Annotated in this window: 93 protein-coding genes, 5 tRNA genes and 1 other RNA gene (2 of these 99 running past the window's edge); 55 read left to right on the top strand and 44 right to left on the bottom strand. The window is 28.3% G+C overall.

The window, feature by feature from the left end; all coding sequences use genetic code 11:
- The 3 genes in view from accC to aroQ are tightly spaced (at most 27 nt apart) and all read right to left on the bottom strand, a layout consistent with a single transcriptional unit that may run on beyond the window.
- Positions 1-413, bottom strand: the 5' portion of a protein-coding gene (gene accC / locus VOI34_RS02400) for an acetyl-CoA carboxylase biotin carboxylase subunit (protein WP_331828273.1). The gene continues 943 nt to the left of window position 1, outside the view; 413 of the gene's 1,356 nt are visible here — the first part of the coding sequence; it begins with the start codon at positions 411-413; the stop codon falls past the left edge of the window.
- Between the two features lie 10 nt (positions 414-423).
- The gene (gene accB / locus VOI34_RS02395) at positions 424-876 is read right to left on the bottom strand and encodes an acetyl-CoA carboxylase biotin carboxyl carrier protein (RefSeq protein WP_331828272.1); all 453 of its coding nucleotides are present in this window, start codon (positions 874-876) and stop codon (positions 424-426) included.
- 27 nt (positions 877-903) lie between these two features.
- Entirely contained in the window at positions 904-1,362 is a 459-nt protein-coding gene (aroQ, locus tag VOI34_RS02390) for a type II 3-dehydroquinate dehydratase (protein WP_331828271.1), read from the bottom strand.
- Positions 1,363-2,059: 697 nt separating this feature from the next.
- Here aroQ and VOI34_RS02385 point away from each other — a divergent pair.
- From VOI34_RS02385 to adk, 10 genes are all read left to right on the top strand, one after another.
- Positions 2,060-3,103, top strand: coding sequence for a rod shape-determining protein (locus tag VOI34_RS02385; protein ID WP_250236669.1), 1,044 nt, complete (start codon positions 2,060-2,062; stop codon positions 3,101-3,103).
- Positions 3,104-3,218: 115 nt separating this feature from the next.
- Positions 3,219-4,034, top strand: a complete 816-nt coding sequence (gene mreC, locus VOI34_RS02380; RefSeq protein ID WP_331828270.1) for a rod shape-determining protein MreC — start codon at positions 3,219-3,221, stop codon at positions 4,032-4,034.
- Between the two features lie 47 nt (positions 4,035-4,081).
- Positions 4,082-4,561 carry a rod shape-determining protein MreD gene (gene mreD / locus VOI34_RS02375; protein WP_331828269.1) on the top strand — a complete coding sequence of 160 codons (480 nt, stop codon included), beginning with the start codon at positions 4,082-4,084 and terminating at the stop codon, positions 4,559-4,561.
- A gap of 656 nt (positions 4,562-5,217) precedes the next feature.
- A complete protein-coding gene (gene tldD / locus VOI34_RS02370) occupies positions 5,218-6,693 on the top strand; it encodes a metalloprotease TldD (protein ID WP_331828268.1) in 1,476 nt (491 codons plus the stop codon).
- 424 nt (positions 6,694-7,117) lie between these two features.
- Positions 7,118-8,458, top strand: coding sequence for a metalloprotease PmbA (gene pmbA, locus VOI34_RS02365; RefSeq protein WP_331828267.1), 1,341 nt, complete (start codon positions 7,118-7,120; stop codon positions 8,456-8,458).
- 1,396 nt (positions 8,459-9,854) lie between these two features.
- On the top strand, positions 9,855-12,218 hold the full coding sequence (gene lon, locus VOI34_RS02360) for an endopeptidase La (RefSeq protein WP_331828266.1): 2,364 nt from the start codon (positions 9,855-9,857) through the stop codon (positions 12,216-12,218).
- A 748-nt stretch (positions 12,219-12,966) separates the two neighbouring features.
- Positions 12,967-13,055, top strand: an RNA gene (gene ffs / locus VOI34_RS02355) — signal recognition particle sRNA small type.
- A gap of 719 nt (positions 13,056-13,774) precedes the next feature.
- Positions 13,775-14,329, top strand: a complete 555-nt coding sequence (gene apt / locus VOI34_RS02350) for an adenine phosphoribosyltransferase (protein ID WP_331828265.1) — start codon at positions 13,775-13,777, stop codon at positions 14,327-14,329.
- A 71-nt stretch (positions 14,330-14,400) separates the two neighbouring features.
- A complete protein-coding gene (dnaX, locus tag VOI34_RS02345) occupies positions 14,401-16,476 on the top strand; it encodes a DNA polymerase III subunit gamma/tau (protein WP_331828264.1) in 2,076 nt (691 codons plus the stop codon).
- A gap of 639 nt (positions 16,477-17,115) precedes the next feature.
- Positions 17,116-17,778 carry an adenylate kinase gene (gene adk / locus VOI34_RS02340; protein ID WP_443092756.1) on the top strand — a complete coding sequence of 221 codons (663 nt, stop codon included), beginning with the start codon at positions 17,116-17,118 and terminating at the stop codon, positions 17,776-17,778.
- Positions 17,779-18,747: 969 nt separating this feature from the next.
- On the opposite strand, the gene VOI34_RS02335 is transcribed toward adk, so the two are convergent.
- A complete protein-coding gene (locus VOI34_RS02335; RefSeq protein ID WP_331828262.1) occupies positions 18,748-19,482 on the bottom strand; it encodes a UDP-2,3-diacylglucosamine diphosphatase in 735 nt (244 codons plus the stop codon).
- Between the two features lie 352 nt (positions 19,483-19,834).
- On the opposite strand from VOI34_RS02335, the gene cysS reads away from it, so the two are divergent.
- Positions 19,835-21,247 (top strand): cysteine--tRNA ligase, encoded by a 1,413-nt coding sequence (cysS, locus tag VOI34_RS02330; protein ID WP_331828261.1) that lies wholly within the window; start codon positions 19,835-19,837, stop codon positions 21,245-21,247.
- A gap of 53 nt (positions 21,248-21,300) precedes the next feature.
- On the opposite strand, the gene folD is transcribed toward cysS, so the two are convergent.
- Positions 21,301-22,155, bottom strand: a complete 855-nt coding sequence (gene folD, locus VOI34_RS02325; protein ID WP_331828260.1) for a bifunctional methylenetetrahydrofolate dehydrogenase/methenyltetrahydrofolate cyclohydrolase FolD — start codon at positions 22,153-22,155, stop codon at positions 21,301-21,303.
- Between the two features lie 192 nt (positions 22,156-22,347).
- On the opposite strand from folD, the gene VOI34_RS02320 reads away from it, so the two are divergent.
- Both VOI34_RS02320 and VOI34_RS02315 read left to right on the top strand, forming a co-directional pair.
- A tRNA-Arg gene (locus tag VOI34_RS02320) sits at positions 22,348-22,421 on the top strand.
- Between the two features lie 191 nt (positions 22,422-22,612).
- Entirely contained in the window at positions 22,613-23,557 is a 945-nt protein-coding gene (locus tag VOI34_RS02315) for a DMT family transporter (protein ID WP_331828259.1), read from the top strand.
- Between the two features lie 455 nt (positions 23,558-24,012).
- Here VOI34_RS02315 and rodA read toward each other — a convergent pair whose 3' ends face one another.
- The 10 genes from rodA to VOI34_RS02265 form a co-directional block, all read right to left on the bottom strand.
- Positions 24,013-25,125, bottom strand: a complete 1,113-nt coding sequence (gene rodA, locus VOI34_RS02310) for a rod shape-determining protein RodA (protein WP_331828258.1) — start codon at positions 25,123-25,125, stop codon at positions 24,013-24,015.
- Between the two features lie 63 nt (positions 25,126-25,188).
- Positions 25,189-27,039: a peptidoglycan DD-transpeptidase MrdA gene (gene mrdA, locus VOI34_RS02305; protein WP_331828257.1), complete on the bottom strand. Its 1,851-nt coding sequence runs from the start codon at positions 27,037-27,039 to the stop codon at positions 25,189-25,191.
- A gap of 125 nt (positions 27,040-27,164) precedes the next feature.
- Positions 27,165-27,482, bottom strand: a complete 318-nt coding sequence (gene rsfS, locus VOI34_RS02300; protein WP_331828256.1) for a ribosome silencing factor — start codon at positions 27,480-27,482, stop codon at positions 27,165-27,167.
- 708 nt (positions 27,483-28,190) lie between these two features.
- Positions 28,191-29,219, bottom strand: a complete 1,029-nt coding sequence (gene holA, locus VOI34_RS02295; RefSeq protein ID WP_331828255.1) for a DNA polymerase III subunit delta — start codon at positions 29,217-29,219, stop codon at positions 28,191-28,193.
- A 71-nt stretch (positions 29,220-29,290) separates the two neighbouring features.
- Positions 29,291-29,785, bottom strand: a complete 495-nt coding sequence (gene lptE / locus VOI34_RS02290; RefSeq protein WP_331828254.1) for an LPS assembly lipoprotein LptE — start codon at positions 29,783-29,785, stop codon at positions 29,291-29,293.
- A gap of 62 nt (positions 29,786-29,847) precedes the next feature.
- Positions 29,848-32,463 (bottom strand): leucine--tRNA ligase, encoded by a 2,616-nt coding sequence (leuS, locus tag VOI34_RS02285; protein ID WP_331828253.1) that lies wholly within the window; start codon positions 32,461-32,463, stop codon positions 29,848-29,850.
- 198 nt (positions 32,464-32,661) lie between these two features.
- Entirely contained in the window at positions 32,662-34,203 is a 1,542-nt protein-coding gene (gene lnt / locus VOI34_RS02280) for an apolipoprotein N-acyltransferase (RefSeq protein WP_331828252.1), read from the bottom strand.
- The gene (gene corC, locus VOI34_RS02275; RefSeq protein WP_331828251.1) at positions 34,200-35,090 is read right to left on the bottom strand and encodes a CNNM family magnesium/cobalt transport protein CorC; all 891 of its coding nucleotides are present in this window, start codon (positions 35,088-35,090) and stop codon (positions 34,200-34,202) included. The genes lnt and corC overlap by 4 nt, the downstream gene beginning before the upstream one ends.
- 39 nt (positions 35,091-35,129) lie before the next feature.
- Positions 35,130-35,600: an rRNA maturation RNase YbeY gene (ybeY, locus tag VOI34_RS02270; protein WP_331828250.1), complete on the bottom strand. Its 471-nt coding sequence runs from the start codon at positions 35,598-35,600 to the stop codon at positions 35,130-35,132.
- Positions 35,601-35,603: 3 nt separating this feature from the next.
- Positions 35,604-36,692 carry a PhoH family protein gene (locus VOI34_RS02265; protein WP_331828249.1) on the bottom strand — a complete coding sequence of 363 codons (1,089 nt, stop codon included), beginning with the start codon at positions 36,690-36,692 and terminating at the stop codon, positions 35,604-35,606.
- A gap of 407 nt (positions 36,693-37,099) precedes the next feature.
- Here VOI34_RS02265 and VOI34_RS02260 point away from each other — a divergent pair, with 407 nt between their 5' ends.
- Complete coding sequence (locus VOI34_RS02260) at positions 37,100-38,275, top strand: FAD-dependent monooxygenase (RefSeq protein WP_331828248.1); 1,176 nt, start codon at positions 37,100-37,102, stop codon at positions 38,273-38,275.
- 255 nt (positions 38,276-38,530) lie between these two features.
- On the opposite strand, the gene VOI34_RS02255 is transcribed toward VOI34_RS02260, so the two are convergent.
- The 5 genes from VOI34_RS02255 to nagB form a co-directional block, all read right to left on the bottom strand.
- Positions 38,531-38,602, bottom strand: a tRNA-Gln gene (locus VOI34_RS02255).
- 80 nt (positions 38,603-38,682) lie between these two features.
- Positions 38,683-38,766, bottom strand: a tRNA-Leu gene (locus tag VOI34_RS02250).
- A 21-nt stretch (positions 38,767-38,787) separates the two neighbouring features.
- Positions 38,788-38,861, bottom strand: a tRNA-Met gene (locus tag VOI34_RS02245).
- A 417-nt stretch (positions 38,862-39,278) separates the two neighbouring features.
- Positions 39,279-40,430, bottom strand: a complete 1,152-nt coding sequence (gene nagA / locus VOI34_RS02240; RefSeq protein WP_331828247.1) for an N-acetylglucosamine-6-phosphate deacetylase — start codon at positions 40,428-40,430, stop codon at positions 39,279-39,281.
- 15 nt (positions 40,431-40,445) lie between these two features.
- Positions 40,446-41,249 carry a glucosamine-6-phosphate deaminase gene (nagB, locus tag VOI34_RS02235; RefSeq protein WP_331828246.1) on the bottom strand — a complete coding sequence of 268 codons (804 nt, stop codon included), beginning with the start codon at positions 41,247-41,249 and terminating at the stop codon, positions 40,446-40,448.
- A 710-nt stretch (positions 41,250-41,959) separates the two neighbouring features.
- Between nagB and glnS the strand changes: the two genes are divergently transcribed.
- Entirely contained in the window at positions 41,960-43,624 is a 1,665-nt protein-coding gene (gene glnS / locus VOI34_RS02230) for a glutamine--tRNA ligase (protein WP_331828245.1), read from the top strand.
- A gap of 159 nt (positions 43,625-43,783) precedes the next feature.
- On the opposite strand, the gene fldA is transcribed toward glnS, so the two are convergent.
- Both fldA and VOI34_RS02220 read right to left on the bottom strand, forming a co-directional pair.
- Positions 43,784-44,311: a flavodoxin FldA gene (gene fldA / locus VOI34_RS02225; RefSeq protein WP_331828734.1), complete on the bottom strand. Its 528-nt coding sequence runs from the start codon at positions 44,309-44,311 to the stop codon at positions 43,784-43,786.
- Between the two features lie 238 nt (positions 44,312-44,549).
- Positions 44,550-45,254, bottom strand: coding sequence for an alpha/beta fold hydrolase (locus VOI34_RS02220; protein ID WP_331828244.1), 705 nt, complete (start codon positions 45,252-45,254; stop codon positions 44,550-44,552).
- Between the two features lie 258 nt (positions 45,255-45,512).
- On the opposite strand from VOI34_RS02220, the gene VOI34_RS02215 reads away from it, so the two are divergent.
- From VOI34_RS02215 to ybgF, 16 genes are all read left to right on the top strand, one after another.
- A complete protein-coding gene (locus tag VOI34_RS02215; RefSeq protein ID WP_331828243.1) occupies positions 45,513-47,171 on the top strand; it encodes a phosphoglucomutase in 1,659 nt (552 codons plus the stop codon).
- A 1,551-nt stretch (positions 47,172-48,722) separates the two neighbouring features.
- The gene (gene sdhC, locus VOI34_RS02210; RefSeq protein WP_331828242.1) at positions 48,723-49,130 is read left to right on the top strand and encodes a succinate dehydrogenase, cytochrome b556 subunit; all 408 of its coding nucleotides are present in this window, start codon (positions 48,723-48,725) and stop codon (positions 49,128-49,130) included.
- Positions 49,106-49,453 carry a succinate dehydrogenase, hydrophobic membrane anchor protein gene (gene sdhD / locus VOI34_RS02205; protein ID WP_331828241.1) on the top strand — a complete coding sequence of 116 codons (348 nt, stop codon included), beginning with the start codon at positions 49,106-49,108 and terminating at the stop codon, positions 49,451-49,453. The genes sdhC and sdhD overlap by 25 nt, the downstream gene beginning before the upstream one ends.
- Positions 49,454-51,235 (top strand): succinate dehydrogenase flavoprotein subunit, encoded by a 1,782-nt coding sequence (sdhA, locus tag VOI34_RS02200; RefSeq protein WP_331828240.1) that lies wholly within the window; start codon positions 49,454-49,456, stop codon positions 51,233-51,235.
- A 17-nt stretch (positions 51,236-51,252) separates the two neighbouring features.
- Positions 51,253-51,993: a succinate dehydrogenase iron-sulfur subunit gene (locus VOI34_RS02195; RefSeq protein WP_331828239.1), complete on the top strand. Its 741-nt coding sequence runs from the start codon at positions 51,253-51,255 to the stop codon at positions 51,991-51,993.
- Positions 51,994-52,157: 164 nt separating this feature from the next.
- Positions 52,158-55,022 (top strand): 2-oxoglutarate dehydrogenase E1 component, encoded by a 2,865-nt coding sequence (locus VOI34_RS02190; protein ID WP_331828238.1) that lies wholly within the window; start codon positions 52,158-52,160, stop codon positions 55,020-55,022.
- A gap of 18 nt (positions 55,023-55,040) precedes the next feature.
- Positions 55,041-56,294 (top strand): 2-oxoglutarate dehydrogenase complex dihydrolipoyllysine-residue succinyltransferase, encoded by a 1,254-nt coding sequence (odhB, locus tag VOI34_RS02185; RefSeq protein WP_331828237.1) that lies wholly within the window; start codon positions 55,041-55,043, stop codon positions 56,292-56,294.
- A 121-nt stretch (positions 56,295-56,415) separates the two neighbouring features.
- Entirely contained in the window at positions 56,416-57,615 is a 1,200-nt protein-coding gene (sucC, locus tag VOI34_RS02180; protein ID WP_331828236.1) for an ADP-forming succinate--CoA ligase subunit beta, read from the top strand.
- On the top strand, positions 57,599-58,471 hold the full coding sequence (sucD, locus tag VOI34_RS02175; RefSeq protein WP_331828235.1) for a succinate--CoA ligase subunit alpha: 873 nt from the start codon (positions 57,599-57,601) through the stop codon (positions 58,469-58,471). The genes sucC and sucD overlap by 17 nt, the downstream gene beginning before the upstream one ends.
- Before the next feature lie 312 nt (positions 58,472-58,783).
- On the top strand, positions 58,784-59,527 hold the full coding sequence (gene tolQ, locus VOI34_RS02170; protein WP_331828234.1) for a protein TolQ: 744 nt from the start codon (positions 58,784-58,786) through the stop codon (positions 59,525-59,527).
- Positions 59,496-59,921 (top strand): biopolymer transporter ExbD, encoded by a 426-nt coding sequence (locus VOI34_RS02165; protein WP_331828233.1) that lies wholly within the window; start codon positions 59,496-59,498, stop codon positions 59,919-59,921. Before tolQ ends, VOI34_RS02165 begins: the two co-directional genes overlap by 32 nt.
- Before the next feature lie 82 nt (positions 59,922-60,003).
- Positions 60,004-60,258: a hypothetical protein gene (locus VOI34_RS02160; RefSeq protein WP_331828232.1), complete on the top strand. Its 255-nt coding sequence runs from the start codon at positions 60,004-60,006 to the stop codon at positions 60,256-60,258.
- Positions 60,236-60,841: a cell envelope integrity protein TolA gene (tolA, locus tag VOI34_RS02155; RefSeq protein ID WP_331828231.1), complete on the top strand. Its 606-nt coding sequence runs from the start codon at positions 60,236-60,238 to the stop codon at positions 60,839-60,841. The genes VOI34_RS02160 and tolA overlap by 23 nt, the downstream gene beginning before the upstream one ends.
- A 131-nt stretch (positions 60,842-60,972) precedes the next feature.
- Positions 60,973-62,292, top strand: coding sequence for a Tol-Pal system beta propeller repeat protein TolB (tolB, locus tag VOI34_RS02150; RefSeq protein ID WP_443092755.1), 1,320 nt, complete (start codon positions 60,973-60,975; stop codon positions 62,290-62,292).
- A gap of 61 nt (positions 62,293-62,353) precedes the next feature.
- The gene (pal, locus tag VOI34_RS02145; RefSeq protein WP_331828732.1) at positions 62,354-62,881 is read left to right on the top strand and encodes a peptidoglycan-associated lipoprotein Pal; all 528 of its coding nucleotides are present in this window, start codon (positions 62,354-62,356) and stop codon (positions 62,879-62,881) included.
- Positions 62,882-62,892: 11 nt separating this feature from the next.
- Positions 62,893-63,678, top strand: a complete 786-nt coding sequence (ybgF, locus tag VOI34_RS02140) for a tol-pal system protein YbgF (RefSeq protein WP_331828230.1) — start codon at positions 62,893-62,895, stop codon at positions 63,676-63,678.
- A 431-nt stretch (positions 63,679-64,109) separates the two neighbouring features.
- Here the strand turns inward: ybgF and pgl are convergent, their stop codons facing one another.
- On the bottom strand, positions 64,110-65,123 hold the full coding sequence (gene pgl, locus VOI34_RS02135) for a 6-phosphogluconolactonase (protein ID WP_331828229.1): 1,014 nt from the start codon (positions 65,121-65,123) through the stop codon (positions 64,110-64,112).
- A 300-nt stretch (positions 65,124-65,423) separates the two neighbouring features.
- On the opposite strand from pgl, the gene gpmA reads away from it, so the two are divergent.
- Together gpmA and VOI34_RS02125 are read left to right on the top strand one after the other, a co-directional pair.
- Positions 65,424-66,125 (top strand): 2,3-diphosphoglycerate-dependent phosphoglycerate mutase, encoded by a 702-nt coding sequence (gpmA, locus tag VOI34_RS02130; RefSeq protein WP_331828228.1) that lies wholly within the window; start codon positions 65,424-65,426, stop codon positions 66,123-66,125.
- A 249-nt stretch (positions 66,126-66,374) separates the two neighbouring features.
- The gene (locus VOI34_RS02125) at positions 66,375-67,085 is read left to right on the top strand and encodes a Bax inhibitor-1/YccA family protein (protein ID WP_331828227.1); all 711 of its coding nucleotides are present in this window, start codon (positions 66,375-66,377) and stop codon (positions 67,083-67,085) included.
- Between the two features lie 109 nt (positions 67,086-67,194).
- Here the strand turns inward: VOI34_RS02125 and ychF are convergent, their stop codons facing one another.
- The 5 genes from ychF to lolB all read right to left on the bottom strand — a co-directional run bounded on the left by ychF (position 67,195) and on the right by lolB (position 71,696).
- Complete coding sequence (ychF, locus tag VOI34_RS02120; protein ID WP_331828226.1) at positions 67,195-68,271, bottom strand: redox-regulated ATPase YchF; 1,077 nt, start codon at positions 68,269-68,271, stop codon at positions 67,195-67,197.
- Positions 68,272-68,363: 92 nt separating this feature from the next.
- Complete coding sequence (gene pth, locus VOI34_RS02115; RefSeq protein ID WP_331828225.1) at positions 68,364-68,954, bottom strand: aminoacyl-tRNA hydrolase; 591 nt, start codon at positions 68,952-68,954, stop codon at positions 68,364-68,366.
- 221 nt (positions 68,955-69,175) lie between these two features.
- Positions 69,176-70,123, bottom strand: a complete 948-nt coding sequence (locus VOI34_RS02110; RefSeq protein WP_331828731.1) for a ribose-phosphate pyrophosphokinase — start codon at positions 70,121-70,123, stop codon at positions 69,176-69,178.
- Between the two features lie 83 nt (positions 70,124-70,206).
- Positions 70,207-71,082, bottom strand: a complete 876-nt coding sequence (ispE, locus tag VOI34_RS02105) for a 4-(cytidine 5'-diphospho)-2-C-methyl-D-erythritol kinase (RefSeq protein WP_331828224.1) — start codon at positions 71,080-71,082, stop codon at positions 70,207-70,209.
- A complete protein-coding gene (gene lolB, locus VOI34_RS02100; RefSeq protein ID WP_331828223.1) occupies positions 71,079-71,696 on the bottom strand; it encodes a lipoprotein insertase outer membrane protein LolB in 618 nt (205 codons plus the stop codon). Before lolB ends, ispE begins: the two co-directional genes overlap by 4 nt.
- A 684-nt stretch (positions 71,697-72,380) precedes the next feature.
- On the opposite strand from lolB, the gene prfA reads away from it, so the two are divergent.
- The 16 genes from prfA (at position 72,381) to VOI34_RS02020 (ending at position 90,973) form a co-directional block, all read left to right on the top strand.
- Positions 72,381-73,466, top strand: coding sequence for a peptide chain release factor 1 (gene prfA / locus VOI34_RS02095; RefSeq protein ID WP_331828222.1), 1,086 nt, complete (start codon positions 72,381-72,383; stop codon positions 73,464-73,466).
- A complete protein-coding gene (gene prmC / locus VOI34_RS02090; RefSeq protein ID WP_331828221.1) occupies positions 73,463-74,305 on the top strand; it encodes a peptide chain release factor N(5)-glutamine methyltransferase in 843 nt (280 codons plus the stop codon). Before prfA ends, prmC begins: the two co-directional genes overlap by 4 nt.
- Before the next feature lie 196 nt (positions 74,306-74,501).
- Positions 74,502-75,335 (top strand): 3-deoxy-8-phosphooctulonate synthase, encoded by an 834-nt coding sequence (gene kdsA / locus VOI34_RS02085; protein WP_331828220.1) that lies wholly within the window; start codon positions 74,502-74,504, stop codon positions 75,333-75,335.
- 1,305 nt (positions 75,336-76,640) lie between these two features.
- Positions 76,641-78,572, top strand: coding sequence for a threonine--tRNA ligase (thrS, locus tag VOI34_RS02080; RefSeq protein WP_331828219.1), 1,932 nt, complete (start codon positions 76,641-76,643; stop codon positions 78,570-78,572).
- A 6-nt stretch (positions 78,573-78,578) separates the two neighbouring features.
- Positions 78,579-79,118 carry a translation initiation factor IF-3 gene (gene infC, locus VOI34_RS02075; protein ID WP_331828730.1) on the top strand — a complete coding sequence of 180 codons (540 nt, stop codon included), beginning with the start codon at positions 78,579-78,581 and terminating at the stop codon, positions 79,116-79,118.
- 100 nt (positions 79,119-79,218) lie between these two features.
- Positions 79,219-79,416 carry a 50S ribosomal protein L35 gene (gene rpmI, locus VOI34_RS02070; RefSeq protein ID WP_331828218.1) on the top strand — a complete coding sequence of 66 codons (198 nt, stop codon included), beginning with the start codon at positions 79,219-79,221 and terminating at the stop codon, positions 79,414-79,416.
- Positions 79,417-79,496: 80 nt separating this feature from the next.
- A complete protein-coding gene (rplT, locus tag VOI34_RS02065) occupies positions 79,497-79,844 on the top strand; it encodes a 50S ribosomal protein L20 (protein ID WP_331828217.1) in 348 nt (115 codons plus the stop codon).
- A gap of 263 nt (positions 79,845-80,107) precedes the next feature.
- Positions 80,108-81,100 carry a phenylalanine--tRNA ligase subunit alpha gene (gene pheS, locus VOI34_RS02060; protein WP_331828216.1) on the top strand — a complete coding sequence of 331 codons (993 nt, stop codon included), beginning with the start codon at positions 80,108-80,110 and terminating at the stop codon, positions 81,098-81,100.
- A 15-nt stretch (positions 81,101-81,115) separates the two neighbouring features.
- A complete protein-coding gene (pheT, locus tag VOI34_RS02055) occupies positions 81,116-83,506 on the top strand; it encodes a phenylalanine--tRNA ligase subunit beta (protein WP_331828215.1) in 2,391 nt (796 codons plus the stop codon).
- A gap of 361 nt (positions 83,507-83,867) precedes the next feature.
- Positions 83,868-84,884: a lipoate--protein ligase gene (locus VOI34_RS02050; RefSeq protein ID WP_331828214.1), complete on the top strand. Its 1,017-nt coding sequence runs from the start codon at positions 83,868-83,870 to the stop codon at positions 84,882-84,884.
- 395 nt (positions 84,885-85,279) lie between these two features.
- Positions 85,280-85,660, top strand: coding sequence for a Fe-S cluster assembly scaffold SufA (gene sufA, locus VOI34_RS02045; protein WP_331828213.1), 381 nt, complete (start codon positions 85,280-85,282; stop codon positions 85,658-85,660).
- Positions 85,661-85,695: 35 nt separating this feature from the next.
- Positions 85,696-87,174: a Fe-S cluster assembly protein SufB gene (gene sufB, locus VOI34_RS02040; RefSeq protein ID WP_443092754.1), complete on the top strand. Its 1,479-nt coding sequence runs from the start codon at positions 85,696-85,698 to the stop codon at positions 87,172-87,174.
- Between the two features lie 53 nt (positions 87,175-87,227).
- Positions 87,228-87,965 carry a Fe-S cluster assembly ATPase SufC gene (gene sufC, locus VOI34_RS02035; RefSeq protein ID WP_331828211.1) on the top strand — a complete coding sequence of 246 codons (738 nt, stop codon included), beginning with the start codon at positions 87,228-87,230 and terminating at the stop codon, positions 87,963-87,965.
- A complete protein-coding gene (gene sufD / locus VOI34_RS02030) occupies positions 87,949-89,238 on the top strand; it encodes a Fe-S cluster assembly protein SufD (protein WP_331828210.1) in 1,290 nt (429 codons plus the stop codon). Before sufC ends, sufD begins: the two co-directional genes overlap by 17 nt.
- Positions 89,235-90,467 (top strand): SufS family cysteine desulfurase, encoded by a 1,233-nt coding sequence (locus VOI34_RS02025; RefSeq protein ID WP_331828209.1) that lies wholly within the window; start codon positions 89,235-89,237, stop codon positions 90,465-90,467. Before sufD ends, VOI34_RS02025 begins: the two co-directional genes overlap by 4 nt.
- 29 nt (positions 90,468-90,496) lie before the next feature.
- A complete protein-coding gene (locus VOI34_RS02020) occupies positions 90,497-90,973 on the top strand; it encodes a SufE family protein (protein ID WP_331828208.1) in 477 nt (158 codons plus the stop codon).
- A gap of 210 nt (positions 90,974-91,183) precedes the next feature.
- On the opposite strand, the gene VOI34_RS02015 is transcribed toward VOI34_RS02020, so the two are convergent.
- Together VOI34_RS02015 and VOI34_RS02010 are read right to left on the bottom strand one after the other, a co-directional pair.
- Positions 91,184-91,420, bottom strand: coding sequence for an LPP leucine zipper domain-containing protein (locus tag VOI34_RS02015; protein ID WP_331828207.1), 237 nt, complete (start codon positions 91,418-91,420; stop codon positions 91,184-91,186).
- A 316-nt stretch (positions 91,421-91,736) separates the two neighbouring features.
- A tRNA-Val gene (locus VOI34_RS02010) sits at positions 91,737-91,810 on the bottom strand.
- A 334-nt stretch (positions 91,811-92,144) separates the two neighbouring features.
- Between VOI34_RS02010 and VOI34_RS02005 the strand changes: the two genes are divergently transcribed.
- Positions 92,145-92,783 carry a riboflavin synthase subunit alpha gene (locus VOI34_RS02005; RefSeq protein ID WP_331828206.1) on the top strand — a complete coding sequence of 213 codons (639 nt, stop codon included), beginning with the start codon at positions 92,145-92,147 and terminating at the stop codon, positions 92,781-92,783.
- A 121-nt stretch (positions 92,784-92,904) separates the two neighbouring features.
- A complete protein-coding gene (gene grxD / locus VOI34_RS02000) occupies positions 92,905-93,234 on the top strand; it encodes a Grx4 family monothiol glutaredoxin (RefSeq protein WP_331828205.1) in 330 nt (109 codons plus the stop codon).
- Between the two features lie 123 nt (positions 93,235-93,357).
- Here grxD and rnt read toward each other — a convergent pair whose 3' ends face one another.
- Positions 93,358-94,014 carry a ribonuclease T gene (rnt, locus tag VOI34_RS01995; RefSeq protein WP_443092741.1) on the bottom strand — a complete coding sequence of 219 codons (657 nt, stop codon included), beginning with the start codon at positions 94,012-94,014 and terminating at the stop codon, positions 93,358-93,360.
- Positions 94,015-94,763: 749 nt separating this feature from the next.
- On the opposite strand from rnt, the gene slyA reads away from it, so the two are divergent.
- From slyA to tyrS, 3 genes are all read left to right on the top strand, one after another.
- The gene (gene slyA, locus VOI34_RS01990) at positions 94,764-95,198 is read left to right on the top strand and encodes a transcriptional regulator SlyA (protein WP_331828204.1); all 435 of its coding nucleotides are present in this window, start codon (positions 94,764-94,766) and stop codon (positions 95,196-95,198) included.
- Positions 95,199-95,491: 293 nt separating this feature from the next.
- Positions 95,492-96,142, top strand: coding sequence for a pyridoxamine 5'-phosphate oxidase (gene pdxH, locus VOI34_RS01985; protein ID WP_331828203.1), 651 nt, complete (start codon positions 95,492-95,494; stop codon positions 96,140-96,142).
- A 122-nt stretch (positions 96,143-96,264) separates the two neighbouring features.
- Positions 96,265-97,548: a tyrosine--tRNA ligase gene (gene tyrS, locus VOI34_RS01980; protein ID WP_331828202.1), complete on the top strand. Its 1,284-nt coding sequence runs from the start codon at positions 96,265-96,267 to the stop codon at positions 97,546-97,548.
- Between the two features lie 131 nt (positions 97,549-97,679).
- On the opposite strand, the gene nth is transcribed toward tyrS, so the two are convergent.
- A complete protein-coding gene (gene nth / locus VOI34_RS01975; RefSeq protein ID WP_331828201.1) occupies positions 97,680-98,309 on the bottom strand; it encodes an endonuclease III in 630 nt (209 codons plus the stop codon).
- A gap of 100 nt (positions 98,310-98,409) precedes the next feature.
- Positions 98,410-99,813: a class II fumarate hydratase gene (gene fumC, locus VOI34_RS01970; RefSeq protein WP_331828728.1), complete on the bottom strand. Its 1,404-nt coding sequence runs from the start codon at positions 99,811-99,813 to the stop codon at positions 98,410-98,412.
- A 248-nt stretch (positions 99,814-100,061) separates the two neighbouring features.
- Here fumC and VOI34_RS01965 point away from each other — a divergent pair, with 248 nt between their 5' ends.
- Positions 100,062-102,041 (top strand): inverse autotransporter beta domain-containing protein, encoded by a 1,980-nt coding sequence (locus VOI34_RS01965; RefSeq protein ID WP_331828200.1) that lies wholly within the window; start codon positions 100,062-100,064, stop codon positions 102,039-102,041.
- A gap of 157 nt (positions 102,042-102,198) precedes the next feature.
- Here the strand turns inward: VOI34_RS01965 and VOI34_RS01960 are convergent, their stop codons facing one another.
- The 11 genes from VOI34_RS01960 to lolA all read right to left on the bottom strand — a co-directional run.
- On the bottom strand, positions 102,199-102,780 hold the full coding sequence (locus VOI34_RS01960; RefSeq protein WP_331828199.1) for a UbiX family flavin prenyltransferase: 582 nt from the start codon (positions 102,778-102,780) through the stop codon (positions 102,199-102,201).
- A 331-nt stretch (positions 102,781-103,111) separates the two neighbouring features.
- On the bottom strand, positions 103,112-103,879 hold the full coding sequence (kdsB, locus tag VOI34_RS01955) for a 3-deoxy-manno-octulosonate cytidylyltransferase (protein WP_331828198.1): 768 nt from the start codon (positions 103,877-103,879) through the stop codon (positions 103,112-103,114).
- Positions 103,876-104,058 (bottom strand): Trm112 family protein, encoded by a 183-nt coding sequence (locus tag VOI34_RS01950; RefSeq protein WP_331828727.1) that lies wholly within the window; start codon positions 104,056-104,058, stop codon positions 103,876-103,878. Before VOI34_RS01950 ends, kdsB begins: the two co-directional genes overlap by 4 nt.
- Before the next feature lie 226 nt (positions 104,059-104,284).
- The gene (gene lpxK / locus VOI34_RS01945) at positions 104,285-105,298 is read right to left on the bottom strand and encodes a tetraacyldisaccharide 4'-kinase (protein WP_331828197.1); all 1,014 of its coding nucleotides are present in this window, start codon (positions 105,296-105,298) and stop codon (positions 104,285-104,287) included.
- Positions 105,298-107,049 (bottom strand): lipid A ABC transporter ATP-binding protein/permease MsbA, encoded by a 1,752-nt coding sequence (msbA, locus tag VOI34_RS01940; RefSeq protein ID WP_331828196.1) that lies wholly within the window; start codon positions 107,047-107,049, stop codon positions 105,298-105,300. Before msbA ends, lpxK begins: the two co-directional genes overlap by 1 nt.
- Positions 107,050-107,373: 324 nt before the next feature.
- Complete coding sequence (gene rpsA / locus VOI34_RS01935; protein ID WP_331828195.1) at positions 107,374-109,065, bottom strand: 30S ribosomal protein S1; 1,692 nt, start codon at positions 109,063-109,065, stop codon at positions 107,374-107,376.
- Positions 109,066-109,140: 75 nt separating this feature from the next.
- Complete coding sequence (gene cmk, locus VOI34_RS01930) at positions 109,141-109,860, bottom strand: (d)CMP kinase (protein WP_331828194.1); 720 nt, start codon at positions 109,858-109,860, stop codon at positions 109,141-109,143.
- A 135-nt stretch (positions 109,861-109,995) separates the two neighbouring features.
- Positions 109,996-111,297 (bottom strand): 3-phosphoshikimate 1-carboxyvinyltransferase, encoded by a 1,302-nt coding sequence (gene aroA / locus VOI34_RS01925; protein ID WP_331828193.1) that lies wholly within the window; start codon positions 111,295-111,297, stop codon positions 109,996-109,998.
- 137 nt (positions 111,298-111,434) lie between these two features.
- The gene (gene serC, locus VOI34_RS01920; RefSeq protein ID WP_331828192.1) at positions 111,435-112,523 is read right to left on the bottom strand and encodes a 3-phosphoserine/phosphohydroxythreonine transaminase; all 1,089 of its coding nucleotides are present in this window, start codon (positions 112,521-112,523) and stop codon (positions 111,435-111,437) included.
- Between the two features lie 289 nt (positions 112,524-112,812).
- The gene (gene serS / locus VOI34_RS01915) at positions 112,813-114,099 is read right to left on the bottom strand and encodes a serine--tRNA ligase (protein WP_331828191.1); all 1,287 of its coding nucleotides are present in this window, start codon (positions 114,097-114,099) and stop codon (positions 112,813-112,815) included.
- 769 nt (positions 114,100-114,868) lie between these two features.
- A protein-coding gene (lolA, locus tag VOI34_RS01910) for an outer membrane lipoprotein chaperone LolA (RefSeq protein WP_331828190.1) crosses the window boundary here: on the bottom strand, positions 114,869-115,343 show its 3' portion. 143 nt of this gene lie beyond the right edge of the window; the window shows 475 of its 618 coding nt (coding positions 144-618); its start codon lies off the right edge, out of view — the gene reads right to left on this strand; its stop codon occupies positions 114,869-114,871.

Genomic DNA, 115,343 nt, shown 5'->3' with positions numbered 1-115,343 from the left:
AGTTCATAACTCCAACCTGGAACCGTCATTATCCCTGATTTTTTCATAATATCTATGGCAGATATTTTATTTCCCATTAAACGGATAGTTTCTGAGCATGGTCCAATAAAAACAAAACCAGAGCGTTCTACCTGTTCTGCAAAGTTAGCGTCTTCTGACAAAAATCCATAACCAGGATGAATTCCTGATGACCCAGTAATTTCTGCAGCTGAAATAATAGCTGGAATGTTTAAATAACTATGAATTGCAGGCGGAGGGCCTATGCAAACAGTTTCATCTGCTAAAAGCACATGTTTTAAATCGCGATCTACAGTTGAATATACAGCTACTGTCTTTATTCCTAATTCTTTACACGCACGCAAAATACGTAATGCTATTTCCCCTCGATTTGCAATGACAATTTTCTCTAACATTCTATTCTCATTATTCGATGATAAGTAACGGTTCATTAAATTCAACTGGTTGCCCATTATCAAGTAAAATTGCTTTTACTATACCTGATTTATCTGATTGAATTTGATTCATAACTTTCATAGCTTCAACAATGCATAAAGTATCTCCAACTTTAACTGTCTGTCCTATTGATATAAACGGATCAGAATCTGGGCTAGGAGTAATATAAAAAATACCTACCATTGGAGAACGTATAACATGTCCACTGTCTATTAATTTAATATCTTTATAGTGCGTTTCTATATTTGAAGTACATATTGGGTTTTCTGAATTCTTTGTGATAGGTAAACACGTTGAAGAAGATGATATATTGGACACAGAGCGAGTAATACGTACTATTTTATTTCCTTCATAAACCTCTAATTTAGAAACATTAGATGATTCAATCAATGCGATTAATTTTTTAATTTTACGAATATCCATAACAAACCTAAACCTATGTTTGATATATTACTTATTAATTTTTTTAGACAAATATTTATACGCCATATGTAAAGCAAAATGGTATCCATGTACTCCAAACCCACAAATTACCCCAAGAGCAATATCAGATAAATATGAACGATATCGGAATTTTTCTCTTGTATATATATTGGAAAGATGAATCTCTATAAAAGCAATGTCTACGGACAAAATTGCATCTCGTAACGCTATACTAGTATGAGTAAAAGCTGCAGGATTAATTATTATAAAATCTGCATTATTATAACTGTTATGTATATAATTAATTAATTCATGTTCTGCATTAGATTGAAAATGGTCCATATGCATACCTAAAGAATCAGATGTTTTATACAAACTTATAATAATATCCGATAAGGTTTCATCACCATACATGCGTGGTTCACGCGTACCTAATAAATTTAAATTGGGTCCATTTATTAACAAAATACGAAATTTACTTATCATTACACTCACGTATCCTCATTAAATATAAATATAAAATATACTATCATCACTAATAAAATTAATTATATTATACGTAACTTGCAATTAATGTTTATTCATATGATATAAAATAATTTTTCAGTTATTCATAAAATATTACTATAAAAACAATTACTATTTATATAATCAAATAATTTTTTGATCTGCTGTATTACAAGGTAGAAGACTAACAACACTAACAAACACATGATCGGATCATCATTTTTTAACTTTTTATTAAATTATAATGATAATTATTGTATAATTATATGACATGAAGAAAGCTTATTCTTTTGAACCCCACTATTATAATCTCAAGTGATAATATTTTCAATATATACGTACAATCGTTGTTTTATCCTAATTACAGTTAATATATATAAAATAATATTAATACACTATTGTAAATATTATGCAGCATAATTTACAATATATATGTAAAATTATATTTATAATGTAGTCTATTTACATCATATATAATATAGAGTATTTCAATATAATTAAAATATTATCATATTATTTAAATAGATAAAAAATTGAATAATATGTTATACCTCTAGTATAAAAACCATAAATATATTTATCAGTATTGTATGGCTATTTTGTTTTCATCATTCTTCAAGAGGATCTGTGCAAATGGATAATTTAAAAAAACTTAATAATATTATTTGTAATTATTATGTTTAAAAAATTCCGTGGTATATTTTCTAGTGATCTATCTATTGATTTAGGCACTGCTAATACTCTTATCTATTTAAAAGGTCAAGGTATTGTTTTAAACGAACCTTCTGTTGTCGCGATTCGACAAGATCGGGGGGGCATGCCTAAAAGTGTAGCCGCTGTTGGATATGCGGCTAAACAAATGCTAGGACGCACCCCAGGAAACATTGCAGCTATTCGTCCTATGAAAGACGGAGTAATAGCTGACTTTTTTATTACTGAAAAAATGTTACAACATTTTATTAAACAAGTACACAGTAATAGTTTCATGAGGCCTAGTCCTAGAGTATTGGTATGCGTCCCGGTAGGTGCTACACAAGTTGAACGTAGAGCTATACGTGAATCTGCGCAAGGAGCAGGAGCACGTGAAGTTTTTTTAATAGAAGAACCTATGGCAGCAGCTATTGGAGCAGGATTGCCGGTATCGGAAGCTACTGGATCAATGGTAGTAGATATTGGAGGAGGCACTACCGAAGTCGCAGTAATTTCACTTAATGGAGTAGTATATTCCTCGTCCGTTAGGATTGGAGGAGACCGATTCGATGAAGCAATTATTAGTTATGTACGACGCCATTACGGTTCCTTAATTGGAGAAGTAACTTCAGAAAGAATAAAACATACTATAGGTTCTGCATATTTAGATGATGAACTACGTGAAATAAAAGTACGTGGACGAAATTTAGCAGAAGGTATACCACGGAGTTTTGTGCTAAATAACAATGAAATTTTAGAAGCGTTACAAGAACCATTAACTGGTATTGTTAGCGCAGTTATGGCGGCGTTAGAACAATGTCCGCCAGAATTAGCATCTGATATTTCTGAATATGGTATGGTATTGACTGGTGGAGGGGCATTATTAAAAAATATTGATCGCCTATTAATAAAAGAAACCAGTATTCCTGTAGTAATAGCAGAAGACCCACTTACTTGTGTTGCACGAGGTGGCGGTAAGGCTCTTGATATGATCGATGTACACGGTCGGGATTTATTTAGTGAAGAATAATTTTAATACTATGAAAGAATTATATATTTTCAGTTGATAAAATCATATAAATGAAAATTATATCTCCTTTGTAATGTATTAAATGCATATCATTGGAATCAAAGGTACTAATCTTATGTATAGCACTATAAGTAATAAATTTCCTTATTTAGAGTTACGTTTATTTTTAGCAATCATCATGTCTATTATTATAATTATTGCTGATGGAAAATTAAATATGTTCCTTCGATTTAAAAACTACGTAGAAAATTCTATTTATTTTCTTTATATCTTATGCGATAAACCACGCTATATATTTGATTATACTTCAAAAATATTAAAAGAGTCTAATAAATTAATATTAGAAAATCATACATTACGTCAAGAATTATTTTTAAAAAATAGTGAATTATTATTAATAGATCAATACAAACAAGAAAATATAAAATTACGTGAATTGCTTCATTCTCCACTATGTTATAATAAACGAAAAATAATTACTAAAATTCTCTTTATTAACACAGATCCATATGACAATCAAGTTATTATAAGTCAAGGAACAAACAATGATGTCTATATAGGACAACCAGTTATCACGGATACAGGAATAATAGGACAAGTAGTTTCTACTAATACATTTAGTAGCCACGTTATGTTAATTTGTAATCCTGCACATGCTTTACCTGTACAAATAAAACGAAACAATATCCGCTTTATTTTAATGGGTTGCGGATATAACACAGATTTACGCGCAGAATATTCAGGGAATCTCGATATATGCATTGGAGATATATTAGTAACATCCGGTTTAGATGGGCGTTTTCCAGAAGGATATCCAGTAGCAATAGTATCCAACATAATGGTAAAACCAGAGCAAGATTTTACTATCATTCGGGCACATCCGACAGTTAAATTACAATGCTTACGATATGCAATATTAATTTGGGAGTAGTAATAACATTGAATCTAAAAATATTTAAATAAAAGTAATGCATAAAAATGCATAAATTTTATAGTTATAAACTATGGATGGTGTATAGTTCCTTTATGGTTGCGATTACATTACAAATTATTCCCTTTTCCCCACAAATATGGTGGATGCAACCATCTTGGATAATGATATTATTAATTCATTGGATCACAGTACTCCCAAATCAGGTAAGCATAGGCACTGGATTTACTTTAGGATTAATAACAGATATCGTTCTGGGATCTACTTTAGGGATGCACTCCTTATCTTTAAGCATACTTGCGTATTTAGCAACACGAAATATTTACTGCTTTAAGTATGTATCTATTTGGCGACAATCTTTTATTGTTATATTTCTTTCATTTATTAATCAAAGTATTATATTTTTAGTAAAATTTTTAATGATTAAAGTATTTATTACTACACCAGAAATATTTTGGAATTGTTTATTAGATGGAGGATCATGGCCATTTTTAATTCTTTTAATGCGCAAAATCCGTCGGAATTAATACATAACTAATAATTTATAAGAATTATAAAATTGTCGAATTAATTATATACTTTTTAATAAAAATAAATTTTTAATTACTTAAACGTTATAAATTAATTGTTAATAAATAATAATACTACTTGAAATACTATTGAAACAACTATTAAGTAGTAACTAAATACCGAATTTTTGTTGTAAAAAAACAATCCTTAAAATTAATCTATATAAAATAGATATTAACTTATCAAATTATAAATATTAATAGTTTAAAATATTAATTAAAATGATTAAATATACACATGTGTATATTTAATCATTTTAATTAATAACAATATTAATTAAAATGATTAAATATACACATGTGTATATTTAATCATTTTAATTAATAACAATATTTTTAAAAATGTTATTTAATCTGTCAAAAATACAGTATACTGAAAATAAAATTTATGTGTTTTAATTAAAATAAGATATTCCAACTGATACAAAACTGACATGTTCAAACATCGCAGTTAAATGCATAAACTAAATTAAAAATTAAAAATTAAAGTTTATATTTAATAAACAAGTTATGCTAAAAATTGATAAAAAATGCAATAATGTGAAGTTTTAATACATAAATAAATTGTGGTTATATAGATAAAACATTAATTTAATAGTATCAATAGGAGTGATATGAATTTAGACCTTGTTAGTGAACAATTACTCACACCCAATAAATTACAACATGACGATCTGTCATATTTGTTAAATATGACAGAAAAATTTCAAGTGGATTATGCGGATCTTTATTTTCAATCGTGTTTTCATGAAACATGGACTCTTGAAGATAGTATTATAAAATCTGGATCTTATGCTATAGATCAAGGTGCTGGCATACGAGTAATTACAGGTGAGCAAACAGGATTTGCTTACACCGATCAGTTAACTTTAGATGCATTAATATGTAGCATGAAAGCTGCTACTAGCATTACCAATGAACGTCACCATAATAACACTGTTATTGTTACTCCTAGACGCAAATATATTTGTTCTACTCATCAATATTCTTACCCGCCTATATGTTCCTGTATAAATCCATTGTCTAGCGTATCTAAAGAAGAAAAAATTGAATTATTAATGAGAATAGATAAAATAGCGCGAACTACTGATTCTAGGGTACAAAAAGTTAATGCCAATTTGTCAGGTGTTTATGAACAAATTTTAGTAACAGCTACGGATGGTACTTTAGCCGCTGACATTCGACCATTAGTTCGATTATCTATATTGGTACAAGTAGAACAGAACGGCAAACGAGAACAAGGAATAAGTGGTGGCGGTGGAAGATTTGGATACGATTTTTTTAACTCTATTATAGAAGGAGAAACAAAAGCCGATCACTGGACAAAAGATGCCGTCCGAATGGGGCTAATTAATCTTGAATCTATAGCAGCACCAGCAGGGATTATGACAGTAGTTTTAGGATCAGGTTGGCCCGGTATTTTATTACATGAAGCAGTAGGCCATGGTCTAGAAGGAGATTTCAATAGACGAGGTAGCTCTATATTTACTAACAAAATCGGGAGCATAGTAGCATCTGAATTATGTACAATAGTGGATGATGCAACACTAAAAGAATTACGTGGATCCTTAACTATTGACGATGAAGGGGTTCCTGGTCAATATAATATTTTAATTAAAAACGGTATTCTGGTAGGATATATGCAAGATAAATTAAATGCTAAACTAATGGGATGCAATTCAACAGGAAATGGCAGACGTGAATCGTATGCTACTTTACCTATGCCACGCATGACTAATACCTATATGCTAGCAGGAAAATCAACGCCTGAAGAAATTATTAACAGTGTAGATTATGGGATATATGCATCAAATTTTGATGGTGGGCAAGTAGATATTACATCGGGAAAATTTGTATTTTCTGCATCTGAAGCCTTCTTAATTGAAAAAGGTTATATAACAAAATCTATAAAAGGAGCCACCTTAATAGGATCAGGAATAGAAATAATGAAAAATATTTCTATGGTTGGAAATGATTTATCTTTAGACAAAGGAGTAGGAACATGTATAAAAAACGGACAAAGTATACCAGTCGGGGTAGGTCAGCCAACAATAAAATTAAATAAAATTACTGTTGGAGGAACCAACTAGTTAATTTATAGATATGATCTAATTACTATTAGTAATTAACAAAAATAATTATGCGTTATCGAATATAATTACTTTATATATATCATTTTGAGATAAAAGATATATATTTTATTTATAATCTATAATACCAATAAATCTACATTAACCACAGAAAATTATATGTATATATAATTTTCTGTGGTTAATGTAGATTTATTGGTATTAAAATATTACTTTTGATGTTATTAAATTTTCTTATGTGACTGATTGTAACAAATAATGTATTTATGCAATTTTTTTTAATAAACATTCGTAATCAATTAAAAATTTTCCGTGTTTATATAAAATATTGATATAAAATTATATCAATACTTGATATTTGTTATATAGTCTTAAATTCCACAAATCTATTTTTGATAAAGGATGTTTACTACAGGAGAATGATATGGATGTGATATATAATATGATACAACAACGTAACTTTCTAGAAAATATAGTAGATCAAGCTTTAAATTTAGCGCATGCATATTCAAATGAAGTAGAAGTATCAATCATTAAAACCACAGGAATTACTGTTAGCACTCGTTACGAAAAGCTTGAGAATGTTGAATTTAATAGTCATAACATCTTAGATATAACTATATTTCGTCAAAAACGAAAAGGAACTGCGCTTTCAAGTGATTTACACGAAAAAGCAATAATTAGTACTATTGAGGCCGCAGCGAATATAGCATGTTACACCTCCCCAGACCCATATTCTGGTATTGCTGATAAAGAATTATTAGCATTCAATTCTATGAATCTTGACCTATTTCATCCCATTGATTTAAATACTAAATTAAGCGCGGCTTTAGCATCTACAGCAGAAAAAACAGCATTAAACCATGATAACCGTATTATTTCTACCGAAGGAGGTAAATTTAACGGTTATTTTACTACTAAAGTATTTGGAAATAGTCATGGTATGTTACAAAGTTATACCAGTAGTCAATATTCTTTATGCTGCAGTGTAATTGCTTCAAGTAATGGTATTATGGAACAAAATTATGCATATACATTAAGCCGTTCATTCAATGATTTACGATCACCAGAATGGGTTGGGCAAGAATGCGCTCAACGAGCAGTAGATCATTTACATTCAAAAAAAATTAAAACAACTGAGTCTCCAGTATTATTTTCTGCTGAAATAGCCACGAGTCTATTCCATCATTTAGCAGAGGCTATTTGCGGAAATAATGTATACCAAAAATCTACTTTTTTATTAAATTATTTGAAAAAAAAAATTTTCCCTTCTTGGATGTCGATCAAAGAACGTCCACATATCCTAAAAGGATTAGGTTCTGCTCCGTTTGATAGTGAAGGAGTACAAACACTAAACCGTACTATCGTAGAAAATGGAATATTAAATAGTTGGATTTTAAATAGTTATTCTGCGCGTAAAATAGGTCTAAAGACCACTGGGCATGCTGATGGTATTTATAATTGGTATATTAATTATCAAAATTTAAGTTTTATAGAATTAATAAAAAATATGCATCGCGGGCTGATTATCACTAGTGTAATGGGACAAGGAGTTAATATTATTACCGGGAATTATTCACGTGGAGTATCTGGGTTTTGGGTAGAAAACGGAAATATTCAATATCCAGTAAATGAAATTACTATCGCTGGAAATTTAAAAGAAATGTTCTGTAACATTGTTTCTATTGGATGTGATACTGAAACAAGAGGCCATATTTATTGCGGATCTGTTTTAATATCTTCCATGAAGATAGCAGGATCTTAAAATAAATAATACAAATACACATTTTTATTGTTAAAAATCACGTTATTAGATTATGCACATTTATATTATACAAAGCATCTATCTTATCTGTATTCAAAAAATAAATTGTACTTTTTATATAATTTATGTTATGTCACATATATTTAATTATAATTTAAAGTTCTATAGACAAATAATAAATTATGAATAATTAGTACATAGAGTTAAATAATAAATACAATCGATACTAATTGTACTATTTATTTAGCAATATAAATATAAATAAAAAACAATATTTTATTAAATAATAAATGATTACTGAATCTTATTTAAGATAAGATATATAACTAAGTAAAATTTTTCACAATCAAACACGATAACCATTCTGATATAGAATATAGTTTTACATAATATTATAATATATTTGATTATAATATTATGTAAGGGAGGGTGACGATGTCGGTGTTTACACAGTCACAATTAATCACAGAATAAACATTTAAATATTAACATATCTTTTATTAATAATAAAATAAGTCATCATTTTACAAAATAACCTACTTATATAAACAGATTGCCAAAAAACAAGTAATATATGACTAACGCATTAAAGATATTTACCTCCTACAGTTATTAATCCTTTATAGCAATAAATTTATATAATTTACACATATGCAATATGCTACATCTAAAATTATTAAAAATAAACATCCCTGAATACCATTATTAGTTTCTAATTTATCTATATAAATTGAAATCATTTTATAACAAAATATTTTTAAAAATAAATATCAACTGCTTTCAAAATAAAATCAACATTTCACTCTAATATATGTTGCAGTCAAATTGAGTTTAAAACTATACTATAAGTACTATTAATTTTTAATAAACAATATTTAATTCAGAATAAAAAATATTTTTTATTTTACCTGTTTATTTTAAAAATTAAACAAAAAATTTATTATTCAAAATAATTAATAACTCAAATCAAAAAAAAATAATTAATCTAGTTTAGATCATGTAATTAATTCGATATCAATTTAAAATAGATATATGATAATTATTTACTATACTACTATACTTTTGATAAAATAAATAATTATATTTAAAATTTAAAATAATTAATAATTCCATTTAAATATTAAAAATACTAAATATTTTTTAAATAAACAAAAACTGATTTAAAATCAAAAATTTAATTAAAAAATAGAATTTTAAAATCACTAAAATTTTAATAAATATTAAATGATAGACCAATTTATTAATAAATAATGATTTATTTTTCTTTTTATAATGCTCAATATTGAATATAATTGATTTGCCCCCATATCCTTTAAATATCCAGTTAATAAAGATGGTATAACTAAATATTTAAAATGTTATAATCTGGAAAGCTTTAACCAAGAGAGATAGCTCTATGAATACTGAGCAACCTGAGAGCATTGAAATCCCTGTATTACCTCTGCGCGATGTAGTAGTGTATCCACACATGGTAATTCCATTATTTGTTGGTCGAGAAAAATCAATTCGATGCCTTGAATCTGCTATGAATGGTGACAAAAAAATTATGTTGGTAGCTCAAAAAGAAGCATCAACTGATGAACCAAATATCAATGATCTTTTTTCAATTGGCACAATATCCATGATATTACAGATGCTAAAACTACCAGATGGTACAGTGAAGGTATTAGTTGAAGGATTAACACGAGCTCGCATCATTGAATTAACAGATACCGGAAACCACTTTAAGGCTGATGTAAGCTCTTTAGAGCCTACAACATTAAACGAACGTGAACAAGAAATACTAATGCGCGCTGTTATTAATCAATTTGAAGGATATCTTAAACTTAACAAAAAAATACCACCTGAAGTTTTAGTGTCACTAAATAATATTAACAACGCAGATCGTCTTGCTGATACTATCGCCGCTCATATGCCACTAAAATTAAATAACAAGCAATCAATATTAGAAATGTCAGATATTACAGAACGACTAGAATATTTAATAACAATGATGGAGTCAGAAATTGAATTACTGCAGGTTGAAAAACGTATTCGCAATCGTGTAAAAAAACAAATGGAAAAAAGCCAACGTGAGTATTACTTAAATGAACAAATGAAAGCCATTCAAAAAGAACTAGGAGAATTAGACGATATCATTGATGAAAATGAAGCTCTAAAACGCAAAATAGAAGCAGCTAAAATGCCTAAAGAAGCACGAGGTAAAGTAGAATCAGAGTGGCAAAAATTAAAATTGATGTCTCCTATGTCAGCTGAAGCTACTGTAGTGCGTGGATATATTGATTGGATTTTATCAGTACCATGGCATGCAAGAAGTAAAATGAAAAAAGATATACTTAAGGCTCAAGAAAGTCTGGACGAGGATCATTATGGATTAGAACGCGTTAAAGATCGAATTTTAGAATATCTAGCAGTACAAAACCGAATAAATAAAATCAAAGGGCCTATTTTATGTTTAGTAGGGCCACCTGGAGTAGGGAAAACATCACTTGGGCAATCTATTGCTAAAGCCACTGGGCGTAAATATGTACGTATGGCTTTGGGTGGTATGCGTGACGAAGCAGAAATTAGAGGTCATCGTCGTACTTATATTGGGTCTATGCCTGGTAAACTTATACAAAAAATGTCTAAAGTTGGTGTAAGAAATCCATTATTTCTTTTAGATGAAATAGATAAAATGTCTTTAGATATGCGTGGAGATCCAGCTTCTGCTTTATTAGAAGTGTTAGATCCCGAACAAAATACTGCTTTTAATGATCATTATTTAGAAATAGATTACGATTTATCTGATGTTATGTTTGTCGCTACTTCTAATTCAATGAATATTCCAAGTCCTTTATTAGATCGAATGGAAGTAATCAGATTATCTGGTTATACCGAAGATGAAAAATTAAATATAGCACGACAACACTTATTAACTAAACAAATAGAACGTAATGCTTTAAAACCAGAAGAATTAACCATTCAAGACGATGCTTTAATAGGAATTATTCGACATTATACACGTGAAGCTGGAGTACGTAATTTAGAACGTGAAATTTCCAAATTATGTCGAAAAACAGTTAAAATGCTATTAATGAATAAAAAAATCAAATGTATAACCATTGATAAAAACAATCTAAAAAATTTCCTTGGTGTACAACGTTATGATTGCACCCGTGCAGACCAAGAAAACCGTGTTGGACAAGTAACTGGACTAGCTTGGACTGAAGTAGGAGGAGATCTTTTAACGATAGAAACTGCTTGTGTTCCTGGAAAAGGAAAGTTAACTTACACCGGTTCCTTAGGTGAAGTTATGCAGGAATCTATTCAAGCTGCATTAACTGTAGTACGAGCACGTGCAGATAAACTAGGCATCAACACTGATTTTTATAATAAAAAAGATATTCATGTACATGTTCCTGAAGGCGCCACCCCCAAAGATGGGCCGAGCGCTGGCATTGCTATGTGTACTGCTTTAGTTTCTTGTTTAACAGGAAATTCCGTTAAATCCAGTGTAGCTATGACAGGAGAAATAACTTTAAGAGGGCAAGTATTGCCTATCGGAGGTTTGAAGGAAAAATTATTAGCAGCACACCGAGGAGGTATTAAAACAGTATTAATACCATATGAAAATAAACGAGACCTTGAAGATATGCCTGCCATTGTAGTAAATAACTTAGATATTCATCCAGTCAAACAAATAGACGAAGTTTTAATATTAGCGCTACAAAACGCCCCATTTCATTATGGAACAATACCTAATACATCATTATCATAAAATTATAAAATATTTGCACAAAACATATAAAATAAAGAGAAACATCTACTTCTCGTTGTATTGCCCGCTGATATACATATCAATAAATTTAAAAAATTGCAGCTATAAGGTTGAATTATTCAAGTAAGACATGTTCTTATAAGATTAGATTAAGAAATCACTATAATTCTAATAAGAATTGTTAATTTTAATTACTGAATTTTTAAAAATAGAAGAACTCTATATTAATAGAACCAATATCGTGATATTAAGAAGTCCAAATATAATTTATTTAACCATATTCCGCCTCATTCACACCCACAAATCCATTCTACATATAACAGCTAGCAAAACAGAGCTAGCTGTTATATGTAGAATGGATTTGTGGGTGTGAATATAGTAATTATTTTATTAAAAAAATCAAAATAATCTACATAAAAAAATTATAAAAATCTACACTATTAACTATCAATTATAAAATATAATTAATAAATATTTATAAAATTAGTTAAATATTTTATTCTAACGAAAATACTAAAAATATTTAAACATCGTAGATATACATATCTAAATCATACTATCTATAACAACTAAAAATTAAATTTATTTCACAAAATATTAATGAACTAATTTTAATATTCAAAATATGCCACATTACAATATTTACAAACAAAAAATATTTTATATTCAGATAATATTTATACTTAAATGTGTAATTATTTCTTGAAAAATTTAAAATAATCACAGATAATCTATAAAAGGGATGCTATCAAATTATTCATGATAACTTTTGTAAAACCGGTCAGGTCTGGAAGGAAGCAGCCGTAACAAAAATTAAAATGATTCTTGATTAGCATCCCAATATAAAATACATCTAATATCTGTAGCACTTTTATTTAAAAAATAAAAATAAACAGTTATTATTATAACTGTAATATAGTGCGTTGGATTATACTATAATCTCCGCTATTAAGAATAATTTAATATCTTATTTGAGATAAACAAGTAATAAAATATAATAAATTAAATTTACAAGAACTAATAGTCTTCAATCCTTAAAAAATATATATCTTTGTATATATATTATAATTTATAAAATTATCCAAATAATTAAATAATCACTAAAGCATTAAATAATGTGTTTGCTTATACGAATCATTAATTGTGTTATTTATTAAAAATATTCAAAAATTGATTGATAATTAATTAAATTTTATTAACTATCATAAATATTAATACTATTAGCTATATATTTAAATATATAGCTAATAGTATTAATATACTTTATAATATTTTATTTAATAAATTTATATATAATTTAAAAGCAAACACTTGAAATTTTACCTAAATATATAGATATGTAATAAATTTACATATATTATGTAAATTTATTACACTAGAAAAACAATACAACTATTTACAGTATCCAGTCATTTGATGATATAAAATAGCTTATATAAAATAAGGAATTTATACTTATAATCGAAATATTATGAAGTTTAATATACACGAAATTTCTATATAGATATAGATATATAAATTAAATTTAAATTATTTTTTATATTTTGGAATCAAATATGATGCATGTTATGGATCAACAATTAAAATTAATCAAGAAAAATATTAAATTTGTACCTAATTACCCAAAACAAGGAATTTTATTTCGCGATATAACTGAATTGTTAAAAAATCCACAAGCATATTCAACAAGCATTACTCTTCTAGCTCATCATTATAAAGACTATAAATTAACTAAGGTAGTAGGAATAGAAGCAAGAGGCTTTTTATTTAGCGCTCCATTAGCATTAATATTGAAGCTAGGTTTTATCCCTGCTCGTAAATCAGGGAGATTACCGCGTGCAACTATTAGTGAACCGTATATTTTAGAGTATGATAGTGGATGTCTAGAAATACACGCCGATTCTATTATGCCAGGCGATAAAGTTTTAGTTATAGATGATTTATTAGCAACAGGCGGAACCATTGCAGCAGTAGTAAAATTAATTAGACGATTGGGAGGAGAAGTAAACCATGCCGGATTTATAATAGATTTAGAAAATTTAGGCGGTAAATCATTATTAAAAAAAATAGGAATAAATTCTTACAGTTTAGTAATGTTTTCTGATTATTAAAAATTATACATCCACTAAACCAATTAGATTTAATTCTTCTATTTATAATATTCCTATAAGAGTTGTATATCATGAATTATCAGGTACTTGCCCGTAAGTGGCGTCCAAAGAAATTTTCAGATATTGTAGGACAAAATCATATTATCAAAGCAATTATACATAGTTTTGCATTAAATAAAATTCATCAAGCTTATATATTAACCGGTACAAGAGGAGTAGGAAAAACCACCATTGCTCGATTGTTTGCAAAAGGATTAAACTGCGAACAAGGATTAAGCTCTAATATGTGCGGGCAATGTAATAATTGTCAAGATATTGAATCAGGCTGTTTTATTGATCTTATTGAAATAGATGCTGCATCACGTACTAAAGTAGAAGATACCAGGGAATTTCTAAATAACGTACAATACACACCATCACGAGGTCGCTTTAAAGTATATCTCATAGATGAAGTACATATGTTATCACGTCATAGTTTTAATGCTTTATTAAAAACATTAGAAGAGCCACCGGCGCATGTCAAATTTATTTTAATTACTACAGAATATCAAAAATTACCAGCAACTATATTATCCCGATGTCTACAATTTTGCTTAAAACCACTAAGCACCTCTCACATTATAACTCAACTAACATATATCTTTAATAAAGAAAATATAAAGATAGAGTCTTCCGCTCTAGAAATATTAGCTCACGCATCAAAAGGAAGTATGCGTGATGCACTTAGTTTAGCCGAACAAGCTATTGTATTAGGCAATAACGAAATAACTAATAACGTCATGAACGACATGTTTGGTATATTAAATATTGAACATCCATTATCTTTAATTGAAAGCTTAATAAACGGAAGTATATACGATATTATGCACCAAATAGAAAACTATGAGATTTTAGGAATTGATTGGGACAATCTTTTAAGTGAAATGCTTATTATTTTACAAAAAATAGCTATAGATCAATTTCTATTAAATTCTATAAAACAAGAAAACAATAACACAATACAACATATAAACCAACGCATACATAAATTAAAAAATCATATTACCCCAGAAAATATACAATTATATTATCAAATATTTTTATTAGGTCGCCGAGAATTACCTTATGTTCCTAACCATCGTATGGGAATAGAAATGACCATGCTACGTGCCCTTGCTTTTCGTCCGGATGCAAATACAACAAATAAAGAATATAATAATGATAATAGTATATCTGAAAATTTTATTCATTCAAATAACAACCCTGTATTCAATACAAACGATAAACAACCTGCCATCACTGATGGTATTCAGTCAAAAAATGATAATCAAAATAAAAATCTATTAAATACAACAGACCAAAAGAAAATAAACGATATGTTATGTTTAAAGCTAAAAAAATCTAACAATAATAATATTAATAATATTAAATCAACATCGCCAAAGCCTACATCTAACATCGATAATACAGACACTACTTCTAAAATATTAGAAGCTCGTTCAAAACTATTACAATATAAAGAAAACAATAAATCAAATAAAATAGAAAAAACACCAAATTTAATTTCAAAATCTCAAAAAACAATACAAGGAATATTAGAACGATTTGCCAACATTAATACAAACGTTATAAAAAATAATTCTAATAACATTAATAAGATTAATAAGATTAATAAAGATTTATCAGATTCCTTAGAATATATCAAGGATGATAGCGCTAACAAAGACTACAGTAAAAATCATCAAAATATGTCTAATTTCATAAAAGAAATACTTCAACAAGCAATGAAAAACGATTCATGGACATCACAAATATATCGATTGACATTGCCAAAAACAGCAAAAAAATTAGTTATGAATTCTTGGAAAGAAAAAATTTCTTCAAATGAAATATGCCTACATGTTCGTTCTGATTATCAACATTTAAATTCTATAAAATTGCATGATATAATACAGAAATCACTCAGTAACAATATCGGCATACCAATCACATTGCATATAAAAAAAGACGATAATTACGATATAAAAACACCAATGGAACATATTTATATTTTATACAAAGAAAAAATATCAAAAATAAAACAAGAATTTTCAAAAGATCCATATATTAAAATAATCAAAACTTTTTTTGATGCTGAAATTGACGAAAATGAGATTAAAGTAATTTAATACCAAAATAATACCCACTCCACTAAATAGACAAAACCTACTATTTATCTACTTTACTTATATATATAAATAAGTTAATTATTAGATAATTTTCTATTATTTATATATTTATATATATAAATAATTTATAATTATATTGTTTATTATCACTACAATATAAAATCACACAATCATGTATTTATTATATTGCATATTTAACTATTAAAAATAGAATTTAAACCTATAATAAATATAATTTATTTTATTAAAAATTGGTGATCAAATAACTTGCAGTAAATAAAAAAAATTAATTCAAAATTATACATAAATAACTTCGATCTATTAAATATATTCTTTCATTTTTAACTAATTATTCACTACTATTTATAACAAATAATATATACAATATGTCTTATCGAATATAAAAATATAACAAAATACACTCTCATAATCTATAATAATCAATTGATAAAATATATAACAAATCAATATTTAATTTATGCTATAATAACATTCATTATTTGGACAGAAATATAAAATTAACATCCTTTATGTATATATTTAAACAATACTCTCCTTATATCTAAAAAATAATGATGCAATATATTATAAATATTATTTAATAAAATTATATAATTTTAATCGAGAATTAAATTTGTGATACGTATTATATTTCTTGGGCCTCCTGGATCTGGAAAAGGGACTCAAGCTCATCTTATTTCAAATAAGTATAACATCCCAAATATTTCTACAGGTATGATGTTACGTCAATCGTTCCCCAAAGATCCATATCAATCCCATAAAATTCGAAAAAATATAATAAATGTGATGCATACCGGGAATTTAGTAAATGATGATTTTATGGTTCAATTAATTAACACACGTATTAATAAAAATGATTGCTATAATGGATTTTTATTAGATGGATTTCCTAGAACAATCTTACAAGCAGAATTTATGAAAAAGTATAAAATTTTTGTAAATTATGTCATAGAATTCGTTATATCAGACTCTACAGTTATTAATCGTATTACAGGCAGACGAATACATATTAATTCTGGTAGAACATATCATATTCAATTTAATCCACCTAAAATTTGTGGATTAGATGACATTACTGGTGAATCTTTGACTACCCGAAAAGATGACTGTGAACAAACTATACGTAAACGACTACATAACTATCACCAATATACTGAACCAGTATTAAATTATTATCGACATGAATCTAAATCTAAAAAAATACAATATTTTTCTATTGATGCAAATCGAAAAATTACTGAGATCTATAAAGAATTAATTAGTTTATTAATTAACAAATAATTAGTTACAATTAATTTCAATTTAACTAATATTGGATATGGATTACAATAACATCAAATATATATAATATAATATGTTTATCAATTAAGAACCAACCATAAAATTATCAGATTTTTATAATAGATTAACCGATTTGCTGTTATAATTTTTAAAATTAAAATTAAATACGATACCAAATAACTATTACAATAAAATTTATAACTATGTTTATTTCAACATAAAATATCAATTAACTAAACAAAAATCACTTACTATAATAGTATTTAAAAATTTACACTATAACTTAAATAACAATTTATAAATAGAACTATCAATAAACATTAATTTCAGGCAATAACACATAAAACACTATCCATAACTTCTATTAATTATATATATTAATTAATAAGAAATATCTACTAGATTATTGTCTAGTATCATAAACTATCTAAACATTTCACCAAAAATATGATAAAAATTTTTTCTTTAAGCATTAACAAACATTAAATCACAAAATTCATTTAAAAATTTTTTAAAACTCCACTTCACTTAACTTAATAAACATTAATCTCCTAAATAAAACCTCTTATATAATAAGATAGCATACAAACACAACAACTCACGGTTCTCTAAACGTTAAATAATATATACTATTTTCTTTAAAAATACAGATTTGCAATCTTTTTAACCAAAACTCGTTCCATAGAAAATTAAATCTAATAACGATAATGAACCCATATTGCAATCAAATTAATACTTATTATAAATTTTAAAAATTAAAAAATAAAAACATTAAAAAGCTTCAAAACAATCACAGTCGCAAGATACCTTTCAATAAAAGAGGACAACAGAAAATATATCAAATAATTACAACAAACAATATCTAAACTAAAAACTCATTACACCTCTCTTTAAATAAAACAACAACTCTAATTGCTGTCAGCTGATATAACAATCAAAATAAAAATATAATTTAATGTTTAATTATTTTTATATCGGAAATTCCATAAATACAATATTATTATTCTCTTCATTTACTTCTATCATCGAACCATATTTATTCCAACCCCCTAACACCATTATATTTAACATATCTTTTTTAGATCCAAAAATTTTATAAATCGTTGGTTGATGAGTATGCCCATGAATCATAATATCTGCATGATTCTTAACTAATATATCTGTAGCTATTCTTAAATTAATATTCAATTTTTTTTTTGATTTACATTGTTTATGCCGTACACAACATGAACGTATGATACCAAAAATACGTGAACGTACAGATAATGGTAATAACAAAAATAACCGCTGTGCTACAATATTTCGAAAACATTTTCTAAATAATTGATATAATTTATCATCAGTACATAAAGTGTCTCCATGTAAAATAACTATCTTTTTCCCCGATTTTAATTTCAGAATTTGTTTTGAAGATAATAACGTCATCCCGCAAGCCTTAGCATACTTTTCTCCCAACAAAAAATCACGATTGCCATGAATAAAATAACACGAAATCTTTTTTTGTTGTAATCTTTTTAAAGCTTTAGCAATATTAATATGTAATGATTTATAATCATCATCTCCTAACCAAATCTCAAATAAATCTCCTAAAATATAAAGGGATTGAGCACGTATTGCACAATAATTTAAAAAATTCAAAAACCCATCAGTAACATCCGGAGATTCCGAGCGCAAATGAATATCTGAAACAAACAAAATTGACATTTTTACTAAATAAAATAATAATTTTTATAAATTTTTTAATACTCCACATTAAAATTATCCAATTAAAAATATAACCAACTCAAAAACAATCATTACATCAATATATAAATACAATCAATTATATAATACAACATAATTATCAGTCACAATCATTTCGATAATTCAATAAATACTAATCATGTGTTTATTGTTAAAATAACATATGTTATATTTTACCATAAAAGTTGTAACTATCAATACGATTGATAATTGAAATCACTTATAATAATTTTACTTAAAAAGTATATAAATTTCCATAAATGTTTATGTACTATGAATACTCAATATATTAACATTACAGAATAAAATTGAGATGCTCAAAATTTTTAATACTTTAACAAGAAAAAAAGAAAAACTTATACCTCTTGTTGATAGAAAAATTAAAATATATGTTTGTGGTGCTACAGTATACGACTTATGCCACCTTGGCCATGCTAGAACATTTCTAACATTTGATACTATTATCCGTTATTTGCGTCATTGTGGATATCAAGTAAATTACGTTCGTAATATTACAGATATAGATGATAAAATTATAAAAAGAGCGTATGAAAATAACGAAACAACTAAACAATTAACTAATCGTATGATTCAAGAAATGCATTTAGATTTAGATACATTAAATATATTACGTCCAAATTACGAACCAAAAGTAACCGATAATATTGATACAATTATTAAACTTATTCACCTACTAATTAAAAAAAATCACGCATATATATCTTCTAATGGAGATATAATGTTTTCTGTAAAAACCATGCATAATTACGGCATCTTATCTAATAAAAAAAAAATATCTGAAATTTACAATATATTAAAAACACCAAACATAAAAAACTCTCCTATAGATTTCGTACTTTGGAAAACATCTAAACCAGGCGAACCCTGTTGGCCATCTCCATGGGGAGCAGGGCGTCCAGGATGGCATATTGAATGTTCTGCTATGAACCATTCTATTTTCGGTAATCAATTAGATATTCATGGCGGAGGATCTGACTTAATTTTTCCGCATCACGACAATGAAATTGCCCAATCTGTTTGTGCTTATAACATGCCCTATGCAAAAATATGGATACACTCTGGCATGCTATTGTTAAACCATGAAAAAATGTCAAAATCATCAAATAATTTTTTTACTATACGTGATATTTTAAAACGTTACGATCCTGAAACAATAAGATATTTTTTAATGTCTGCTCATTATCGTAACCAATTAAAATATGATGACAATAGTCTTAAAAACGCACAAGCATCCTTGAAACGACTTTATATCGCTTTAAGAGATACTAAACCTAATCCCGATATTAAACCTCATGATGGAGAAAACTACTTTATATCAAAATTCATCTCTAAAATGGATGATGATTTCAATACGCCAGAAGCATACTCAGTGCTATTTGACATGGCACATAAATTAAATGATTTAAAAGTTAAACAGCATTCACTCACTCCAAGAATAGCAGCCACTTTAAAATATTTAGCAAACATTATCGGACTATTGTATCAAAATCCAGAAATGTTTTTAAAAAAAATAGCATTAAAAAACAATAAAAAATTTCACATTAAAAAAATTCAAAAATTAATTAAACGTCGTGAAAATGCTCGAAAAAACAACCAATGGGAATTATCTGATAAAATACGAGATAAACTAACTGTCATGGGAATAACATTAGAAGATAATCCTACAGGAATAACAAAATGGCATGATAATAATACAAACATGTAAGTAATAAAAATAATTAAATATAGATAAACTACAAATATTTTCCATCATCTATCTTATCCAAGATGATTGTAATAGGCTTGCAAGGTATTTTGAATAAGCGTTGCCACCGTCATAGGACCCACTCCACCTGGAACAGGCGTAATATATCCGGCACGTTCATAAGCACTGGAAAAATGAACATCACCAACTATATCTCCATTATTTAACCGATTAATACCAACATCTACTACTATAGATCCTCGTTTTATCCAGCTACCAGGAATAAAATTAGCCATTCCTACTGCCACAATCAACAAATCAGCGTGTTTAAGATACACTTTTAAATTCTGAGTAAAACGATGCGTAATCGACACAGTACATCCCGCCAATAATAACTCCATCGTCATAGGACGACCAACAATATTTGATGCTCCGACTACGACTGCATTTAATACAAACATATCTATATTATACCATTCCAACAAAGTAATAATACCTCTAGAGGTACAAGGACGCAGTGTAGGAGACCGTTGACATAAACGACCGATATTATATGGATGAAAACCATCTACATCTTTATCAGGAGCAATATGCTCAAAAATACTTACTTTTTTTAATTTATTTGGTAATGGTAACTGAATTAAAATACCATCTACACGATTATCATTATTTAAAGTTTCAATTAATTGATAAATTTCATTTTCGGTTGTTGTAACAGGCAAAATATAAAGAAATGAAATAAAACCAACTTGTTCACACGCTTTTTTTTTGTTAACTACATATATCTTAGAAACTGGATCATGTCCTATTAAAATCATAGCTAATCCTGGTGCACGTTTTCCAGAATTTATATTCTGGCATACTTGCTTAGCTATCTTTTGTTTTATTTCTTCAGACACATATTTACCATCAATCACCTTAGCAATCATTTCAACAATATATCCAATAATTTTATATTAATACAATGATGTTATTTTTATAAATATATATTACTATTAACTTTAAATATACACTTTCTTTTAAACATCTTTTTCTCAAAAAAGAAGCATTTAACTCAATTAGGTAAGTACCAGAACACTATTGTCTTTTAAAATATTGTATACAATGACAAACATATTAACGCGCCCTTAACTCAATTGGATAGAGTAACAGCCTTCTAAGCTGTAAGTTATAGGTTCGAATCCTATAGGGCGTATTATCATATTATATACTTATAATATATAAATCTAAATTAATATGAATAAATAAGTCTTAATCAAATAATCATATAACACTGTTTAATCGAAATGTGTATACTCAACAATATATATATATTTTAATTTTCTAAAAATAGATTTTTACTAAATAATAGTATCCAGTATATTTAACTAGTACAATAAAGGTATTATGATACTAGGCATTGCTTTTGCTGTAATCTCAGGTTTATTGTGGGGATTAATTTTTATTGGTCCCTTATTAATACCAGAATATCCCAGTATATTACAAGCATCTGGTCGTTATATTGCGTTTGGATTAATTTCAATACCTCTATCATGGTACGATAGAGCACGTTTACGTAAATTGTTGTTGCAAGATTGGTTAGAAGCAATAAAACTAGTCTTAGCAGGCCACCTAGTGTATTATACGTGTTTAACAAGTGCTATCCAACGCGTTGGGGCTCCAATTTCAACAGCTATTATTGGAACCTTACCTTTAACGTTAACTATAACAACACATATTATTTCTAATAATGAACAAAAATTACCATATCATACTGTACTAACATCATTATTTCTAATGGGGATAGGGTTATTATGTGTAAACATTTCTGAATTGAAATCTGAATTCTTAATATTTAATATATGGCAATATATAAGTGGAATAATTTTAGCAATTATTTCTGTTTTATGCTGGGCGTGGTACGCATTGAGGAATGCACGTTGGTTAAAAACACATCCATACAATAAACCTATGACATGGGCCAACGCACAAGGTGTAGTTACATTACCACTATCATGTGTCGTGTATTGTTTTGTATGTATCTGTTGTTCAGATCTGATTCAAGATGAATTTATATTGCCCTTTGGGCCCAGACCAGTTTTTTTTATTTTATTAATGATCTTAATTGGATTTTGTTGCTCTTGGTTGGGTACATTTTTTTGGAACGAAGCTAGTCAAAGATTACCAACAACATTAATAGGTCCGCTGATTGTAGTAGAAACTATAGCGGGTTTAATATATTCATTTATACATCGTCAATTATGGCCATCTCCATTAATTTTAATTGGAATGTTTTTATTAATTTCTGGAGTTACATGTATCATGCAAATTCGAAAAAAAAACATGCACTAAAATAATTTTTCAATCGCATATTATTATTTTATCATATAAACTAACTGACTAATTAAATAAACTATAATTAACTGAACTCAATAATATTTTCTAATATAAAATAATTAATTCATTTATCATATGAACTGCTACAATGTTAGAATTTACATCCTTGCGTTAAAAACACATATTTATAATTCATATAATTAGTTTATTTAATAAAATTTTTTGTATTACATGTAATAATGTATAATACATTTCATGTTACGAACGTATCATATTGTTTTTTAATACTTCTAAAATATAATTATTATATACAACATGACATTGCACATTAATAATATTATAACTAACCACAAATATCATATATAACAAATACTTTTTATATATTTTAAGCTTTAAAATTTTTAACCTAATATTATTAATATATAACAACAATATTAACTATTAATTTTATTACGTTATGATCAAAATTATTATAAAATTTTAGAAATCATTTTTCTATGTCCATTTATTGACATAACCATGCCAAATCCAGCCATTAATACCAACAAAGATGAACCCCCATAACTTATCAATGGCAAAGGAATACCTACTACCGGTAATAAACCACTGACCATACCAATATTTACAAAAATGTACATAAATAACACTAACATAAAACTACCAATAATTAGCCGCCCAAACATATGTTTTGTTTTAACCGCAATAATAAATCCACGAAATATAATTCCTAAATATAACAATAATAATACTAATATCCCCAAAAATCCTAATTCTTCCCCTATTACCGCAAAAATAAAATCAGTATGACGTTCTGGTAAAAATTCTAATTGTGATTGTGTCCCATGTAACCATCCTTTTCCAGTTAAACCACCTGAACCAATAGCAATTTTTGATTGAATAATATGATATCCAGCACCCAATGGATCAATTTCTGGATGCAATAATATCGTTATTCTAGATCTCTGATATTCATGCATGCAAAAAAACCAAAATATAGGAGTAAACAAAACCATGAGCAATGACGTAAATATAATTAACTTCCAACTAATTCCAGATAAAAACAATACAAATAAACCAGAACTAACCGTTAAAATTGCTGTGCCCAAATCTGGTTGTGCCAACATAAATGTAGTAGGAATCATAATTAATAATAGTGCTATTCCAACATTTTTTAAAGATGGTGGATGTCGTCCTCTATCAACATAATATGCCACCATAAGCAAAACAGAAATTTTTACTATTTCTGATGGTTGAAACCTTATTATACCAAAATCTAACCAACGCTGCGCTCCTTTGCTAATTTCTCCAATCATATTAACTGATATTAATAATATAAGACATAAAAAATATATATAAGGCGCCCAAAATTCATAAACTCTAGGTGAAACCTGCGCTAAAAAAAACATAAGCAATAATCCTCCTATAATTTGCAATATTTTTAGTCGCATCATTTCAAAACTTTGACCACACGCGCTCCACATTATAAAAGTTCCGTATAGCAATAAAAAAATAATAAGTAAGAATAATGTTAAATCAATATGATACTTATCCCATAATGAATTCTGTCGAATAATTTGATTCATGAATACATTCAATAATTAGTTAGATTGATAGAAATAAATAAAATAGTCTAATCAAATGTTGATTTATTGCAATAAAGCATAATCAAATATTTTTCTTGTAATTGTTCCTATTGATATTCCAGCCTTAGCATTTTCTAAAATTACTACTACTGCTATCGTAGGATTTTCATATGGGGCAAATGCGGTCATCAATTTATGATCTCTAAGATACTCAGATATTTTGTTTGGATCATAGTTTTGATTACTTTTTAAACTAAATAATTGTGCTGTACCAGATTTAGCTGCTGCTTTATATGAAGCATCAGAAAAACTGCCACTTACTGTCCCATTTGGACGATTAGCTGCTCCAAACATCCCATCCTTAGCAATTTTCCATACGTCCGATTTTGGATCACCTACTTGATCGCATTCCGTTTGATGGTACGGAATATAATCTTTTTCTAATAAAATACTATCAAGCAAATGAGGAATAAGCACATTACCATCATTAATTAAAGTAATTAATGCCTTAGACATTTGTACAGGAGTTGCGGTCCAATATCCCTGTCCTATACCTACCGGTATAGTATCTCCTTGATACCATGGTTTATTAAACCGTTGTATTTTCCATGCTTTAGTCGGCATAACACCAGTTAATTCTTCAAATAGATCGATACCAGTATATCTACCATACCCAAATTTATTCATCCATTCAGACAAACTATCTATTCCCATTTTATAAGCTATTTGATAAAAAAAAGTATCAGAAGATTCTTCGAGAGCTTTTGTAATATTTACTTCTCCATGACCCCATCGTTTCCAATCACGAAAACGTTTTTCTGAACCAGGTAATTGCCACCAACCAGGATCAGAAAATAAAAAATTTTGATTAATCACTCCTAAAATTAAAGCAGATACAGAAATATAAGGTTTTACTGTAGATGCAGGAGGATACATCCCCTGAGTGGCACGATTAAGCAAAGGACAATTATTATCTTTTAATAAAATATTATATTCTGTATTAGATATACCATCAACAAATAAATTTGGATCATAACTAGGATTTGAAATTAAAGCTTTAATTCCGCCATTTCTCGGATCAATGACTATTACAGAAGATCGACTACCTAATAGCAATTTTACAATATATTGTTGTAAATTTAAATCTAATGTTAAAACAATACTTCTTCCTGGAATCGGAGATCTTTTATATAATTTTCTAATAATTTTCCCACGACTATTTATTTCTACAGCTCCATAACCTGGAGTACCATGTAAAATATTTTCATAATAACGTTCAATGCCCAATTTTCCGATATTAGGAGCAGAAATATACTTACCTAAAATACCTTGTTTATTTAATCTTTTTATTTCCTCTTCATTAATCTTAGAAACATACCCAATTACATGACTTAAATCAGATCCATACGGATAGTAACGACGTTGATAGCCTTTTATTGCTACCCCTGAAAATCTAAACCTATTAACAGCAAATCGAGCTTGTTGTTCTTCTGTTAAACCAATCTTAATAGGCAATGACTCAAATTGAGAATAACGTTTTCTAGCTTTTTCAAAACGCACTATATCGTAATCACTTAAATCTAATAATAACTGTAATTCATGAATCGTTTGATTTAAATTAGTTGTATTTTTTGGTGTTATTTCCAATTGATAAATAGTTCGATTTAATGCTAAAGCTATTCCATTACGATCATAAATAATTCCTCTTTTAGGCGGGATAGGAATAATCTTAATACGATTTTCGTTAGAACGAGTAGTATACATATTAAAATTAACTATTTGTATCTGATATAAATGAATAAATAGAATACTAGTAATCAATAAAATAAAAATGCATGCAATAGTTACACGACGTACAAATAACAACAACTCAGCCGAATAATTATAAAAAATTTGAGAATCATTTAACTTCATGCAATTAAAATTTACTTATATCAATTATTAATATTAAATATAAGTAATTATATGTTCATTTAATAAGTAAAATATTTATAAGTACACGTGGACAGGTGTACTTATAAATAAACTCTTTATTTATCCTAACACCAAAGCTTTTCTAATTCATACAGAATACGAATTTCTTTTTGCATTACATGTATAACTACATCACCTAAGTCTACTAAAACCCATTCACCAAAATTCATACCTTCTATACCATAAGGTTTTACACCTATACCACGGGATTTTTTCAATATCTCCTGAGATATTGAAATCACATGACGACTAGACATACCAGTACAGATAATCATAACATCAGTTATATATGTTTTGTCATACATGTCAAAACATATAATATCTTGTCCCTGTATATCATTGATAATATTAACTACAAATTCTTTCAAAATATCGGATTGCACAGTTTAACGCCTAAATACATATTTATATGATGTTTACCGTCGCGTAAACATCAGCAATATACAATATCTATTGTATAAGAAAGACAAAATAACTATTTTACAAATTTATATTTTTTAAATAAATACAAATAATTTTATACAGTAATATTCTATATCTTAGTCTATACACCTAATAAATAGGACTTTATTTATTTTAATGTATTCTGTTTTATAAATCGTATTTTTATTTAAAAACCATATTCTATCAATTTTAATAAAAATAACCATTTACACGCATGTTTTACACTTGTCTACTGTATTATTATTTTTAATAAAACTTAAATAAAACACATTACCGATTTAAAAAGTATAAGTACCAATTAAATATATTATATCATACCTTTTCTATAAAAAATTATACGACAATAATTACAACTTTTCAGTATTTTAGATTACTATTAAAATCATTACATACAATCATACACACACATTTTTACCTATTAGTAGTAAAAATCAAAAACCATTTCCCACTTATATTAATATGATCTGATCATACATAATCAATAAAAATTTTAGTTTTAATTTATTGTTATTGTTGCAATATACATACATATTATGCAGATAATATGTATGTATATTGCAACAACTATGATATAGTTATCATATAAAACTTTAAAAACCCTCTTATAAGTAAATCCAAAATAGATATGCGGTATGATTTATAAAAAATTATATATTAAGTTTTTTTTCATCATAACATAATATAGCTGATAATACCTCAAAACTAGACCATAAAAGAGAAATATAATCTTTTTTATATCTTAATTCTATTTGTACTAATAATCCAACTGATTGATATAATTTAGATAAACTTAACCGCTTCACCGCTCTAGACAACAACATGCAATGATACTCTGTATATATTTTATATTGTTTTAATAAACTAAATAATGATTTTCTTTGTGCCATACCGTATTTTATATTAATTATTATTAATACTTCAGATTTAATTTTATGCAACAATTTTTCTAAATCAACCTCCATATATTCCAATTGACGTAAAATTCGGTCAGCACGTTGTTTTTTACCCATTAAAATTGCTTCTACCCAATGATTAATGTTAAAATGTGCTGAATCAGTAACTACTTTTTTGACACGTGTAAAACTTAAATTTCCATCAGGATAAATTAAAGACAAATTTTGTAACATTTGATTTAACGAAATTAAGCTGCCTTCATAATAATAACATAACAGTTGACAAGCTAAATTTTCTATAACGAGTTTCATATGATTCGCTTGATTTTCTATCCATACTGTCATCCGTCCATACGTAAGTGCGCTACAATCAACAAATGTTCCTTTTTTATTAAAATATTGCAACCAAATATTATTTTTGCTAATTTGATTCGATTCTTGAATATATATAATTAATACTAAATCGTCATGAAGAAACGAAAATAATAAAGGCACATTTTTCTTAAAATAAGAAACAGGACAATTTTGAGTAAATTTTAATGAAAATATTTTTCTCTTTTCAAATAAACTTGCCGTTTTAAATACATTAAATACATCCTTCCAATCAGAATATATATCCAATTCTATATTAACAGACGTATTAAAATTTAATTTATTAGCTGCCCTTATAATACTAAAATAACTCTCTTGCAAAAGATAAGAATCATTTCCTAACAATAAATAAACAGACTTAAGTTCTTTTTTTAATTCTAAAAATAATTGTTCTGGATATATCCAAACCATGACAAACTTTAACGATAAAATAAAATATTAATATTAGATACAAAAATAATTCTATCACATATCTTTAATTATTAAAAATCATCAAATCGTAAAAATAATTGATGTATAAGTTGTTGCGCTGCATCTCGATACATATCTTTACGTATATCATTCTCTTGTGTATCGTTAAATAAAGCACTGCCAGGATTTCGTATAAAAGAACGATACACACGAATATTAATAGGGCAACAATTTTTATTTGGTATGAATAAATTAGTTCGTATATGCAATACTAATTGATATCCAGCTTCTTTTCCATTCTGAAAAACAAAAGTAGTTATATACTTTTCTGAAGCACCAAGAATATGTAAACAAGGAATATGTACTTCTCGTATACATAAGTCATTATTTAAATAATCAACAACACCAATTTGGTTAACACGCAACTCAGTCATTATAGCACGAGTTATTGGCCCAAATGGATCATAACTACATAATGATATAGAATTTATGTCATTAATTATTTGTAATTTTTTTTCCGTTATATCTGTACACAATCGATAACCACAACTTTCAAACATAATCATAGTAACAATACTTACAATTATTAAAAGATAATTCTTTATATGTAAAGAATGCTCAACGTTCACTATATAATAATATTGATCACTCTATTTGGAACAAAAATTATATTACGAATTTTTTTTCCAATAAGATATTTATTCAAAACATTCTCTGATTCTAATAATTTAGAAATTACATTCTTATCGCTATTTAATGGTACATATATTTTATGTCGCATTTTTCCATTAATTTGCACTATGATAAGCGTCCTTTCATTTATTATTGCTTGCATATCTACAGTTGGCCATGTTGCGTGATCAATATCTCCCAAACCTCCTAAAGCCCTCCACAAAATAAAACTAATATGTGGGGTAAACGGATATAGTAATCGGACTATTACTGACAAAGCTTCTTGTAACACTGCTCTATCTTGTATACTTTTTTTTGGAACACTATATAATTCATTCACTAATTTCATAATTGCAGCTAAAGCAGTATTAAATGATTGTCTACGATCAATATCATCAGTAACTTTTTCTATGGTTTTATGTATATTATACCGAATAAATTTTTGCGCGTAATTAAGCATTACAACATCCAATGCACTCACAGGCCCATCTTGGATATGTTGATATACTAAATTCCAAACACGCCTAAGAAAACGCTGAGCACCCTCCAATCCAGATTCTTTCCATTCTAATGCTGCTTCAATTGGAGCAGCAAACATGATAAAAAAACGTACTGCATCCGCTCCATATTTTTTAATAATTATATTTGGATCAATGCCATTATTTTTCGACTTTGACATTTTACACATTCCAGCATAAATTAAATCGCGTCCGTTTTCATCTACAGCCTTTGAAATATGCCCTACTTTATCACGTTTTATTATTTTAACATGAGTTGGATCTACCCATATACGCTGATCATTAGTAGATAAGTAATAAAACGAATCTGCTAATACCATACCCTGACATAATAAACGTATTGCAGGTTCATCAGAATAAACTAATCCTTCATCACGCATTAATTTATGATAAAAACGAAAATACAATAAATGCATGATAGCATGTTCAATACCCCCTATATATTGATCAATTGGTAACCAATAATTAGCAGAACATGTATCTAACATAGCCTTACTATAATGAGGGCATGTATAACGAGCATAATACCAAGAGGATTCCATAAAAGTATCAAAAGTATCAGTATCACGAATAGCTATTTGTCCTTTATAAGTAGTTCGTATCCAATTCGAATACATCTTCAAAGAACTATCTACATGTTTATTATTCCTATTACTTTGAATAAATGCTGTTTTTTTTGGCAGAATTACCGGCAATTGATCAAAAAGAACCGGCTTAACTAAACCATTTTCTAATGTTATCATGGGAATAGGGACTCCCCAATAACGCTGACGTGAGATACACCAATCTTTTAAGCGATAATATATCTTATATTGAGCTATACCACGTGCAATTAACGCTGTAGCAATTATATTAGATGCCATACAAGAACTTAATCCATTAAACTCACCAGAATTAAATAATATTCCATCTCCAGTCATTGCTTTAATCATAACGCTTGGTTCAGTTCCATCCAGATTCTTTATGACAGTTTTAACTGGTAAACTATATTTATGAGCAAACTCCCAATCTTGCTGATTATGAGCTGGAACCAATATAGCTGCGCCTATTCCATCAGACTCAATAGGTACTACAAAATTAGCAACCCAAATTGGCAATCTACTGTTAGTAATTGGATGTATCGCATAAATATTAATAGGCATTCCCTTCTTTTCAAAAAAATAAACATTTGCGTTGCTTGGTTTAATATTAAAATTATTACATTTTTGAATAAAATGAGCTAAATTTAGATCAATTTCTGCTATTTTTAACACTATCGGATGATCTATAGATACTAATATACAAGTAATTCCCATAAAAATATCTAATCGGGTTATATATACCGTTAACGTATCATCACAATTAGTAATATTAAAAGTAACATTTACACCTTCCGAACGTCCTATCCAATTTCTTTGCATAATTTTTACTTGTTTAGGCCAATTTTTTAATTGATCTAATCCATATAACAATTGATCTGCGTAATTAGTAATTTTTATAAACCATTGCGGAATTTTTTTATATTTCACACGAGTGTGACAGCGCCAACAACAATTATTAATAACTTGCTCATTTGCCAAAACTGTTTCGTGATATGGACACCAGTTTACTGATGAAGTTTTTTTATATACCAAACCTTTTTTATATAAAATAGTAAAAAACCATTGTTCCCATCGATAATATTGAGGTTGACAAGTTATAATCTCTCTACTCCAGTCATAAGCAAAACCTAACGATTGTAACTGGCTTTTCATATAACAAATATTAGATTTTGTCCAAATTTCTGGATCTGTATTATTTATAATTGCAGCATGTTCTGCAGGCAATCCAAAAGCATCCCAACCTATAGGTTGTAATACATTTTTTCCAAGCATACGTTGATATCTAGAAATTACATCTCCAATTGTATAATTGCGCACATGACCCATATGTAAGTTGCCAGATGGATATGGAATCATAGATAAACAATAATACTTTTCTTTGCTACTATCTTCTGCTACTGAAAAAGTCTTATTTTTGTACCAATATTTCTGAATAATACTTTCAATTTTACTTGGAGAATATGATTTTCGCATAATGACTTCACTATAAATAAAAATTATTAATTAATAATTAAAAATTTAAATTAATTAAGAATATCAATATTTTTAGATTAAAACTATTTTTTATTAAAGTTAAAAACTAATAATTAAATAACAGTAAATATAAATGCATATCATTAATAACAATTATACACTACACGCTTTATAGATTTAATAGAAAAAAATTTTTTATTAAAACAATATATGATTTTTAAATTTCAAAAGTAAAATAACATATATAGTAATGATACCTAAAAAAAACCAAGATCCAAACTTTGCATACGGAGTTAAACCTGTAGTTGGAATAACTGTAGCACTAAGTACTGTTGAATTAAATTGAGGTAATTGAGCCTGAACAGAACCATCTGCATTTACAATAGCAGTAACTCCATTGTTAGTACTACATAACAAAGGTCTTCCTAATTCTAAAGCACGCATACGCGCCATTTGAAAATACTGCCATGGACCAATAGAATTACCAAACCATGCGTTATTTGCAACAGTTAATAAAAAATCAGTATCAGGTTTAAAATTATCGCGAATTTGCTTACCAAGAATTATTTCATAACAAATAACAGCAGTCATTTTAATAAACGACACAGTCAATTGTGGTTGAAAATAATAGCCTTTTTGCATAAAAGGAACAGGAATATTAAATAAACGTAACAACGGACTAAAAAATCTTTGAAATGGAAACCTTTCAGAACATAATACTAAATGATGTTTATCATACCGATTATCACTCGGATATTTGTAAGGTTTAGAGTCTCCAATTACTATGATACTATTATAGTAATTGTATTCGTTTTTAATATAACGTATTCCAATAATCCCAGTAATCAAATTTGTTTGATCTTGTCTTAATTGATGATCTAATAACGTTAAAACTTGGTTATGATCAATTTCATTTCCTGGGATAGCTGATTCTGGCCAAATAACTATTTTTGTTTTCCCAATCAAAGGTAAAGTATGATCCAAATATATTTTCATTATTTTTTCTAAATAATTAGCATCCCACTTTACGTGTTGGTCAATATTACCTTGTACTAAGGAAACATTTACAGCACGCTGTGGTTGTACATGATACCATTGTATCCATGCCAAAGGCCACAAAAATAATAATATCCCTAAAGATATGACCGTTAATAATAACTGTGCTTTTTTAATGGATACTGCTATTAATCCACTTATTAAAACAAGAATAAACGTAATACCTTCTACCCCAAAAATAGGGGCAATGCCTTTTAAAGGTCCATCAATCTGACTATAACCAAACTGTAACCACGGAAATCCAGTAAAAATATACCCTCTAATATATTCAATAATTAACCACAATACTGGAGCAACACCTGCTACATACCATATAGTTGTATTTAAGCGTATTACCGTAAGTAAAGCAGAAAATAATATAGGAAACAACGTTAGATATAAGACAAAACAAACAATTAATGCAGTATTTACACAACTACACATATTACTAAATTGATCTATACTTATATAAATCCATTGTAAACCACTGCCAAAAAAACCAATACCCCAAAAAAAAGCATACCATACAGCCTGTTTGTATGTAGAATCTAAAACTATTTTCAATAAAACAGTTAGTGAAATAATACTAGCTGGCCAGAAGTTATATGGAGAAAATCCTAAAACACCGAATGCTCCAAATAACAATACTATGCACAACCAAAAAAATTGTTCGTATTTGTAATATGAGGTAACAACAACCATCATGTATGAAAATTATTTTGTTTAGATACATATAATGAATTTTTAGGAATTTGTACAAGTAATTGCATAATACGATGACTATCTGTAAGTGTAACTTTAAATTTATAACCTAAAATATTTATAGATTCCCCATTTGCAGGTAAATGCCCAAAAGATTGCATCACAAAACCTCCAACAGTATCTATTTCTTCATTATAAAAACAGGTATTAAACATTTTATTAAAATCTATAACAGGGGTTAATGCATTAACAATAAAAGTATATTGACTTATCTGACGAATATCATAACTATCTTTATTATCATATTCATCCTCGATTTCACCAACAATCAACTCTAATATGTCTTCAATAGTAATGAGCCCAGACATTCCTCCAAATTCATCTATCACAATAGCCATATGGCAGTGTTGTATACGAAATTCTTGTAACATCCTGTCTACGCCTTTATGTTCTGGTACTACTAAAGCTGGACGTAAAATTTTATCAATGCTACATGATTGAGATTTTTTTAATATGAATGGTAGTAGATCTTTAGCAATTAATACTCCTTTAATTCTATCCTGATTACCATATAATACTGGAAATCTAGAATGCGCAGATTCTATAATAATAGAAAGCTGTTCATCCCAAGATTGAGTATTTTTTAAGAAAATAATTTGTGCTCGAGGCACCATAATATCTTTAACTTTTTGTTCAACAATATCCATAACTCCTTCCAGCATATCTCGAGTATCTGCATCTATCAAAGAATTTTGTTCAAAATCACGTATTAAATTTAGTAAATCATCACGATTTTTAGGACTACTATGAAAGAGATGATGTAATATGAAAGCAAAAAAACTCTTTTTACGAATGGAACTAACATTCTCCTCTAAATTATGGGCATTCATAATGTTTACTTTACTATATCTTATAGAAATTTAAATTGCTTATATAATAGAACAACACGTTTGATATCCACATTGCTGAAGTATACTTATTTCTGTTCGTTTCATTAATATAGCCTCTTCATCAAGAAGATGATTATACCCCAATAAATGCAATGAGCCATGAATCATCATATGCGCCCAATGCGCGCTAGTAGATGGTATATTTCTGTTCTTGGATTCATACTCAATCACTTGACGACAAAGTACTATATCTCCGAGTAATGGAGATTTAATCCCTAACGGTGGTGTAAAAGGAAATGATAAAACATTAGTAGGATAATTTTTTCCTAAATAATACCAATTTAAATAACGCATTTCTTTTGCATCTACTATACGAATAGTCAATTCTATTTTTTTTTTACACGCAGAAAATATACTGCGCATCCATGATTCAAACAATTTTCTATTAGGTAATCCATTTAAATTTTTACATGCTAACTGCAAATCAAGAACTATTTGATTATTTTCCATTAATCAATCCTCATTATTGCAATGATCGTAATCATCACTATTTATTTCTTTATAATTGCATTTACAATTATTTTCATATTTATTATGATTCATTACATCCAGAGTATCTTTATTATTATCCCATGCTTCATACGCGTCTATTATCCGAGTTACTATGGAGTGCCGTACCGAATCTTCTTTATTAAAAAAATTAAAACTAATATCTTTAATAATAGGCAATACTTTAATAGCATGTTCCAATCCAGATGATTGATTAGATGGTAAATCAATTTGTGTAATATCTCCAGTAACAATTACTGTAGAGCGAAATCCAATACGTGTTAAAAACATCTTCATTTGAGTAATAGTTGTGTTTTGACTCTCATCAAGGATGATAACAGAATCGTTCAGTGTACGCCCGCGCATGTAAGCCAATGGAGCTACTTCTATTATTTTTTTTTGTATTAATTTCTCCACTCTTTCATATCCGATTATATTAAACAAGGCATCATATAACGGCCGGACATAAGGGTCAGATTTTTGATGAAGATCTCCTGGCAAAAATCCCAATTTCTCTCCGGCTTCAATAGCAGGTCGAGTTAAAATAATATGTTTATTTTTTTGACGCTCCAACAAATCTACCGCAGCAGCTATTGCTAGATACGTTTTTCCAGTTCCTGCAGGTCCTATACCAAAAGTAACATCATGATTAAAAATATTAGCAATATATTGCGCTTGATTTTCTGTACGAGGCTGTATTATTCCATTTTTTGTTTCAATTCTTACTGAAGTATTACTAATTTCTTTCGTATATTTTAATTTGTTTTTCAAGATTTGAATCTTTTTAATAGTCAAATATATTTGTTCTGGATTGATATCATTAATCGTTCCACGTTCAGACTCTGTTTCTGAATATAAAGATACCAAAACATCAGTAGCTATTTTAACTGATATTGATGGACCTATTAATCTAAAAAAATTATTGTACCTATTGATGGTAATACTCAATTGATATTCTAATTGTTTCAAGTTATCATCTAGAGGGCCACATAAACTTATCAACCGTTTATTATTGGCTGGTTGCAATCTAATTTCTTTAGTTACTAAATTCAAATATCACTCCTAAATTATCGGGACTAAAATAGTTAATAATATCACTGATATTTAACACCTTTTAAAATAAATAATACCAATAAACATATATTATAAGTTACTAAACATAATAAGCAGTATTATATACTAACACACATAAAATATACAATTATTCATAAAAATTAACCAAATTATTGGTACAATTATATATCATGTAATATATTTAAAATTGAAATATACTTAATCATATATTAGAAATATAAACTTATAATTAAATCTATAAAATTTTTAATATTTATTTAAATATATAGTTTTATATGTTATATATTTATGCATAAATAATTATTTACTCATATATAATCTTAACAACATCATTAAGCATACATTGCACGTAAATTAATCCTTACATTAAATCATAAGAAGATATTATGAAAAAATTACTTTGTGATGTGTTAATATTTGGCGGCGGTATCATAGGCGCATCTTTAGCATTACGTCTTTCTCAATCTGGAATTAAAGTAATTGTAGTAGACTATAAATACCCTATTCCAATTAAAAAAAAAACAACACCACATATCCGAGTTGCTGCTATTAATTATGCTTCAGTAGAATTCTTAAAAAAAATTAATACATGGGAAAAAATTCCTCCTAATTTTTGTACTCCATATCATCATTTAGAAGCATGGGAATGGCCATCAGCAAAAGTAACCTTTCACGCTATATCCGTAGGCGTATCTGAAATGGGATTCATTGTCGAAAATAACCGTTTGCAATTGGCGCTATGGGAAAATTTTATAAACTTCAAAACAATAACACTATGTTGCCCATCCATACTAATCTCTATGTATTATAACGGTTCCTCTTGGCGCTGTCTTCTGGATAATGGTACTATAATCATCAGTCGTCTATTAATAGGAGCTGACGGAATTTATTCTCAGATTCGAAAAAAACTAGGAATCGGAGTAATTGGTTGGAAATATCATCAATGTTGTATGTTACTTACTATCAAAACAAAAAAATACCAATATGGTACAGTTTGGCAAATATTTACTCCTTATGGTCCTATAGGATTTCTACCTCTATATAATCATTGGGGATCATTAATGTGGTATAATACTCCCGAATATGTTCAAAAATTACAACAGTTACCTATAGAAATATTAGAAAAAGAAATTAGAAATAATTTTCAAAACCAATTAGGTAATATTAAACTATACAACGCAACTGTAGCCCCCCTCATTCGTCAACGTGCGCACAGTTATATAACTCCAGGAGGAGCATTAGTTGGTGATGCTGCTCATTCTTTACATCCTTTAGTAGGACAAGGAATAAATTTAGGGTTACGTGATGTTGTAAGCTTATCACACTTATTAACTAACTCACGTGTTTTTGATGAACATTCAAGTGTTTCAGAAGTTTTAATATCTTATCAAAACAACCGTAAATACGATTCCTTCCTAATGCAAACTAGCATAGATTGGTTGTACTTTATTTTTCATAACAACTTTTGGCCGCTTAAAATAGCAAGAAATGTTGCATTTATGACAATTGAACGCTCTAGTTATCTAAAGAAAAAGATATTATTATATGCTTTAGGCATATAATAATATCTTTTTCTTTAGATAACTCTCCCCATCATCATTACATTATATATACATCAGATACTCAATCTATTATTAATAGTAAACCATATTACAAATACATAATATCTCTATTGTACACAATTATATTAAATTTACTTATCCCTATGCAGGCACATTTAAATTTAACAACTATTAATGATAAATTAAACGTAAAAATCCAACGTATAAATATTATACATTTGTCATTGCAATATAATAATTATAACTGCTAACTAACTGGGGCACCAGGATTCGAACCTGGGAATGACGGGATCAAAACCCGCTGCCTTACCGTTTGGCTATGCCCCATGATCACTCAAACATATTCATCATACATATACTTTATATTTTTACATTTCTTCTTTTATTATACTAATCGATAAATAACATACGGGAGACGAGATTTGAACTCGTATACTTATCACAGTATCAGATCCTAATTCTGACGCGTCTACCTATTTCGCCACTCCCGCGTGCTTATCTACTTATACTAATAGCTACGACGGGACTTGAACCTGTGACCTCAGCATTATGAGTGCTGCGCTCTAACCTACTGAGCTACGTAGCCAAAACTTCGATTGACTTAAATCGCAATGTTCAGTTACTTACCTACATAATAATAATAATAATAATAATAAAATTATCATTATTATTATTATGTAGCAATTGCAAAATACTTGCCAACCTTCTTTTATATTCATCTAAATAATAAGATGAATAAAATTATCATATGATCCTATAGTATTTTTTATTAGAAAATAAATAGATTTATTTTCTAATTATACTTAAGCAAATATAATGATTATTTCATCAAAAATAAAATCATTACCATATAAAATAATACTAACACCACTTTATGTATAATAATTTGGTTTTATCAAAATATAGCAAACTACTCACTGGTCTACAGTAACAGAAAATTTAAAATCTACTTAAATTACATTTTTATAATATTAATATTACAAATATATATAAATTATAAAAATTACATATTAACTATTTTACCATTAACAATTGTTTTTTGTATTTTATAATCTTGATTAAAAACGGTCAAATTAGCAATTTTATTTATTTCTAAACTACCTAAATAATGGTCTACTCTTATAGCTTTTGCTGGATATAAAGTAGCCATACGCAAAGCTTCGTCCAACGGTATTCCAATATATTTAACACTATTTTTTATTGCTCGTATCATTGTTAAAGTTGATCCGCTAAGCACCCCTCTACTATCCACGCACATATGATTACGATGATATATAGTTCTATTAGAAAAAATAAAATTAGATTTTTCCTTACTAGTCCCTGCAGGACTAGTAGCATCGGTTACTAAAATTAAACGATCCCCTTTGATCTTTTTAGCATATCTAATACTAGCCCAGTGGACATGAAACCCATCTGCTATAACACTACAGTATATTTCTGGTGTATCAAAAATAGCACCGATAACACCAGGTTCACGAGCAATTAACGGAGGCATAGCATTAAATAAATGAGTTCCAAAACTAACACCACATAAAAAACTAATCCGTGTTTGTTGATAAGTAGCATTAGAATGTCCAATTGCAACACAAATCCCTGATTCATGTAACTTCTGCATAAATGCCATCTTTAATTGTTCGGGAGCAAGAGTTATCTTTTTAATCACGTCACTGTTATCACACAAATAACTTATCATCTCTTCTGTTGGTAAACGAATTAATGTAGGATTATGTATGCCTCGCTTTTTAACATTTATAAACGGACCTTCTAAATGTAATCCTAAAGCTTGATTTTTATTCTTAGATAAAAACCCACGCATAACTCTAACAGCTCTTCTAATCAAAACATCGCTGCTAGTAATTAATGTTGGAAGAAAGCTAGTACAACCTGAAAATTGATTAGTTATTTGCATTGTTTTCAGTGTACATATTGATATTGCATTTATATAATCATTAAATTGTGTTCCACCACATCCATTAACTTGCAAATCTATAAATCCAGGTGTTAATATTGACCCCGAAAGGTCATGTATATCTATATTCTTAGGTAACTCACTAGTAGAACAAATAGTTCTAATAATTCCTTTAGAAACTACAAGTGCATGATCACTAAGAATTTCTTTACCAGTATAGATTTTACTATTAACTAAAGCATACATATTTTAAAAACTACATTACATGGTGATCGTTTGATTATTGATTTCCAATTCTTGAAAATACTTAACCGTTTTTATCTTCAACTCCATAGTTGACAACTCGTCGCACACCAATATTGATTTAGGATGTAACTGTAAACAACTAATAGTCCACATATGATTAATACTACCTTCAATTGCCGCTTTTACTGCTTCAGCCTTATTTAGTCCAGTCGCAATTATTATTATTTCTCGTGATTCCAGTAATGTAGCAATACCAACGGTTAATGCAAACTTAGGTACAGAATTAACATTATTATTAAAAAAATTAGCATTTGATAGCCGAGTTGCTTTGCTCAAGTTTTGAATTCTGGTACGCGATGTTAAAGAAGAACCTGGTTCATTAAAAGCAAGATGCCCATCATTTCCAACCCCTCCTATAAATAAATGAACACCTCCGTACGATTTTATTTTTTCTTCGTATTGTTGACATTCAGCTTTAATATTATCAGTATTTCCATTTAAAACATAAACATTCCCTTTAGGGATATCAACATGATTAATAAAATTTGTATGTATAAAATCATGATAACTTTTAGGATCCTCACAAGATAAACCAAGATATTCATCCATAGTAAATATTACTACATATTTAAAACTAACTTGACTAGACTGATACATTGATATAATATTTTTGTAAGTTTTTATTGGTGTTCTACCTGCAGGTAGTCCCAATACAAACGGATTTTCAATGGTAGGATTAAAAGAATTAATACGGTAAACAATATAATGCGCAACCCATTGAGCCACGTGATCGGCAGTATCAAGAAATATAACCCTCATGTCTGAATCTCTGTTCCATCACATTAATAATTAAACTACTCTATAATCATTTAAAAATACTTAACAAAACATTAAACACAAAAGCACTTATTAAAAAATATTACTAACACTAATCAATTACTAACAAACACAACATACATCCTTTTAATAAAATTATTTTAATACGTCCTTAGATCAATAATTATAAAACAATATAAGTATATAAGCATTGTAAGGTTATTTAACAACAACTCACTGATTGCTGTATAACAAACAATCCCACCCCTATTACCTGCTATGCGCAAATCTGTATATATCAGTCACATTTATAATTCCAATATAATCTATATATCCACATTCTTTAGTTCTAAAAACTACTATTTAAACTTAAAACAAACTAAAACAAATAAATTACACCAAGTATAGTACAGTCTACAATAATAACACAAAATTCTTACATATTCTTATATATCTTCCGTAAAAATAAATATCTATAAATCACAACCTTACAATGTCAAATATAAACAGCGTATAATATATATCATACAAAGAATAATTAATATAATTACGCATTAGTTTATGATTAAAATATGTTTTAATTATAAAAAATAAAATTTATACTGACCCACACTATTATATATATAATAATTATATACAAGATGTTTTTGTTACAATATAAAATGAAATATTATATTAATAAACGAATTATATCCATATAAAAGGATAAACAAATGAAGATTCTTATTAACTATCGACCTAATTTTATTCATCGTATTATTAATAAAGATTTAAAATCAAAAAAATGTACTAATGTACGAACACGTTTTCCTCCAGAACCCAATGGGTATTTACACATTGGGCATGCTAAAGCCATTTGTCTCAATTTTGAAATCGCTCAATATTATCATGGTCAATGCAATTTACGATTTGATGATACCAATCCAGAAAAAGAACACAAAGAATATGTTGAAGCTATTAAATATGACATTCAATGGCTTGGGTTTATATGGAATGGAGATATACATTATTCATCAGATTACATTAAAGAGTTATATAACTATGCTATCAAATTAATCAAAAAAGGATTAGCATATGTAGATGAATTATCCACAGATGAAATCAGAAAATATCGCGGCACATTAACATATCCTGGAAAAAATAGTCCATACCGATCTCGCAGTATTGAAGAAAATTTAATTTATTTTTATAAAATGAAAAATGGATATTTTCCAGAAGGTGGCGCTTGTTTACGTGCTAAAATTAATATGGCCTCTTCTTCCATGGTAATGCGAGATCCAGTATTATATCGTATTAAATATACTCCACATCATCGTATTGGAGAAAGCTGCTGTATATATCCAACATACGATTTTAGTCATTGCATTTCAGATGCAATAGAAGGTATTACTCATTCTTTATGTACTTTAGAGTTCCAAGATAATCGTATTTTGTATAATTGGATATTAAATAACATTGATATCGATACCCGTCGTCCTACTCAATATGAATTTTCTCGTCTTAATTTAGAATATGTGATCACATCTAAACGTAAACTCAATATTTTAGTTACAAAAAAAATAGTTGACGGATGGGACGATCCTCGTATGCCTACCATCTCCGGATTACGACGCAGAGGATATACAGCTAGATCCATTCGGGAGTTTTGTCACCGTATCGGAATCAGTAAACAAGAAAGTCAAACAAAATTATCACTTTTAGAATCGTGTATCCGGTCAGACTTAAACAAATATGCCCCACGGCTTATGGCAGTAATCAATCCAATAAAAATTATTATTAATAATTTACCTATAGGATATGAAGAAAAAATTGAAATGCCAAATCATCCTAATAATCCTAAAATGGGAATCCGTTATGTAATTTTTAGTCAAGAAATTTTTATTGATCGTTTTGATTTTTGCGAGATATTAAACAATAATGAATGCTATAAATTGGCATTAGGCAAAGAAGTACGATTAAGATATGCCTATGCCATAAAAGCAGAAACTATCGAAAAAGATAATAATGGAAATATCGTTTGCATTTATTGCAGTTACGATCCATGCACTTTACGTAGAAACCCAATAGACGGTAGAAAAATAACTGGAGTTGTTCATTGGGTATCAGCAACAAAAAATATACCAGCAGAATTTCGCCTGTATGATACACTATTTACTAACCCTAATCCCGCTATAATGAATCATTTTATAGATGATATCAACCCTAAATCCCTAACAATCTCTAAAGGAATTGTTGAAGAAAATATAATTAGATTTAATAATCCTGGTCCCTATCAAATAGAACGTGAGGGATACTTCATTATAGATAATCAACTTTCTAAAAAATCTTATCTAGTATTTAATAGAACAGTAACCTTGAAAGAATCTAAACACTACTAACAAATATACTTAAAATTATTACACTCTCACATTATATTTATATTTATATATTTATGACAATAAAACCCGATTAAAACCTATTGCATACAATTTTTAAAATGAGATTTATAATAGCTCTTTAATCAAATAAAAACATAACAGTATAATTAATCTCTTCTCTTATGTGCAATTAATCTTCATCTCATCACGAATTTGATTAACCCAATGATGAACACGTATCTCTGTCATTTCAGGTTGACGATCTTCATCAATAGCTAATCCAACAAACTTATCCGGGCTCATTAAGCTTTTTGATGTGTCAAAATGATAACCGGATGCAGGCCATGATCCGATCACGACAGCACCATTTTTTAAAATAATATCATATAAAATACTCATCGCATCACAAAAATATTCCGAATAATCTTCCTGATCTCCACATCCAAAAATTGCTACTTTTTTTCCAGAAAAATCAATATTTCTTAATACAGGTAGAAAATCATCCCAATCACATTGAGGTTCTCCATAATACCAGGTAGGAATACCAAATAGTAATTTGTCATAATTTTCTATATCTTCTTTAGAACTTACAGCTATATCAAAAACATCTGCAACATCCTGTCCTAATTGTTCTTGAATCATTTTAGCAAGTTTTTCAGTGTTTCCCGTATCGCTACTAAAAAAAATACCTACTGATGCTACTCTCATAATAATATTCCAACCTTTATATTTATTTGCACACAAATACATTTCTCTATGATCGAATCAATCATGTATCCAACCTTATAACATTAAAGTATTAATGTTATTATAATCCTCCAATACCATTAATACAATATCTAATCAATTCAATAATTACTTATATCAGTATTTGTAATTAAACTAAATCTTTGCAACAAGACAGTAAAATCAAATACATTTATTTATATTAGGATATCTACCAAAATTAATGGATAATGAATTCATTAATTGTACTCAATACATGTAAGGGATTATCCCAATGTACCCAATGACTTGCATTAGATATCATACGAATACATGCCTGCGGAAATTGATGATATATATCATGTAAATAACGATTATCAATATATGAAGACAATGAACCCCTAATAAATAATATCGGACCCCACCAAGTTTGATATGTATTCCAATCACTAATATGCCTATAATTATCTCTAATAGACGAAAAATTAAACATCCAAGATCCTTGACGGAAAGATTTTAATAGAAACAATATTAATGTTTGATCAATAAAATACTGCTGCATAAGGTATGCAGCTTCATTTCTATTTTTTACTCCGGATATATTAACACACTCAATCGCATTAAAAACATTATCATACTTGCAAATATCATATTTTACTGGAGCTATATCAATAACCACAACCTTGCTTACACGCGTAGCTGCCAACGTACACAGTGTCATCGCAATTTTTCCACCCATTGAGTGACCAATAACTATACATTTCTTTATGCATAACTGATCAAGTAAGTCCAAAATATCTTTTGCCATTATAGAATAAGTCATAGATTTTTCATGAGGAGAACGACCATGATTACGTAAATCAACTTGTACAACATAGCAATACCGAGCTAAGCTTTCAGCAATTACTCCAAGATTACTAAGATTACCAAAAAGTCCATGGATCATTATTACTATTGGTATTCTCTGACATACAGTTTTAAAAACTCGTAATCTATAATTAAGTTGCATAATATATATTATAATAACAACTATATTGAAATATTTTATTAACCACAATCAAATAATATGCATTCAGTATATATAAAAGTACTCATCTAATCAATGGATGTAGTTATTTCTTAAATATTAAACCAACGATAATTTTTATAAATTATCACAATATTTATCTAATTATATGAAATAATCAATTAAGGAAATCTCTATATGAAGAATCACATTCGTGCTGGAAAACTCGCATCACAGAATGACACTATTAATACATCTCGATTAATAACACAATATTACACTTTATCTCCAGATCCAAGCAATGATAGTCATAATGTTGTATTTGGTACATCAGGTCATCGTGGAAGCTCCCAAAAATGTAGCTTTAATGAAGCACATATATTAGCAATTAGTCAATCAATTGTACAAATACGTACACAACAAGGTATAACTGGACCATGTTACGTCGGAAAAGATACTCATGCTCTTTCTGAACCAGCATTTATATCTGTACTTGAAGTATTAGCAGCTAATTATATTGACGTTATTATACAAAAAAAAAACGGTTATACTCCAACTCCCGCTATTTCTCATGCTATTACTCAATATAATAAGAATCATCATAATAATCATACAAAAAAAGCTGATGGTATCATTATTACATCTTCTCATAATCCTCCTGAAGATGGCGGAATAAAATATAACTCAATATATGGAGGACCAGCTTCTACTAATATTACTCATAAAATCGAACAAACCGCTAATAATTTTTTAACAAATAATTTACAAAATGTACATCGTATGACATTAGATAACGCTTGGAAAAGCGGATATATACATACACAAGATTTTATTCTGAATTATGTAAAAAAACTATCTACAATAATTAATATGAAAGCTATACAAACATCTGGTTTAAAGTTAGGAGTACATCCTTTAGGTGGATCAAGTATAGACTATTGGCAAAATATTGCTCAATATTATCAATTAAATTTAAATTTAATCAGTAAAAAGATTGACAAAACCTTTAGTTTTATGCATCTCGATTACGATGGCTGTATCCGAATGGACTGTTCTTCTGAACTTGCAATGACTGGAGTATTAAAATCATCTGAAAATTTTGATCTGATTTTAGTTAATGATCCCGATTGTGATAGACATGGCATTATTACTCCTTTTGGTTTAATTAAATCCAATCATTACCTTACTATTGCAGCTGATTATCTTTTCAATAATCGTCCGTTATGGTGTAATTGTTCATTATCTATAGGAAAAACCTATGTGTCTAGCACTATGATCAATCGAGTAGCATATAATCTCAATCGTCAACTATTAGAAGTACCAGTGGGTTTTAAATGGTTTGTAAAAGGATTATTCAATAATCGTTTAGGTTTTGTAGGCGAGGACAGCGCAGGAGCATCTTTTTTAGATTTCTATTGTTCTCCATGGTCCACTGACAAAGACGGAATCATTATGTGTTTATTAGCAGCTGAAATTATTGCTGTTAGCGATAAATCTTTACAGAAGTATTACGATCAATTAGTAAAAAATTTTGATATATCTAGTTACAATCGTATTCAATTACCTATTAATTACGCGCAAAAATCCCTTATTTCTAATACTTTGTTTAATCAAATTAATATGCTAGAATTAGCGGATGATCCTATCATAAAAATCCTAAGTATAGTGCCATTAAAACATCAAATATCCATGGATGGTATAAAAATAATCACTCAAAACGGTTGGGCAGCGTGTAGATTATCTGGCACTGAGCCAGTGTATAAAATTTATTGCGAAAGTTTTGTGCATGTCTCTCATAGAGAAAGAATCGAAAGAGAAATAATAGACACCGTCCATACTATAATAAATAGATCCTGATTAATGCGATAGGTATCATCATCAATATATAAATTAAAATAAATGACTATTCATTAGTTTACTGTCATTACTATATCGTATATATATTTACGATTTCTGGTCTATTATTTACATATATTATATTACTTTTGAATAAAAATTAAGCTATGATGACAATCAATCATCAACACCGTTTTCATTGATTTTCTATAACCATTATATAACACATAATTAATACTTATATTCACAATAATGAAAATATATCTTTTAAAATAATCTTTATATAAAAATTAGTGCAAAAAATAATTTTTTATTTAATACAATGAAGATCATGCAAATAATCTATCCTAATGTTATAATCATTACTACTTTCAATGACATCTACGCATTAAAACACACGTATCTTATTAATAATATTTTCAATAGATAAATAAATTCACTAACTATTATTATTATTATTATTTTTAATAAACGATCTTGTAAACGCTTTAAACTAATATGCTAAATAATCACGATCTACATATACCTTGTTTAAATAACCATAAACACATTTATTAATAATCAAATTAATAATATGCATGGATAGACAAAAACAAGACTTATTTCTAATTTTACAAGAAACATACAAATAACCCGTTATATAAAAAATAAAATGTTACATATAATCAAAACCAGTATAATAACTTATTTTTAAGAATGAACATAACGCAACCTTACTTAATATATTAAAAAATAATGTAAATATTAACACTGAACAAAAACTGAAAACATCCTTAAACGAACCTATTTATAACATATTTTTATATTCATTACAATAATTACAAATTTTGTGGTTATTTATATGCTAGTGCTTCGTAATTCTATAACCTTAATAATTTCTAAAAAATTTAATGAAAATACACTAATACTATTTATTTATTACAAATCTACTATTGATACAATTATTTTTCGTCCATAAATAATAAATTTTTAAAATCTATAAAATCAATAAGTATAAAAGTAAAATTATAGAATAAAATACCCAAAACTATTTATTAACTAGTATCTTATTAAACTATACATATCTTCTTTTTAAGAAGACCGATGAATACATCAATTTTTTACAAAATAATATATATAATCCTGATTTTTTAATCTACGTTACTTCGTTGGAAGTAACGTAGATTAAAAAATCAGGATTACTACTAACTTAGCCTATATTATCCTAATATAGGCTAAAAATAAAATTTATAATTAATTTTTACTTCATTGTTGAAAAATATATTATTTCTTAAGTATAACAATAACTAAATCCATTTCAAATTTTATTATATTATTAAATTGTTAATAATATACAAGATATAGTATTACATATGAGCTTACCATTTGTTATAATGCAATAAAGATTGGCATAACCTGAAAATCTTAGATTAAAAGATGACATATTATTAAAACAATTGTATTAGTAATATAAATCATCATAATAACCAATTGTTTGTTATATAATTAGTTATCTTTTGTTGTATGATTTTTCAGATATAAAACTCATTATTATGATATATGTTTGCTGTTATATAACTTAAGAGTATTTATATGATCAAAGAACATCAAAAACCAATACATTTAAACATCAGGACTATACGATTTCCCATCACTGCTATTGCTTCCATTTTACATAGAATCTCGGGAATTTTATTATTCATAATCATTGGACCAATTCTTTGGCTGTTAAAATTATCTTTATCTTCCAATAACGGATTTTATAAAATATATAACTTTTTATTAATGAATTATTATATTTTAAAATTTTTATTTTGGATAATTACAATAGTGATGATTTATCATATAGTCGCTGGCATTCGTCAAATTTTAATGGATTTTGGATATTTGGAGCAAACACTACTAATAGGAAAAATAAGCGTAAAAATTATATTTGCCTTAACTATTTTGCTATCTGTTCTAAGTGGAATTTTAATATGGTACCCATTAAATCGGCCTTGAAATGTCATGGAGTATATGAATGGTTGTTGGTTCGGGTCTCCGCCATCCTAATATTATTATATATTATGTACATATCTACCTTTATTATTTTTACTAATACCTTATCTTATGATGAATGGTATGACTTTTTTAGCAAAAAAATCACTAAAATTTTTAGTATAATAGCCCTAATTTCTGCTTTAAGTCATACTTGGATTGGTATACACCATGTTTTAGAAGATTATATAAAATTAATTATATTAAGACGTATAAGCATATGGATAACTAATTCTGTATTATTCATATACCTATTATTCGGAATAATTATTATTTGGAGTGTATAGATGCACCATCATATACCAGTTAAAGAATTTTTTTCTGTTGTCATTGGAGCTGGCGGAGCAGGCATGCGAGTTGCCCTGCAAGTTTCTAAAATGGGATTCTCTTGCGCCCTAATATCTAAAGTATTCCCTACCCGTTCGCATACAGTATCAGCTCAAGGAGGAATTACAGTTGCTCTTGGTAATAATCATGAAGACGACTGGCAGTGGCATATGTATGATACTATTAAAGGATCTGATTACATAGGTGATCAAAATGCTATTGAATACATGTGTAAAACAGGACCTAAAGCAGTTTTAGAATTAGAACATATGGGATTGCCATTTTCTAGATTAAAAAATGGTCGTATTTACCAACGTCCCTTTGGGGGACAAACCTTATATTATGGAAAAAAACAAGCAGCGCGTACTGCTGCAGCTGCTGATCGTACTGGACATGCATTATTACATACTTTATATCAACAAAATTTAAAAAATAAAACAACTATATTTTCAGAATGGTACGCATTAGATTTAGTACAAAACCAAGACGGGAGAATACTTGGTTGCACTGCTTTTTCTATTGAAACAGGAGAATTAGTATATTTCAAAGCACGTGCTACAGTACTTGCGACTGGAGGAGGAGGCCGTATTTATCAATCTACCACTAACGCTCATATAAACACCGGTGATGGAATTGGAATGATATTACGTGCAGGTATTCCTGCTCAAGATATGGAAATGTGGCAATTTCATCCTACTGGTATAGCTGGCGTTGGAATTTTAGTAAGTGAAGGGTGTCGTGGTGAAGGAGGATATCTTTTGAATATTTTAGGAGAAAGATTTATGGAACGATATGCTCCTAAAGCGAAAGATTTAGCCGGGCGAGATGTAGTAGCTCGAGCAATTATGTTAGAAATTCAAGAAGGCCGAGGTTATTCAGGCGCATGCGGGCCCCATGTCAAATTAAAAATAGACCATTTGGGCAAGGAATTACTAGAATTACGGCTACCTGGTATTTTAGAATTAGTGCGTACTTTCTCCTATATAGACCCTGTAAAAGAATTAATTCCAGTATTTCCAACTTGTCATTATATGATGGGTGGTATCCCTACGACAGTACATGGAGAAGTAATCACTATAAACAATGCAGGAATAGATACGACAGTGCCAGGATTATTTGCAGTTGGGGAAACTGCTTGCGTATCAGTACATGGCGCAAATCGACTTGGTGGAAATTCTTTATTAGATTTGATCGTATTTGGACATGCTACCGGAGCATATATACAATCATATTTATCAGAAGAAGAATGGCCAGTACGTGGCCCTACCAATTCTGATATAGAAATATCATTAGCCCGTTATATTCGTTGGGATAATAATAAATCAGGCGCAAAAGAAAATCCAGTAACAATACGTCAAGATTTACAATTGTGCATGCAAAATAATTTTTCTGTTTTTAAAGAAAAAGAAAAAATGTTAAAAGGCTTATCAGAACTGAAAGAAATACGTAATCGATTAAATTATGCTACTTTAGGCGATAAATCTTACACATTCAATACACAACGTGTTGAATGTTTAGAATTGGATAATTTGTTAGAAACCGCTTATGTAACCGCCATGGCTTCAATTTTTAGAACTGAAAGTAGAGGAGCTCATAGTCGTTATGACTTTCCTATGCGTGATGATAAAAATTGGCTATGTCATACATTATATTTACCAAAAAATGACATTATGATTCGCCGTAATGTAAATATGCAACCAAAATTTCGTCCTCCTTTTCCCCCAAAAATCCGTGTATACTAAAAGTAGGGTCTTAAAATATGCAAATTAAATTTTCTATTTATCGTTATCATCCTGAATTCAATAAAAGCCCCTATATGAAAAATTATACTCTTGACTTATTACATGCAAAAAATATGACATTATTAGATGCTTTAATTAAATTAAAAGAACAAGACCCAACTCTAACATTTCGTCGTTCTTGTAGAGAAGGAGTATGTGGTTCTGATGGAATGAATATAAATGGCACAAACAATCTAGCATGTATCACTTCCTTACCAAAATTATATGATGATAATCATCATAATACAATTATAGTACGTCCATTACCTGGATTTCCAGTAATTCGTGATTTAGTAGTCGATATGAATCAATTTTACCTTCAATATGAAAGAGTACAACCATTTCTAATCAATAATCACTCTAATCAACAATCTAAATTACCACATGAACATTTACAATCTCCAGAGGAACGCTCTAAATTAGATGGATCTTATGAATGTATATTATGTGCGTGTTGCTCCAGTTCTTGTCCCTCTTTTTGGTGGAATCCGGATAAGTTCATTGGGCCCGCCGGATTATTAGCATTATATCGTTTTTTAATGGATAGTCGTGATACTAATCATAAAGAAAGACTAAAAAATTTCAAAGACTCTTTTAGCGTTTTTCGTTGCCATAACATTATGAATTGCGTTGACGTATGTCCTAAAAAATTAAATCCAGCTAAAGCTATAGGTCACATTAAACGAATGTTAGCAAAAGATGTAATAGGTATTACATAATGTATTATGATCACGATTTAACAAAAATATCAAATATCTATACATAGTTATAACAATTAATATAGTTAAAAATTAATTATTAATAGTAAAATACTTAATTAAGTTAATTAATTAAACATTAAGCATTAAAAATATAAATGTAACAGAATATAAGGATTTTTGTAATGTATAATAACACACTAAAAAATTGGTTAGATTCTTCTTATTTATCAAAAAATAATCAATCCTACATAGAACAAATTTATAAGGATTTTTTAAAAAATCCTAATTCCATAGATTCTAGTTGGACAAAAATTTTTAAACAATTATTTATTGAAAAAAAATATGAACATAAATCTTTTGATAATTTAACAAATAATACTTATATTCAACTACAACGTAACACTATATCTAATGAACCATATATAAAAACTAATACGTATTGCAGCAATATTACTTACATACAAATAGCACAATTGATAAGTTCTTTTAGGGCATATGGACATCAACATTCTACATTAGACCCTTTAAAATTATGGAATCATAGATCTAAAAATGATCTTTTAAACCTAGAAAATTATAATTTCTCCTTGCAAAATATTCACAAAAAATTCGATATGAAGCTTTTTGGAATAAACAAAAAATCAATGACTTTATCAGAAATATATCAATTCCTTAAAAAAACTTATTGCGATTCTATAGGCATAGAATATATGCATATTCTTGATATAAATACAATGCTGTGGATTCAAAATTATTTTGAATCCACAGCAGGAATATTCAATTTTAATTCTGACGAAAAAAAACAATTTCTTAAAGAAATCATTGCAGCAGAAGGAATAGAACGCTATTTAGGAACAAAATTTCCAGGAGTTAAAAGATTCTCATTAGAAGGAGGGGATGCTTTAATTCCTATGCTAAAAGAAATTATACGTTATTCCGTTTGTCATCATAATATTAAAGAAATATTTTTAGGGATGGCTCATCGGGGACGCCTAAATGTTTTAATTAATATTTTAGGTAAAAATCCTAAAGATTTATTTAATGAATTTTCCGATAAACACCAAACTACATTTGGTAGTGGTGATGTAAAATATCATCAAGGATTTTATTCGGATATTACAGTTAATAAGCAAATCATACATTTATCTTTATTATGCAATCCTTCTCACCTAGAAATTGTTAGCCCAGTAGTCATGGGGTGTGCTAGAGCACGAATCGATCAGATACTAAAAAAATCAACCCATAACAATGATGATAAAAGAGAAAATAACACAGTACTTCCAATCTCAATACATGGAGATGCAGCAATTAGTGCTCAAGGAATAGTTCAAGAAACTTTTAATATGTCTAAAGCTGATGCATATGACGTAGGAGGAACAGTACATATTATTATCAATAATCAAATAGGATTTACGACATCTAATATCCACGATATTCGTTCCACGCAATATTGTACAGATATTGCAAAAATGATACAAGCTCCTATCTTCCATGTTAATGCAGATGATATAGATGCCGTTATTTATGTTACTCGTGTTGCATTAGATTTTCGTAATACTTTTAAACGTGACGTAATGATCGATCTAATTTGTTATCGTAGACATGGACACAATGAAGCCGACGAACCAAGTGTCACTCAACCTCTTATGTATAAAAAAATTCGTAATCATCCAACTTTACTTAATATTTATTCCAATATTTTGAATAAAAATGGAATACTGAATATAAATGAAACCTCTGACATAATTAACGCATATCGTGAAAAATTAGACAAAAAATGTTGCGTTCTACAAAAATGGCAGCCAATTCATATTCGCAATTCCCTAAACACAAATAATTTAAATAATAATAAAACCACACTGCGTTCTGATAGAATAGATGACCAATACTTAAAAAATTTAGCCTATCGCATCAACGATATTCCATCAAGTATCGCCATGCATTCTAGAGTAGAAAAAATATACCATGAAAGAATAGAAATGGCGTTAGGTGATAGATTGTTTGATTGGGGAGCAGCAGAAATTCTAGCATACGCAACTTTATTAGATCAAGGAATTTCTATTCGTTTGTCTGGAGAAGATGCTGGGCGAGGAACATTTTTTCATAGACATGCCGTGATATATGATCAAAATAATGGCTCAAAATATACCCCCTTAGCATATATTAATAAAAAATCAAATGAAAAAGGATCTTTTTGTATCTGGGATTCAGTGTTGTCTGAAGAAGCAGCTTTAGCATTTGAATACGGTTATGCCAGTCTATCAAATAATATGTTAGTAATTTGGGAGGCACAATTTGGAGATTTCTCTAATGGAGCACAAATCGTCATTGATCAATTTATTAGTTCCAGCGAACAAAAATGGGGTCAAGTATGTGGATTAGTAATGCTTTTACCTCACGGATACGAAGGTCAAGGACCAGAACATTCTTCTTCTCGAATAGAACGATATCTGCAATTATGTGCTGAATACAACATACATATCTGTGTACCTTCTACTCCGGATCAGCTCTACCATATATTGCGTCAACAAGCAACACATAGTGTTAAAAAACCACTAATTATTATATCTCCAAAATCCCTATTAAGACATCCTATGGTAACGACTTCATTAAAAAATTTAGTACACGGATCATTTAAAACAGTGTTTAATGAAATAGATAATAATATCATTTCAAATCAAACTAATCATGTGATAATGTGCACTGGAAAGATATATTATGATTTATTAAGTCAACGACGTAAAAATAAACAACATAATATAGCTATTATTCGCATTGAGCAGCTATATCCTTTCCCTTATGAAAATGCACGGACCATTCTTGATTCCTATTCGCATGTAAAAAATTTTACCTGGTGTCAAGAAGAACCTAAAAATCAAGGGGCTTGGCATTATATACAACATTACCTTCACAAAATAATGCCTTCTTCACATATTACATTAAATTATGTAGGACGGCCTGATTCTGCAGCACCCGCAGTAGGATTTTTTTCAATACATCAACAACAACAAAAAAAAATAATTGACGATGCGTTAAATCTAAATTAATTATTAAAAGGATATAAAATGAGTAGTGTAGACATTTTGGTTCCGAATTTACCTGAATCAGTTGCAGACGCCACTGTTGCTGTTTGGCATAAAAAAGTAGGAGATAAAGTTAAACAAGATGATATCTTACTTGAAATTGAAACGGATAAAATAATGCTGGAAGTACCTGCACCAAATACAGGAATATTAGAATCAATTTTAGAACAAGAAGGATCAATAGTAATATCTGGTCAAGCTTTGGCCCGTCTAAATATTATTGATCAAATTGTTGCTAAAAAAGATATCAAACGAATAATTCAAAATCAAAAATCTGTTACATCAATAGCATCTCAAGAGGATGTCATTATCCAAAACAACGAAGAGGAGAGCCATAAAATTTTAACCCCGTCTATTCGAAAATTAATAGCAGAACACAATTTACAACCACAAAATATTAAAAGCAGCGGGACAAAAGGACGTCTAACTCGTGAAGATATAGAAACACATATTCATTCTGAAAAAAAATCACACTGTACTGACCATAAAAATTATATAGATACAGATCATCATCAAGTAAACAATATAAAAAACGACCATAAAGAAACACGCATCTTAATGAGTCGATTACGCAAAAAAATTTCAGAACGTCTACTAGCTGTCACTAACACTACAGCTATGTTGACTACTTTCAATGAAGTGAATATGCAACCCATTATAACATTACGGAAAAAATATGGAGAACTATTTGAAAAACGTTATGGAATTAAATTAGGACTAATGTCTTTTTACGTAAAAGCAGTTTTGGAGGGTTTAAAAAATTTTCCTATAATCAATGCGTCCATTGATGGAGAAGAAATAGTATATTATAATTATTTTGACGTAAGTATTGCAGTATCCACAATACGTGGGTTGATTACACCAGTATTACGAAATGTTGATACATTAAGTATCCCTGATATCGAGAAAAATATAAAAAATTTAGCTGAAAAAGGAAAAAATGGAAAACTAACAATTGAAGAATTAAATGGCGGTAATTTTACTATTACTAACGGTGGAATTTTTGGTTCATTGATCTCCACCCCTATTATTAATCCCCCGCAAAGTGCCATTCTAGGCATGCATGCAATAAAAGATCGACCTATAGCTTTAAATGGGAAAATAGTAATTTTACCTATGATGTACTTAGCCTTATCTTATGATCATAGATTAATAGACGGAAAAGATTCAGTAAACTTTTTGGTATATATTAAAGAATTATTAGAAGACCCGATGCGTTTGTTTTTAGAAATTTAATTATAATCATATCATATACACGTATAATCATGTAACATGAGTATATGATTAACAAATTAGTATTGTTAGGTTTTGATTATTATATGAATCTTCAAAAAATAGTAAAAATGGTTGCAATATTATGAATCTATATGAATATCAAGCAAAGAAACTATTGGTAAAGTACAATTTGCCTGTTTTAAAAGGTTGCTTGTGCGCTAATTTAAGTGATATAGAGCATTATATATCATCAAATAATATAAAAAACGGTCCATGGGTAGTAAAATGTCAGATACAGGCAGGTGGACGTGCAAAATCTGGAGGAGTGCGCATTATACATGATATAACAGACATATTATCTTTTGCTACTAAGTGGCTCGGAAATAATTTAATAACATATCAAACAACTGATACTGGAGAATTAGTAAATCATATTTTAATAGAGCCATCCGTTAAAATTATTCAAGAACTTTATTTAAGCATACTTATTGATAGAGATGAATCACAAATAATATGCATAGCCTCTACACAAGGCGGCACAAACATTGAAAACATAGTACAAAAAACACCTGATCTTATCCATACGATTACTATAAATCCTTTGGTAGGAATATATCCTTATCAAGGACGAATTTTAGCATGTAAATTAGGTTTATCTGGAGTCAAAATAAATCAATTTGCTAAAATTATCGTTGACGCAACACATATGCTTCTTAAAAAGGATCTCATGTTAATCGAAATCAATCCATTGGCTATTACTGATAATGATCAATTTTTTTGTTTAGACGCCAAAATTATTATGGATGATAATGCTAAATTTAGACAATCAGAATTATTAAATATATGTGCTACAAATAAAACCTATAATACATTGTCCAGTAACCAATGGGAGTCGGAGGAGTCTATCAACTATGTTCCACTAGATGGAAATATTGGTTGTATGGTCAACGGAGCTGGATTAGCGATGGCTACTATGGATATAATTAAATCATTAGGTGGAATGCCTGCTAATTTTTTAGACATCGGAGGAAATGCTAATAAAGAATGTATAATGTCATCTTTTTATATGATTTTAAAAGATCCTAAAGTAAATGCGATACTCGTAAATATCTTTGGAGGTATCGTATGTTGTGATTTAGTTGCTGACAGCATCATAACTGCATTATCCACATACAACACAACACATGTTCCTATCGTAGTTCGATTAGAAGGCAACAATTCTGCATTAGGTACTAGTCGATTAATTGATAGCAAATGCGACGTTATTGTTACTAATAACTTAGTTTATGCAATTCAACAAATTGTAACCGCGGTAAAATTAAAAAATGCCAATATTAATTAACAAAGATACAAAAATAATTTGTCAAGGATTTACCGGTAAACACGCTAGCTTTCATTCTCAGCAGGCATTAAAATATGGCACGAAAATTGTAGGAGGAGTTACTCCAGGAAAAGGAGGGCACGTTCATCTCGGATTGCCAATATTTAATACTGTTAATGAAGCAATAAATAATACTCATGCAACAGCTTCTATTATTTATGTGCCTGCTCCTTTATGCAAAGATGCGATTTTAGAATCAATCCATGCAGGTATTAAATTAATAGTTTGTATTACCGAAGGGATTCCAATATTAGACATGTTATTAATAAAACAACAATTAAAAAAACATAACACATGTATGATTGGGCCAAATTGTCCTGGAATTATTACTCCAGGTCAATGCAAGCTTGGGATAATGCCAAGTGATATTCATAAACCAGGCTATGTGGGGATTGTATCTAGATCAGGTACTTTAACATATGAAGTAGTAAAACAAATAACTGACCTTGAACTAGGCCAATCTACATGTGTTGGTATTGGAGGAGATCCAATACTCGGTTCTAGTTTTATCGATATATTATCCTTATTCGAACAAGATCCTCAAACGTTATTAATGGTAATGATCGGTGAAATCGGAGGAAGATCCGAAGAAAAAACGGCGATGTATATTAAAAAATATATTAAAAAGCCAGTAATTGCATATATTGCTGGAGCTACGGCCCCTAAAGGAAAACGTATGGGACATGCGGGAGCCATTATTTCTGGAATTGGTAGTACTGCTTACGAAAAATGTGCAGCTTTATCTAAATCGGGAGTGCATGTTGTTAATAATTTTACTAACATTGGCCAATATATCAAATCTATTGATATAAAATAATAAAAAGATAACATATATACACAATATAAATACTACTTTAAGTGTAGTAATTTGTTTTATAATATCTTTAACTTTGAAGACTTAATTGTTTTATTTTTTATTTTTAGTTAAACATATAAGTAAGTTATATTTACTCTATAAGCTTTCAAAAAATATTTAATATCAACAGCTTTTATAAAAGTTATTTTTTTACAATTATTAAATATATAATTATATTATGTATGGCCTAAATCACCTTTAATATAATTAAAAGTATTTTCTTAAATAATTTATATTATAAACCCTTATGCAACATAAAAATTAATAATTAGTATGAATATCTTTGATTTATTTCTAGAAGCTGATATTTTAGTACAAATTAGTATATTCATGCTACTTGGATTCTCTGTCTTATCTTGGAGTGTTATTTTTCATCGTGTTTTTGCGCTTAATATAGCCCATAAAAAATTAAAATTATTTGAAAATGAATTTTGGTCTGGTATAGACTTAGCTAGTTTGTATCAAAAATCTTCATCTCGTCGTAATAAATTAAACGGCGCTGAACAAATTTTTTATGTAGGTTTTAAAGAATTTTCCAGGCTATATCATATAAAACATTGTTCGTCTGAAATAATAATATCCAGAACATTAGATACTATGCATACTGCAATAAATATAGAATTAAAAACCTTAGAAGATTATATCCCATTGATTGGTACAATAGGATCCATTAGCCCATACCTTGGTCTATTCGGAACCGTTCTGGGAATTATGCATGTTTTTATCGAATTAGGTAAAACTACTAATAATACTGCTACTCAAATGATTCATTTACAAATCATTGCACCGGGCATTGCTGAATCACTAATTTCTACAGCAATTGGCTTATTCGTAGCTATTCCAGCAGTTATGGCATTTAATTATTTAACTACACAAATAAATAATTTAGATCAAAATTATAATAATTTTATAGAAGAATTTATCGCAATTTTATATCGTCAGATTTTTTTTAACATTGACGCCGCGCTAAATAAGGAAAATAAACATGAAGAGACAGAGAATAAAACGCGCTATTAAATCAGATATTAACATCATACCTTTTTTAGATATATTACTAGTTCTTTTAATAATTTTTATGATAATACCATCTAAATTGATACAAAGCTTTGAAGTAAATCTTCCAAATAGTGAAGTAGCACCAAATGTTATCAATAATGAAAAACTTATAATGACCATTGAAATTTTAGGAATGGGCCTTTATAATCTCATCATTAATAATAAACACATAAGGCAAATATGTCTAGATCGGATTTCATCGGAAATAAGTCATCAAATATATATTACTCCTAACATAACATGTCTGATCGCTGCGTCTAAAGCCATAGCGTATGATGAAATCATTAAAATTTTAAATTTATTAAGTAAAATTGGGGTACATTCCATTGGAATGATCACAAATCCTGCCACTTAGGTATATAACCGATCTATAATATTACTCAATGAAATTAATACATTTGCTCAATAAAGATAACAAAAAATTCAAATTTGCTATTATGATATCAATTATTATACATGTGATTATGTGTTTATTATTAAATAAACACATAATCACAAAAAAAAAGCAGTATGTTACTAATACCACTGACAATAAAAGTTCAATCAATACTTTTATACAAACCCCTAATACTGAAATAGAAAAAAAGAAAAATCAAGATCAATCAAATCGATTCAAAATAACAGAAACACAACGCAAATCGATTCAAAATAACAGAAACACAACGTCCATTGGAAGGACGCACAATAAATAACGTCCCTGAAAAAAAGAAAAATCAAGATCAATCAAATCGATTCAAAATAACAGAAACACAACGTCCATTGGAAGGACGCACAATAAATAACGTCCCTGAAAAAAAAGAAAATCAAAAACACACTATATCCACAAAAAATACATTAGTATATAATGAACTAAATAAAACACCTCATGATTCTAACACGTTAAGCAATCTATTAAATACGCTAATTAATAAACAAAACTCCACAAAAAATAATGAAAAAATTAAGTTAAACTTTATAATAAAAAACAATAATAATCATGATGATATCACAGGGAACATAATTAAAAATAATGAAATTAATACATACAAACGCATGATTAGCGAATCAATTCAACAAAAATTTTATAATGCTTCTAACTATATTGGTAAAAAATGTGACCTGCGCATAAAATTAGCGCCTGATGGTACATTGTTGTCAATAACCGCAATATCTGGAGATACTTCGTTGTGTCAAGCAGCAATTATTGCTACTAAATCAGCAAAAATACCTAAACCACCAAACACAGATGTATATGAAGTCTTTAAAAACGTAATTTTAAATTTTTCTCCTCAATAAACAAAATATTTACACATTCAGAAAATGAGAATATATTAATCTATTAAATAAATTTGATTTTCATGCAAAATTTTTCAATGCATTTAACAATTAAAAAAATTAATATACCATCAATATGGAAAAACTGGTTAATACACACATCTTTATCAATGATGTTGATATTATATTTATGTCAATTTTCATTGCTTTCAGCTGATATGCATATTGAAATTACATGTGGAGTAAATACTGCATGCCCCATTGCTGTAATGCCTTTTGAGTATATTAATAATCAACAATATGGTAAATCTGACCCAGATGAAGATATAGCATTAATAATAGCCTCCGATTTACGAAATAGTAGTAAATTTAATACTATTCCCGTAGAATATTTACCACATAAACCCACCAAAATATCTGATATAATCCCAACGTTTTGGGAAAAATTAGGTATTAATACTATTGTATTAGGAACAACACATATAAATTACGATGGAAATTATGTTATTTCATATCATTTAATAGATACCTCTAAAAATCCTGCATTGATAATTTCTGAAAATCAATATTCAGTAGAAAAAAAATGGCTACGTCACGCAGCTCACACTATAAGTAATGAAATTTTTGAAAAATTAACCGGTATACAAGGTGCATTTTGCGCACGTATTGCTTATATATCGTATATCAAGGACAATAAATATCCTTATGAATTACATATTGCTGATTATGACGGTCATAACCAAATTTCGGTTTGCCGATCAACTGAACCATTAATGTCTCCAGCCTGGTCTTCAGACGGAAAAAAAATTGCTTATGTCACTTTTGCTTCTGGTCATTCAGAACTTGTTATTCAAACATTACGAACTGGATTAATTAATAACATTGTTAATTTTCCAAATCATAATGGAGCTCCTGCTTTTTCTCCCGATTGTAAAAAAATAGCTTTTGCTTTATCAAAAACAGGTAGCTTAAATTTATATATTATGGATTTAGAATCTGGAGAAATTAAACAATTAACTAAAAACAGAAACAATAATACTGAACCTAATTGGTTTCCAGATAATAAAAATATAGCTTATACTTCTGATCAAGGAGGAAAACCACAAATATATAAAATTAATATAAATACTACTGATACCCAAAGATTATCTTGGCTACACACTAGCAATCAAAATCCAAAAGTTAGTTCAGATGGAACATTTATAATGATGGTAAATAGACATCAAGGGAAGCAAAATATTGCTAGATTGAATTTATTAACTGGTCAAGAAGAAATATTAACAAATGTATTATTAGCCGATACCCCCAGTATAGCGCCTAACAATACCATGGTAGTATATAGCAGTATTAAAGATTGTACAACAACATCTAATTTAGAATTAATTTCTGCAGATGGACATTTTAAAGCTCATATAAAAGGAGGGCAAGGAGATATAAAATTCCCGACTTGGTCTCCATTATATGCAGAATAAAATATAAAGCTGTTTCCATTATAATCAACAATTTGATAAAATTATGAATAATAGACGTATAATGAAATTAAATAATTTTTTTAGACAATTAACATTTGCAGTAAGTATAAGCATAATTATCACTGCATGTTCTATATTACCTAAACACACTACTACTATTCATAATCAAAAAAAAATTGAACTAGATCCTTTTGCACAGATTCATACAAAAAATAATAAAGTAACCAACGAGAAATTAGGACTAAAAATGCAAGAATTAAAATCTAATAATGTTATTTATTTTCCTTTAGATCAGTATGATATTTCTTCTCAATTTTTTTATATATTAAATATTCATGCTAATTTCTTATATAATAATCCATCATATCATATCAAAATTGAAGGTCATGCAGATGAACGCGGTACTCCAGAATATAATATTGCATTAGGTGAACGTCGAGCTAACTCGATAAAATTATATCTACAAAGCAAAGGTATATTATCCGATCAAATATTTACTGTATCCTATGGCAAAGAAAAACCAGCTGTATCAGGACATAACGAGGCAGCCTACTCTAAAAATAGACGTGCTGTATTAATATATAAATAATATTTAATATAATGAAATTATTACCATTTTTATCTAAATTACACATAGGTATCATGCTGATCACTGGATATTTTGATATTACAAATCATAATATTATCTATGCCAAAGAAACAAGCAATAAAACATATAAAAATCAAAGTATTAATCAATTACATCAAATATCCGATGTTCACAGTCAATGCTTAATTCAAATACAACAACAATTAGGCGAAAATCAACAAGATATTGATACATTGCGTGGATATATTCAAGATATGCAACATCATATATCAGAAATTATAAATAATCAAAACGAATTATGTCAAAAAATAAATAATATCTTAAAACAACATAACAATACGCATTATTATAATAATGATTCTGATAAATTATCCATTAACTCAAACACCGAAAAACATAAAGAAATTAATAATACAACAATAATTGATGCAGATACTGCTTATAAAAAAGCAGTATTATTAGTATTAGAAAAAAAACAATACAATCAAGCAATAGAAGCTTTTCAAAATTTTATAAAAAATTATCCAAAATCAATTTATCAATCTAATTCTCATTACTGGCTAGGACAACTTTATTATAATAAAGGAAATAAAGATGATGCTTCTTATTATTTTGCTTTAGTAGTAAAAAATTATCCTAAATCAATAAAAGCATCAGACGCATTATTAAAAATTGGTATCATCATGCAAGAAACAGAACAAAAAGATAAAGCTAAAGTAATATATAGACAAGTAGGTAAATTATACCCTAATAGTGATGCAGCTAAACAAGCTCAAAAACGTCTAATACATTTATAACGCAATAACACACATTATATTAATATCAAATATTATATAGAAATTATATAATCTTAATTATACGATCACAAACAAACAATAATTGAATTAATTAGCATTAAATGCTACTAAATAACAATAAAATAATATAAAAAATAATAAAGAAATCCAAAACTATCTACAACTATCATGATACTTATAGTAATAATACAGAACGAAATCTATTTAAAATCATAACTATAAACCCCATTTTACCTTTAAGTATAAACCCTTACTTAGTAAAGCACCTATAATTAAATCTTATTATATTATTCATATCCATTCTTTTTATAAGAAAAATATGAATTCAAACAACCACAATAATATAAATGATTATTAATCACAATAATTCCTATACTCTTATGTAATAGAATTACATAAAAATGTTTCATAATATCACTAATTTTCTATATTCATTCATAAAAAGGCACTATATTAACCCACATAGGACCTTTTCCTGATAAATAACGAGATAATATAATTAATTTTCCATTATTCATATCAATTTGATACAAAGAAATATAATTTGATTTTTGACCTGCAACAACCAAAAATTCTCCTTTATAATCAATTGCAAATCCGCGCGGCTGTTCCTCAGTAAATTGATGATTAACAAATTTTAATTTTTTTATGTCTTTTGACACTTCAAAACAACTAATGATATTAGCAGCTCTATCAGAACAATATAACCAACGACCATTAGGAGTCATATGTATATCAGCTGCCCAACATCGTTCAAATTTTACATCTTTAGGTAATATACTTATTGTTTGCACAATACTTGCAATTTTTTGTAAATTATCATATTTGATGACATCAACAGTACTTGTTAATTCATTAATTATATACGCACAATAACTAAAATCATGAAAAATCATATGACGAGGGCCAGAACCAATATTAGTTTTAATAATACATGGATTATCTGGTGTTAAAATGCCAAACGAATTTATTTTAAATAACCTAATAGAATGTTCCTGTAAACATGGAACCCAAAGTGAATCTGCACATTTCTTATCTATATTAGCAGAATGACAACCTAACAAACCTTCTACAATTTGTACAGGACGATGTCCAAGTATCCCTGACCCGCCTATAGGAATAACGCTTACTGTGTTATTCCTATAGGATGTACAATACAAAAATTTACCTTGTTCATCACTAATCAAATGAGTAGGACTACTGAATAATGCGATTGTTCCAACATCTGTCAACAACCCCTTCTGACTTATACGATAAGTAGTAATTCCAAAATTAGGACGCACTCCAACATATAAAAATTGTTTATTAGGGTGCACTGCTATAGGATGGGCGCCTCCAAGAGTAGATATTACCTGAACTAATTCTAATAGTCCATGAACATCATCCAATTTCCAAACATAAATTTGTTGACTTTCCGGACTTGCTACATAAACAATTTGCATCATACATTCATTCATTTTTATAATAATATGTTACATATAAACTATAAAATCATATCTCTTATTGTATCATATACATATGTAAAACTTATAAAGTCATGTTATTATTTATATAATTTAAAGAGAAATTATTATTTCTAACTATTCTAAAAAATATTGTTAACATATGCATATATTACTATGCATTAAGTAACTTAATTATCAAGAGTTATCTCAATATTACACATACTAATAACATAGCCAATATGAAGCAAGCAGTGTATAATTTATTTACATGTTTATGAATAAAAATAAGAGAATGAAATTATGAATATCACTAAACTTGTTCTTATAAGACATGGAGAAAGTCAATGGAACAAAGAAAATCGATTTACTGGATGGGTTGATATAGATTTGTCAGAAAAAGGACGTACTGAGGCGCAATGTGCTGGTCAAACATTAAAAAAAAATAAATTTTTTTTTAATTACGGATATACTTCAGTATTAAAACGAGCAATTCACACTCTATGGATTATACTAGATCAACTAGATCAAGCGTGGTTACCAATTGAAAAATCTTGGAGACTAAATGAACGACATTATGGGACACTGCAAGGATTGAATAAAGACGAAGCCGTAAAAAAATACGGCTATGAAACAATTCAAAAATGGCGTCGTAGTTTTGATGTCGTTCCTCCGAATATTTGTGAACACAACCAATTTATTGCAACAAATGATAACCGCTACCATGATATAAATACTAACGAATTATCTAAAGGTGAAAGTTTAGCGCTAACTTTAAATAGAGTAATCCCGTATTGGAACAATTCTATATTTCCTCATATTAAAAATAATAAAAATCTTATCATTGTTGCCCATGGCAATTCTATACGCGCTATAATAAAATTTTTAAATAATTTAAACGAATCAGAAATATTTCAAATTAATGTCCCAACTGGTGTTCCATTAATATATGAATTCGATAAAAATACAAATCTCATTCAATATTACTATTTAAACAACCATTAAATAATAATATTGAATTATACATTAATCTTAATTAAACAAATATACTATGCCATATTCAATGTTTATTAGAGGCAAACCAATCACAATAACATTCGTACTTCTAAGATGTACATGTTATTATGTATAAAATTTAATTTTTAATTCGTTTTTAAAATAATGTTATGCAACATTTTGTTGCTCACATGATTCGCTTACGATATAATTTATAAAAGTGTTTTATATTTCAATTATTTTTTGAAGGTGATGAGTATGGATCGATTTACCCGTTTTCAAAATACAGTATCGGAACGAGCTAATAATGTAATCCAACCATATATCGCACAAGTATTTGGTTGGATGTCTTGTGGATTATTGTTAACTGCTTTTGTTGCTTGGTACGCTTCTAGGACGCCAGCAATACTTCAGTTACTTTTTTCTAATCAAATAATATTTTTCAGTTTAATTATTGGCCAATTAGCATTGGTATTTGTTCTATCTGGGATGGTATCACGATTAAATGGTTCTCTAGCTACTACATTATTTATGCTATATTCCATGCTAACAGGATTAACTTTATCCAGCATATTTATACTATATACTACATCTTCTATATCTAGCGCATTTGTAGTAACATCTGGTATGTTCGGAGTTATGACATTATATGGGTATACTACTAAGCAGGATTTAAGTAGTTTTAGTAATTTATCATTTATGGCATTAATTGGAATAATATTAGCTTCAATAGTTAATATATGGTTAAAAAATACAGCTTTAATGTGGTTAATTACATACGTTGGAGTGATAATTTTTGTTGGTTTAACTGCATACGATACTCAAAAGCTAAAATCTATAGGAGCTTCTTTATCTATAGACAATCAAGATCAGTTTCGTAAATATTCAATTATAGGCGCATTAACTTTATACCTAGATTTCATTAATTTATTTTTAATGATAGTTCGTATTTTTGGAAACCGACGTTAATTCTAGAGTACATAATTGGCACATTTTTATTTAAATTTACTGTATACTATAGTATACAGTAAATTTAAATAAAAATGTGCCAATTATGTACTACTTACTATATATCACATTACATTTTAAACAAAAACTTTAATATATCTCCGTCCTCTACACAATAATCCTTCCCCTCATAATATATTTTACCAGCTCTCTTTGCTCCTAATTCTCCGTTATAAATAATAAAATCATTAAACTTAATAACTCGAACACTAATAAAACCCTTTTTAAAATCACTATGTACTTTTTTAGCTGCTTCCAACGCGGTAGTTCCAATAACGCATATCCAAGCTCGTGTCATGTTTAAATTAATAGTGAAAAAAGTACACAAATTCAACACAGAAAAAATAATATTATTTATATCATGTAATACACATTCTTTCTGTTCCATAGTAACTTCAGTGTAATTATTTTTGCTCTTTAATAAAGACAACATTGCGCAACACGAAACTAATGGTGCTTGTTCATTAGATGCTAATGCACTCAGCCTATTTAAATAAATATTGTTTATAAGAGATTTTTCATCAATATTAGCAACATAAATAATTGGCTTAACAGTTAAAAGATTAAGCTTTTCAATATTTATTTTTTCTATATTAGAAAACTGTATTTTTCTTAAAAAAACACCATTATATAAACAATCTAAACATTTTTTTAATAAAAATAACTGTTGTTTATTACTGGCATCAATAACCTTACACTTTTTTTGCAAAGCACAAACACTTTGTTCACACTGAAAAATATCAAACAAAATCAATTCAGTATTAACAATACTAACATCTCTACAAGGATCTATATCATTAAAAACATGAATAATTTGATTATTATCAAAACACCGCACCACATGACACAACACTTTTGTTGCACGAATATGATTTAAAACTTGAACACCCATTCCAACCCCTTGAGCAGCACCTTTTATTAAGCCAGCAACATCTATAAATCTTACTGAGCCATGCACTATTTTACGTGATGGAAAAATATCCGTTAACTGATATATACGTGAATCAGGTATATAAACTATAGATATATTAGGTTGAATAGTACAAAAAGGGAAATTATCTACTTTAGCAGATACATGAGTTAATAAACTAAACAATGTAGACTTTCCTACATTAGGCAAGCCAATTATACCACAATCAATTTGCATAATACTTGAATAATTAAAATTAAACAAAATATAATAAATACTATCATTAATATTTTATAAAAATTAGTAAAATTTCCTAAATAAATATTTCTCTAAATATCAGATTTATAAGAATGCAATTGATTCATAACTTTAATAAATTTTTTAGTCACTATACTTTCAGTATGTAATAATGCTTCATTAATTGCGCTATCAATTCTAAATTTCTCATAAACAGATGGTCTATTTAACACAAAATTAATCACTTTGGTTTTTTTACCAGGATGACCTATGCCAATACGTAATCGATAAAAATTAAATTTATTATTTAATCTAGTAACAATATCTCTTAATCCATTATGACTATCATTAATGTTTTTACCTAATTTAATACGTACTACGCCTGGTGGTAAATCAAGCTCATCATGCGCTACCAATATTTCTTCTACGTATAATTGATAAAAATCAACACATTTAGATATTGAAATCCCATTATTATTCATATATGAATCTGGTATTAATAAATACACAACATTATTTTTTAATTTCAATTTCCCGATATACCCACATAATATATCGCTTTTACTCAGCATTACTCTGTATTTTTTAGCCAACAATTCAACATATTTAGAACCAAAATTATGCCTAGTATTAAAATAACTCACTCCAACATTACCCAAACCAGCAATAAGTTTAATAGTCATCTTTTGCGCACAAATTATTATGTAGTCTTATAAATTAATATTTATTCAACAATTATTATTAATATTATTAAATAACTAACACAATTACTAATTAAAATACAAATATAAATATTTTCTTAAAACTATTTTACACTTCCTTTTACTGAAGATTAACAACCCTTCTTATAGCCATTTTAAAATACTAGCAGAATACATTAAAGTGAAAATATATTAAAATTCATTTAATGCTCAAACATAGCAGAAATAGATTCCTCATTACTAATACGACGAATTGTCTCAGCAAGCATACCAGATAAAGTTAATGCGCGCACATTAGGTAAAGATTTTATTTTTGGTTTTAATGGAATAGTGTCACAAACAATAATCTCATCGATCATAGAATTTTGAATATTCTCATAAGCATTACCAGAAAAAATTGGATGAGTAGTATAAGCAAACACCCGGCAAGCCCCTTTCTCTTTTAAAACATCTGCGGCTTTACATAATGTCCCGCCAGTATCAATCATATCATCTACCAATATACAATCACGATTGCATACGTCTCCAATAATATGCATAATTTGAGAAATATTAGCACGGGATCTTCGTTTATCTATAATTGCCATATCAGTATCATTAAGTAATTTTGCGATGGCGCGAGCGCGTATTACCCCTCCAATATCTGGAGATACTACAATAGGATTATTAAAATTTTGTTGCATCATATCTTCTAATAAGATCGGACTTCCAAACACATTATCCACTGGTACATCAAAAAATCCCTGTATTTGTTCAGCATGTAGATCTACTGTCAAAATACGATCTACTCCTACACTAGACAAAAAATTTGCTACAACTCTAGAAGTAATAGGTACTCTAGAAGAGCGTACCCTTCTATCTTGACGAGCATAACCAAAATAAGGAATTACGGCAGTAATCCTAGCAGCCGATGCACGTCTTAATGCGTCCACCATAACAATCAATTCCATTAAATTATCATTTGTCGGAGCGCAAGTAGATTGAATAATAAATACATCTCCACCACGTACATTCTCATTAATTTGAACGCTTACTTCACCATCACTAAAACGACCGACAGAAGCCTTTCCAAGATTAGTGTATAGTCTATTAGCAATACACCGAGCTAACTCTGGAATAGCATTTCCAGTAAAAAGTTTCATATTAGAAATATCTCATAGTTTTATATTCAATAATATTATTAACGCCCCGAGTTATATAATAATATAACAACATTTATTAACGAAATAAAAATTTATAATACTAATGTATTATATTTTAATAATTTTTGATGTAACGGAGACAAATTTATTCCTCGTGTTACAATACTTTTCATCCATGATGGCAAGTAACTTTGAACTTGATAAGCAAGATTTTCGGTATTAAATTCAGAAAAAATACACGAACCTGTCCCTGTAATTCGTGTAAATGCGTATTGTGATAAATGCTTAAAATATATTTTTATTTCAGGAAATATTTCTTTTACAATTTCTTCGAAATCATTACTAAAAGACAAAGATAATAACTCTCGCATTGAACGATATGGAGAATAAAAACGACTTTTTAATTTATACATTTGAAAAATCGCCGCAGTGCTGATACTAATCGGTGGGATAACAAGAAGATACCACTTTTCAGGTATAAAAACTGGTGTAAGCACATCGCCAATTCCTTCAGCAAATGATGAATACCCATATATAAACACTGGTACATCAGATCCTAACATCAAACCTAAACGCATTAAAATATTTTTATTCAAGTAACAACGCCATTTCTGATTAAGTATCATTAAAACAGTTGCAGCATTAGAAGAAGCACCACCTAAACCAGATCCGATAGGTAACACTTTATTAAGAAAAATATCTGCACCAAGAGAAGATTTTTTATCAGGCCAACAATAATGTTGTAACAACTTTGCCGCGCGCACAATCAAATTATCGCGATGCATTATTAAACCATTCATCTCAGTAAACAATCTAATTCTTCCACTGTCTGTTACTAATACTTCGATACTATCACCATAATCAATAAATTGAAACAAAGTCTGTAAGCAATGGTAATCACTTGCACAATACCCAGTAATATACAGAAACAAATTAAGTTTTCCTGGAGATGGCCATTGATAATTCATCGTATATTCCAGTTATTTATTATCAACCTAATATAATATTGGTCATAATATACATCTAAAACTTTAGGTAAAATTGGTATGCTATTAGCATAGTAATGGCGATAATATATAGATATGTTTTTATTCTTATAACGATAATTTATATGAGATAAACAACCGATAGAATTTAAATTATATTCTGCGTTGCTATTAGGTAATCCGAGAAGCCATTGTTGTAACTGTTCTATAAAATAACTAATATCTACAAACCATTTTTGAATTTCATTTTTTAAATCATTATTTTGATGGAATATATTACTTAAGATAGAAACAACTCCGTTTTCCACAGATATAGAAATTATAGTTAATCCAAAAACATTAAATAACTTTATATAGCAATGGTTATTATCTTTAGTCCAAATAAATGGAACATACCCCTTTCTTTGATTGTTAATCGTATAAATAACAGCTCCTTGCGCTTGATAATTAAGCATGTGGGATATTAATTTCTTATGATTATTCCACATATACGCTACTAATTTGTTTTCATGCAAACTAAAATTATGATAATGAACGCAAGAAACACAAATAAAAACAGCTATTCCAAACAATCGAAAACATATATGTCGATACATCTAAATATTAAATTTTAAAAAGTCTTTATGTAAAATGCAGATTTAATTTATTACATGTATATTAATACTGTATTTTTCATATAATCATTTACCTATTAATCATAAATAAAACTTTTAATTATATTAAATATTAATTCAATCTAATATTTAAACAGATGCTTAATAATAGCACACGATATATAATTAATTTATTAAACTTTTATACTTCAATATTTTCTTTCTTAAACATTTATTGAAACATACTATATAACATCAATTTTTATTATAAAAAACCATAATAATAAAATGTTAAATTAAATAATAAAATTTATACTACTTTAATAACTTTAATATGTATACATATACAAGTGTAGTCCTTAATAAAAATATTTGTAGGCTATCTAAATAAATAGAGATTTGATTACTATATATCTAAAAAATAAAACTCTTTAAATTTTTTTCATAAACATATACATATATGATATCATTCATTGGTATTAATTATTTTAATATTACTTATAATAAATATACGATACTTATTCAGGTTTATATCTGAATATAATTAAAATGAAATTTATTTCATAAAAATATGGCCACAAAATATTATTTAAACAAAACAATGCAAATTTCAATTATACTGATAATTATCAATATCAATAATTTTCATATAAATAAAAAATGTGTATCACTCTAACATAAACATATATGAACCCTGCTATCACTAAAAAACTAATAGTATTACAAGAACGTTTCAATATATTAGAAAAATTACTCAATGAACCTGATATTATTTGTGATAAAGAACGTTTTTGTGTTTTATCTAAGGAACATGCACGCTTATCTGAAATAGTTATTTGTTTTAAACGTTGGTTAAATATGCAACGAGAAATAACTAACATCAAAGAAATGCTTTCAGATACAGATATGCATGATATTGCGCAAGATGAATTAAAAGAATTTTATTTAAATCAGAATAATCTTGAGCAAAATTTAAAAATACTATTGTTACCTACAGACCCTAATGATAAATTAGGTTGTTTTATAGAATTGCGCGCTGGCACTGGTGGAAAAGAAGCAGCAATTTTCGCAGGAGAATTATTCCGAATGTATGCTCGTTATTCAGAGGTGCGTCGATGGAAAATAGAAATTATCAATGCTACTTATGGCGAATACGGTGGTTATAAAGAAATAATTGCAAAAATTCCTGACAAAGGAACATATGGGCAGTTAAAGTTCGAATCTGGAGGACATCGTGTACAAAGAGTACCTCACACTGAATCTCAAGGTCGAATTCATACTTCAACTTGCACAATCGCTGTAATTCCAGTAATACCAAATATTAAACTTCCTAGTATTAATCCGAATGACTTAAGAATCGATACTTTTAGATCGTCAGGGGCAGGAGGACAACATGTAAACACCACTGATTCAGCAATTCGTATTACCCATATACCAAGCGGGTTAGTTGTAGAATGCCAGGACGAACGATCACAGCATAAAAATAAAGCTAAAGCATTATCAGTACTGGGCTCTAGATTACATGCTATTGAAATGAAACGGCGACAAAAAGAAGTGTCATGCACTCGACGTAACTTACTAGGTACTGGAGATCGATCTGATCGCATCCGTACATATAATTTCCAACAAGGTCGTATTACTGACCATCGTATTTCTTTTACATCATACAAACTAAATGATATAATGAATGGAAATTTAGATATTTTGATGCAATCAATAGTCGATAAGCATCAAGCTAATCAACTTGATAAACTATTAGAGTCAGAACAATGACATGGGATCAGTGGTTATATTGGGCTACTTTAAATCTAAAAAAATCTATAAGTCCAAAAAGAGACGCTGAAATTATTTTAGAAAAAGTTATAAATAAACCTCGTGCCCAACTGTTAGGATTTGGAGAAACTGTATTAAAGTATGATACTATCATTAAACTAAAATCTTTAATTTATCGTAGAAAAAAAGGAGAACCTATAGCCTATATAATTGGTTCAAAGGAATTCTGGTCCTTAAATTTTAAAGTAGCTCCAGGTGTATTTATTCCTAGATCAGACACTGAATGCTTAGTAAAACAGGTTCTTGACCTACTACATACGCCTACCAATAAATTAAATGTTTTAGATCTTGGAACTGGAGTAGGAACAATAGCTTTAGCTCTTTCATCAGAAAGACCAAATTGGAATATTACAGGAGTAGACTTCCAGAAGCAAGCATTATTTATTGCTTGCCAAAATAAAATTTTTCTCAATTTAAAAAACGTAAAATTTATATATGGAAACTGGTTTAAATATTTAGTAAGGAAAAAATTTAATCTTATTGTCAGTAATCCGCCATATATCGCTAAACATGATTCATGTCTAAGAATTAGAGACATGAATTTTGAACCTAAAAATGCATTAATATCAGAACAATCAGGTTTAGCAGATTTAACAATAATTTGTAAGCTTTCTACTCAACATTTACATCAAAATGGATGGCTGTTTCTAGAGCATGGCTGGAATCAAGGAAAATATATACGAACATTATTTTATAAATTTGGATTTACTCATATCCATACAATACGTGATTATCATCATTACGAACGTGTAACATATGGGCAATGGATATCCCACTAAATATTATATATATAACACATATATCTTATTTACTACAAAAATACGATTTTGAGCAACTAAATTTATAAAAAACTAAAAATAAATTATTAAATTTAAATTTAAAAAATGAAGTGTATAAATATATAATAGAACGTATTTAATTTAAATCTAAATTAATACTGTACATTTGAAATTAAAACATTTGGAAATGCAATACATGCGACAATTAACAGTTGATATTATCGATATAAAAGTATCAAATAATTTACCGTTAGTACTATTTGGAGGAATGAACGTTTTAGAGTCACGAGACGTAGTTATGAAAGTTTGTGAACATTATGCTCACATAACTCAAAAATTAAATATACCTTACATATTTAAAGCATCTTTCGACAAAGCAAACCGTTCATCAATTGACTCATATCGTGGGCCAGGATTAGAAAAGGGTTTACGCTTATTTCAGGAATTAAAAAAAATGTTCGGAGTTAAGATTATGACTGACGTACATGAAATTAATCAAGCACATATTGCATCAGAAGTAGTAGATGTATTACAAATTCCAGCATTTTTAGCGCGTCAAACAGATTTAATTGAATCTGTAGCAAAAACTGGAATGGCAATGAACATAAAAAAACCACAATATATGAGTCCAACACAAATAGTACATATTGTTAATAAATGTCGTTCATTTAAAAATAACAAGATAATTTTATGCGAACGAGGTACTTTATTTGGATATGATAACTTAATAGTAGATATGTTAGGATTTAACATAATGAATCACATTTCTCAAGGTTGTCCAATAATAGTAGATGTTTCACATTCTTTACAAAAACGTGATCCTTTAAGTTCTTCTTCCGGAGGAAGAAATCCACAGATTTATGATATAGCTAGAGCCAGTACAGCAGTAGGTATAGCTGGATTATTTCTTGAAGCGCACCCAAATCCAAATTATGCTAAATGCGATGGGCCTTCTGCATTACCCTTAAATAAACTAGAACATTTTTTAAAACAAATGAAAGCTATCGATGAACTAATAAAATCATTTTAAGAATTACATCCCTATATTAAATAATAATAACCAGATAACATTATTTAAACTAAAAAATTAATTGTAAATTAACCCAATTTTAATCTAATTAAAAATTATTGCAAGTCAAAAAACAACACCACGATAATACTTATGAAAAATGCACAGTATCATAAGTTCAATATGATTAAAAACAAACATTCATAACATCTTAAAAAATAAATTTTAATCCTACATCGAGATCAATAACGAATACAAAAACATAATTATACAACAGTCATTAATTTAAGTTACTTAAATTGCTACAAAAAATCTATCACAATTAATATTGATGGATATCAAGATCACGTTTTCTAACATTATAAAACAAATTTACATTACCATACATACATATTTTGAAATGTCTGTTAATTTTAACAAACATTACAAGAGATATATTTTATATAATAAAAATGTTTATAACACTAAACAATAGTACTACGTCAATATAGACATTAAAATTACATAATATAATTTGAAATAAAAATTAAAATAAAAAATATAAAAATATAATCAAAGTTGTATTTATATATTAATACTTTCAAATAAAGAACAAACACGCACTCATATTTTATCTCTTACATAAAAAAAAATAAATTACAGCTCAAATATAACAACACCAATTACTATAAATATTATTTTGTCTATAAATTCTATAGCGTTCTATTGTCAAATGATTCAAGATTTAAATATTTTTATATCTAATACAAATTTCAATCAAGAATTACAAACTTTAAAAATTAAATTTAATTAATAATCAATTATTAAAATTGAAACTGATTTAGATAAAAAAACAATCCCTACACCCTCAAAATAATAAAAATCATAAAAATTATTTTAAATAAATTTATTGCACAAATAATTACAATGCCACTTAATAATAACTACTTAATATAACATAAAAATAATTTAACCGAATATTTATCCGAATATCGGATATTATAAAATAAAAACCATATTAATTAAATTGAATATAATTTTCACATTTATACTTCTTACACAATATAATAATATGCTAGAATTGTTTAGTTTTATATCAAAATAAATAATAAACTTATTACAATTATCAACGATAATTACAATCTTATGTAAGATTTTCAATTATTTAACTCATAATAGATATCGCTTATATATAAAATAAAATAAAAATATGATAAGGTGCGTGATACTTGATGATTCTACATTATAAAATGATATACGATGAAAAAATTAAAAAATAAACTTAAAAATTTAATATCTTATACGATAAAACACGTATAAGATATTAACAATATACGGGAATCATCAATGCTTGTAATCATTTCAAATAACGGAAATAAATATCAATATAATCATCCAGTATCTCCTTTACAAATTGCTAAAGATACGGATTCGACATTATCTAAAAATTGTATAGCTGCACGAGTAAATGGAAAAATTATTGATATTACAGATTTAATATATCACGATTCAACATTAGAATTTATCAATGCAGAAGACAATATAGGATTAAATATAATTCGCCATTCTTGCGCACATTTATTAGGGTATGCTATAAAACAGTTATGGCCCGTAACCAAAATGGCGCTTGGTTCAGTAATAAACACAGAATTTTATTATGATATAGATCTTGATTATCGTCTTACTAATAACGACTTAATAACTCTAGAAAAACACATGATTCTTCTTGCTAATAAGAATTACAATATCATAAAAAAAAGCGTTACTTGGATGCAAGCCAAAAAAATTTTCTTATCCCTTGGAGAAACATACAAAGTCTCTTTGCTCAATGAGCATATTAATCCAACTGAACATATTAAATTATATTATCATAAAAAATATATAGATATGTGTCGCGGACCACATGTACCTAATATTAGTTTTTGTAGAAATTTTAAATTATATAAGATTTCTACATCTTATTGGCGTGGAAATAGTAAAAATAAAAAACTACAACGTATTTATGGTTTTACTTGGGCTAACAAACAGCAATTTGAAATGTCAAAATATAATACATTACAAAATCCTAAAAAACATGATCACCGTAACCTTGCTAAACAATTACACTTATATCACATACAAAAAGAAGCTTCCGGCATGATATTTTGGCATGAAAATGGATGGATTTTATTACAAGAATTAAAAAAAATTATACGAACACAACTTAAAATATATAAATACCAAGAAGTTAAAAGTCCTATTATGATTGATCAAGCGTTATGGAAAAAAACTGGCCATTGGGATAATTATCATGAACACATATTTACTACTTCTTCAGAAAATCATGAGTATTGCGTTAAACCAATGAATTGTCCAGGACATATTCAAATTTTTAATCAAGACATTAGATCTTATAAAGATTTGCCTTATCGTATTGCTGAATTTGGAAATTGCCACAGAAATGAACCATCTGGATCTTTACATGGATTATTAAGAACACGAGAATTCACCCAAGATGACGGCCACATTTTCTGCGCAAAAACACAAATATTCGATGAATTAAACCACTGTATTAAAATGATGTATGATGTATATAATATATTCGGATTTAAAACAATTTTAGTAAAACTATCCACTCGTCCAAAAAAACGGATTGGAACAGATTCAATATGGGATACAGCAGAACAATATTTATCTACTGCACTTCAGAATAATAATATCTCATTTCAATATCAACCTAATGATGGTGCATTTTATGGTCCTAAAATAGAATTTATTTTACTCGATTCTTTTGATAGAACTTGGCAATGTGGTACAATACAGCTAGATTTTTCTTTACCAAATTTACTAAATGCACGCTATATAGACCATAAGAATAATCGCGTAGCTCCCGTAATAATTCACAGAGCGATCCTTGGTTCCATGGAACGATTTATTGGTTTAATTACAGAAGAATATGCAGGATTTTTTCCGACATGGTTAGCCCCAATACAAGTTGTCCTGATTAATGTCACTAATCAACAATCTGAATATGTTTCTATTATAGAAAAAAAACTAATAAATAAAAAAATAAGAACAAAAGTAGACTTGAGAAATGAAAAAATAGGATTTAAAATTCGCTATTATACTTTACAACGTGTACCTTATATGCTGATTTGTGGTAATAAAGAAATAAATCAAAATACAGTAGCCATACGTACTTATCGTGGTAAAAAGTTAAATAACTATAATATTGATGTATTTATAAAAAAATTACTATATGAAATTAACAATTATAGTTTTCATCAAATGGAGGAATAACATATTATTAAATCAGGAAAAAAAATACAATCAATACGATTGAATCGTATCAATAGAGAAATTAATGCTCACAAGGTCCGTCTAACTGGAGTAGACGGAAAACAAATTGGCGTAGTTAGTTTACATGAAGCACTTAAGCAATCTGAAGATATTGGTCTTGATTTAGTTGAAGTCAGTCCTAATTCTGATCCACCTGTATGTAGAATTATGAACTATGGTAAGTTTCTGTATGAAAAAAATAAATCTACAAAAGAACAAAAGAAAAAGCAAAAGGTGATTCATGTTAAAGAAATAAAATTCAGACCAGCTACCGATGAAGGAGATTATCAAATTAAATTACGTAATTTAATTAAATTTATTAACGAAGGAGACAAAGTAAAGATAACTTTGCGCTTTAGAGGAGGTGAATTAATTCACCATCAACTCGGTACAAAAATGTTACACCGTATACGCAATGAATTAAATGAATTAACAACAGTAGAATTTTTATCCAATAAAATTGAAGGACGTCAAATGACCATGATTTTAAATCCAAAAAAAAAATAATAGGCCACTAAAATCAAAAAACTGAATAATAATTATATTATTTACATATTATAGCGTTTTAAAAACATACAGTTTAAAAAAGAACTATCGAGACTGATTTATGCCTAAAATTAAAACACTTCAAGCAGCTAGTAAACGATTTAAAATAACAGCTTTGGGAAAATATAAATATAAACACGCTCATATGCGACATATTTTAACTAAAAAATCTACCAAACATAAACGCCATTTACGTCAAAAATCTATACTCCCTAAAATTTATCTAACTACGATTATGAGATGCTTACCATATATATAGAATAATCTAATTTGACTTATTATTAAAATTATTTTAAATATCATGCCACATCCGTTTGCATTATTAGGAGAATAATACATATGACACGAGTCAAAAATAGTGTAGTGGCACGTGCTCGCCATAAAAAAATATTAAAACAAGCATCAGGTTACTATGGCGCTAGATCTCGTACTTATCGTGTTGCCTATCAATCAGTAATAAAATCTGGACAATATTCTTATCGGGATCGTCGCCAGAAGAAACGTTTGTTTCGTAGATTATGGATTAATCGCATCAATGCTGCATCGCGAGCATGTGGTATTTCTTATAATTATTTAATAAATGGATTGCACAAATCTAATGTTTATATTAACAGAAAAATGCTTGCTGATATAGCTATTTACGATAAAGAAACATTTTCTGTTTTAGTCGACAAGGCAAAAAATTGATTTATAATCATCTGTATTTTATTACAGTATAAATGCAATTTAACTAAACATTATAAATTTTTACTATTCCATTCAGTAATAGTAGTAGTAGTAGTAGTTTTTTTTGAATAATCCAAATAAAACTAGCATGAATAAATAATTATATATATATATATAATTTCTTCAAATTCCTATTTATACACAATCATGTGTTACATAATGTTAATTAAATTTAATTATAAATAACGCATATACACAGCTAATTATAGCACAAGGATTTATATATGTCATTAGATCTTATACATAAACTAGTTATGGAAGCACAATCAGCCATAATACAATCTAATAGCATAAATACTTTAGAATTAATACGTATTAAATTTTTAGGTAAAAAGGGATACTTAAATCAACAAATTAAAACTCTTAATAATTATTCATTAGATGTACGACCTAAATTAGGTACAGCTATTAATCAAGCAAAAAAAGATATATATACATTATTCATTGAACGACAAAATATTTTAAAATCAAAAAATATAAGAAAAACCTTAACTACTGATACGCTAGATGTCACTTTACCAGGACGTTTATCAGATATAGGCACACATCACCCAATAACAAGTACCATAAAACGTATGAAGCTTTTTTTTAACGCTTTAGGATTTTCTATAACACACGGACCAGAAATTGACGATGATTATTTTAATTTTGATGCGCTAAATATTCCCATATACCACCCTTCCCGAGACGAACACGACACCTTTTGGTTTGATGAAAAACGATTACTTCGCACACATACTTCTGGTATTCAAATACGTACTATGGCTAACACAAGTCCTCCGATTCGGATCATTTCTTTTGGACGAGTATATCGTAAAGATTATGATCAAAATCACACACCTATGTTCCATCAAATGGAAGGTTTAATGATAGATTATAACATTAATTTATGTCACCTAAAAAAAATATTATATGACTTTTTATATAATTTTTTTGGAAAAAAAATTTCTTTACGTTTCAGACCATCTTATTTCCCATTTACAGAACCATCTGCAGAAATAGATGTAATAGATCAAAAAACAGGAAATTGGTTAGAACTATTAGGATGTGGTATGATACATCCTAAGATTTTACACCAAGCAAATATTAATACAAAAAAGTTTTCAGGATTCGCTTTCGGAATAGGAGTAGAACGACTAACAATGTTGCTTTACAATATCAACGATATACGTATTTTTTTTAAAAATGATTTACAATTTCTTAATCAATTTCAATAATGTAGAGATGTTATAATGAAATTTAGTGAGATGTGGATACGAGAATGGACAAACCCATCTATTAGTAGCATCAAATTAGTTAATCAATTGACTATGGCTGGATTTAAGGTTAATGAAGTAAAGCCTGTTTCTAATATTTTTTATGGAGTAGTTATTGGTGAAATCGTAGAATGTAAAATACATCCAAACTTCAATAATGTATGGATAACAAAAGTAAACGACGGTAGTAATAAATTATTGAATATTGTTTGTGATGCTGCTAATTGTCGTGAAAATATTCGAACAGTGATTGCTAATGTAGGATCAATATTACCAAATGGACATAAAGTTAAACTAACTATTATACGAGGACAACAATCAGAAGGAATGCTATGTACTTTTTCAGCATTAGGAATAATGCATCACGCAGTAGGTATAATAGAATTACCTACTGATGCGCCTATTGGGCAAGACTTCTATAATTATTTACACCTTAATGATAATATCTTTGAAATAAATGTTACTCCTAATAGAGGAGATTGTCTTAATATCATCGGAATTTCCAGAGAAATAGCAGCTATCAATCACCTCAAATTAAAAAAAATAAAAATAAATTCAATTACACCAACAATTAATGAAACCATTCCAATTTCTATTGAAGTTCCTGATGCATGTCCACAATTTCTAGGAAGAATTTTAAAAAACATTCATATTACTGTTCCTACACCCTTATGGATAACAGAAAAACTACGCCGTTGTGGAATCTGTTCAGTAAATGTAGTAACTGATATTGCTAATTATGTATTACTAGAACTGGGACATCCAGTTTATATTATTGATTATGAAAAAATTGAAGGTAACATAATACGCATACGGTTCTCACAAATCGGAGAAACATTAAGTCTCTCTAATAACAATAATTTAAAATTATTTCCCAATACAATAGTAATCTCTGATTTCAAAAAACCATTATCAATAGCTGGAATAACTATTCCTAATCAATATTGCATTTGCTCCAACACCTGTCACATCATGTTACAATCTGCTTTTTTTAAACCATCTACTATCGCAAGTCAATCTAAATTATATCATATGCACGATCTTTTTTCCTTTCGTTATGCAAGAGGAGTTGATCCAAGCATATCTAAATTAGCTTTAGATCGCGTTACATCATTATTATTAAAAATCTGTGGCGGTTATCCCGGTCCAATAATAAGCATAATAAATAATGATATATTACCGAAACCAACCAATATTATATTAAATCGTACCAAATTAAACAAAATTCTTGGGTTCAATATCCTGGATAAAGAAATCACACATATTCTAACACGACTTGGCTTTAAAACTGAATTTTTAAATAAGACTTGGAAAGTACTAACGCCAACTTGGCGTTTTGATATTTCTATAGAAGAAAATTTAATTGCAGAAATAATACGTATTAATGGATACAACAATATCCCTAATATTTTTATTCCTACGAAATTAATAACAAATTATAACCCTACCTCAACTATATCATTATCAAGGATAAAAAATCTATTAATAGATCGTGGTTATCAAGAAATAATAACATATAGTTTCGTAAATCCTAACATTCAAAAATTATTGCACCCACAACAAGATCCATTAATTTTAAAAAATCCAATTACATTAGATATGTCTACTATGAGGCTATCTTTATGGCCTGGATTAATCAAATCAGTGGTTTATAATCAAAATAGACAACAAAAACAAGTTAAATTATTTGAAAGCGGTATGTGCTTTATCCCAAAAAAAACTGCTGAAAACCAAGTATATCAAAATTTTATGATAGCTGGAATACGATCTGGTTTTAGATTTAATGAACATTGGGATTTAACAGAACATCCAGTAGATTTTTACGATATAAAAGGAGATGTAGAATCACTACTAAATATAACCAATAAATTAAGTTATGTAAAATTTAAAAAATATACACATCCCGCGCTACATTCTGGACAAAGCGCAGCGATTTATTTAAATAATGTATGTATTGGATATATTGGGATGATTCATCCTGCTATACAAGCGAAATTAAATTTACGATTACACACACTAGTATTTGAATTGTCATGGAATATGATTTCTCGACCCACATTATCTAAAATTACTACCGTTTCTAAATTTCCAAAAAATTACCGTGATATTTCTATAATAGTACCGGACAATATTTCTGCAGAATCTGTTATTACTGAATGTAAAAAAATTGCTCATCAAGATCAATTAGTTGAAATCAAGTTATCTGATGTCTATAAAGGACAAGGTATACCAAAAGGTTTTAAAAGTTTTACTATTAAACTATTTTTACAAAGTAAAACCCATACTTTAAAAGAAGAAGAAATTTCTGATATTGTTAATAAATGCTCAACAATTTTAATAAAACGTTTTCATGGCACCTTAAGATAAGAGCAAATATCATCTTGTAATTACATAAATCCTATTAAATATTACCAACAGAACAGTAAATACATAAAATAAACTAAAAATTATTTTAAATAAATTTTATAAAAAATAAGCATAAGTATTCTAATTTTTCAATTACACAATTTTTAACAAAAAGTTTCATGTGAACTATTTAAGTAAACATATTAAATTTATAAAAAATTAAAAAACGTATATAAAGTTATTCCAATACTAATCATTCAATAAAAAATAATCTAAAGAATTTACTATTATTAATAATAATATAGTACTCTATTTACATCTATGCATATAGACATACAAAAAATTCATATATCAAATATTAAACCCTGATGAAGGAAGATTTATGTGTTATTTAAGATTATTGTTATCTAACTCTTATGATCCATGGTTTAATTTATCACTCGAAGAATATATGTTTAAAAACATATCTAAAAAACAATCTATACTATTTTTATGGAGAAATCAAAACACAGTGGTAATAGGACGCGCTCAAAATGCATGGAAAGAATGTAACACTCGCCGTATGGAACGAGATGGAATCAAATTAGCTAGAAGAAGTAGTGGAGGTGGCGCTGTATTTCATGACTTAGGTAATACTTGTTTTACTTTTATATCCACTCAGGAACATTATGACAAAAACTTATCCACCAATATAGTTTTAAATGGATTGAATCGTATTGGAATTAAAGCTATCTTCTCTGGAAGAAATGATCTTGTCATCAATACAACAAAAGGAGAACGTAAAATTAGTGGTTCTGCATATCGTGAAAAACCTGGATGTCAATTTCATCACGGGACATTACTCTTAAATGTCGATATTGCCAAGCTTACTTATTATCTTAATCCAGATCTTAAAAAATTGGAGACTAAAGGAATTACCTCTATTCGATCTCGTGTTGCTAATTTAAATAAATTAAAACCTGATATTAATCATGAAGAAGTATGTCAAGGATTAACAGAGGCATTTTTCGAGCATTACAAAATGAGAGCAACACCAGAAATATTCTCTATAGATAATTTTTATCATATGCCAGGATTTTCTGATCAATTCAACAAACAACGTGATTGGAACTGGAATTTTGGCAATACTCCTATATTTACACATCAACTAGACACCCATTTTGATTGGGGCAATGTAACATTACATTTTAATATAAAACATGGAATAATTGATTGCTGTCATATTTTTACCGATTGTTTAGAGCCAGATCCTTTAGAAATGTTAGAAAAAAAACTAATAGGTATCACATATAATACTAAAAGTATTTCATATTGTTGCAAACAATGGATAAAAAACTGGCCTCAACATAAAAAAGAATTATTAGAAGCTTCTGATTGGTTAATTAAGAATATATCATAATTTATTATTAGTTTTTATGTTGATCTTCATTATTAACTAATATATTTATTAATTTTTTAATATGATTAGATATGTTCATATCTACTGATTATAATAAAATTATATACAATATAACTTCATTGATCTTACAAAAGAGATCATATTATTATATATACTCGTATATATAATAATATGATCTCTAAAACGAATTATATTTACTGTTCGAAAGTATAAAAATTGATTTAAAACACTAATTAAAAAATTAAATCTATGCTGTTTATAAAAATTATGTTATATGATGACATAATACAGTATATAAATAAATCATATAATATATGAAAATATTTTACGATTATAAATATCTAATACAAAAAATAATAAAAATATTACATAGTAAATTTAAAAGGTAATTTATAATGAAAAATAACATCAAACAAAATACACGTTATATAGTTAAAAACCATGTTTCCTGGAGTGGTCTAACCTTAACTGATGCAGCAGTACGGCAAATTCTTCATGTAAAAAATAAAGATCCTGATATATTAGGATTAAAAATAACCATAAAAAAATCAGGGTGCGCGGGGTTTACATATATTATGTCTAAAGTTGTATCATTAAATGATAATAACCTAATTTTTGAACGTGATGGAGCTAAATTATTTATACCATTGGATATAATGCCATTTATCGATGGAACTGAATTAGATTATGTAGAAGAAGGATTAAATCATATGTTCAAATTTAATAATCCTCAAGCTCAATATTCTTGTGGATGCGGTGAAAGTTTTGGGATTTAAAGACAGGTATTATCATGATACACAATAACTTTAACATATACAACGATACTAATAAAAGCTTAACCAAAAATAACGATTCATATTATAAAGAAGGTTTTTTTACTACATTAAACAATGAAGAACTCAAACAAGGTATTAACGAAAATGTAGTATATGCTATTTCAAAAAAAAGATCAGAACCAAAATGGATGTTAGAATTTAGACTTGCAGGTTATCATGCCTGGTCTAATATGAAAGAACCGCATTGGTTAAAAGGACATTATCAAAAAATTGACTATAATGCATATAGTTATTTTTCTGCTCCAGCATGTGTCGAAAATAAAAAAAATCAAAAAACACAAAAAAATGCAAATCCTCTTTTAAATAAATCAAAATACTTGACCAAAGAAGTAAAGAAAACCTTTAATAAACTAGGTATACCAATACATGAAAAAGGAAATGTAGCAGTTGACGCTATTTTTGATTCAGTTTCTGTATCTACTACATTTCGTACTACTTTACTAAAAAAAGGCATTATTTTTTGCTCATTTTACGACGCCATTCGTGACTATCCAGATTTAGTACGTCAATACTTAGGAACTGTAGTATCTTTTAAAGATAATTTTTTTGCTGCACTCAATGCTGCAGTTGTATCTGATGGTACGTTCGTATATATTCCCAAAAATGTACGTTGTCCTATGGAATTATCAACTTACTTTCGTATGAATTCTAAAAAAACTGGACAATTCGAACGCACTATTTTAATTGCCGATACAGGTAGTTATGTTAGTTACATTGAGGGATGTTCAGCTCCAATACACAACAGTCATCAACTTCATGCGGCAGTTGTAGAAGTTATCGTACTAAAAGACGCCCAAGTAAAATATTCAACAGTACAAAACTGGTTTTCTGGTAATCAACGTTCTCAAGGTGGGATCTTAAACTTCGTTACTAAACGAGCATTATGCGCTGGAGAAAATTCTAAAATGTCTTGGACTCAATCTGAGTCTGGTTCCGCCATTACTTGGAAATATCCAAGTGTAATCTTAAAAGGAAATAATTCTATTGGAGAATTTTTTTCCGTTGCTATTACTAATGGTATACAACAAGCAGATACCGGAACAAAAATGATTCATATTGGAAAAAATACACATTCAACCATTATTTCAAAAGGAATTGCTCTTGGAAATAGTCAAAATACTTATCGAGGATTAGTAAAAATTGCAAAAACTGCTTCAAATGCACGTAATTTTACACAATGCGATTCAATGTTGATAGGTAAACAATGCGGTTCTCATACATTTCCAATAATCGAATCAAATAATAATAGTACACAACTAGAACACGAAGCTACAACTTCACGAATCAGCGATAATCAACTGTTTTATTGTAGACAACGAGGTATTAATGAAGATGATGCAATCTCCATGATTGTAAATGGATTTTGTAAAGATATATTTTCTAAATTACCTTTAGAATTTTCTATAGAAGCACAAAAATTGCTGGCAATCACTCTAGAACACAGTGTTGGATAAAATTTTTATTTTAAGTATCATACAACATAGTCATTCAAAAAGGAGAAATCACAATGCTATCAATAAAAAATTTGAATGTCAGTGTAAAAGATATATCTATTCTGAAAAAACTAAATCTAGAAATTAATCCAGGTGAAATACATATTATTATGGGACCTAATGGATCCGGAAAAAGCACATTATCTGCTACATTATCTGGTCAACAAGATTATGTTGTTACTGATGGGGAAATTTTATTTAAAAATAAAAATTTATTACTTCTAAAACCAGAAGAACGTGCCGGTGAAGGAATTTTTGTAGCATTCCAGCATCCAGTAGATATCCCAGGAATTAGCAATCAATTATTTTTACACAGTGCTGTTAATGCCATACGGAAATATCGGAACCAATCTCTTATTGATCGATTTGATTTTATCCAACTTGTTCAAAAAAAAATGAAATTATTAAAAATGCCCTCTGATCTTTTAACTAGATCAGTAAACGTTGGATTTTCTGGAGGTGAAAAAAAACGCAATGATATCCTTCAAATGATAATACTAGAACCATTACTATGTATTCTTGATGAAACGGATTCTGGTTTAGATATAGACGCGGTAAAAATTGTTTATAACGGTCTTAATATGTTAAGCAATAAAAAACGTTCATTTATCATCATCACGCATTACCAAAGAATTTTAGAATACATTAAACCAGATTATGTTCATGTACTACACAAGGGTCATATCATAAGATCCGGCAATATCGATTTAGTCAAAAAGCTTGAGGAAAAAGGCTATGGCTGGTTATCTTGATAACAAAAATAGAGTACTAAATGAATGGTACCAATTATTTAAACAAAAAAATAGTAATAATTCAAGTATAATACATAAACATTGGAACCACATTAAAACGCTCGGATTACCAGATCTCAAAAGTGATCATTGGAAATATACTTCGCTTGAAGAATTATTAACCTACAATTTCACCTTTTCCAAAAATGTTGAATTTAATGAATTTCAATACAAAAAACTAGGACTTTCTATAGATTCCTATCGTCTAATATTTGTCAACGGTAAATTTTCACCCGAATTAAGTGATAAAAATATTGATCCATGGATAATTAAAATCAATCGTAATCCCAATCGTTATGAATTATCTAACCCAATTCAACCAGAAATGTTTTTATATTTAACTGAATGCCTAAGTGACGCAACAATACATATAACTTTACCTGCACAAAAAATAACAAAAAAACCGCTATATTTGCTATATATTAATGAAGGATCTAATGAAAAAAATCAATTAATTACATCACATTATTATCACTATCTCGAAATCGGATCCCATTCCAGTACCTGTATTATAGAACATTTTATTAATGTAAATAAAAACGCACATTTTAGTGGTGCACGTCTATCCATGAAAATAGGAAATAACGCTAAATTACACCACATTAAATTAGTATTTGAAAATCGTGAAAGTTATCATATAGCACATAATGATATTAATGTAGGACAGTATGCAAATGTAGACAGTAATATCTTTGTTATTCTTGGTCCTAAACTTACATGTCATCAAACTAGCGCACAAATCAATGAATCAGGAGCATCTTTGTCACTAAATAGCTTAATTTTGCTATCAAAACAAGATATTGGAGATATACGAACTTATTTAGAACATAATAATCAAGAATACGCTATAAGCAGACAATTACATAAAATAATTGCATGTGATTGCAGCACTGGTGTGTTTAATGGATTAATAAAAGTAAATCCAAATTCTATGAAAACTGACGGAAAAATGACAAACAACAACTTACTGTTGCACCAAGATGCAAACATTAATAGTACCCCTAAACTTGAAATTTACTCCGATGATGTAAAATGCAGCCATGGATCAACAATAGGGCAAATTGATGCTGAACATCTATTTTATCTAAGTACACGAGGTATTCTAAAAAAAGATGCATTAAAAATGCTTATTTACGCTTTTTCTGTTGAGATTATAGGATCAATTGAGAATGCTATAGTAAAAGATACCGTTTTGACAAGAATGAACAAATCTTTATCAAGGGTAACAACATGACAACAAAATATCCTATAGAAAAAATTAGATCAGATTTTCCTATATTAAGTCGCATTATAAATCAACATCCTCTTATCTATCTTGATAACGCTGCAGCTGCGCAGAAACCTAATATTGTTATAGACGCGCAAGCTCATTATTATCGCAATGAATATGCTGCTGTTCATCGAGGTATTCATACGTTAAGCACCGAATCAACTGATCAAATGGAAATAGCACGCTTACATATAGCTAATTTTATTAATGCATCCAAAGAAGAAATTGTTTTTGTTAAAAATACTACTGAAGCTATTAACTTAATTGCCAATAGTTGGGGTCATAATTTTACAAATTACGGAGATAATATTATTTTAAGTGAAATGGAACACCACTCCAATATCATTCCATGGCAAATATTAGCAAAAAACAAAAAAATAACATTACGTTATATACCATTAACTCCTAACGGGACATTGGATATATCCAGCTTATCGAAACTTATAGATCATCGTACTCAACTCTTATCAATATCACATATATCTAATGTTTTAGGAACAATCAACCCGTTAACAGAAATAATTAATATAGTGAGAAAGAAAAGCGACGCTTTAATACTAATAGATGGTGCGCAAGGCATTGCACACCAACCAGTAGATGTACAAAAATTAGATTGTGATTTTTATGTATTTTCTGGACATAAAATATATGGACCTTCTGGTATTGGTATCATGTACGGAAAAAAAGAATTACTTCAAAAAATGCCCCCATGGATAGTAGGAGGGGGCATAGTTCAAAATGTAAGTCTAATTCAAGATGTTACGTTTATAGAGTCTCCTTGGAAATTTGAATCAGGTTCTCCTAACATTGGTGGTATTATAGGATTAAATAATGCCATAGCATATATTAAAGCAATAGGCATTGACAATATTTATACTTACGAAGACCAACTAATACATTACGCTATAAATATATTACAAAAAATTCCAGAATTAATATTATACGGGCCAAGAAGTATACAAAGTAGCATTATTGCCTTTAATATAGGTACATATCATTCATACGACATCGGAATGTTATTAAATCAATACGGTATCGCTATACGAACAGGACATCATTGTGCGATACCTACTATGAATTATTTTAAAGTACCAGGTATGTGCCGCGCATCGTTAGCTATGTATACAAATAAAGAAGATATCGATCATTTGGCACACGGATTAACTAAAGTACAACATTTACTTAGCCAATAAGAATAATTATTATACTAAAACAAAATAAAATGGTAAATTTTCCAACAAAAGCTCAATTACTACGAAATTTTTTAAGTTGTATCAATTGGGAAGAAAAATATCTGTATATAATTGATCTCGGAAAATTATTACCTGAATTTCCAAAAAATATGCGGATAAAAAAACATTTAATTTCTGGATGCCAAAGTCAAACATGGATTGCTTTAACTAGCTCTATAATTCCCTACAATAATTTAATAACACTACACGGATATAGCGATTCTGCTATTGTCAAAGGAATTATCATTATAATATTCAGCTTATACCAAGGATTAAGTTTACAAGAAGCTATTAACGTTGATATTAAACCATTTTTAATAAATCAATTACAATTAAAACAAAACTTAACCATATCTCGATCCCAAGGAATATACCTAATATTAAATTCTATATATTCTCAAGCTAATGCTTTATATAAAATAAAGCATAATGATAATGCTTATATTTCTATATACATTAATAAATAATAATTAATTGTATATTTTCAAAATTTATTAATAAAATTATAAAAACACAACATCATTAATTCCTATCAAAAAAACACAGGATAGGAATTAATGATGTTGTGTTTTGCTTCCCTTCCCTTATCGTCTCATCACGATAATCCATAAATTATATTAAACTTTATGTATGATTATAGAATTATACATAAATGTATTTCTACGTTCCTACTCAAATTACTTATGATAAGAAGTAATTTGGTTATCAATACGTTGATTAGCTCGTGCTGCTTCGCTTTTATTTTTTTCTACTTCAGGACGTAAATTATCTATATCACTACTAACCTGATCAATTTTTTCACTTAAATCATGTACTTCAGACGATAATTCTTTTATTTTAGTTGTATTCGCACAACTAACTAATACAAAAGAACTTAAAATAATCGCAGAACATATTAATCTATTACGATTCATTTTCAATATTCTCCTTTATTAAATATATTTATATTATATTTAACTTATATATAAACATATCTTAATAGACATGTTACTTATTTTATTTTTTAACCAAAAAATCTTCACATAATAAACATAATTATATAATCATAATTATTATATTTTTTCTACAAAACAGAAACCACGTTATATTTTTATATAAATAAAAATCATAGTTTTGTTTTAAATTTCAGTGCTACTATAATGCATTAGTTTAAATAATTTTAGCATTTATAAAAAAAACAACTTATAATCATTTTATTTAACATATTATAATGTTGTATTACACAACCAATGCGTTCTAATGGACTTGAACCATCGACCTCTACCATGTCAAGGTAGTGCTCTAACCAACTGAGCTAAGAACGCACACAACAACAAACAATACAAACTCTATTATTTACTATATTATATACTCATCAGTATCACTGCGCATTCCACTCACTGTAATCATTTGACTTTTTTATAAAACTTAACTAATATATACTAAAAAATTAAGTTAAATAATCTATACGCTCCAAAGATTAACCCACCCACGATTGTATCACATATCAAATGTTTTGAAAATACCTTACATCATGAAAACACATTTTTATTATAGTTGTTCAAATGTCTTCAAGATATGTTTAACAAAAAAAAGGTGTATGCTATACTCGGAATTAAAATAAAATTTTACATTATACATGATAGTATACTGAAAAATATGTTTTCAGGTATTGTACAAGCTATTGTTCCTGTTCATGCAATTAACGTAGCAACTAATTTTAAAACATATACAGTTACATTACCCATACATTTGCTTTCAAATTTAAAAATTGGTTGTTCTATATCAAATAATGGATGCTGTTTGACAGTTATTGCAATTAAACATAATTTAATCAGTTTTAATCTAATACATGAAACATTAAAACTAACTAATATGAATATGTTAAAAATAGGAGACTTAATTAATATAGAAAGGCCACTCAGTTATCATTCTGAAATTGGCGGACATCTAATGACTGGACATATTGATTGCACTGGAAAAATCAAAAAAATAATTACCTCAAGAAATAATAAAATAATATGGTTTAGTATAAAAAACAAGTATCAAAAATATATCCTACAGAAAGGATCAATTGGTGTAGAAGGAGTAAGTCTTACAGTAAGTAAAATATTCAATAACTATATACGCATTTGTTTAACTCCATATACCGCAACAAAAACAACACTTGGCAACAAACAAGTAGATAATATAATAAATATTGAAATTGACATTATCACAAAATCTGTTATAAACAGTGTTGAAAGAACATTATCAATTATTGATTTTAAAAATAGTACCTATATTAGCAATAAGTAAAAATATATAGCTAAATTTAAAAAATCATTATAGATACTGAACTCCTTTTAAACATAAGAGTATAAATAGAATTACATAATAAATTTATTAAATATAATTAAAACTTTTAGTAAAAATAAAAATGAATAATGTAATAGAAAAAATTAAAAATCAAATAGAAAAAAATACCGTTGTATTATATATGAAAGGTACTCCAGATGCCCCTAAGTGCGGCTTTTCTTCAAAAGCTGCACAAGTGTTGTCTACTTATACACGGTCCTTTTTTTACGTTGATGTATTGGTTCATTTAGATATTAGATATGCTTTACCAAAATTTTCTAATTGGCCTACTTTTCCACAATTATGGGTAGAAGGAAAATTAATAGGAGGTGCAGATATAATAATCAATATGCATCGAACAGGAGAACTAAAAAATCTAATCGATCAAGTTAAGTTAAAACATAACTTCTAATATAATTAGATTATAATTTGCTTATTTTTAAAATAAAAATGAACCATATATAACGTTATATACGTTAATCTAAAGAGTTTAGTCGTTATCATAAAAGTAAAAAATTATAAAATAATAATATAATTAAAAATTAGAGTTACAAGGAGTTAATGGCCAACCACCAAGTCTTTTCCATCTATTCACCAATTCGCAAAATAACATCGCAGTCCGCTCAGTATCATATAACGCAGAATGTGCTTTTTTTTTATCAAAAAAAACTCCTGCACGAGCGCAAGCCTTTGCTAATACAGTTTGTCCAAATACTAAACCACTTAAAGTAGCAGTATCAAATGTAACAAAAGGATGAAATGGATTATTTTTCATAAAACTTACACGCTCTACTGCTGCCATTAAAAAACTATGATCAAAAGACGCATTATGCGCTACAATAATAGCACGACTACATTCTTGAGTTTCAATACCCTGATGTACCATTTCAAAAATTTCACGTAATGCTTCCTGCTCTGTTACTGCAGATCTTAAGGGACTATTTAGATCAATTCTATTAAATGCTAATGATTCTGGTTGAATAATAGCTCCAGGAAATGATTTAATATGAAAATTAATAGAATTATCAAAACACAACCAACCATATGCATCCATTTTAAGAGTAACAACAGCAATTTCTAATAAAGCGTCAGTATTAGCATTCAGACCGGCCGTTTCTACATCAATTACAACTGGATAAAACCCACGAAACCGTGCTCGAAGAGTATTTTGATCATCTTTATTATGAATCATATTTATTATAAGATTATATCTACATGAAATAAACGATTAATATTATCATAGATTTTAATATATCTTCACCATTTATTGTATAAAATTACGATGGTTTTATTATTAACATGTAATAAAAAATCAGTGCTTTAAACAACAAATTTACTTATTTAAAACATAATTTAATAAATACAAATATTCCTGAAAATTTAAAACATTAATTAAATTTTTAATATAATACTACCAAGAAAATTTATTATTTATTTATTAAAAACATTTTTACTCAACTAAGTAATTATAATTTATTACGCTAAAAATATTTAAGTATTAAATATAATATAATAATTTCATTATTATATTACAAATATATATATAAACATATATATATTATCTACACGATATTATAGATAATATTAATCTATTCATAAAAACATGCCATTTTTATTAATTTTAATTTTAGTTACTTCATATATTTATTACTTAAATATAAATAATACTAACATAATTAAATTTTTTAAATAATTATTAATAATTATTTATTCTTATATTTTATGTAATTATTTATTATTGTAGGTAAATTATTTTAATATTTATAATAAAATAATTTACCTACAATAATAAATATATGCTATACTTTAATGAATTAGATTCTATATAATAACATATTACAATTACTGACCTATAATAACTTACTTATATAAGTGGTAATTAACTTACTTATAATCAATAATATATCTAAATAAAATAAACTTAATTAAAAGGAAAAAAAATTGGAATCACCATTAGGATCGGATTTAGCACGTCTTGTAAGAATATGGCGTGCTTTAATTGATCACCGTTTAAAACCTTTAAAACTTACACAAACACATTGGATTACATTGCATAATATTTGTCGATTACCTCCGGAACAATCTCAAATCCAATTAGCAAAAGCCATAGGGATCGAACAACCGTCTCTAGTAAGAACACTAGACCAACTTGAAGAAAAATCATTAATTATCAGACACACTTGTATTAATGATCGACGAGCTAAACGCATTCAATTAACTGACAAAGCTCAACCTGTTATTATCGAAGTAAATCGGGTTATCTCTATTACTAGAAACGAGATTTTTAGTGGAATTAATCATGAAGAAATAATTTTTCTAAACAACATCATTTCTAAGTTAGAAAAAAATATCATAAATTTACATAATAAAAATTAAGAATATCTATAAAATTTAAAATACATATTGATTAATAGTATCAATATACTTATATAATAATAAATACACTTTATAACAACAAACTTCCTTAAACCTTGTCCTGTTATAAACACCTAATAATTACTATTTATAACTGATAAATAGTAATTTCTTTACAATAAAAGAGCCTATATTATAAATACTAAAATATATTAATTATTATTCCTACCTTTTCTGATACTATTATCTATCTTAAATAAGAATACAAAATATGTTATTGTATCTTACAAAAATTAATATGAAACCAATATTTTATGTCAGTAAATCACACTAATATCTCTCACATCAGACGAGAATATACATTTGGACGATTGCATTATTCAGACTTAACTGATCAACCTATTCGGTTATTTTCAATATGGTTAAATCAAGCTTATTTTGCGCAAATACCCGATCCTACTGCAATGTGCTTAGCTACGGTAGATCATACTGGTCAACCTTATCAACGTATAGTACTATTAAAAGGATTTACCAATAAAGAAATGACATTTTTTACTAATCTTAATAGCCGTAAAGCTATACATTTAGCTAACAATCCAAAAGTTAGTTTATGCTTTCCGTGGAATTTAATAGATAGACAAGTACTAATAACTGGAACCGTTTATAAACTTTCGAAACAAGAAATTTTAAAACAATTTTATACACGCCCAAAAAACAACCAAATCAGTACATGGGTATCCAATCAATCTAAAGTTATCTCCTCTAAAAATATTCTTGACAATAAATTTTTAGAATTTAAAAAAAAATATTTAGATAAAAAAATACCATTTCCTGAATTTTGGGGTGGATACAAAATTAATATAAATAGCATGGAATTCTGGCAAGGCAGAATAAATAGATTACATGACCGATTTATATATCAACGATATAATCATAAATGGTGTATTTACCGTTTATCTCCTTAATTATAACTACTGTGATTCCAATAAATTTGATAATATATCGCAAGATATAATCAGATTAATATAATGACATTCAATATATAAGTATATATAAATCCCTACTTGATTTACTAAAATATATCTATATGAACAATAAAAATTTAAACATAATACAATATTTATATGAACGTAATTTAATAGCTCAAATTACAGATAAAAAATCATTGATTGAAATATTAAAATCAAAATCAATAACTCTATATTGCGGATTTGATCCAACGTCTGATAGCTTACATATAGGACACTTAATTCCACTATTATGTCTAAGACAATTTCAGATATCTGGACATCGCCCTTTAATTCTGATAGGAGGGGGTACTGGATTAATAGGAGATCCAAGTTTTAAAAAATCAAATCGAAACATCAATTTAATTGATACAGTACAAAAATGGTCAGAAAAAATAAAACGTCAAATTTCTCTATTTATAGATTGTTCTTGTGGCCCACGTTCACAAGCTTGTATAGTTAACAATTATGATTGGTTATCTTCTATCTCATTCTTAACATTTTTAAGAGATATTGGGAAGTTTTTTTCTGTAAATAAAATGATCAATAAAGACTCTATTAAACAAAGATTACAAAAAAACAATTATGGGATCTCTTATTCTGAATTTTCCTATAATTTATTACAAAGTTACGATTTTGCTCATTTATATAAAAACTACAACGCAATACTACAAATTGGAGGTTCTGATCAATGGGGAAATATTGTTTCAGGCATCGATTTAATACGTCGAATGTATAAAAGAACTGCCTACGGACTTACTGTACCTTTACTTATTAAATCTGATAATATCAAATTTGGAAAAACAGAAAAAAATACAATATGGCTAGATGAAAAAAAAACTAGTCCTTATAAATTTTATCAATATTGGATTAACTCTTCTGATAAAGAAGTATATCATTTTCTTAATACCTTTACCAATATAGACCTAGATACAATTAACATATTAAAAAAAGAAAATGATGTTAGTAATACAAAACCACAAGCTCAAACTATATTAGCAGAACAAATTACCCAATTGGTCCATGGAAAAGAAGGATTGAAAACTGCTCAAAATATTACTAATAATCTTTTCACAGGACAGACACATAAACTAACTTTAAATAATTTTGAACAATTATTACAAGATGGCATCCCAGCTGTTTTACTCAAACCAGGCATTACATTACAACAAGCACTAGTAGAATCTAATTTAGCATCTTCTCGAACGCAAGCGCGAGAATTAATTATGTCCAACAGTATTACTATAAACTCAAAAAAACAATTAAAAACAAAATATGTGTTTCATGCCACTGATAGATTATATGATCGCTTTACCTTGTTAAAGCGGGGAAAAAAACACTATTGTTTAATCAAATGGGAATAAATAAACTTATTATAATAAGTAACACATTGATATGTAATCAAATTTATATTTTTTACAAAACATAAAAATTTTATATACCTCATCATGTCCATAATATCTCTAATATTATATATATTTCTACCATATATAAATCATGTTTTTTCCTTAAATTCACACAAATCTTTAATTACACAAATATAGCAATTCGGACGCTTAGCGCGACAAATATTCCTACCATGCAACATTAGCCACTGATGACAATTATTCTTAAATTCTTTGGGCACTACCGACAACAATTTCTTTTCTACAGAAAAGACATTATTTCCTGATGCAAAACAACTACGATTACAAAATCTAAAAACATGTGTATCCACTGCAATTGTAGGTTGGCCAAAAATTAAATTTAAAATAATATTAGCAGTTTTACGTCCTACTCCAGGTAAAGACTCTAATCCAACACGACTCGATGGCAACTTGCTATTATAAGTTTCTACTAATAAATGACAAGTTTCAATAATATTTTTGGCTTTAGTATTAAACAAACCAATAGATTTAATATAATTTTTAACTCCGTCTAAACCAAGACGTAACATACCCTTTGGGGTATTAGCTACTTGAAACAACCTCTTCGTTGCTTTATTAACTTGAATATCACTTGTTTGAGCTGAAAGTAACACTGCAATTAACAATTCAAATTCTGATCGATAAATTAATTCGATAACTGGATAGATATTGTTATCTCTTAATTTACACAAAATTTGATAACGTTTAATACGATTCATTAATAGAACTTCATTCTTTTATGTTACTTTATGAAACAATACATAATACCTTCTGTTAATTAAATCTTATATATTATCACCATCCAAAAAATTATGGTTTTTATAATATTTTAGAAGAATTAATCATATTTTTAGGACAAACCCACATATCAAATTGTTTTTCATTTACATAACCTAATTGCAATGCAGATTCTTTTAAACTTAACCCTTCTAAATGTGCTTTTTTAGCAATTTCCGCTGCTTTATCATACCCAATGTAAGGATTCAATGCAGTAACTAACATAAGCGAACTACTAAGTAATTCTGAAATTCGTTGATGCTTCGGTTGAATTCCTATAACACAATATCTATGAAAACTATCTATACCATCTGATAGCAAACGTACCGATTGTAAAAAATTATATATAATTAATGGCCTATATACATTCAACTCAAGATGCCCAGATGACCCACCAATGTTTATACTAACATCATTCCCCATAACTTGAGCACATAACATAGTCATAGATTCACATTGAGTTGGATTAACTTTTCCGGGCATAATTGAGCTACCTGGTTCATTTGAAGGAATACTTAATTCACCTATGCCACACCTAGGACCAGAAGATAATAAACGTATATCATTAGCAATTTTCATCATAGAAACTGCCAAACCTTTCAAAGAGCCATGACTATGCACTAATGCATCGCATGTTGATAACGATTCAAATTTATTCGGTGCGCTAATAAAATTATATTTAGTAATAAGTGATAAAACATCGGCGACACGTTCAGCATATTCAGGATGAGTGTTAATCCCTGTACCCACTGCCGTACCTCCTAGTGCTAACTCACATAAATGAGGAATAGTAACTTCTATATGATCTATATTATGTTGCAGCATAGATACCCAAGCAGAAATTTCTTGCCCCAAAGTCAACGGAGTAGCATCTTGAAGATGAGTACGCCCTATTTTAATAATATCATTAAATTCCACAGACTTATCAATCAGGGTTTTTTGTAATATTTTCACTTTAGGTATTAATTGTTCATTTAAATTCACTACTGCTGCAATATGCATTGCACTAGGAAAAACATCGTTTGAACTTTGACTTTTATTGACATGATCATTTGGATGAATAAATTTATTATTTATATTTTGTTCATTACTCAATAATTTATTAGCTCGATTAGCTAAAACCTCGTTCATATTCATATTGCTTTGCGTTCCAGATCCAGTTTGCCAAACAGATATTGGAAACTCATCTTTATGTATTCCAGACAATACTTCATCTGCAGCTTGAATAATTGCGTGAGCTCGTTTACAATCCAATAGCCCTACATCATAATTTACTTGTGCCGCTGCACGTTTAATTTGTGCTAATGCATGTATTAATGAAAAAGGTATTTTTTCATTAGAAATATTAAAATATTTCAATGCACGTTGTGTTTGCGCTCCCCATAACCGATTATTTGATACTAGTACTGTACCCAATATATCTTTCTCTATACGTACCGTCATAATAGTAATTTTTAACTATAAAACTCATTAATTTATTTATTTTTAAAAATATCAAAAATATGTACTAATTTTTACACTGTATAAGTTATTAATGGTATTATTCTCAAGTTTAGATTTTAAAACTAAATTTTATTAATTTAAATAGATTCGAGTACATTATTAATTTATTTAAAATAATAAAATTAAGATATAAATACAGAATACATTATTCATATACATAAATATACCAATTAATATAAAAAAAGCTAATCATGTTGATATTTATCATACTGGGAGTAATATTACAAGCGCTTATGTACCATGAAATCGCTTGGTGTGACGTGCTCAAAAACCGTACTAAATTTAATATCAATGACAATATATTTCAAGTTGATTCGTATCAGCAAAAAATGAAACTATATACATATGATGATCACAAACATAATACTCTAAACATTTATCCCTATACAATTAACAAACCAAATGTTCGTCGTAGCCATTATAACTATAAATCTCCATTTTCTTCTACCTATAGATCTAAAATACAATTACAAAATGATTCAATAAACGTATTTCATTCATTTCACGTACAAAATAATATATATCAAGAAAATCTATCCTTTATGCAATTAGGAGTACACAATCTTTTATCAAAACAGATTTTAAATTTTGGAGGAGGAAAGAGACATCTATATAACAACAAACATGCTATTGGATGCAATACCTTATATCATTGCCCTATTTCTAATCAAAGCAACCAACCATGCTCAATTAATTTCGGTGTAGAATATTGGCTGCATAATACATTATTCATGCTAAGTAATTACTACAATTTGAATAATATTTTTTCCTCTAAAAAGTCATTACAACAATATGATATAAAAAACCCAAATAGTGGTTATCAAATGCATATTCAAGTTAAATTTCCATATTTTTTAGAATTTACTGGTAAAATAAAATTAGAACGACTTCTTTATGACAAAAAATATGAAAAAATTTTTAATACAAAAAATAATGACTACTATTTATCATTAGATTTAAATTATAAACCCATTCCCATATTAGGTTTTAATATAAATAATATTTTTATAAACAAAAAATATTGTAATACTGTTTGTCAAATATTAATTGACTACCAATTTGGTACTCCTATTTCAGAACAAATACAATACACAAATAAAAACAATACCTCCTTATTGAAATATCTCGATGCTATAATACAACCATTTATACCTACTGTAATTCAACATAATGATTGCATGTTTCTAAATAATTATAGTAACAAAAAATCATTATCATATACTCAACAAATAACAGGCTACCCTGGAGAAATTAAAATAATTGAAACTAACGATCATAATGACAAATCTGCGCAATGGAATTGTCATTTATTACAAAATCAAGGAGGTAATATTATTCCAATAACAAATAATACCTATGCGCTTTATTTACCTAACCATCCTATTACTAAAGAAGACGATATTTTCATTTCATATATTACTAATACAACCCAAAATAGTGATCAGCAGCAACAAAAACAAAAAAATATACACATTTTGGTAAAAAATTTTTCACAGAAAAAACTATCTAACACACAGCAAAATAATATCTCTGCTATCACTGCTAATAATGACTCCGGCATCAATGTTACAGGAAATACGATCAAATATTCCCCAATGCACAAAGAAGATCATTATAACTCTAAAGATAATACATCACCTCATCTCATGATAAATGATGATACTACTACAACAGAAAAAATAAAAAATATTGATAGGATAGAAGAAGACGATTTTGTATTTCCAGCGCCACCTCCTCCTCCAATTCCTGTTCTATTTTCAGAAAAACAATTAACAGAGATGGTATCTTCTACACCAAATGATACACTGTTATCATCTCCATCCTGCTCAATTCCTTTTAATCAAGAACATCAAACTCATTCTTCAAGAAATGAAGAATATCAAATAACACATGATAGTGCTTTTCCGGAATATTCTGATATTGAATTTAATACAAATGATGCTTTATCACAGCGCCTATCAATACACAAAAAATCTAAATTTTCTTTAATAGGTACTACAGAACATATAAATAAACTTGAAAATGTTATATCAGAACGAAAAAAAACTAAACTCCCTAGTAGCGATATGGCACAAATATTTTTTAAATTAAATCTTAACCAATCTTCTTCATCTATTAGCGAAGATTGTGATACGGACGATAGTAATGATAGCTTTAATTCCAAAAATTAAAATCGATACGTTATAAATTAAAAATTATTAAACTGATTTTATTTTTAAAAACTTTAAACCTAAATTATTAGTTAGTATCGTAAAAAAGTTATTAACATCTATTATTTACATATTGACAATATTCAATTAAAATTATAAAAAGAAGATTATTATGATTTTAATTCTTGATTCCTAACCAAATAGAAGAAATTTTAGTATAAATTCCAAATAAATTTAGAGCTCTTGCCACAGTGTAGCACACAATATCATCTATAGTTCTTGGATGTACATAATATGCAGGAACAGGTGGCATAATTACTGCTCCAAATTCTGTTAATTTAACCATTGTACGTAAATGTCCCAAATGTAATGGGCTTTCCCTAATCATTAATACTAATCTACGCTTTTCTTTTAACGTTACATCTGCAACACGACTAATCAATGATGACGTCATTCCCGAACTAATTTCTGACATAGTCTTTATAGAACATGGAGCAATTAACATACCTAAAGTTGGATATGATCCACTAGCAACTGATGCTCCCATATCTTGTGGAAAATGAACAACATCTGCTAATTCATATATAGCTTGTTTATTCATCTTTAGTTCTTGCTGTAATGTAATCAATGCATTTCGAGTAACAATAAGATGAGATTCTACATTTAGATTACATTTTTTTAACATAATTAACGCGCGAATCCCATAAATTCCTCCAGATGCGCCTGATATTCCCACCACCAAACGTAATTGTTGCTGCATGATTTATTTTTTTTATACTCCATACTAATGTACATGAACACATTAATAATTTTTTAATAATAAAATATTATATAATATTTAATATTTTTTAACATTATAATTAATAAAGACTACTCATATATTTCATCAAATCTAATGCTACATTGAAAATATATATCTTTATATTTGTTATTATTAATAGTATTACTTCTTAACTAAGATATTAGTAATAATATAAAAACAAACATAATAAATAAAACACTTAAAACATTTACCTATAGCATTAATAATTTAAAACATATCTTATTATATAGTGAATACACAACAATATTATTGCTAATTATCATGAAGTTTATTTATTTCTAAATAACGTATTCACACGTCTCAATGATTCTGGAGTATCCACACTAATATTAAACACATTATCAATTACAGATACATATATTGTTTCTCCATGCCATAGTACTCTAAGTTGTTCAAGTTGTTCAAGCTGTTCCAAAGGACTTTTAGTCCATGCAATATAATGATGCAAAAAATTAACTTGATATGAATAAATACCAATATGACGTAATAAAATTTTAGACGTCCTACTATCTGGATAATTATCAAAGTACCCCTGATTCCAGGGAATCATAGAACGAGAAAAATAAAGAGCATTATTATTCATGTTTATAACAACCTTAACGACATTAACATCACATGCTTCTTCTAAAGAATTCAACGATGTTGCTAAAGTCGCCATACCAGTAGTCAGTCTAACTGAATCTAAAGTATTAGCAACTTGACGAATCATAACAGGGGAAATTAGAGGTTCATCACCTTGAAGATGCACAATAATTTGATTGTCTGGGAATTTATAATTAACAGCTACCTCTGCGAGACGCTCAGTGCCTGACTGATGATCAGAACGCGTTAAATATACTTCTACTTCAGATTGTTCCGATTCAACTGCTTGTGCTATAAGAACACTATCAGTAGCGATGATTACTTTATCAGCCCCAGAATCTAAAGCTTTTTCCATAACACGAACAATCATAGGTTTTCCGTGAATATCTGCTAAAGCTTTCCCTGGAAAACGTGTCGAAAACAATCGGACAGGTATAATTACTACAAAATTCATTTTTGATCCTTTTGTGACATAATATCACGAGCATCTTTTTTTAAAAGAACTGGAATCCCTTTTCGAATCGGAAAAGCTAAATTATCAACATTACAAATTAACTCTTTTTGTTTTAAATCAAAATATAATTTTGAATAACATATAGGACATACAATTATACTTAATAACCGATATCTCATCATGATATAATGAAGCTGCCAAGTATTAATTTTTCACACGTTTTACATATCTTTATTACATAAATTCATTCTACAAATACAAAATAACTTACTCCATTACGACAATTTATACCACTATATAAACAAATACATTTTTATATCATAAATATATAATAAATTTGTTTAATTCCAACACATAGTGACCATAATGGGCGTGTACCAACAACATGATCAAGGTCTCCTCACACTATGTGTTGGAATTAAAATCTTTATAACACCTAATCTTATCTTCCACCACACATAATAAATTATCTGTATCTATTTTATTTATTTTAACTTCCATACGTACATACCACCAGTTATTATGAGCAAAATCTAAGCATTTAACTGCATCTTTTTCAGTCATTAATAATATTTCATCTTTTTTAGTCAAGGACGTTAGCATTTTTTCATAATATATCTGATGATCAGAAAACGAAACTGTTCTAACAGGAGTAACGCCATAATTTTGTAAAGTACTAAAAAACTGTGTAGGATATCCAATCCCTGCTATAGCCACAACATTACTCAAAAAATTAAGAGATCTACTTTCTCCTGTTAACATATTTATTACAACACTAGGGTACAATTGCATTAATACCTCTCCAGAAAGTATACCTTCTTTTGATGATCCATTTGAAATAATTGCTTGCACTGTATGTAGCCTATTTGTTCGCTCACGCATAGGACCTGCTGGTAACCAACAACCATTTCCAAATCGAAATAAACTATTAACTACAACCCATTCTATATCTCTAAAGAGTGCATAATGTTGTAGTCCATCATCACTTATTATGACATCTAATTTTTGTATTCGTAATAACGCAGCAACCGCATCAGCACGTTTTGGAGAGACCGCTACTAAAACTCCAGTACGCTTCCAAATCAGCATAGGTTCATCCCCGCACTCATTACTGCGAGTACTTATATCAATAACAATTGGATAATTATTCGATTTACCTTTATAGCCCCGTGACACAACTCCAACCTTCCAACCACGATGTTGTAATTGTTCTACTAACCATAATACCATTGGGGTTTTCCCATTTCCCCCAATTGTTACGTTTCCTATAATTACTATTGGCACCGAAAATCTGTATACTTTACGCCATCCATACTGATAACTAATACGATTCAGCGTACTCACTAACCCATACAACCAAGAAAATGGTAACAAAAATAAATAACACAATGATGATCTAAACCAAATACAAGCAAACATTAAGAAAATTGTAATCTATATAATTGAGCATAAATCCCTTGGTGACGTATTAAAACTTCATGCACACCACGTTCTATAATATAACCATTTTCGATCACCAATATTTCATCAGCATTTTCAATAGTAGATAAACGATGCGCTATAACCAATGATGTTCTATTTTTTTTTAACGCATCAAGTGATTTATAAATAACATACTCTGATGCAGAATCTAAAGCAGAAGTAGCTTCATCAAAAATTAAAATTGGACAATTTCTTAACAAAGCACGTGCAATAGCAATACGTTGACGTTGTCCGCTGGATAACAAAATCCCATTTTCTCCTATGATGGTATCCAATCCATTTTTCATTTTAGAAATAAAATCCATAGCACATGCCATACTAGCTGCAGTTTCAATGGATTCTCTAGAATAAATATTTTTACGTGCATAAGCTATATTATTAGCAATCGTATCATTAAATAGATGAACATGTTGAGATACTATAGCTATTTGATTACGTAAAGAAGAGAGTTTATAATCATTTAAGTTAAAACCATCGAGCAATATACGTCCTTTATCTATATCATAAAAACGAGTTAACAAATTTACGATAGTAGATTTTCCAGAACCAGACCGCCCCACCAAAGCAACAGTTTTTCCTGCTTCAATAGTAAAATTAATGTTATAAAGAGATGGTGTGCTTTTATCAGGATAAAAAAAAGTAACATTCTCAAAAACAATATGTCCCTTTACTCGTTTAATATTAAGTATACCTTGATCTTTTTCTGTCTCTAAATCCAGGATGGAAAATAAGGTTTGACAAGCCGCCATTCCACGCTGAAATTGAGCGCTAACATTAGTCAAAGATTTTAATGGCTTCATCAAAACTATCATAGATGAAAAAATAACAGTAATCGTTCCAGCAGTAAGCATTTCCATAACACTTGGAATACTAGCTGCATACAGTACACACGCTAATGCTAATGATGCAACAAATTGGATCAGTGGATCAAAAATAGACGAAGTCTGTACCATCTTCATACTTTGTTGTCTCATACAATTACTTACATGATTAAATCTATCTTTTTCTGTATGTTGTCCTCCAAACACTAACACTTCTTTATGTCCTTTAAGCATTTGTTCAGCGCTGCTAGTTAATTGACCCATAGCGCTCTGCATCTTTTTACTGATTGCTCTAAATCTATAAGAAACGAATTTAATAGTAATAGATACTATTGGAGCAATTAATACCAAAATTAATGATAATTGCCAACTATAATAAAACATCATGATACATAAACCAATAATAGATGCCCCTTCTCGAATAACAGTAATTAAAGCTCCAGAAGAAGAAGAAGCAACTTGATCAGAATCATAAGTAATCCTAGACACCAACGTACCAGTAGATTGTTTTACAAAAAAAGAGACCGGCATATTCATGATATGCTTAAATAATGCACGTCTCATCTGCATTACCACTTTTCCAGATACCCAAGACATACAATAAGTAGATGCAAATCCACTAAACCCACGAATGCCCATTAATCCAACTAAAGCTAATGGCATCCATACAAATACATCTCTATTAGCTCTTCCAAATCCATCATCAAGTAAAGGTTTCAATAAAGCTAACATTAAAGCATCACTTGTTGCGTTTAAAATTAAAGTAACAGTCGCAACAACTAGCCCTACCCTAAAAGGAAAAATTATTGGCCAAAGACGACGAAAAGTCTTCCAAGTAGAAGAATAATTTTTATTGTACTGCGACATTTGTATCCCTGAAACCAGAGTTTATTTTTTACTAAAACATACGGACAAATATTACTTAACACAACTATAGATACAGCACAATTTAAAACTTATTAAATACCTTCAGTACAAACTCTTACGAAATACACCATGTTAAAACATAAACACTACTATATCTATTCACATTTATTACTTCCCATTAAACATTTTTACTTTAATCATACATAAAACATATATATAACTACAATTTTCATTTATTTTTTATATGTATGATGTACTTACATACTCCTTAATGTAACATATCAATAAACTAACATATATATAAAGCTAACAACAATACAATAGTCATTCACTTTTAGTGGCTGCTTTAAATGCCTCTACCATAACATTAGAAAAATTTTTATCTTTCTCTTTGCTATGATTTTCAACAATGCTTATTTCTGATTGTTTATTTACATCACGCATCTTATATTCAGATAAAGTAACTATTCTAGTTTTTCGATCTACTCCATCTAATATCGCTTGTATATCATTTCCTACATGTAATGACATATACATTCTCTTATCAATTGACTTATTATGTGATACATCAGTCATACATAAATAACCAGTTACAGCGCCATCACCCAATGTTACAGTGATCCCTTTTTCATCTATAGAAATTATTCTTCCAGACACTATGCTCCCTTTTTTATAAGCAGCCAAATAGATATTTAAAGGATCTTCTGTTAATTGTTTAATACCTAAAGAAATACGTTCCCGTTCAGAATCTACTTGTAGAACCACAGCCATTATTTCATCGCCTTTTTTATACTTATTTACAGCTTCTTCATTTGATAAATACCAAGAGATATCAGAAAGATGAACTAAGCCGTCAATACCTCCTTCTAATCCTATAAAAATACCAAAATCAGTAATCGATTTTATTCTCCCCATAACTCGATCACCTCTATTATATAGATCTGAAAATTTCTGCCATGGATTAACTTTACATTGTTTTAATCCCAAAGAAATTCTTCGACGCTCCTCATCAATATTTAACACTATTACTTCAACAGATTCCCCTATTGTTACTACTTTAGAAGGATGAATGTTTTTATTAGTCCAATCCATTTCAGACACATGCACTAATCCTTCTACTCCGCCCTCAATTTCAATAAAACACCCATAATCAGTTAAATTCGTTACTCTTCCTGTCAATTTATTTCCTTCTTGATAACGTTTAATAATTGCAGTCCATGGATCTTCGCTTAATTGCTTCAAGCCTAAAGATACACGAATTCGTTCTCGATCAAATTTTAATACCTTGACAATAATTTCATCTCCAACATTTACTATATCGCTAGGATGTTTAACGCGTTTCCACGCCATATCAGTAATATGTAATAATCCATCTACCCCTCCTAAGTCAATAAAAGCACCATAATCGGTTAAATTTTTAACTATTCCTTTAATTTCTATTCCTTCATGCAATTTATTTAATAATTGATCACGTTCAACACTATTTTCAGATTCAATCACAGCACGACGAGATACTACAACATTATTACGTTTATGATCTAATTTAATTACTTTAAATTCAAACTCTTGTCCTTCTAAAAATGAAGCATCACGTATTGGTTTAACATCTACTAAAGAACCAGGTAAGAAGGCACGTACTCCATTTACTTCAACAGTAAACCCTCCTTTTACTTTACCGTTAATAATACCCGTAACGGTAGTCATTTCTTGATATGCTTGTTCTAATAATAACCAAGACTCATAACGTTTAGCTTTTTCACGAGACAACACAGTTTCTCCAAATCCATTTTCTACCGAATCCAATGTAACATCAACATGATCACCAACTGAAACTTCTAATTCTCCTTGAGAATTATAAAATTGATCAATAGGAATAGCAGATTCCGATTTCAATCCTGCATCGACCAACACAATATCTTTAAAAATCGAAACTACAACCCCATGAACAATAGATCCAGGACAGGTTTCTATTTTTTTTAAAGATTCTTCAAATAACTGAGCAAATGATTCTGTCATCTTTATAATCTTCAATTTTTAATTAACATCCATCATATATCCATGCTTGATGACGTTATAACAAATATCTCATCACTATCCTTGATTATGAGTGGTATTATATAGCACTGTTGCTGATAATACTAGACTCTCTCTAATATACATAAGTACTTTAGCTTTTACTTCTTCTGCAGATAAATGAGTTGAATCTAACATCAATGAACCAATTGCGGGAATCAACGGTGCTAATTTTCGATTATAGTCACGTTCGTCTCGTTCTTTTATTTGTGATAATAAACTTCTAAAATTAACACTAAAACTTTTTTTATGCAACTGATGTAACCTACGGCTCCTTCTTTCTTTAAAAGAAGCATAAAGGAAAATTTTTAACTCTGCATTAGGAAATACCACTGTCCCCATATCACGTCCATCAGCAACAAGTCCTGGACGCTTACAAAATGTACGTTGATATATCAACAAATTTTCACGTACTTGAGAAAAAGTAGCAATTTTAGATGCACAATTTCCTATATTTTCTGTAAAAATATTTTTTTTAACTTCCTTACCATTAAATAATATTACAAACCTATTTTTACCATTTATAAAAGCTATTTGTATAGTATCTACAAGTGCTGCTATTTTTTCTTCATGATTAATATTAATCTTATTTTCTAAAGCTACTAACGCTAAAACTCGATAAATAACTCCTGAATCTAATAGATTCCATCCAAGAATTTTTGCCAACCTTCTAGATAAGGTTCCTTTACCTACTCCGCTTGGTCCATCAATAGTAATAACCGGGAATATGTTGTTCACACATGATCTCCTTATAGCGAACAATATTCATTGTAATTAAATTACATTTCACATATATTAATAAAACTTAACAATCATAAATCTTTACATATATAACATATATTTACGTATACGCATCGCACACCATATAAAATGTTACTGCAATACACTTATACTAGATAATTGTATAAAAAAATTAGGAAAAGTTTTATATGTACATTGAGGATTATTAATTACTATAGAAACATCTGATAATGCTGCTAAAGAAAAACACATTGCTATACGATGATCATCATAAGTATTAATATAAGCCGATTTTATTTTAATTGGAGGAATTATTTTCAAATAATCATAACCTTCCACTACTTTTGCTCCTATTTTCCTCAATTCAGTAGCCATAGCAATCAGTCGATCACTTTCTTTAATTCTCCAATTGTAAATATTACGTAATATTGTAGGACCATTACTAACAAATAATGCAGTAGTAGCAAGGGTCATTGCTGCATCAGGAATGTCGTTAACATCTAAATCAACGGCATTAAGATCAGATCCACGACTACATTCTATATAATTATCATTCCACGAAATCTTTGCTCCCATCCTTTCTAATATATTAGCAAAATAAATGTCTCCCTGTTTGCTATGTCTTCCAACTCCTATAACTCTAACAGTCCCTCCTCTGATAGCTGAAGCTGCCAAAAAATAAGAAGCGCTCGAGGCATCTCCCTCCACTAAATAATGCCCAGGTGATTGATATACCGAATTTCCTTTACAATAAAAAATACGGTAATTTTCATCATGCTCTATATCGATCCCAAAGTTTTTCATAAGAGACAAAGTAATATCAATATATGGTCTGGATACTAATACTCCTTTTACCTTAAGATAAGTATCTCGAGGAGCTAATGGAGCCATCATAAGAATAGACGACAAAAATTGACTAGAAATATTTCCTTGAATAGAAATTTCACCTCCATCATACCCTCCATATAAACGTACCGGAGGATAATTATCACGCTCCATATAATCAATATTAGCTCCTCCTTGTCTTAAAGCGTCTACTAAATGCAAAATAGGCCTATCTTTCATACGAGGATAACCAGTAAGAATAACATTCTGTGGTTTTATAGACAATGCTGCAATAAGAGGTCTCATAGCAGTTCCAGCATTACCCAAAGATAAAATCAATTGGTTATTACTTTTTGATTGCAGCGGGCCGCCAATACCATTAATTTCACAATGTTTTCTATCATTTGAAAGACGATACACTACCCCTAGATCACGTAACGCATCTAACATACAACGTACATCATCACTATCCAACAAATTAGCTAATTGAGTAGTACCTACAGATTGAGCTGCCAATAATAACGCTCGATTTGATATACTTTTAGAACCAGGAAGATAAACGCTTCCCTGTACTTTCTTGATAGGAGCTAATTTAATAAAATTATTCACATTTCACCAACTTTTATACAAAATTAGATTTAATTAATAAAAAATTAATAACTTATTTATTATTTGATAACAAGTATACACACTGATTATATTGAACACATAATGCATTTATATAAATTCATCTCTGTAGATCTAATTCAACTATATTTTTCAGAAAATAATTTCATAAACTCAACTAATTTTTGTACACCTTCTAATGTCATGGCGTTATATAATGATGCTCTCATGCCTCCAACTATTCTGTGTCCTTGTAATCCAAGTAACCCAAAACATATTGACTCTTTTAAAAAAATATTATCTAATTTATTATTATTTAAAAAAAAGGGAACATTCATACAGGAACGATTAGACAAATCAACATTATTATAATAAAAATTACTAGAATCAATAGCATTATATAAAAAATCAGATTTTTCTTGATTACGTTTATTGATTTTTTCTAGTCCTCCTTGTTTTTTTAACCATTTAAATATTAAACCAGCAATATACCAAGACATAGTCACAGGTGTGTTAAACATTGAATAGTTATCAACTAAAATTCTATAATTTAAAATAGAAGGAATTTCTCGATGAGGGATTTGCAATAAATCTTTTCTAATAATAACTACTGTCAGACCGGCTATACCAATATTCTTTTGAGCAGCAGCATAAACTATACCAAAACGGCTTATATTAAGTGGACGTGATAATAAAATTGAAGAACAATCTGCTATTACTATTTTATCAGAAAAATTTGGAGTTTCGTGTATAGCTATGCCATCAATAGTTTCGTTAGGACAATAATGTATATAAATGCTATTTGTGGAAACATCCCATTTAGATATAGGCTGAATATTATTCAATCCATTTTTTTTGTTAGTCACATCAATTATACGTGGATCACAATATTTTTTTGCTTCTATCGCTGCACTGTATGCCCAATACCCAGTGTTTATATAATCAACATTTTCTGAAGATGTTTTTAATAAATTCATAGGAATTGCTGAAAATTGTGCCCTAGCTCCACCATGGCAAAACAGAACTTCATAATTTTCTGGAATATCGAGAAGGTCACGTATGTCTTGTTTTGCGTTTTGCATTAATTGTAAAAATTCTTTGCTACGATGACTTATTTCCATCACAGATACACCCATATTCTCCCAATTATATAATTCCTTTTTAATTTGTCTTAAGACTTGTTTTGGCAACATTGATGGACCTGCACTGAAATTAAATATCTTATTCATATAATTGAATTATCATAAACACTTAAATTAACAAAATAATATCTTTTTCGATAAACTATCATAACAAACAATATTAAAAATATTTCCATCACAAACAGTTAATTACACTTTATATATATGAAACAACATAAAAACATAATACATATATTTAATTACTATTAAATCTACATCACCCATTTATTAATAATAAATAATAATATATACATATAACTTCTCAAAGTTTAATAAAAAATAACAAATATAAAATTTTTTGGAATAAAAATAGTTTTACACATAAAGCAAGAGCCCATTAATTAATATGTGTTGCTCCCCCCATATACGGATACAATACTGTGGGAATCGCTATACGCCCATCTTCTAATTGATAATTTTCAAGAACTGCCGCCAACGCCCTACCTACTGCTACTCCAGAAGCATTTAAAGTGTGCAAAAATTTTGTTTTTCTATGATGCTTGCCCCGATAGCGTGCTCTTATACGACGTGCTTGAAAATCTCCAACATTCGAACAAGAAGAAATCTCGCAATAAGTATTACATGCTGGAAGCCATACTTCCAAATCATATGTTTTACAAGAAGAAAATCCAATATTCCCCGTACATAATAACATTTTTCTATATGGTAACTTAAGTAATTGTAAGACTTGTTCTGCATGACCAGTTATTTCTTCTAGTGTCTGCATAGACTTATCTGGATGAACTATTTGTACTAGTTCAACTTTGTCAAATTGATGCATTCTAATCAACCCACGAGTATTATGGCCATATGATCCAGCTTCAGAACGAAAACATGGAGTATGAGCGATCATCTTAATTGGTAATTCCTTTTCATCAAGAATTACGTCACGAACTAAATTTATTAACGGTACTTCAGCAGTAGGTATTAATGTATAAGGATTAGTATCAGATCCTAAGTACTTAATATGAAATAAATCTTCATAAAATTTTGGTAATTGGCCTGAACCATATAAAGACATTTCATTTACTAAATATGGCAAATAATATTCTTCATATCCATGGGTTTTGGTATGTAAATCTATCATAAATTGAGATAAAGCACGGTGCAAATGTGCTATTTGTCCTTTCATTACAACAAAACGAGACCCAGTTAACTTCGTTGCGTCAGAAAAACTTAAACCACTAGTCGACACACCCAGTTCCGTATGATCCTGTAATGGGAAATTATATTGACCTAGCTCTCCCCAACGCATTATTTCTAAATTATCCTGATCACTAAATCCATAAGGTACTTGATCGTCTGGGATATTTGGTAAAGACAATTCATACTGTCTAATGATTTTTTGTAATTTTTTACTTTCTAGTTTAAGTGAAGTTAATTTTTTTCCTAATACATATGCTTCTTGACATAAAAATTCTACATTATCCCCACGCATCTTGGCTATTCCTATAATTTTAGCCTTAATTTTACGTTCAGTCTGTAAACTTTCAGTTTTTTTCTGTAAAATTTTACGTAAACTCTCTTGCTGACGAAATTTATCGGTATTAAATATAAATTTTCTGCGAGCAAGTTTTTTAATAACTAAATCAAGATTACTACGCAATAAATTGGGATCTAGCATATTTAACCTACATTATCTATTTCATCGGATATGAAAATATCTAATAGTTTATTTTTAGTTGCTACATAAAAATTGCTCACTTATTTACTCTATTTATATAAAGCAACACTATTCTTAATAAAAATAATTTATTTATTAATTTTTTTATATACACACTATACACCATACTAACAATTAGTATTATTTACTCAAAAAATATCCTTTTTTATAAGAACAATATAAAATTTTCCAATCAACATAAAACTATATTTAATTTAGATTAAATAATTAAATTTTTTAAATACACACGTAAATTAAATATAAAGCGATACGTTTTTATTTATAAATAATACAAATGGTTTTATTACATATCAATTAAATAATAAATCCATCAATATTTTAAACTTTTACACCATTACATTAAGTAACACACTTATATAACCATCGACGATATTAAATATGTGTGCGTGACTACACTCAAATAATATTTCATTTAAAACCTTGTGTATATAAATATAATATCCAAACACACTCCATTATTACAAATGTGCTAGATCATAAATCTTATATAATTTTTTATTATAAAGTGATAGTATTTAACTGGTTACTAAAAGTAAGCAACAAATTCGATTGAAATAAGCTTCTTACATATAAAATAAGACACACCAAATTTTTGTTAACTTAACAATAATATTTTACTTATACGTATCATATATGCTTTCAATCTTTATATGGAAGATAACAATTTTTTAATTATTAAACAAAATATGAATCTATTAATTAATATATATTATTCTCTTTGATCGTCTAATTGAATATCTTCAGAAAAATCAAAATAAAATTTTCTTATATCAATTGCGTTATTATTTTGATCTAATAAATGATAATCTACATATTGGTCTTTTTTTTCACAAACACTAAACTGCTTAATTGCGCCACTGTCAGTTATTGTAACTCTATATTCTTGTAAACCACAATTATCACGCATTGGTATCAAACAAAAAAAATCTCCTTTCTGAATTACATTATAATTATCCCATTTACACATGTTGTTATCAGAAAATAACATAAAAAAAATATTATTAGAAAAATTCTGTAACCAAAACGCAGTAACTTGTTTAATAAAAGGGATATAAAACCAAAGTGTTTTTCCATCAGAAATTAAAAAATTTTCTTCAGGAAATATCATATGCCAATTAAATAAGTTAGGGCGTTTTACCCACAGTTCTCCGTGACTCTCCAATAATATGTCGTTGTTAGCATTA

The organism is Candidatus Blochmannia sp. SNP (assembly GCF_036549215.1).
GTDB lineage: Bacteria > Pseudomonadota > Gammaproteobacteria > Enterobacterales > Enterobacteriaceae > Blochmanniella.
This window is presented reverse-complemented; position numbering and strand designations above follow the sequence as displayed.

Coding starts and splice junctions, on each gene's coding strand:
- accB (WP_331828272.1), bottom strand. CDS start 876: ATGGATATTCGTAAAATTAAAAAATTAATCGCATTGATTGAATCATCT.
- aroQ (WP_331828271.1), bottom strand. CDS start 1,362: ATGATAAGTAAATTTCGTATTTTGTTAATAAATGGACCCAATTTAAAT.
- VOI34_RS02385 (WP_250236669.1), top strand. CDS start 2,060: ATGTTTAAAAAATTCCGTGGTATATTTTCTAGTGATCTATCTATTGAT.
- mreC (WP_331828270.1), top strand. CDS start 3,219: ATGTATAGCACTATAAGTAATAAATTTCCTTATTTAGAGTTACGTTTA.
- mreD (WP_331828269.1), top strand. CDS start 4,082: ATGCATAAATTTTATAGTTATAAACTATGGATGGTGTATAGTTCCTTT.
- tldD (WP_331828268.1), top strand. CDS start 5,218: ATGAATTTAGACCTTGTTAGTGAACAATTACTCACACCCAATAAATTA.
- pmbA (WP_331828267.1), top strand. CDS start 7,118: ATGGATGTGATATATAATATGATACAACAACGTAACTTTCTAGAAAAT.
- lon (WP_331828266.1), top strand. CDS start 9,855: ATGAATACTGAGCAACCTGAGAGCATTGAAATCCCTGTATTACCTCTG.
- apt (WP_331828265.1), top strand. CDS start 13,775: ATGATGCATGTTATGGATCAACAATTAAAATTAATCAAGAAAAATATT.
- dnaX (WP_331828264.1), top strand. CDS start 14,401: ATGAATTATCAGGTACTTGCCCGTAAGTGGCGTCCAAAGAAATTTTCA.
- VOI34_RS02335 (WP_331828262.1), bottom strand. CDS start 19,482: ATGTCAATTTTGTTTGTTTCAGATATTCATTTGCGCTCGGAATCTCCG.
- cysS (WP_331828261.1), top strand. CDS start 19,835: ATGCTCAAAATTTTTAATACTTTAACAAGAAAAAAAGAAAAACTTATA.
- folD (WP_331828260.1), bottom strand. CDS start 22,155: ATGATTGCTAAGGTGATTGATGGTAAATATGTGTCTGAAGAAATAAAA.
- VOI34_RS02315 (WP_331828259.1), top strand. CDS start 22,613: ATGATACTAGGCATTGCTTTTGCTGTAATCTCAGGTTTATTGTGGGGA.
- rodA (WP_331828258.1), bottom strand. CDS start 25,125: ATGAATCAAATTATTCGACAGAATTCATTATGGGATAAGTATCATATT.
- mrdA (WP_331828257.1), bottom strand. CDS start 27,039: ATGAAGTTAAATGATTCTCAAATTTTTTATAATTATTCGGCTGAGTTG.
- holA (WP_331828255.1), bottom strand. CDS start 29,219: ATGGTTTGGATATATCCAGAACAATTATTTTTAGAATTAAAAAAAGAA.
- lptE (WP_331828254.1), bottom strand. CDS start 29,785: ATGATTATGTTTGAAAGTTGTGGTTATCGATTGTGTACAGATATAACG.
- leuS (WP_331828253.1), bottom strand. CDS start 32,463: ATGCGAAAATCATATTCTCCAAGTAAAATTGAAAGTATTATTCAGAAA.
- lnt (WP_331828252.1), bottom strand. CDS start 34,203: ATGATGGTTGTTGTTACCTCATATTACAAATACGAACAATTTTTTTGG.
- corC (WP_331828251.1), bottom strand. CDS start 35,090: ATGAATGCCCATAATTTAGAGGAGAATGTTAGTTCCATTCGTAAAAAG.
- ybeY (WP_331828250.1), bottom strand. CDS start 35,600: ATGGAAAATAATCAAATAGTTCTTGATTTGCAGTTAGCATGTAAAAAT.
- VOI34_RS02260 (WP_331828248.1), top strand. CDS start 37,100: ATGAAAAAATTACTTTGTGATGTGTTAATATTTGGCGGCGGTATCATA.
- nagA (WP_331828247.1), bottom strand. CDS start 40,430: ATGTATGCTTTAGTTAATAGTAAAATCTATACTGGTAAAGAAATTCTT.
- nagB (WP_331828246.1), bottom strand. CDS start 41,249: ATGAGGGTTATATTTCTTGATACTGCCGATCACGTGGCTCAATGGGTT.
- glnS (WP_331828245.1), top strand. CDS start 41,960: ATGAAGATTCTTATTAACTATCGACCTAATTTTATTCATCGTATTATT.
- fldA (WP_331828734.1), bottom strand. CDS start 44,311: ATGAGAGTAGCATCAGTAGGTATTTTTTTTAGTAGCGATACGGGAAAC.
- VOI34_RS02220 (WP_331828244.1), bottom strand. CDS start 45,254: ATGATCCATGGACTTTTTGGTAATCTTAGTAATCTTGGAGTAATTGCT.
- VOI34_RS02215 (WP_331828243.1), top strand. CDS start 45,513: ATGAAGAATCACATTCGTGCTGGAAAACTCGCATCACAGAATGACACT.
- sdhC (WP_331828242.1), top strand. CDS start 48,723: ATGATCAAAGAACATCAAAAACCAATACATTTAAACATCAGGACTATA.
- sdhD (WP_331828241.1), top strand. CDS start 49,106: ATGGTACCCATTAAATCGGCCTTGAAATGTCATGGAGTATATGAATGG.
- sdhA (WP_331828240.1), top strand. CDS start 49,454: ATGCACCATCATATACCAGTTAAAGAATTTTTTTCTGTTGTCATTGGA.
- VOI34_RS02195 (WP_331828239.1), top strand. CDS start 51,253: ATGCAAATTAAATTTTCTATTTATCGTTATCATCCTGAATTCAATAAA.
- VOI34_RS02190 (WP_331828238.1), top strand. CDS start 52,158: ATGTATAATAACACACTAAAAAATTGGTTAGATTCTTCTTATTTATCA.
- odhB (WP_331828237.1), top strand. CDS start 55,041: ATGAGTAGTGTAGACATTTTGGTTCCGAATTTACCTGAATCAGTTGCA.
- sucC (WP_331828236.1), top strand. CDS start 56,416: ATGAATCTATATGAATATCAAGCAAAGAAACTATTGGTAAAGTACAAT.
- sucD (WP_331828235.1), top strand. CDS start 57,599: ATGCCAATATTAATTAACAAAGATACAAAAATAATTTGTCAAGGATTT.
- tolQ (WP_331828234.1), top strand. CDS start 58,784: ATGAATATCTTTGATTTATTTCTAGAAGCTGATATTTTAGTACAAATT.
- VOI34_RS02165 (WP_331828233.1), top strand. CDS start 59,496: ATGAAGAGACAGAGAATAAAACGCGCTATTAAATCAGATATTAACATC.
- VOI34_RS02160 (WP_331828232.1), top strand. CDS start 60,004: ATGATATCAATTATTATACATGTGATTATGTGTTTATTATTAAATAAA.
- pal (WP_331828732.1), top strand. CDS start 62,354: ATGAAATTAAATAATTTTTTTAGACAATTAACATTTGCAGTAAGTATA.
- ybgF (WP_331828230.1), top strand. CDS start 62,893: ATGAAATTATTACCATTTTTATCTAAATTACACATAGGTATCATGCTG.
- pgl (WP_331828229.1), bottom strand. CDS start 65,123: ATGATGCAAATTGTTTATGTAGCAAGTCCGGAAAGTCAACAAATTTAT.
- gpmA (WP_331828228.1), top strand. CDS start 65,424: ATGAATATCACTAAACTTGTTCTTATAAGACATGGAGAAAGTCAATGG.
- VOI34_RS02125 (WP_331828227.1), top strand. CDS start 66,375: ATGGATCGATTTACCCGTTTTCAAAATACAGTATCGGAACGAGCTAAT.
- ychF (WP_331828226.1), bottom strand. CDS start 68,271: ATGCAAATTGATTGTGGTATAATTGGCTTGCCTAATGTAGGAAAGTCT.
- pth (WP_331828225.1), bottom strand. CDS start 68,954: ATGACTATTAAACTTATTGCTGGTTTGGGTAATGTTGGAGTGAGTTAT.
- ispE (WP_331828224.1), bottom strand. CDS start 71,082: ATGAATTATCAATGGCCATCTCCAGGAAAACTTAATTTGTTTCTGTAT.
- lolB (WP_331828223.1), bottom strand. CDS start 71,696: ATGTATCGACATATATGTTTTCGATTGTTTGGAATAGCTGTTTTTATT.
- prfA (WP_331828222.1), top strand. CDS start 72,381: ATGAACCCTGCTATCACTAAAAAACTAATAGTATTACAAGAACGTTTC.
- prmC (WP_331828221.1), top strand. CDS start 73,463: ATGACATGGGATCAGTGGTTATATTGGGCTACTTTAAATCTAAAAAAA.
- kdsA (WP_331828220.1), top strand. CDS start 74,502: ATGCGACAATTAACAGTTGATATTATCGATATAAAAGTATCAAATAAT.
- thrS (WP_331828219.1), top strand. CDS start 76,641: ATGCTTGTAATCATTTCAAATAACGGAAATAAATATCAATATAATCAT.
- rpmI (WP_331828218.1), top strand. CDS start 79,219: ATGCCTAAAATTAAAACACTTCAAGCAGCTAGTAAACGATTTAAAATA.
- rplT (WP_331828217.1), top strand. CDS start 79,497: ATGACACGAGTCAAAAATAGTGTAGTGGCACGTGCTCGCCATAAAAAA.
- pheS (WP_331828216.1), top strand. CDS start 80,108: ATGTCATTAGATCTTATACATAAACTAGTTATGGAAGCACAATCAGCC.
- pheT (WP_331828215.1), top strand. CDS start 81,116: ATGAAATTTAGTGAGATGTGGATACGAGAATGGACAAACCCATCTATT.
- VOI34_RS02050 (WP_331828214.1), top strand. CDS start 83,868: ATGTGTTATTTAAGATTATTGTTATCTAACTCTTATGATCCATGGTTT.
- sufA (WP_331828213.1), top strand. CDS start 85,280: ATGAAAAATAACATCAAACAAAATACACGTTATATAGTTAAAAACCAT.
- sufC (WP_331828211.1), top strand. CDS start 87,228: ATGCTATCAATAAAAAATTTGAATGTCAGTGTAAAAGATATATCTATT.
- sufD (WP_331828210.1), top strand. CDS start 87,949: ATGGCTGGTTATCTTGATAACAAAAATAGAGTACTAAATGAATGGTAC.
- VOI34_RS02025 (WP_331828209.1), top strand. CDS start 89,235: ATGACAACAAAATATCCTATAGAAAAAATTAGATCAGATTTTCCTATA.
- VOI34_RS02020 (WP_331828208.1), top strand. CDS start 90,497: ATGGTAAATTTTCCAACAAAAGCTCAATTACTACGAAATTTTTTAAGT.
- VOI34_RS02015 (WP_331828207.1), bottom strand. CDS start 91,420: ATGAATCGTAATAGATTAATATGTTCTGCGATTATTTTAAGTTCTTTT.
- VOI34_RS02005 (WP_331828206.1), top strand. CDS start 92,145: ATGTTTTCAGGTATTGTACAAGCTATTGTTCCTGTTCATGCAATTAAC.
- grxD (WP_331828205.1), top strand. CDS start 92,905: ATGAATAATGTAATAGAAAAAATTAAAAATCAAATAGAAAAAAATACC.
- rnt (WP_443092741.1), bottom strand. CDS start 94,014: ATGATTCATAATAAAGATGATCAAAATACTCTTCGAGCACGGTTTCGT.
- pdxH (WP_331828203.1), top strand. CDS start 95,492: ATGTCAGTAAATCACACTAATATCTCTCACATCAGACGAGAATATACA.
- tyrS (WP_331828202.1), top strand. CDS start 96,265: ATGAACAATAAAAATTTAAACATAATACAATATTTATATGAACGTAAT.
- nth (WP_331828201.1), bottom strand. CDS start 98,309: ATGAATCGTATTAAACGTTATCAAATTTTGTGTAAATTAAGAGATAAC.
- VOI34_RS01965 (WP_331828200.1), top strand. CDS start 100,062: ATGTTGATATTTATCATACTGGGAGTAATATTACAAGCGCTTATGTAC.
- VOI34_RS01960 (WP_331828199.1), bottom strand. CDS start 102,780: ATGCAGCAACAATTACGTTTGGTGGTGGGAATATCAGGCGCATCTGGA.
- kdsB (WP_331828198.1), bottom strand. CDS start 103,879: ATGAATTTTGTAGTAATTATACCTGTCCGATTGTTTTCGACACGTTTT.
- VOI34_RS01950 (WP_331828727.1), bottom strand. CDS start 104,058: ATGAGATATCGGTTATTAAGTATAATTGTATGTCCTATATGTTATTCA.
- lpxK (WP_331828197.1), bottom strand. CDS start 105,298: ATGTTTGCTTGTATTTGGTTTAGATCATCATTGTGTTATTTATTTTTG.
- msbA (WP_331828196.1), bottom strand. CDS start 107,049: ATGTCGCAGTACAATAAAAATTATTCTTCTACTTGGAAGACTTTTCGT.
- rpsA (WP_331828195.1), bottom strand. CDS start 109,065: ATGACAGAATCATTTGCTCAGTTATTTGAAGAATCTTTAAAAAAAATA.
- serC (WP_331828192.1), bottom strand. CDS start 112,523: ATGAATAAGATATTTAATTTCAGTGCAGGTCCATCAATGTTGCCAAAA.
- serS (WP_331828191.1), bottom strand. CDS start 114,099: ATGCTAGATCCCAATTTATTGCGTAGTAATCTTGATTTAGTTATTAAA.